General features: G+C 67.5%; 101 protein-coding genes (1 of these 101 running past the window's edge). 71 read left to right on the top strand and 30 right to left on the bottom strand.

The genetic code is table 11. From position 1 onward, the window contains the following. Window positions 1-443, top strand: partial view of an amino acid ABC transporter ATP-binding protein gene (locus GONAM_RS07465; RefSeq protein ID WP_006866147.1) — the 3' portion only. 304 nt of this gene lie to the left of the window's left edge; 443 of the gene's 747 nt are visible here — the last part of the coding sequence; its start codon lies off the left edge, out of view; the stop codon is at window positions 441-443. A 4-nt stretch (window positions 444-447) separates the two neighbouring features. Here the strand turns inward: GONAM_RS07465 and GONAM_RS07460 are convergent, their stop codons facing one another. From GONAM_RS07460 to GONAM_RS07445, 4 genes are all read right to left on the bottom strand, one after another. Next, complete coding sequence (locus GONAM_RS07460) at window positions 448-1,251, bottom strand: FadR/GntR family transcriptional regulator (protein WP_006866146.1); 804 nt, start codon at window positions 1,249-1,251, stop codon at window positions 448-450. A gap of 176 nt (window positions 1,252-1,427) precedes the next feature. After that, window positions 1,428-2,348, bottom strand: a complete 921-nt coding sequence (locus GONAM_RS07455) for an amidohydrolase family protein (RefSeq protein WP_040535697.1) — start codon at window positions 2,346-2,348, stop codon at window positions 1,428-1,430. A gap of 46 nt (window positions 2,349-2,394) precedes the next feature. Next, a complete protein-coding gene (locus tag GONAM_RS07450) occupies window positions 2,395-3,396 on the bottom strand; it encodes an alcohol dehydrogenase catalytic domain-containing protein (protein WP_006866144.1) in 1,002 nt (333 codons plus the stop codon). A gap of 4 nt (window positions 3,397-3,400) precedes the next feature. Next, on the bottom strand, window positions 3,401-4,042 hold the full coding sequence (locus GONAM_RS07445; protein ID WP_040535695.1) for a PaaI family thioesterase: 642 nt from the start codon (window positions 4,040-4,042) through the stop codon (window positions 3,401-3,403). A gap of 193 nt (window positions 4,043-4,235) precedes the next feature. Between GONAM_RS07445 and GONAM_RS07440 the strand changes: the two genes are divergently transcribed. The 4 genes from GONAM_RS07440 to GONAM_RS07425 are packed head-to-tail and all read left to right on the top strand — an operon-like array spanning window position 4,236 to window position 9,323. Further along, complete coding sequence (locus GONAM_RS07440) at window positions 4,236-5,033, top strand: 1-acyl-sn-glycerol-3-phosphate acyltransferase (protein ID WP_006866142.1); 798 nt, start codon at window positions 4,236-4,238, stop codon at window positions 5,031-5,033. A 19-nt stretch (window positions 5,034-5,052) separates the two neighbouring features. Next, a complete protein-coding gene (locus tag GONAM_RS07435; RefSeq protein ID WP_006866141.1) occupies window positions 5,053-6,702 on the top strand; it encodes an AMP-binding protein in 1,650 nt (549 codons plus the stop codon). Window positions 6,703-6,705: 3 nt separating this feature from the next. Further along, window positions 6,706-8,154 (top strand): wax ester/triacylglycerol synthase domain-containing protein, encoded by a 1,449-nt coding sequence (locus GONAM_RS07430; RefSeq protein ID WP_006866140.1) that lies wholly within the window; start codon window positions 6,706-6,708, stop codon window positions 8,152-8,154. Further along, window positions 8,151-9,323, top strand: a complete 1,173-nt coding sequence (locus tag GONAM_RS07425) for an alpha/beta fold hydrolase (RefSeq protein WP_006866139.1) — start codon at window positions 8,151-8,153, stop codon at window positions 9,321-9,323. The genes GONAM_RS07430 and GONAM_RS07425 overlap by 4 nt, the downstream gene beginning before the upstream one ends. 141 nt (window positions 9,324-9,464) lie before the next feature. Here the strand turns inward: GONAM_RS07425 and GONAM_RS07420 are convergent, their stop codons facing one another. The 5 genes from GONAM_RS07420 to GONAM_RS07400 are packed head-to-tail and all read right to left on the bottom strand — an operon-like array spanning window position 9,465 to window position 14,313. Next, window positions 9,465-10,823, bottom strand: coding sequence for an alpha/beta hydrolase domain-containing protein (locus GONAM_RS07420; protein WP_006866138.1), 1,359 nt, complete (start codon window positions 10,821-10,823; stop codon window positions 9,465-9,467). After that, window positions 10,820-11,209, bottom strand: a complete 390-nt coding sequence (locus GONAM_RS07415) for a carboxymuconolactone decarboxylase family protein (RefSeq protein WP_006866137.1) — start codon at window positions 11,207-11,209, stop codon at window positions 10,820-10,822. The genes GONAM_RS07420 and GONAM_RS07415 overlap by 4 nt, the downstream gene beginning before the upstream one ends. Continuing rightward, window positions 11,206-12,087 (bottom strand): NAD(P)-dependent oxidoreductase, encoded by an 882-nt coding sequence (locus tag GONAM_RS07410; protein WP_006866136.1) that lies wholly within the window; start codon window positions 12,085-12,087, stop codon window positions 11,206-11,208. The genes GONAM_RS07415 and GONAM_RS07410 overlap by 4 nt, the downstream gene beginning before the upstream one ends. After that, complete coding sequence (locus GONAM_RS07405; RefSeq protein ID WP_006866135.1) at window positions 12,084-12,824, bottom strand: SDR family oxidoreductase; 741 nt, start codon at window positions 12,822-12,824, stop codon at window positions 12,084-12,086. Before GONAM_RS07405 ends, GONAM_RS07410 begins: the two co-directional genes overlap by 4 nt. A gap of 22 nt (window positions 12,825-12,846) precedes the next feature. Then, window positions 12,847-14,313: an aldehyde dehydrogenase gene (locus GONAM_RS07400; RefSeq protein ID WP_006866134.1), complete on the bottom strand. Its 1,467-nt coding sequence runs from the start codon at window positions 14,311-14,313 to the stop codon at window positions 12,847-12,849. 64 nt (window positions 14,314-14,377) lie between these two features. Between GONAM_RS07400 and GONAM_RS07395 the strand changes: the two genes are divergently transcribed. From GONAM_RS07395 to GONAM_RS07360, 8 genes are read left to right on the top strand one after another with little or no spacing between them, the layout of a single operon-like run. Beyond that, entirely contained in the window at window positions 14,378-14,959 is a 582-nt protein-coding gene (locus tag GONAM_RS07395; protein ID WP_006866133.1) for a TetR/AcrR family transcriptional regulator, read from the top strand. Further along, the gene (locus GONAM_RS07390) at window positions 14,959-16,203 is read left to right on the top strand and encodes a cytochrome P450 (protein ID WP_006866132.1); all 1,245 of its coding nucleotides are present in this window, start codon (window positions 14,959-14,961) and stop codon (window positions 16,201-16,203) included. The genes GONAM_RS07395 and GONAM_RS07390 overlap by 1 nt, the downstream gene beginning before the upstream one ends. Further along, window positions 16,203-17,039, top strand: coding sequence for an SDR family oxidoreductase (locus GONAM_RS07385; RefSeq protein ID WP_006866131.1), 837 nt, complete (start codon window positions 16,203-16,205; stop codon window positions 17,037-17,039). Before GONAM_RS07390 ends, GONAM_RS07385 begins: the two co-directional genes overlap by 1 nt. Beyond that, window positions 17,036-18,403: a cytochrome P450 gene (locus GONAM_RS07380; protein WP_006866130.1), complete on the top strand. Its 1,368-nt coding sequence runs from the start codon at window positions 17,036-17,038 to the stop codon at window positions 18,401-18,403. Before GONAM_RS07385 ends, GONAM_RS07380 begins: the two co-directional genes overlap by 4 nt. Continuing rightward, a complete protein-coding gene (locus GONAM_RS07375) occupies window positions 18,403-18,600 on the top strand; it encodes a ferredoxin (RefSeq protein ID WP_006866129.1) in 198 nt (65 codons plus the stop codon). The genes GONAM_RS07380 and GONAM_RS07375 overlap by 1 nt, the downstream gene beginning before the upstream one ends. A gap of 11 nt (window positions 18,601-18,611) precedes the next feature. After that, complete coding sequence (locus GONAM_RS07370; protein WP_040535748.1) at window positions 18,612-19,157, top strand: Cif family virulence factor; 546 nt, start codon at window positions 18,612-18,614, stop codon at window positions 19,155-19,157. Window positions 19,158-19,163: 6 nt separating this feature from the next. Next, complete coding sequence (locus GONAM_RS07365) at window positions 19,164-20,432, top strand: hypothetical protein (RefSeq protein ID WP_006866127.1); 1,269 nt, start codon at window positions 19,164-19,166, stop codon at window positions 20,430-20,432. Beyond that, a complete protein-coding gene (locus GONAM_RS07360; RefSeq protein ID WP_006866126.1) occupies window positions 20,429-21,322 on the top strand; it encodes an SDR family NAD(P)-dependent oxidoreductase in 894 nt (297 codons plus the stop codon). Before GONAM_RS07365 ends, GONAM_RS07360 begins: the two co-directional genes overlap by 4 nt. 119 nt (window positions 21,323-21,441) lie before the next feature. On the opposite strand, the gene GONAM_RS07355 is transcribed toward GONAM_RS07360, so the two are convergent. The 5 genes from GONAM_RS07355 to GONAM_RS07335 form a co-directional block, all read right to left on the bottom strand. Then, complete coding sequence (locus GONAM_RS07355) at window positions 21,442-22,440, bottom strand: NAD-dependent epimerase/dehydratase family protein (RefSeq protein WP_006866125.1); 999 nt, start codon at window positions 22,438-22,440, stop codon at window positions 21,442-21,444. Continuing rightward, the gene (locus tag GONAM_RS07350; protein ID WP_006866124.1) at window positions 22,437-23,492 is read right to left on the bottom strand and encodes a phosphotransferase family protein; all 1,056 of its coding nucleotides are present in this window, start codon (window positions 23,490-23,492) and stop codon (window positions 22,437-22,439) included. Before GONAM_RS07350 ends, GONAM_RS07355 begins: the two co-directional genes overlap by 4 nt. Beyond that, on the bottom strand, window positions 23,489-24,571 hold the full coding sequence (locus tag GONAM_RS07345; RefSeq protein ID WP_006866123.1) for a TIGR03857 family LLM class F420-dependent oxidoreductase: 1,083 nt from the start codon (window positions 24,569-24,571) through the stop codon (window positions 23,489-23,491). Before GONAM_RS07345 ends, GONAM_RS07350 begins: the two co-directional genes overlap by 4 nt. A 4-nt stretch (window positions 24,572-24,575) precedes the next feature. After that, window positions 24,576-26,165, bottom strand: coding sequence for a fatty-acid--CoA ligase FadD1 (gene fadD1, locus GONAM_RS07340; RefSeq protein ID WP_006866122.1), 1,590 nt, complete (start codon window positions 26,163-26,165; stop codon window positions 24,576-24,578). A gap of 185 nt (window positions 26,166-26,350) precedes the next feature. Beyond that, window positions 26,351-26,812 carry a hypothetical protein gene (locus GONAM_RS07335; RefSeq protein WP_006360301.1) on the bottom strand — a complete coding sequence of 154 codons (462 nt, stop codon included), beginning with the start codon at window positions 26,810-26,812 and terminating at the stop codon, window positions 26,351-26,353. Window positions 26,813-26,915: 103 nt separating this feature from the next. Here GONAM_RS07335 and GONAM_RS07330 point away from each other — a divergent pair, with 103 nt between their 5' ends. The 5 genes from GONAM_RS07330 to GONAM_RS07310 all read left to right on the top strand — a co-directional run bounded on the left by GONAM_RS07330 (window position 26,916) and on the right by GONAM_RS07310 (window position 31,959). Then, a complete protein-coding gene (locus tag GONAM_RS07330) occupies window positions 26,916-27,857 on the top strand; it encodes a PaaI family thioesterase (RefSeq protein WP_006866121.1) in 942 nt (313 codons plus the stop codon). A 191-nt stretch (window positions 27,858-28,048) separates the two neighbouring features. Further along, window positions 28,049-28,852, top strand: coding sequence for a TIGR03084 family metal-binding protein (locus tag GONAM_RS07325; RefSeq protein WP_006866120.1), 804 nt, complete (start codon window positions 28,049-28,051; stop codon window positions 28,850-28,852). Between the two features lie 68 nt (window positions 28,853-28,920). Beyond that, entirely contained in the window at window positions 28,921-30,084 is a 1,164-nt protein-coding gene (locus tag GONAM_RS07320; protein ID WP_006866119.1) for an acyl-CoA dehydrogenase family protein, read from the top strand. A 47-nt stretch (window positions 30,085-30,131) separates the two neighbouring features. Further along, window positions 30,132-31,304: an acyl-CoA dehydrogenase family protein gene (locus GONAM_RS07315; RefSeq protein ID WP_006866118.1), complete on the top strand. Its 1,173-nt coding sequence runs from the start codon at window positions 30,132-30,134 to the stop codon at window positions 31,302-31,304. Window positions 31,305-31,314: 10 nt separating this feature from the next. After that, complete coding sequence (locus GONAM_RS07310) at window positions 31,315-31,959, top strand: TetR/AcrR family transcriptional regulator (protein WP_006866117.1); 645 nt, start codon at window positions 31,315-31,317, stop codon at window positions 31,957-31,959. 119 nt (window positions 31,960-32,078) lie between these two features. Here the strand turns inward: GONAM_RS07310 and GONAM_RS07305 are convergent, their stop codons facing one another. After that, window positions 32,079-32,693: a Pr6Pr family membrane protein gene (locus tag GONAM_RS07305; protein ID WP_006866116.1), complete on the bottom strand. Its 615-nt coding sequence runs from the start codon at window positions 32,691-32,693 to the stop codon at window positions 32,079-32,081. Window positions 32,694-32,805: 112 nt separating this feature from the next. Here GONAM_RS07305 and GONAM_RS07300 point away from each other — a divergent pair, with 112 nt between their 5' ends. Continuing rightward, window positions 32,806-34,890 carry an FUSC family protein gene (locus GONAM_RS07300; protein WP_006866115.1) on the top strand — a complete coding sequence of 695 codons (2,085 nt, stop codon included), beginning with the start codon at window positions 32,806-32,808 and terminating at the stop codon, window positions 34,888-34,890. Window positions 34,891-34,927: 37 nt separating this feature from the next. Here the strand turns inward: GONAM_RS07300 and GONAM_RS07295 are convergent, their stop codons facing one another. Further along, the gene (locus GONAM_RS07295) at window positions 34,928-36,046 is read right to left on the bottom strand and encodes an NDMA-dependent alcohol dehydrogenase (protein ID WP_006866114.1); all 1,119 of its coding nucleotides are present in this window, start codon (window positions 36,044-36,046) and stop codon (window positions 34,928-34,930) included. A 51-nt stretch (window positions 36,047-36,097) separates the two neighbouring features. After that, window positions 36,098-37,594, bottom strand: coding sequence for an aldehyde dehydrogenase family protein (locus GONAM_RS07290; protein ID WP_006866113.1), 1,497 nt, complete (start codon window positions 37,592-37,594; stop codon window positions 36,098-36,100). 264 nt (window positions 37,595-37,858) lie between these two features. Between GONAM_RS07290 and GONAM_RS07285 the strand changes: the two genes are divergently transcribed. After that, on the top strand, window positions 37,859-39,010 hold the full coding sequence (locus GONAM_RS07285) for an HPP family protein (protein ID WP_006866112.1): 1,152 nt from the start codon (window positions 37,859-37,861) through the stop codon (window positions 39,008-39,010). 14 nt (window positions 39,011-39,024) lie between these two features. Here GONAM_RS07285 and GONAM_RS07280 read toward each other — a convergent pair whose 3' ends face one another. After that, on the bottom strand, window positions 39,025-40,710 hold the full coding sequence (locus GONAM_RS07280) for a sigma-54-dependent Fis family transcriptional regulator (protein WP_006866111.1): 1,686 nt from the start codon (window positions 40,708-40,710) through the stop codon (window positions 39,025-39,027). A 23-nt stretch (window positions 40,711-40,733) separates the two neighbouring features. Between GONAM_RS07280 and GONAM_RS07275 the strand changes: the two genes are divergently transcribed. From GONAM_RS07275 to GONAM_RS07245, 8 genes are all read left to right on the top strand, one after another. Continuing rightward, on the top strand, window positions 40,734-41,654 hold the full coding sequence (locus tag GONAM_RS07275; RefSeq protein WP_006866110.1) for an exodeoxyribonuclease III: 921 nt from the start codon (window positions 40,734-40,736) through the stop codon (window positions 41,652-41,654). A 13-nt stretch (window positions 41,655-41,667) separates the two neighbouring features. Continuing rightward, window positions 41,668-42,477 (top strand): methyltransferase domain-containing protein, encoded by an 810-nt coding sequence (locus tag GONAM_RS22360; RefSeq protein WP_006866109.1) that lies wholly within the window; start codon window positions 41,668-41,670, stop codon window positions 42,475-42,477. A gap of 223 nt (window positions 42,478-42,700) precedes the next feature. Next, a complete protein-coding gene (gene rpsL, locus GONAM_RS07270) occupies window positions 42,701-43,072 on the top strand; it encodes a 30S ribosomal protein S12 (RefSeq protein WP_004020596.1) in 372 nt (123 codons plus the stop codon). Between the two features lie 6 nt (window positions 43,073-43,078). After that, on the top strand, window positions 43,079-43,549 hold the full coding sequence (rpsG, locus tag GONAM_RS07265; protein ID WP_006434721.1) for a 30S ribosomal protein S7: 471 nt from the start codon (window positions 43,079-43,081) through the stop codon (window positions 43,547-43,549). A gap of 89 nt (window positions 43,550-43,638) precedes the next feature. Next, window positions 43,639-45,744 (top strand): elongation factor G, encoded by a 2,106-nt coding sequence (fusA, locus tag GONAM_RS07260; RefSeq protein WP_005199939.1) that lies wholly within the window; start codon window positions 43,639-43,641, stop codon window positions 45,742-45,744. Window positions 45,745-45,857: 113 nt separating this feature from the next. Beyond that, window positions 45,858-47,048: an elongation factor Tu gene (gene tuf, locus GONAM_RS07255; protein ID WP_005199938.1), complete on the top strand. Its 1,191-nt coding sequence runs from the start codon at window positions 45,858-45,860 to the stop codon at window positions 47,046-47,048. Between the two features lie 164 nt (window positions 47,049-47,212). Further along, window positions 47,213-47,863, top strand: coding sequence for an SHOCT domain-containing protein (locus GONAM_RS07250; RefSeq protein ID WP_174310862.1), 651 nt, complete (start codon window positions 47,213-47,215; stop codon window positions 47,861-47,863). 59 nt (window positions 47,864-47,922) lie between these two features. Continuing rightward, a complete protein-coding gene (locus tag GONAM_RS07245) occupies window positions 47,923-48,669 on the top strand; it encodes an alpha/beta fold hydrolase (RefSeq protein WP_006866107.1) in 747 nt (248 codons plus the stop codon). Here the strand turns inward: GONAM_RS07245 and GONAM_RS07240 are convergent. Next, a complete protein-coding gene (locus tag GONAM_RS07240) occupies window positions 48,666-49,604 on the bottom strand; it encodes an oxygenase MpaB family protein (RefSeq protein WP_006866106.1) in 939 nt (312 codons plus the stop codon). The genes GONAM_RS07245 and GONAM_RS07240 overlap by 4 nt on opposite strands. 100 nt (window positions 49,605-49,704) lie before the next feature. Between GONAM_RS07240 and GONAM_RS07235 the strand changes: the two genes are divergently transcribed. From GONAM_RS07235 to GONAM_RS07190, 10 genes are all read left to right on the top strand, one after another. After that, the gene (locus GONAM_RS07235) at window positions 49,705-50,679 is read left to right on the top strand and encodes an o-succinylbenzoate synthase (RefSeq protein ID WP_006866105.1); all 975 of its coding nucleotides are present in this window, start codon (window positions 49,705-49,707) and stop codon (window positions 50,677-50,679) included. A 90-nt stretch (window positions 50,680-50,769) separates the two neighbouring features. Next, on the top strand, window positions 50,770-52,107 hold the full coding sequence (locus GONAM_RS07230; RefSeq protein ID WP_006866104.1) for a cytochrome P450: 1,338 nt from the start codon (window positions 50,770-50,772) through the stop codon (window positions 52,105-52,107). A 5-nt stretch (window positions 52,108-52,112) separates the two neighbouring features. Then, on the top strand, window positions 52,113-52,760 hold the full coding sequence (locus GONAM_RS07225) for a TetR/AcrR family transcriptional regulator (RefSeq protein ID WP_006866103.1): 648 nt from the start codon (window positions 52,113-52,115) through the stop codon (window positions 52,758-52,760). A 75-nt stretch (window positions 52,761-52,835) separates the two neighbouring features. Beyond that, complete coding sequence (locus tag GONAM_RS07220) at window positions 52,836-53,735, top strand: SDR family oxidoreductase (protein ID WP_006866102.1); 900 nt, start codon at window positions 52,836-52,838, stop codon at window positions 53,733-53,735. A gap of 8 nt (window positions 53,736-53,743) precedes the next feature. Continuing rightward, window positions 53,744-54,346 carry an Rv1363c family protein gene (locus GONAM_RS07215; protein ID WP_006866101.1) on the top strand — a complete coding sequence of 201 codons (603 nt, stop codon included), beginning with the start codon at window positions 53,744-53,746 and terminating at the stop codon, window positions 54,344-54,346. After that, window positions 54,343-54,852, top strand: coding sequence for a hypothetical protein (locus tag GONAM_RS07210; protein ID WP_006866100.1), 510 nt, complete (start codon window positions 54,343-54,345; stop codon window positions 54,850-54,852). Before GONAM_RS07215 ends, GONAM_RS07210 begins: the two co-directional genes overlap by 4 nt. Further along, window positions 54,852-55,538, top strand: a complete 687-nt coding sequence (locus tag GONAM_RS07205; RefSeq protein WP_006866099.1) for a hypothetical protein — start codon at window positions 54,852-54,854, stop codon at window positions 55,536-55,538. Before GONAM_RS07210 ends, GONAM_RS07205 begins: the two co-directional genes overlap by 1 nt. Next, the gene (locus GONAM_RS07200) at window positions 55,535-56,098 is read left to right on the top strand and encodes a hypothetical protein (RefSeq protein ID WP_006866098.1); all 564 of its coding nucleotides are present in this window, start codon (window positions 55,535-55,537) and stop codon (window positions 56,096-56,098) included. Before GONAM_RS07205 ends, GONAM_RS07200 begins: the two co-directional genes overlap by 4 nt. Window positions 56,099-56,168: 70 nt before the next feature. After that, entirely contained in the window at window positions 56,169-57,374 is a 1,206-nt protein-coding gene (locus GONAM_RS07195) for an NAD(P)/FAD-dependent oxidoreductase (RefSeq protein ID WP_006866097.1), read from the top strand. A gap of 5 nt (window positions 57,375-57,379) precedes the next feature. Continuing rightward, window positions 57,380-58,126: a DNA alkylation repair protein gene (locus tag GONAM_RS07190; RefSeq protein WP_006866096.1), complete on the top strand. Its 747-nt coding sequence runs from the start codon at window positions 57,380-57,382 to the stop codon at window positions 58,124-58,126. A 1-nt stretch (window position 58,127) separates the two neighbouring features. On the opposite strand, the gene GONAM_RS07185 is transcribed toward GONAM_RS07190, so the two are convergent. From GONAM_RS07185 to mftR, 3 genes are all read right to left on the bottom strand, one after another. Further along, on the bottom strand, window positions 58,128-58,505 hold the full coding sequence (locus GONAM_RS07185) for a DoxX family protein (RefSeq protein ID WP_040535741.1): 378 nt from the start codon (window positions 58,503-58,505) through the stop codon (window positions 58,128-58,130). Window positions 58,506-58,566: 61 nt separating this feature from the next. Further along, window positions 58,567-59,625: a ferredoxin--NADP reductase gene (locus GONAM_RS07180; protein ID WP_006866094.1), complete on the bottom strand. Its 1,059-nt coding sequence runs from the start codon at window positions 59,623-59,625 to the stop codon at window positions 58,567-58,569. Window positions 59,626-59,752: 127 nt separating this feature from the next. Next, window positions 59,753-60,382: a mycofactocin system transcriptional regulator MftR gene (gene mftR / locus GONAM_RS07175; protein ID WP_006866093.1), complete on the bottom strand. Its 630-nt coding sequence runs from the start codon at window positions 60,380-60,382 to the stop codon at window positions 59,753-59,755. Between the two features lie 160 nt (window positions 60,383-60,542). Between mftR and mftA the strand changes: the two genes are divergently transcribed. The 5 genes from mftA (at window position 60,543) to GONAM_RS07150 (ending at window position 64,607) form a co-directional block, all read left to right on the top strand. Beyond that, window positions 60,543-60,650 carry a mycofactocin precursor MftA gene (gene mftA / locus GONAM_RS07170; protein ID WP_035753529.1) on the top strand — a complete coding sequence of 36 codons (108 nt, stop codon included), beginning with the start codon at window positions 60,543-60,545 and terminating at the stop codon, window positions 60,648-60,650. Further along, complete coding sequence (mftB, locus tag GONAM_RS07165) at window positions 60,650-61,009, top strand: mycofactocin biosynthesis chaperone MftB (protein WP_006866092.1); 360 nt, start codon at window positions 60,650-60,652, stop codon at window positions 61,007-61,009. The genes mftA and mftB overlap by 1 nt, the downstream gene beginning before the upstream one ends. 70 nt (window positions 61,010-61,079) lie before the next feature. Then, window positions 61,080-62,369, top strand: coding sequence for a mycofactocin radical SAM maturase (mftC, locus tag GONAM_RS07160; protein ID WP_006866091.1), 1,290 nt, complete (start codon window positions 61,080-61,082; stop codon window positions 62,367-62,369). A gap of 92 nt (window positions 62,370-62,461) precedes the next feature. Further along, a complete protein-coding gene (gene mftD, locus GONAM_RS07155; protein ID WP_006866090.1) occupies window positions 62,462-63,661 on the top strand; it encodes a pre-mycofactocin synthase MftD in 1,200 nt (399 codons plus the stop codon). A gap of 133 nt (window positions 63,662-63,794) precedes the next feature. Beyond that, window positions 63,795-64,607, top strand: a complete 813-nt coding sequence (locus GONAM_RS07150) for a mycofactocin-coupled SDR family oxidoreductase (protein ID WP_006866089.1) — start codon at window positions 63,795-63,797, stop codon at window positions 64,605-64,607. Window positions 64,608-64,765: 158 nt separating this feature from the next. Here GONAM_RS07150 and GONAM_RS07145 read toward each other — a convergent pair whose 3' ends face one another. Next, window positions 64,766-65,875, bottom strand: a complete 1,110-nt coding sequence (locus GONAM_RS07145) for a CaiB/BaiF CoA transferase family protein (RefSeq protein ID WP_006866088.1) — start codon at window positions 65,873-65,875, stop codon at window positions 64,766-64,768. A 178-nt stretch (window positions 65,876-66,053) separates the two neighbouring features. Here GONAM_RS07145 and mftE point away from each other — a divergent pair, with 178 nt between their 5' ends. The 6 genes from mftE (at window position 66,054) to GONAM_RS07115 (ending at window position 72,076) form a co-directional block, all read left to right on the top strand. Continuing rightward, window positions 66,054-66,764: a mycofactocin biosynthesis peptidyl-dipeptidase MftE gene (gene mftE / locus GONAM_RS07140; protein ID WP_040535686.1), complete on the top strand. Its 711-nt coding sequence runs from the start codon at window positions 66,054-66,056 to the stop codon at window positions 66,762-66,764. Further along, window positions 66,761-68,380, top strand: coding sequence for a mycofactocin biosynthesis glycosyltransferase MftF (mftF, locus tag GONAM_RS07135; protein ID WP_006866086.1), 1,620 nt, complete (start codon window positions 66,761-66,763; stop codon window positions 68,378-68,380). Before mftE ends, mftF begins: the two co-directional genes overlap by 4 nt. A 48-nt stretch (window positions 68,381-68,428) precedes the next feature. Continuing rightward, window positions 68,429-69,760 carry a mycofactocin system GMC family oxidoreductase MftG gene (gene mftG, locus GONAM_RS07130; RefSeq protein ID WP_006866085.1) on the top strand — a complete coding sequence of 444 codons (1,332 nt, stop codon included), beginning with the start codon at window positions 68,429-68,431 and terminating at the stop codon, window positions 69,758-69,760. A gap of 178 nt (window positions 69,761-69,938) precedes the next feature. Then, window positions 69,939-70,370 carry a PPOX class F420-dependent oxidoreductase gene (locus GONAM_RS07125; RefSeq protein ID WP_006866084.1) on the top strand — a complete coding sequence of 144 codons (432 nt, stop codon included), beginning with the start codon at window positions 69,939-69,941 and terminating at the stop codon, window positions 70,368-70,370. Between the two features lie 88 nt (window positions 70,371-70,458). Next, on the top strand, window positions 70,459-71,043 hold the full coding sequence (locus GONAM_RS07120; RefSeq protein WP_006866083.1) for a hypothetical protein: 585 nt from the start codon (window positions 70,459-70,461) through the stop codon (window positions 71,041-71,043). A gap of 169 nt (window positions 71,044-71,212) precedes the next feature. After that, window positions 71,213-72,076 (top strand): LLM class flavin-dependent oxidoreductase, encoded by an 864-nt coding sequence (locus GONAM_RS07115; RefSeq protein WP_006866082.1) that lies wholly within the window; start codon window positions 71,213-71,215, stop codon window positions 72,074-72,076. 93 nt (window positions 72,077-72,169) lie between these two features. Here GONAM_RS07115 and GONAM_RS07110 read toward each other — a convergent pair whose 3' ends face one another. The 4 genes from GONAM_RS07110 to GONAM_RS07095 all read right to left on the bottom strand — a co-directional run bounded on the left by GONAM_RS07110 (window position 72,170) and on the right by GONAM_RS07095 (window position 78,364). Continuing rightward, window positions 72,170-73,792, bottom strand: a complete 1,623-nt coding sequence (locus GONAM_RS07110; RefSeq protein WP_006866081.1) for an NCS1 family nucleobase:cation symporter-1 — start codon at window positions 73,790-73,792, stop codon at window positions 72,170-72,172. Between the two features lie 161 nt (window positions 73,793-73,953). Continuing rightward, window positions 73,954-74,646, bottom strand: a complete 693-nt coding sequence (locus GONAM_RS07105; protein ID WP_006866080.1) for a GntR family transcriptional regulator — start codon at window positions 74,644-74,646, stop codon at window positions 73,954-73,956. Window positions 74,647-74,654: 8 nt separating this feature from the next. Further along, window positions 74,655-76,568 (bottom strand): alpha/beta hydrolase family protein, encoded by a 1,914-nt coding sequence (locus GONAM_RS07100; protein ID WP_006866079.1) that lies wholly within the window; start codon window positions 76,566-76,568, stop codon window positions 74,655-74,657. Next, window positions 76,565-78,364 (bottom strand): N-acetylglutaminylglutamine amidotransferase, encoded by a 1,800-nt coding sequence (locus tag GONAM_RS07095; RefSeq protein WP_006866078.1) that lies wholly within the window; start codon window positions 78,362-78,364, stop codon window positions 76,565-76,567. The genes GONAM_RS07100 and GONAM_RS07095 overlap by 4 nt, the downstream gene beginning before the upstream one ends. 315 nt (window positions 78,365-78,679) lie before the next feature. Between GONAM_RS07095 and GONAM_RS07090 the strand changes: the two genes are divergently transcribed. Next, complete coding sequence (locus tag GONAM_RS07090) at window positions 78,680-79,879, top strand: hypothetical protein (protein WP_051992510.1); 1,200 nt, start codon at window positions 78,680-78,682, stop codon at window positions 79,877-79,879. On the opposite strand, the gene GONAM_RS07085 is transcribed toward GONAM_RS07090, so the two are convergent. After that, entirely contained in the window at window positions 79,880-80,356 is a 477-nt protein-coding gene (locus GONAM_RS07085; protein ID WP_006866076.1) for a hotdog fold domain-containing protein, read from the bottom strand. Between the two features lie 405 nt (window positions 80,357-80,761). Here GONAM_RS07085 and rpsJ point away from each other — a divergent pair, with 405 nt between their 5' ends. The 15 genes from rpsJ (at window position 80,762) to GONAM_RS07010 (ending at window position 90,979) form a co-directional block, all read left to right on the top strand. After that, on the top strand, window positions 80,762-81,067 hold the full coding sequence (rpsJ, locus tag GONAM_RS07080) for a 30S ribosomal protein S10 (RefSeq protein WP_003938093.1): 306 nt from the start codon (window positions 80,762-80,764) through the stop codon (window positions 81,065-81,067). A gap of 19 nt (window positions 81,068-81,086) precedes the next feature. After that, window positions 81,087-81,743 (top strand): 50S ribosomal protein L3, encoded by a 657-nt coding sequence (rplC, locus tag GONAM_RS07075; RefSeq protein WP_005194633.1) that lies wholly within the window; start codon window positions 81,087-81,089, stop codon window positions 81,741-81,743. Further along, a complete protein-coding gene (gene rplD / locus GONAM_RS07070; protein WP_006866075.1) occupies window positions 81,743-82,432 on the top strand; it encodes a 50S ribosomal protein L4 in 690 nt (229 codons plus the stop codon). The genes rplC and rplD overlap by 1 nt, the downstream gene beginning before the upstream one ends. A gap of 1 nt (window position 82,433) precedes the next feature. Then, the gene (rplW, locus tag GONAM_RS07065) at window positions 82,434-82,739 is read left to right on the top strand and encodes a 50S ribosomal protein L23 (RefSeq protein WP_005194638.1); all 306 of its coding nucleotides are present in this window, start codon (window positions 82,434-82,436) and stop codon (window positions 82,737-82,739) included. A gap of 31 nt (window positions 82,740-82,770) precedes the next feature. Next, window positions 82,771-83,607, top strand: a complete 837-nt coding sequence (rplB, locus tag GONAM_RS07060) for a 50S ribosomal protein L2 (protein WP_005194639.1) — start codon at window positions 82,771-82,773, stop codon at window positions 83,605-83,607. 17 nt (window positions 83,608-83,624) lie between these two features. After that, on the top strand, window positions 83,625-83,906 hold the full coding sequence (gene rpsS / locus GONAM_RS07055) for a 30S ribosomal protein S19 (protein WP_006866074.1): 282 nt from the start codon (window positions 83,625-83,627) through the stop codon (window positions 83,904-83,906). Further along, the gene (rplV, locus tag GONAM_RS07050) at window positions 83,906-84,316 is read left to right on the top strand and encodes a 50S ribosomal protein L22 (protein ID WP_005194644.1); all 411 of its coding nucleotides are present in this window, start codon (window positions 83,906-83,908) and stop codon (window positions 84,314-84,316) included. Before rpsS ends, rplV begins: the two co-directional genes overlap by 1 nt. 2 nt (window positions 84,317-84,318) lie before the next feature. Beyond that, complete coding sequence (gene rpsC / locus GONAM_RS07045) at window positions 84,319-85,125, top strand: 30S ribosomal protein S3 (RefSeq protein WP_004020549.1); 807 nt, start codon at window positions 84,319-84,321, stop codon at window positions 85,123-85,125. Between the two features lie 3 nt (window positions 85,126-85,128). After that, window positions 85,129-85,545, top strand: coding sequence for a 50S ribosomal protein L16 (gene rplP, locus GONAM_RS07040; protein ID WP_004020548.1), 417 nt, complete (start codon window positions 85,129-85,131; stop codon window positions 85,543-85,545). Further along, complete coding sequence (rpmC, locus tag GONAM_RS07035) at window positions 85,545-85,778, top strand: 50S ribosomal protein L29 (protein WP_005194647.1); 234 nt, start codon at window positions 85,545-85,547, stop codon at window positions 85,776-85,778. Before rplP ends, rpmC begins: the two co-directional genes overlap by 1 nt. Further along, window positions 85,775-86,065 carry a 30S ribosomal protein S17 gene (gene rpsQ, locus GONAM_RS07030; protein ID WP_005194649.1) on the top strand — a complete coding sequence of 97 codons (291 nt, stop codon included), beginning with the start codon at window positions 85,775-85,777 and terminating at the stop codon, window positions 86,063-86,065. Before rpmC ends, rpsQ begins: the two co-directional genes overlap by 4 nt. A gap of 147 nt (window positions 86,066-86,212) precedes the next feature. Then, window positions 86,213-87,484 (top strand): sensor histidine kinase, encoded by a 1,272-nt coding sequence (locus tag GONAM_RS07025; protein ID WP_006866073.1) that lies wholly within the window; start codon window positions 86,213-86,215, stop codon window positions 87,482-87,484. Beyond that, the gene (locus GONAM_RS07020; RefSeq protein WP_006866072.1) at window positions 87,481-88,578 is read left to right on the top strand and encodes a DUF8320 family protein; all 1,098 of its coding nucleotides are present in this window, start codon (window positions 87,481-87,483) and stop codon (window positions 88,576-88,578) included. The genes GONAM_RS07025 and GONAM_RS07020 overlap by 4 nt, the downstream gene beginning before the upstream one ends. Next, complete coding sequence (locus GONAM_RS07015) at window positions 88,575-89,825, top strand: sensor histidine kinase (protein ID WP_006866071.1); 1,251 nt, start codon at window positions 88,575-88,577, stop codon at window positions 89,823-89,825. The genes GONAM_RS07020 and GONAM_RS07015 overlap by 4 nt, the downstream gene beginning before the upstream one ends. Further along, window positions 89,822-90,979 carry a DUF8320 family protein gene (locus tag GONAM_RS07010; protein ID WP_006866070.1) on the top strand — a complete coding sequence of 386 codons (1,158 nt, stop codon included), beginning with the start codon at window positions 89,822-89,824 and terminating at the stop codon, window positions 90,977-90,979. The genes GONAM_RS07015 and GONAM_RS07010 overlap by 4 nt, the downstream gene beginning before the upstream one ends. A 9-nt stretch (window positions 90,980-90,988) precedes the next feature. Here the strand turns inward: GONAM_RS07010 and GONAM_RS07005 are convergent, their stop codons facing one another. Both GONAM_RS07005 and GONAM_RS07000 read right to left on the bottom strand, forming a co-directional pair. Continuing rightward, window positions 90,989-91,378, bottom strand: coding sequence for a GNAT family N-acetyltransferase (locus tag GONAM_RS07005; protein WP_006866069.1), 390 nt, complete (start codon window positions 91,376-91,378; stop codon window positions 90,989-90,991). A gap of 4 nt (window positions 91,379-91,382) precedes the next feature. Next, window positions 91,383-91,874 (bottom strand): phosphoribosyltransferase, encoded by a 492-nt coding sequence (locus GONAM_RS07000; RefSeq protein ID WP_040535737.1) that lies wholly within the window; start codon window positions 91,872-91,874, stop codon window positions 91,383-91,385. A 180-nt stretch (window positions 91,875-92,054) separates the two neighbouring features. On the opposite strand from GONAM_RS07000, the gene GONAM_RS06995 reads away from it, so the two are divergent. The 6 genes from GONAM_RS06995 to GONAM_RS06970 all read left to right on the top strand — a co-directional run. Beyond that, window positions 92,055-93,440 carry an ATP-binding cassette domain-containing protein gene (locus GONAM_RS06995; RefSeq protein ID WP_006866067.1) on the top strand — a complete coding sequence of 462 codons (1,386 nt, stop codon included), beginning with the start codon at window positions 92,055-92,057 and terminating at the stop codon, window positions 93,438-93,440. Window positions 93,441-93,445: 5 nt separating this feature from the next. After that, a complete protein-coding gene (locus GONAM_RS06990) occupies window positions 93,446-94,261 on the top strand; it encodes an ABC transporter permease (protein ID WP_006866066.1) in 816 nt (271 codons plus the stop codon). A 53-nt stretch (window positions 94,262-94,314) separates the two neighbouring features. Next, window positions 94,315-95,145, top strand: a complete 831-nt coding sequence (locus GONAM_RS06985; RefSeq protein WP_245548588.1) for an ABC transporter permease — start codon at window positions 94,315-94,317, stop codon at window positions 95,143-95,145. Window positions 95,146-95,591: 446 nt separating this feature from the next. Continuing rightward, complete coding sequence (locus GONAM_RS06980) at window positions 95,592-103,634, top strand: non-ribosomal peptide synthetase (RefSeq protein WP_040535679.1); 8,043 nt, start codon at window positions 95,592-95,594, stop codon at window positions 103,632-103,634. Next, the gene (locus GONAM_RS06975) at window positions 103,631-113,554 is read left to right on the top strand and encodes a non-ribosomal peptide synthetase (RefSeq protein ID WP_006866063.1); all 9,924 of its coding nucleotides are present in this window, start codon (window positions 103,631-103,633) and stop codon (window positions 113,552-113,554) included. Before GONAM_RS06980 ends, GONAM_RS06975 begins: the two co-directional genes overlap by 4 nt. 17 nt (window positions 113,555-113,571) lie before the next feature. Continuing rightward, the coding region (locus GONAM_RS06970) for a non-ribosomal peptide synthetase (protein WP_157159142.1) at window positions 113,572-115,343 on the top strand (1,772 nt) is incomplete at its 3' end.

Below are 115,343 nucleotides of genomic sequence, written 5' to 3'. Positions count from 1 at the left end.
TTGTCGAGAACGTCGCCCTGGGACCCCGGAAACTCAAGGGGCTCAGCAAGGAGGAGGCCCGCGAGGTCGCGCTCAAGCAGCTCGAGATCGTCGGCCTGACCCAGAAGGCCGACGTGCGGCCGGCGCGTCTGTCGGGCGGTCAGCAGCAGCGCGTCGCCATCGCCCGGGCGCTCGCGATGACGCCGGAGGTCATGTTCTTCGACGAGGCGACCTCGGCCCTCGATCCCGAGCTCGTCAAGGGCGTGCTGGCGCTGATGGCCGACCTCGCGTCCGAGGGGATGACCATGGTCGTGGTCACCCACGAAATGGGCTTCGCCCGCAACGTGAGTGACAACGTGTTGTTCATGGACCACGGCGCCGTGGTGGAGACCGGTGATCCCGGGCAGCTCTTCGACGACGCGAAGTCGGACCGCCTGCGCACCTTCCTGTCTCAGGTGCTCTGAGACCTCACATCCACTGGACGAGTTCGTCGGACCGTTCCGGGTGTCGTTCCCGGAACCGTTCGACGACCTCGCTGATGTGATCGTGCATCAGTGTCTCGGCCTTCCGTGGGCGGCCCGCGATGATCGCCCTGGCGATGTCGGCGTGGTCGTGTCGCACCGCGTCGTCCCCGGCTGCGGTGTCGCGGCCGGCTGCGAGGACATGTTCGACGACGATGTGGTTGATGGCCTGGGTCAGCAGGGTCAGAACACGGTTGCCGCTGAGTTCGGCGATGACCGCGTGGAAGTTGGTGAGGTCGCCGAGGATCTCGCTGTCGCGGAGCGCTTCGACGTCGTGATCGAGGAACCGCGCGAAGGCGGCCTCCTTCATCTTGCGGTCCTCGTTCCGGGCGACTTTCGCCGCCAGCTGCGGTTCGAGGAGTCTCCAGGTGTCGAAGACCTCGTCGTACGTCGCACCGGCGAGGTGGAAGTAGAGCGTCGCGGTCCGTGCGAGGTACGACGCGTTGAGCGCGCTCACGAACGGGCCGCCGCCGGGGCCGCGCTTCAGTGTGATCAGGCCCTGGACCTCGAGGATGCGCAGGGCCTCGCGCAGGCTCTCCCGGCTGACCGAGTAGTTGGCGAGCATGTCGCTCTCGGCGGGGAGGCGGTCGCCGCGTCGTAGGCCGAGGCTGACGATGTCGGAGACGATGGCCGCAGCGGTGGTCTCCGAGGCCTTCGGGGCACGGGTGGTCTCGCCGGGTTTCGCCGACGAATGGATGTCGCCCGGCCGGTAGATGATCGGCAGGCCCGCGCGGACGATTTCGCGTGTCATCATCGACCTCTTCAGATTCGGTGAAACTGGCACGGAGCCGCTGGCTGGAATCCGATCGGTTGCACTCTACGTGGTCGCCGGGACGAGACCCGGAAAAATCGTATGAGTGGATGAAACCCCCGCTACGGTTCTAGCACGGGCCCGTCATCCGTGCAGAGGACGTGGGAACCGGCGGGTCATTGCTCCTCGAGGCCGAACAACCGAGCGGCGTTGCGGTAGAACACATTGCGTAGCCAGTCATCGCCCATGCCGAGGCCGGTGATCACCTCGAGCGCATGGGTGTAGCCGTACGGGATGTTGGGGAAGTCGCTGCCGAACAGGATCTTGTCCCCGGCGTCGGCCAGACGTGACCGCAGGTCGTCGGGGAAAGGGGCGTCCTCCTCGGCGAAGTCGGTGAACGCCATCGTCGTGTCGAGGTGGACGTTGGGGTACTCGAGCGCGAAGTCGAGGAACGGTTCGTACTCGGGCATGCCCATGTGGGCGATGATCAGCGGCAGCGACGGGAACCGGTGCAGCAGAGCGCGAATGGGTTCCGGGCCGGTGTGGTGCCCGGGTGCAGGGCCCGAACCGCAGTGGATGATCACCGGTACCTGCGAGTCGGCGATCTGCGACCACACGCCGTCGAGCAGCGAGTCCATCGGGGAGTAGTCGCCGACCTGGATGTGGGACTTGAACACACGCGCGCCGGCCTGGATCGCACGGGAGACGTACGCGGCGGCCGATTCCTCCGGATAGAAGGTCGCGGTGTGCAGACAGTCCTCGTGATGGGCGGCGAAATCATTCGCCCAGCCGTTGAGCCACTCCGCCATGTCGGGCTTGTGGGGGTAGACCAGCGACGAGTAGGCGCGGACCCCGAAATCGCGCAGTGTCGACACCCGGACGTCCTCGTCGGCGCGGTAGGTGATCGGCCACTCGCGTCCGACCAGCGGACCCGCGGAATCGAAGTAGGCCCACACCTTGTCCATCACCGGACGCGGCATGAAATGCGTGTGGACGTCGACGATGCCTGGCAGGTCGAGGTCCTGCCAGACGGCGCGAACGCGATCCGCCTCGTGGGAACTGAACGGCACTGGGGACTCTGGAACGGCACTGTTCACCCGTACGACGGTACGCCCGGCGCCGGACCCGGGACACGGAGGCCGGTCAGCCGACGGCGGGAGCGATCAGCACCTTCCGATGGTCGTTGGGCGCCGACAGTTCGGCGAAGACGCGGTTCACGGCGTCGAGCCCGACGATCTGGCTGACCAGCGTCGACGAGCCGACCGCGCCGCGGTTCAGTTCGGCGGCAGCGCTGCTGAACTCGGCCGTCGTGTAGTACGAGACGAAGTCCATCGACGCCTCTTTGACGATGCCGGCGACGGGCATGAAGTGGTCGTCGCGCAGACACACGCCGGCGACGACGATGCGCCCGTGGGTGCGCACCGCATCGAGCGCCGCGGCGATCATCCCCGGTTTGCCGACACACTCGATCACGACGTCGAAGCCGTCCCGGATCTGCTCGGTCACCGATTCCGGTGTGTGCACCTCGGATGCGCCGACGTCGAGTGCCGCGGCGCGACGACCGGGGGAGGGGTCGGAACAGATCACCTCGCCCGCGACACCGCGCGACACCCAGTGCAGCACAGCCGTTCCCACCGGCCCGGCGCCGAGCACGAGGACGCGGTCGCCGGGTTCGATCCCGGCGCGCGTCACGGCGTGCAGGCCGACCGCGAGGGGCTCGACCAGTGCACCTTCGGCCGGGTCGATGCCGCCGACCCGCACGCTCTCGGCGGCACCGACGACGACATACTCGGCCAGCGCGCCCGGCAACACGCCCAGTCCCAGTGTGCGCGCGGACGGGCACCGGGCGATGTCGCCGGTCAGGCAGGCTCGGCACCGGTGGCAGCCACGGACGGGCATCGACGCGACCTGGTCACCGATGCGGAACCCCGGCGCGACGTCGGGAACATCCGGACCGATCGCGACGACCTCACCGGCGAACTCGTGACCCATCACGGTGCCGGCGGGCAAGAAGGGTGCGGTCGACAGGTCGGAACCGCAGATGCCGTTCGCGGCGACCCGGAGCACGAGCTCTCCCGGGCCGGGCGTCGGATCGGGGAGTTCGACGACCTCGAATCCGTCCGGCGAGGTGACTGCCGCCCTCATGGACTCAGCCCGCCGACCAGCGCACCCGCGGGGTGTCGACCGCCGATCGCGGCACGATGAAGACGCCCTCGGCTTCGCAGGTCACGCCCTCGGCGTCGGAGATGGTGCCGCGTGCGATGCGCTTTCGGCCGGTCTCCTCGGTGACCCAGGCCCGCGCGGTCAGTGCGCCCAGCCGCGTCGGACGGAGGTAGCGGATGGTGATGGTCCCGGTGTAGCAGGCGCTCTCGTAGCTGGCGGCGTTGCCGAGGAGATGGTCGAGGAGCATCGCGCACACCCCGCCGTGCACACATCCCGGTGGACCCTCGTAGGCCGCGCCCAGGGTGAACTCGCAGCGCACACCGTCGTCCACATGTTCGACGTTCAGCGGCGGCGCGATGGCGTTGCGTACCCCGATGACCGCATTGCCCCAGGCCATCCCGGTGTTCTCGCGCGTGTGCCGGACCCCGTACGGCCCGTCCATCTGCTCGGTCCGCAGATCGGCGACGATCTCGGCGATCCGCCGCTGGGCGTCGGCGAGGGCGTCCTCGCCGACTTCTGTCCTGATCACGGCGTCGACCAGGTCGCGGACGGTGTCGGTCAGGGGTGCGTAGACCCCGCGACGGCGCTCGACCTCGGCTTCGGTGATGTCCTCGAGGATGAACTGCATATGGCTACCCATCAGTAGGTGTGGCATAGGTAACGCCGAGTGGCGACTCCCACTAGAACGTGTTCTAATTCAACACTAGAACGTGTTCTAGTTTTCCGCTTTCGTGGACATCGACCACCAGGTCATCCAGCCCGTGGGTGACAGCCAGGGCGGTGATCCGCAACCCGGAAACGCAATCACAGGAGTTACGACGATGAGTGCCGGCACCTTCGACCTCACCGCCCGCGACGAGACATGGGTCAAGCGGGTCCTGCCCGTCCTGAAGCTCGTGGCCAAGAAGTACTTCCGCTCGGAAGTCCGGGGCATGGACAAGGTCCCCGACGGGGGCGTCCTGCTGGTCTCGAACCACTCGGGCGGCCTGATGGCCTTCGACGTCCCGGTGATCAGCGTGGCCTTCGCCGACCAGTTCGGTGCCGACCGCCCGCTCTACACGCTGGCCCACGACCTGATCTTCACCGGCGCGGGCAAGGACGTCTTCGGGAAGTTCGGCTTCCTGCCGGCCCATCCGAAGAACGCCGTCGCCGCGCTCAAGGCGGGCGCCGCGACCATCGTGTTCCCCGGCGGCGAGTGGGAGGTGCTGCGTCCCACCAGCGAGTCGGCGACGATCGACTTCCACGGCCGCACCGGCTACATCCGCACGGCCCTCGAGGCGGGAGTCCCGATCGTTCCCATCGTCACCATCGGCGGCCAGGAGACCCAACTCTTCCTCAACCGTGGTGACGCCCTCGCCAAGCTGCTCAGGCTGGACAAGCTGCTGCGCATCGACAGCGCGCCGTTCGCCTTCGGCTTCCCGTTCGGGCTCACCGCCCATTTCCCGCCCAACATCCCGTTGCCCTCGAAGCTCGTCACCGAGGTACTCGACCCCGTCGACATCACCGCCGAGTTCGGGACGAATCCGGACCACGACGAGGTGGACCAGATGATCCGCAAGCGCATGCAGCACGCCCTCGACGGGCTCGCCCGCGAGCGCCGGTTCCCGGTTCTCGGCTGACCACGAAAGGAGATCGACGATGATCACGCTCCTTCGCGATCGCATCACCACCTACACGTGGCTCGTACGCACCCTCATCCGCAGTGGCTTCCTCGGCACACTGCGACTCGACCGGTACATCCGCATGGGACTCAACCTGCGACGCCACGGCGGCGCCTCGCCGGTCAGCGGCATCGGCCTGGCCGCAGCCCGCGCCCCGAAGGGACTCGCCCTCGTCGACGAGGCCGGCGAACTCACCTGGGGCGAACTCGACGCGCGGTGTGACGCATTGGCCGTCGGACTGCGCGAGCTCCCCGGCACATCGGTGAACACCGTCGCCATCCTCTGCCGCAACCACCGCGGCCTCATCGAGGCCCTTGCCGCGACATCACGTCTCGGCGCCGACGCGGTGCTGCTCAACACCGGGTTCGCCGGACCGCAGCTCGCCGACGTCCTCGAACGCGAGGGCGCCGACGTCCTCATCGCCGACGACGAGTTCGACGCGGTCATCGCCCCTGCGGCAGAACGTCTTCCGAATGTCCGACGCATCCACGCCTGGACCGAGACCGGCCCGGTGGCCGGTGACACGACCGACTCGCTCATCGAGGCGAACCTCGGTCGACGCCCCGCGCGCCCCGAGCGTGCCGGCCGTATCGTGCTGCTCACCTCGGGCACCACCGGCACCCCGAAGGGCGCGCGACGGGGTGGCAGCACCGACATCGCCTCGCTGGCCGCGATGCTCGACCGCATCCCTTGGCGCGCCGGGGAATCCACGGTCATCGCCGCACCGATCTTCCACGCCTGGGGATTCGGGCAGGTGGCCATCTCGGCGACCATGACGTGCACGATGATCATGCGTCGGCGCTTCGACCCCGAGGCCACACTGGATCTCGTCGGCGAACACGAGGCGACCGGACTCGCCGTCGTGCCGGTCATGCTCGAACGCATCATGGACCTGCCCGACGAGGTCCTCGAGACCCATCCGATGCCGAGTCTGCGCTTCGCGACGGCCAGCGGTTCGCGGATGCGCACCGACGCCCTGATCGCCTTCCTCGACCGCTTCGGCGACGTCGTCTACAACAGCTATAACGCCACCGAGGCCGGGCTGATCAGCACCGCCACCCCGGAGGACCTGCGCGTCGCTCCGGACACCGCGGGTCGCCCGCTGACCGGCACCAGCGTCCGCATCCTCGACGACGACGATCGTGAGCTGCCGACCGGCGAGATCGGTCGCATCGTGGTCGCCAACAACTCCGGTTTCGACGGCTACACCACCGCCGACACCAAGGCGTTCAGCGACGGGCACATGGTGTCCGGCGACGTCGGACGGATCGACGAGAACGGCCGTCTGTTCGTCGTCGGCCGCGACGACGAGATGATCGTGTCCGGTGGCGAGAACGTCTACCCGCTCGAGGTCGAGCAGGTCATCGGCGCGCTCGACGAGGTCCACGAGGTCGCGGTGATCGGCGTCGACGACGAGAAGTTCGGTCAGCGCCTGGCCGCCTACGTGGTGCGCGCCCCCCAGACCCTCATCGGTGCCGACCAGATCCGGCAGCACGTCAAGGAACAGCTGGCCGGGTTCAAGGTCCCCCGCGACGTCCACTTCCTCGACGAGCTGCCCCGCAACGCCACCGGCAAGATCCTCAAGCGCGATCTGCTCTCCGCCGCCCCGGAACGAAAGGTGAGCTGAACGATGAACGCACGCAACACACCCCGCGTCACCGAGCTGTTCGCCGGCGCCGATCCCGTTCCGCACGACGCCGAGCGGATGACCGGTCCGGACTCGCTGATGCTCAACATGGAGTCCCCGTCGAATCCGATGCACACGCTGAAGGTCGCGGTGCTGGACACGAGCCGGCGCGACCGTCCGCTCACCCTCGACGAGATCGCCGACGTGATCCCGCGCTACCTCGGCATGTTCCCGCGCGCCACCCAGCGGGTGCGCTGGGTACCCGGATGCTCGGCACGCCCGTTCTGGGTGCAGGACAACGCCTTCGACGTCACCCGTCACATCGACGAGCTGACGGCCGCAGCCCCGGGCGGGCGCGCCGAGCTCGACGCGGTCCTGTCCGAACTCGCCGTGCGGCAGCTCGACCGCGACCTGCCGCTCTGGGGGCTCACCCTCGTCCACGGTCTCGAGGGAGGCCGTCAAGCCATCGTGGTCCGCGTACACCACGCGGTGGCCGACGGGCTGGCTGCGCTCAACACCTTCATGGCGGCCACCGCCGAACCCGGCGAGCGGGTTCACCCGGCACCGATCCCCGAGGCCCTCGACCCGGACACGAAGAGCCTCACGAAGGCGGCCCGCGCCGAGTCGCGACGACTGTTCCGCGGTGTGCCGTCGGCGATCTCGGCTGGGCGGCGCGCGGTGCGGGCACGCCGTGGAGCGGCACGCGGCGACCTGATCCCCAAGCCGCTGACGGTGCGTCGTACCAGCTTCAACGCCCGCAGCGGGGCAGACCGCGTGTGCGCCTCGGCCGACATCCCGCTCGCCGACATCCAACGAATCGCCCTGGCCGCGGGCACCACGGTGAACGGTGCACTGCACGGCGTGATCGCGGGTGCGATCCGCAACGAGCTTCTCGCCCGCGGCGAGGAGCCGGGCAACTCGGTGACCATTTTCGGGGTCTGCAAGGACCTCGCGTCGAACCGCGTGCACGGCAACGAGATCGCCACCGCCATGGCGTATCTGCGCTCCGACCTCGCCGATCCCGTAGAGCGGATCGTCGCGACGGGCGAGAGCTGCGGGGCCGCCGTCGCCTGCCGTCGCGAGGTCGGTTTCGAACTGACCGAGAAGCTCTCGACTTACACCGGCCGGCTCGGCCCGTTGTTCCGCGGGCTGGCCGCCAATGTGATGCCGCTGGTGATGAACAACATCACCACCGCCAACATGCCCGGCCCGCGGACGACGCGCTGGATCGGTGACATCGAAGTGGTCGACTGGATCTCCTTCGCCCTGGCCATTGCGCCCGCGGATGTGAACCTGACGACCTACAGTTACGCCGGACGGCTGAGCATGGGACTCATCGCGACACCGGAATCGATGCCGGACCCGGCCGGGTTCCTCCGGCGGGTCGTCGAGGCCGTCGACGAGGCGACCGATGCGCTCGGTATCGGTGCCATGGCACAGGAGGCCAGTTGATCGACTGGGAGACCGAGCGCGCCCGGCTGGGATTGTTCGCGGGCGTACTGCCCCGCGCGATCGGCAGCTCGCTGGCCGCGAGACGAGGGAATCCGGAAACGGGTATCCCGGCTGCCGGCTGCGGACCGCGACAGGTCGGTGAGACCGCGATCGACGAGATGTTCATCGCGATCAACTCCGTGATCCGGGACATCCCGCCGATGGAGTCGGTCGAGGAGATGGTGGCGCGGTGCGCCGACGTCGCCGACGAGTTCGTACGCCTCGGACCTGCCGGGGTACACCGGGATCCGGGTCCGCCCCGCATCCTGTCGCGCGATCGCAAGATCTTCGGAACCACGTCTTTCGAGCACATCGACTACTCCGTCGACGCGAAGCTGCCGGCGTCGGTGGCGTCACTGGACCCGTATGCCGATGGCATCTCGTCGGTCCGGGTGATGACCAAGAACCGGTCTGGGGCCCGGTGGCTGATCTGGGTGCACGGAGCGGCGCAGGGCCGGCCTGACGATCTCTACGCCTTCCGGGCGGCCCACCTGCACAAGAAGCTCGGCTACGACGTCGCCTTCCCGGTGCTGCCCGCACACGGCGGTCGGCGCGTGCCGACGGTGTCGTACCCGGGTTTCGACCCGCTGGTGAACACGCTCATCACCATCCGCGCCGTCGCCGAGATCCGGTCGTTGATCTCCTGGATCGAGCAGCACGAACCTGCCGAGATCGCCATCGCCGGAACATCTCTCGGCGGGCCGATCGCCGCGCTGGTCGCTTCGATGGATCCGCGGGTCGCCACCGTCCTCGCGGTGGTGCCGATGCTGGACATGCACGCGACGCTGGCCCACCACATGTCCCGCGGCGGACCCAAGGGTGAGCACCTGGCGTCGTTGATGCGCGACGAGTCGGTACGCGAGGTCGCCAGTGTGATCAGCCCGCTGCGGGTCACGCCGATCGCGCCGCCGGATCGTCGGATGGTCGTCGCGGCTCTCAACGACCGCGTGACCTGGGTGTCGGCGGCACAACAACTCCACGAACACTGGGGTGGCCGTATCCACTGGTACCCCGGAAGCCATGTCGGCCACGCCATCTCGACCGGCATTCGGCACGCGACGGACGGTTTCCTCAGCGAACCCGCCCGCCCCGCAGGACCGGCCGAGGAAGGCAAGCGCGCGGCGTTCTGAGCCTGGTCTGAAATGCGCTCCTGAAAAGCGCGTCTGAAATCCGCCCCCGATAACCACCCTCCAGGCGAGTGCCGGCGACGATATGTCGCCGGCGCCGCTGCACAGGGTGCTTTTCGGGGGCGGATTTCGGCGGGGTTTCGTCTACTCGGGCACCGACTCCGGATGTGCGTCGGCGATCAGTTCGTCGCGGTCTTCAACGAGTACGAACCCTGCGGCGATGGCCGCGTCGGCGGCGTCGCGGTAGTGCTTCTCGTATTCGTCGCGGGTTCCGTAGCGTTCGGCGAGGAGGTGTTCCGGCACCGGGTGGGTCGACCCGAAGAGCAGGCAGATCCGCGAGATCGGCTCGGGAACAACACCGCTCAGCACCTGGGTCGGTGCGTCGACGCACGGGGTGCGGACGCCGCCGAGGACGTTGCCGATGTCGTCGACCTCGAACTCGGGCTCGGGAGTCGTCACGCCGCGTAGACGTAACGGGTCGGCGGACGGTGGCGGATCCCCGCCGTCGGCCCAGGCGCGGAGGTGGCGGAGTCCGGCGCGCAGCACGAAGCGCTGCTGCCCGCGGTTCACCGGGTCGGGACAGCCGAGGAATTCCTCGAAGTCGCCGATCTGATGCAGATCGGCATGTGACGTGCCGGCGATCTCCCAGACGCGTAGACGGTCGGTGTCCGGCTGGCGCACCAGGTGGTAGCGGAAGTTGGTCAGCACATCGGTCTCGGTCTGCACGACGAGGACCGGTGCGTCGAGATCGGTGCGGATCGTGGTGGGTTCGCCGCTGAACACGGTGCTCACGTCGATGCCGGTGCCGACCTCGCCCGCGGGCAACCCTGCAGCGGCACGGCTGTGGATGAGGAACCCGTCGAAATCTCCGTCGCCTGCAACGGTATTCGCGTAGGTGGTCAGGGCCATCGCGGACTGGGATTCGCCGACCGCGAGCACCGAGCCGACGGCCAGCCCGGCGAGCGGGTGGTCCGGGGTCGGGGTCTCGCCGGAGTGGTCACCGCGGACCGCGAGGCCGATCGAACGGAAGATGTCGTAGCAGTACGCATCGCCGGGATGATGCAGCCCGGCATAGCGATCGGGGTCCTTGGCGGCGAGGCTCTGGGGTTCACCGGTGGCGACGCCCACCGATCCGGCGCCGCCCTCGATGCCGACGTACTGCGCCGACACCCCCACCCAGGCGTAGCCGGCACGCACCAGCTCGGCGGCGAGATACGAGTACTCCGGTGCGGCATCGCTGCCGCTGCTCACGTTGAGCCACTCGACGACGACGCAGCCGTTGAACGCTGCGGCGTCGGCGGGGCGTCGGACGACGAGCCGGGTCGTGAACTCGGCCGGCGGGGCGTCGGCGTCGGCGTCGCCGACGAGGCGACGGGCAACTCCCGACGCCGCGTACTCGGTGTCGGTGTATCCGGCGGCCGCGAGGTCGGGGAGCGGCGAGGCGCTCAGGAGTGAGGAGCCCTTGCCGTCGGACAGGGGTCGAAACGTGATCTGTTGGTTCACTTCTGCTTCCGGTGCTTCTTGATGACCTCACCGAACATGAAGTGCATCTTGGTTCCCTGGGGCCAGCCGATGTAGTAGCAGAGGAAGAGGCTGATCTCCTCGAGCTGCTCGGGCGTCAGTTCGCCGTTGCCGAGTGCGGCGCCGGCCTGGATCTCGGCGACGTCGATGTTGTTGCTCGCTGCCAGAGCGCCGAGCAGGATGAGTCGCCGATCCCGGTCGGAGAGGCCCTCGCGCGCCCACACGTTGGCGAACACCTGATCGGCGGTGTGCGCGAAGTAGTCGCCGGGGCCGTCGCTCATCTCCCAGCCGTAGACCTCCGACATCCGCTTGAGACCGCGCTTGCGCACCTCGTCGGGTGCTTCGTCGGAGATGTTGGATCGGGTCATGCGGTTTCTCCTTCGAGATGGGGGACACCGAGTCCGGGGGCCAGCTCGCGGAGTGCGATCTGGCCGAGGGGCAGATCGACGCCGAGGTCGTCGGCGAGTGCGAGTGCCAACGACAGGTCCTTCTCGCCCAGTGTACGAACGCCGGTGAAGATGCCGTACCACGGATCGTCGGCGTCGAGCGTCGCCGTGGTCTCCCGCAGCATGATCGCGCCGGCACCGCCGGTGATGGCGTCGGTGTGCCGAACGACCTTGCCCAGCTTGGTGATGTCGAGCCCGGCGGCCTCGGCGAGACGAGCCGCCTCGGTGGTGGCGGTGAACGAGATGAAGTGCAGGAGGTTGCGGGCGAGCTTCATCTTCGTGCCCGCGCCGACCTCGACTCCCGCGTGCACGAGCATGTCCGAGGTGAGCCGGAAGGGTTCCTTCAGCTTCTCGTAGGCCTCGCGCGGGCCGCCGACCATGATCGCCAGCCGTCCCGACGCCGCGCCCATCGCGCCGCCGGAGATCGGGGCGTCGAGCAGGATGACATCCCGTTCGGCGCACTGTTTCGCGAGATCGATCGCGGTCTCCGGACCGATCGTCGAGTGGACGGTGATGATGGTGCCCGGGCGGGCCGTCGACAGGAGGCCGTCGGGACCGGCGACCACCGACCGGACCTGCTCGTCGTTCAGAACGCAGATCCCGATGATGTCGGCGCCGGAAGCGAGTTCGGCGAGCGAACCGGCCGCCTTCGCGCCCTTGTCGACGACCTTCGCGATCGCCTCGTCGGACAGGTCGAACACGGTGAGACCGCCCGGCCACGCGGCGAGGCTGCCGGCCATCGGGCCGCCGATGTTGCCGAGGCCGACATACCCCAGGCGGATCGGGGTGTCCTCGCTCATGACCGGATGACCTGTCCACCGTCGACGTTGAAGATCTGCCCCGTGATCCAGCCGGCCTCGTCGGACAGCAGGAACAGGCACATGCCGACGAGGTCCTCAGGCGTGCCGAAACGCTTGAGGGGTAGGCGGTTCACGATGTCGGCGACCATCTCCTTGGGAGTGGTCGTGCGCGTGGCCTCGGTGTCGATGGGGCCGGGTGCGATGGCGTTGACGCGGATGTTCTGCCCGCCGAGCTCGGTGGCGAGCTGCTGCGTCAGGCCGTTGACGCCGACCTTTGCCAGACCGTAGAAACCGCTGTACAGCCATGCTGCGGTGGAGGACTGGTTGACGATCGCGCCGCCGCCGTTCGTCATGTGCGGGTAGATCGCGCGGGTCACATTGAGCGCACCGTCGAGGTTCACGCTCATGAACTTCTTGTAGTAGTCCCACGGCACGGTGATGAGGAAGTCGAGCTTCATGCCGCCGTAGATGGCGGCGTTGTTGACCAGGCCGTCGATCGAACCGTAGGCGTCGACCGTCGCCTGGGCGAGAGCCTTCGCCGACTCCTCGTCGGCGACGTCGGTGCTGACGTAAAGGCCACCGATGTCGGCGGCTACCTGCTTGCCCTTCTCGTCGGCGAGGTCGGCGACCACGACGTTGGCGCCCTCCGCGGCCAGTGCCCGCGCATAGGCCTCACCGATACCGCCCGCGGCCCCGGTCACGATGACGGTCTTGTTCTCGAAACGCTTGGAACTCATTGTCCTGCTTTCTGTGTGGGTACTAGGCGGGCCGGGCGACGGCCTTGGTCTCCAGGTATTCCTCGAATCCGGCGACGCCCATCTCGCGACCGATGCCGGACTGTTTGTAGCCGCCGAACGGGACGTCGGCGGAGTACCAGATGCCGCCGTTGACGCCCATGGTCCCGGTGCGAACACCGTTGACCACCTTGTTGATCCGGTCCTCGTCGGTGCCGTAGACCATGCCCGACAGTCCGTAGGGGGAGTCGTTCGCGATGCGGATGGCGTCGTCGTCGCCGTCGTGGGCGATGATCACCAGCACCGGGCCGAAGATCTCCTCCTGAGCGACGCGTGCCGAGTTGTCGAGTCCGGAGATGAGCGTCGGTTCGACGAAGAAGCCCTTGGGCTTGTCGTTCGGGCGGCCCCCGCCGATCTCGATCGTCCCGCCCTCCTGCTTCGCGAGTTCGATGTAGGACTCGACGCGCTGACGCTGACGCTCGGAGATCAGCGGCCCGCAGATGGTCCCCGAACTCGTCGGGTCCCCGGCCGGGAGGCCTGCCAGTGCATCGCGGGTCGCGGTGATCGCCTCGTCGAGCGCGGTGCGGGGGACCACCAGTCGGGTGGTGATCGCACACCCCTGGCCGGCGTGGGTGACGACGTTGAAAGCGGCCATCGCGCAGGCGGAACCGATGTCGGCGTCGTCGAGCACGATGAACGCGGACTTGCCGCCCAGCTCGAGGAACACCTTCTTCAGCGACTCCGACGCGGCCGCCATCACCTTCTTGCCGGTCGCGGTGGAGCCGGTGAAGGAGACGAGGTCGACGCGGGGGTCGGTGCTGAGTTGCTCACCGAGCCGGTGGTCGGTCGAGGTGACGATGTTGAGCACGCCGGGTGGGAAGTCGGTCTCCTCGGCGACGACCTTGCCGACCAGCGCGGCGCACCACGGGGTGTCGGGTGCGGGCTTGAGGACGACGGTGCATCCGGCGGCGAGGGCTGGTCCGATCTTGGCGAAGTTGATCTGGTGCGGGAAGTTCCACGGGGTGATCGCGCCGACGACGCCGATCGCCTCCGACCGCAGCTCACGATGGTTCTTGATGCCCATCGGCTTCGCGGTGCCGAGATCGCGGGTCCACTCATAACTCTCGGCGAGGTCGGCGAAGTAGCCGAGGTCGGTGACGGGGCCCTCGAACTGCGGGCCGTGGGTGAGGAACGACGGGCAACCGACCTCGGCGATCGTCAGCTCCCGGAACTCGTCGGCATGGGCGAGCAGGGCGTCGCGGAGCTGGCGGAGGCAGCGGGCGCGGAAGGCGTGGTCGCGCGACCAGTCGGTGGTGTCGAAAGCGGTGCGAGCGGCGGCGATCGCGGCGTCCATGTCGGCCGCGGTGGCCTCGGCGGCCTGCCCGATGACCTCCTCGGTCGCCGGATTGACGACGTCGAAGACACCACCGCTGCCGGGGGTGAGTTTGCCGTCGATCAACAGGTCCGACGCGGATTCGGGGCGAAGGGGCATGAGCTGGAACTCCATCTGGACAGGTGTCTGGACTCGCGTTCAAACCTAGTGTAGCGTGGCTCACATGTCCAGCCCCGTGTCCCAGGAATCCACACGTCGCCGACTGACACAGCAGCAGGCCGAGACGGTCGCGCGACTCACGGATGCGGCGGTGGACGTGTTGAACGCCGAGGGGTTCGACGGGCTCACCGTGCGCTCGGTGGCCAAGCTCGCGGGGGTCGCGCCCGCCACGGCGTACACCTACTTCTCCTCGAAGAGTCATCTTGTCGCCGAGGTGTTCTGGCGTCGGCTGTCCGCGGGTGTCTCCGAACCCGACCCCTCTGCGACGCCCGCCGAGCGGGTCGCCCAGGTGCTCCGCGAGGTCGCACTGGTCGTCGCCGGCGAGGGGCAGCTCGGCGGGGCGGTCACCGTTGCGCTGTTGGGTACCGATCCCGACGTCGAGCACCTCCGCGTGCGCATCGGTGTGTTCATCCGCCGACGCCTCGCAGCCGCGCTCGAGGTGGACCCGGAGAACCCCGGACCGCTGCTCGACGCCCTGGAGATGATCTACTCCGGCGGCCTCGTCTACGCCGGCATGGGCCACATGACCTACGAGCAGACCTCCGAAAGACTTGTTGCCGCAGCACATCTACTGATGGAGAAGTGATGACCGAAACGACATCGGTGCCGGGGATGGAGCGAGCGCTCCCCTTCGACCCGTATGCCTACGACTTTCACGAGGATCCGTATCCGACCTATGCGCGACTCCGCCGGGAGTCGCCGGTCTACTACAACGCCGAGATGAATTTCTGGGCGCTGGCGAACCACGCCGACGTCCGAGCAGGATTCCGTGACGTGCAACGATTCTCGAACAGCTGGGGCGTGTCGATGGACCCGTCGGCGTACGGACCCGACGCGCACAAGTCGATGTCCTTCCTCGCCATGGACGACCCGAAGCACATGCGGATCCGCAAGCTGGTGTCGAAGGGTTTCACACCGCGCCGGGTCAACGACCTCACCGGCCGGATCACGGCGCTCACCCACCAGCACTGGAGCAAGTGCCTCGACATGGGCGAGTTCGACTACGTCCACGACTTCGCCGCGCTCCTGCCGATGGACGTGGTCTCCGAGCTGCTGGGCGTCCCCGAGGCCGACCGCACGCACCTGCGTCACCAGTCCGATCTGCTGCTCCACCGCGAGGACGGCGTCCTCGACATCCCCGAGGCCGCGATCTACGCGTACATCGAACTGCACAAGTACTATTCGGAACTCATAGCCGACCGTCGGAAGAACCCCGGCGAGGATCTGGTCTCGGCGCTGATCGAGGCCGAGATCGACGACGACGAGACCGGTGAGAGGATCAAGCTCACCGAGGACGAGATCGTCGGCTTCATGGTGCTGATGGTGGTCGCGGGCAACGAGACGACCACCAAACTCCTTGCCAATGCCCTGTATTGGGGCTGGCGCAATCCCGACGAGCTGGCCAAGGTGTTCGCCGACCCGGAGGTCGCGGTCCCGCAGTGGACCGAGGAGACGCTCCGCTACGACAATTCGACGCAGATCGTCGTGCGTCGCGTGCTCGAGGACGCTCCCTACGGTGATCACGTCATCCCGGCCGGCGACCGCGTGCTCCTCCTCGTCGGCTCGGCGAACCGCGACGAAGAGGTCTTCGGTCCGGACGCCGACAAGTACGACATCGGGCGCGACAACGGGCAGGCACTGATGAGCTTCGGCCTCGGTGCGCACTTCTGCCTCGGCGCCCACCTCGCCCGTCTGGAGGCCAACATCGGTCTCGGCGAGGTGATCCGGTCGATCCGCGCGGTCGACATCGACATCGACAAGGCGGTCCGGGTGCACTCGGTCAACGTGCGCGGTTTCGCCGAACTCCCCGTGAAAGTGACGGTGCGCTGATGGCTTTTCGTCCCCACCCCGAGCGTCGACCGGTCCTCGTCGCAGGAGCGTCCTCGGGTATCGGCGCGGCAACCGCCGAACACCTCGCCGCCGCCGGCCATCCGGTTGCCCTCGCGGCCCGGCGCGTCGAGAAGCTGCAGGAACTCGCCGACAAGATCATCGCGGCGGGTGGCGAAGCGGTCGCGGTGCCGCTCGACGTGACCGACGAACAGTCGGTCGTCGACTGCGTGGCGAAGGCGGAGGCCGCCCTCGGTGAACTCGAGATCGTGGTCGCCGGCGCCGGAGACCTCGCGGTCGGGCTCTCCTATGAGACGAGCCCGGAGCATTTCGCCGACCAGGTCAACATCCACCTCACCGGCGCCTACCGCATCTACCGCGCGGTCATCGGCGGCATGATCGACCGTGCGCGCGGCGATTTCGTCTTCATCGGCTCCGATGTCGTGCTCCACCCGCGACCCTGGTCGTCGGCCTATGTGGCGGCGAAGTCGGGAATCGACGGACTGGTGGCGACCATCCAGCTCGAACTCGAGGGCACCGGCGTGCGCGCGGGCGTGGTCCGGCCGGGCCAGACCCTGACCGGCATGGGCATGAACCTCGATCCGAAGACCACCGAGGACATGCTCAACGACTGGATCAAGCACGGTCTGGCGCGCCACGGCAATTTCCTCGAACCACACCACATCGCGCTCGCCGTCGCGGCCATGGTCAGCATGCCGCGCGGCGCCCACATGCGCGCCGTCGAGGTGGAGGCCGAAGGGGCCGTCTCCCGCGACCGGAGTTCCGGCAAGACACCAGCAGACCCACAGTCGACGAAGGACAAGGGGACCGATCGATGACCGCCATCACCGAATCAGGCCTGAAGAAGCCGCCTCGCGTTTCCGGCGGCGAGGGCGAACACGGACATCTCGACGAACTCGCCTCCGACCCGATCTCGCTGTTCTGGCGCGTCCGCGAGGAATGCGGCGACGTCGGCCTGTTCCAGCTCGCCGACCGCGAGGTGGTCCTGGTGTCCGGGGCCGCGGCCAACGAGGAGTTCTTCCGGGCACCGGAGGAAGACCTCGACCAGGCGGCCGCCTACCCGTTCATGACCCCGGTGTTCGGTGAGGGCGTCGTGTTCGACGCGAGTCCCGAGGAACGCTCCAAAGCGATCCACAACTCCGCCCTCAAGGGCGCCCACATGAAGCAGCATGCGGTGACGATCCCCAACGAGGCGGAACGCATCATCGCCGAGTGGGGCGACGAGGGGGAGATCGATCTCCTCGACTTCTTCTCCGAACTCACGCTGTACACCTCGTCGGCGTGCCTCATCGGGCGCAAGTTCCGCGAGCGGCTCAACGGGCACATCGCCCATCTCTTTCACGACCTGGAGAAGGGCACCGACCCGATCGCCTACGTCGACTACAACGCCGACATCGAGAGTTTCCGCAAGCGCGACGAGGCGCGCGCTGAGCTGGTCGAGTTCATCCAGGGTGTGATGGACGAGCGGATCGCGAACCCGACCGAAGACAAGGAAGATCGCGACCTGATGGACGTCCTCGTCCAGGTCGGCTTCGACGCGAACACGATCACCGGCATGTTCATCTCGATGATGTTCGCCGGCCACCACACGACGTCGGGCACCGCGGCGTGGACGCTCATCGAGTTGCTGCGAAACCCGGAGTACATGAAGCGGGTCTACGACGAACTCGACGAGATCTACGGCGACACCCCGGACGGGGAGCGTCCTGAGTACACGTTCGCGCACACCCGACAGATGCCGCAGCTCGAGAACGCGCTCAAAGAGGCACTTCGACTCCACCCGCCGCTGATCATCCTGATGCGCGTGGTGCAGAAGAACTTCCACGTCGAGGACTACGAGATCGCCGCCGGTCAGTCGATCGCGGTGTCGCCGGCGATCTCGAACCGTCTGCCTGAGGACTTCCCGGACGCAGGTGCCTTCGACCCCGATCGGTACGACAAGCCGCGGCAGGAGGACCTGGTCAATCGCTGGACCTGGATTCCGTTCGGTGCGGGTCGTCATCGTTGTGTCGGTGCGCAATTCGCGATCATGCAGCTCAAGGCGATCTTCTCGGTCCTGTTCCAGAACTACGAGTTCGAGATGCTGCAGCCCTCGGAGACCTACCGGAACGACCACTCCAAGATGGTCGTTCAGCTGCAGCAGCCGTGCCGCGTTGCCTACCGTAAGCGTCAGGATCGCTGATGCGCATCGAGGTCGATCTGGATCTGTGCCAGGGGCACGGCATGTGTGAGCTGGAGGCCCCCGAGGTCTTCGCCGCGAAGATGGACCACGTGGAGATCCGCGACGCCAACCCCGACGAATCCCGGCGAGCCGCGGTCGAGGCCGCCGTGCAGTACTGCCCGACGCAAGCGTTGCGTCTCATCGAAGATGACGAGTGAAGGTGGAACACATGTCTTTTGACCGTGCGGAGCTGGAAGAGATGAAGGAGCGGTGGCTCGCCGCCAACATCGAGGCGGAGAAGGCGGGGGACTGGAAGCCGCTCGCCGAGTTCTACACCGAGGACGCCACCTACGGCTGGAACTACGGCCCGAAGAAGGACTTCATGGCCGTGGGTCGCGAGGAGATCCGCGAACTCGCCCTCGGCCAGGAGATGGAGGGACTCGAGGGCTGGGAGTACCCGTATCAGGCCTGGGTCATCGACGAGAAGACCGGCGACATGATCGGGCTCTGGAAGCAGATCTACGAGGGCACCCGTGAGGACGGCAGCCACTACGCGCTGGAGGGCATCCAGGGCAGCTGGTTCAAGTACGGCGGCAACTTCCAATTCTCCTGGCAGCGTGACTTCTTCGACTACGGCAACGTCTCCGCGCTGTTCATCGAGATGATGCAGAACAACGCCATGAGCGACGGAATGCTCAAGCGGGTGGAGAAGGCCGCGCCGGGCAACCTGCCGGGGTGGTACGACTTCGGTAAGGCGCCGGTCGCGTTCTGGTGACCTGACATGACAACCACAGCCCCCACGTATCAAGGTCTGGGTCAGGAACAGCTCGCCGTCTTGGTCCCCGAGCTCCTGCTGTCCGGTCAGATGATCGACCGCAGCGGGATGGCGCACCTCATCAGTGCTTTCGGGCGAGACATCATGGGCCGGATCGCGATCGAGGAATGGATGGCCGCGAGCCCGGTCTACACGAGCCGGGTCCGGACCGTGTTCGGCGTCGACGGCGACGGCGTCGAGGACATGTTCAAGTGTCTCCAGCTCGACATCGGTGCGCCGCCGCAGTTCATGGACTTTCGGTACCGCGTCGACGACAAGTACCACGGTTCGTTCGTCCTCGACCACTGCGGCGCACTGCTCGACGTCGAACCGCTCGGCGACGACTACGTCACGACGATGTGCCACGACATCGAGGACCCGACTTTCGACGCGACCGCCATCGCGACCAATCGCCGGGCGCGTATCCGACCGGTGCACCGGCCGCCTCGACGCCCTGTCGACCGGACCCCACACTGCGAGTGGACGGTCACCATCGAACCGGACCGCGAGGAGCTGCCGCTTCCGCCGGACGCGGAGGTGATGTTCGGGACGCGTGCCGGCCAGATCGAACTGTCCGCGATCGACGCGTCGTCGACCGACGGCTGGGTGGACTACCGAGGCCCACTCGTCGAGGATCTGCAGTTCGCGGAGTGGTCGACGTCAGCGCTCGTGCGGATCGCCGAAGAGGTTGCGCTGCAACATCAGTTGCTGTCCCTCGGCTTCCTGCTCAGCCTGCGGCGGTATGCCGAGAGCGAGGATCAGGTCGTCGAGATCTTCCGTAAGCAGCTGATCGGGATCGCCGGTCTGGCGGCGGACCGGATTCGCGCGGCCCTCGACCTGTCCACCGATGCCGAAGGCCTGGCGCAGGTGCTGGCCCTGCATCCGTGCTTCGGGCCGGCGCAGTACACCGGTCTGGCCGCTGTCGCCGACGAAGATTTCGTCGTCGTACGGTTGCCGCGGAAGTCCGACGCGATGACCGACGGCGGTTGGATGTCGATCCTCACGCCGGATCATCTGGAACCGCTGCAAGCCGCCGCCACCGGAGTGAGCCCGTACCTGACCGTCGAAGGTGCCGTCGAGACCGATGATGCGCTCGAGATCCGCATCGTCAGGTCGGACACCGCGCAGAAGGAGAGCGGGGAGGTGGCCGTCGCGCGGTTCAGCGGCGGTGCGAGTTTCGAGTTCGTCGACCGAGGCCGCTCGATCCCGATCACGCCGGTCGGCAGCTCGGCGTGAATCCGAGCGGCGGCTGGTCCCCCGGGGCTGCCGGACTGGGTGGCCGGGTCGCCGTGATCGCGGGCGCCACCCGCGGCATCGGCCTCACGGTGGCGTATGCGCTGGCAGGTCAGGGGGTTTCGGTCGTCGTCAACGGGCGCGACGCAGATGCGCTCGAGGAGACCGTCGCGGAGATCCGCGGCGGCGGGGGACAGGCCGTCGGCATCCGGGGCTCGGCCGGCGACGACGGCGTCGCCCAACAGATGGTCGACGCCGCGCTCACCGAGTTCGGCGCACTCGACATCGCGATCAACTGCGCGGGCATCGCCGAACCCGCCGGATCGACGGTGCTGACCATCACTCCCGACGAGTTCCGGACGCAGGTGGACGCGCACCTCATGTCTGCGTTCCACCTGCTCCAGGCCGCAGGACGGGTCTTCGTCGAGCAGGGCTCGGGTTCGATCGTGCTCACCGGCTCGGCCGCGTCGCTCGGGATGTTCGGTGGCAGTGGCTATCCCGCAGCGAAGGGCGGCGTCAACGCGCTGGCCCTCGCCGCCGCGTCGGACCTCGCCGAAGATCGCGTCCGCGTCAACGTCGTGATGCCCGGCGCCAGGTCGCGGTTGTCCACCGGTGAGGATTACGTCGCCCACATCGAGGGCCTTCACCGTCGGGGAATTCTCGACGACCTGACCCGAGACGCGGCACTGGACCCGGCGCCGCCGGAATACGTGGCGCCGCTGTATGTGTTTCTCGCCAGCGACGCCGCCGACCACCTCACCGGCAACATCTTCAGTGCGGCCGGCGGTTTCATCGGCCGGTTCGAGGCACAGCAGGCCGGCTTCATCGCCTACCGGGATCACAAGGACACCTCGCCCTACAGCCTCGGCGAGCTGGCGGAGTTGCTCGGCTGAGTATCCTGCTGGTCGAGTAGCCGAGGAGCTTGCGACGAGGCGTATCGAAACCAACTGGCGCGCAGAAGATCTTTGGTAACTGGTTTCGATACGGTCCTCGCCTGGCGGCTCGGACCTACTCAACCAGCAGAAGGTGCAGGTCGCTTACGCTCCAGCCAGAACCTGGCGCCTTCGACGATCGCCTCGGTGACGGGCCGCGGGTGCCAGCCCAGATCGCGTTCGGCCTTGCCGTGGTCCATCTCGGACATGAAGTGCATCAGCCGCACCGACGGCACGGTCAGCTGGACGGGCTTGCGGGTGAGGGCGGCCCGTGCTGAGCCCACCGCACCGGCGGCGTACAGCGCTGCCCGGTTGAGGACGAGCCGGGGTGGTTCGCGCCCGGCGGTGCGGGCGGCGATCTCCACGATCTGACCGGTGTCGATGGATCGCTCGGCGACGATGTACCGCTGGCCCACCTCACCTCGCTCCGCCGCCAGGACGAGTGCGCGCGCCGCGTCATCGATGCCCACCGACTCGGCTCGGCAGCCGCGAATGGTGAACGGCAGCTTGCCGAGTGCCGCACCGGCGACGAAGGAACCATGGGGAGTGGGATGCCAATCGCCGGGACCGTAGGTGTTGGCGACGCACATCGCGACCCCCGGCACCGCCCCGTCGCGGGCGCGGTCCAGCAGTAGGTCCTCGGCGGCGACACGGCTCTTCACGTACTCGGGTGCGTGGTCCGCCCAGTTGAAGGCGTCGTCCTCGGTGGCCCGGCGCCCCTGCACCCGCCCGATGGTGGCGGCAGTGCTGGTGAACACGAACTTGCGCAGCGGCTGACCGGCGGCCACTTCGAGCACCGCCCGCAGGGCGTCGACGTTGGTGCGGTACAGCGGTGCCGGGTCCCGCAGCCACGCACGGGTGTCGACGGCGCAGTGGAAAACCACGTCGCAGCCGTTCATCGCCGTGCGCACCGAGGCGGCGTCGAAGAGGTCGCCGGTGGCGTGGTCGAAGTCGAGGCCGGACAGTGTGCGGAGATCGCTGGTTTCTCGCGTGAGGACGCGGACGTCCTCGCCGTTCTCGACGAGCTGTCGGACCAGTCGGGAACCGAGGAAACCGTTGCCGCCGATGACGAGCTTCATCGGCCGGCCAGACCACCCGGCACGAGGTCCTCGATCGCGGCTGCGCTGCGCGACAGCATTGCGTCGAACATGGCGGTGCCGCGTTCGGTGGGTTGCGCGGCGGCCGAACCGAAGACGATGATCAGCGGTGCCTGGATGAGGTTGGCGACGTAGTCGTCCCAGCACTCGTCGAGCGTGTAGTCGGCGACGCCTTCGGTGACGACCGCACGGTGATACGACGCGACGATGCCGCGCTCGTGTTTCCGACGATCCTCGGTGGTCAGGCTGGTGCTGAGCAGAAAGGCGATGTCGCGCAGCGGGTTACCGGTGGTGATGGTCTGCCAGTCGATGACGGTGACCTCGCCGGACGGGCCGAACAGCACGTTGTCCACACGGAGGTCGCCGTGGATGAGTGCGGTGTTCCGCAGTGGCGCGACGAGCCAGTCGCCGGCCTCGCGGACCAGCCAGTCGATGGCGGCAGAACTCCGTGCGTCGGGGGAGAACCGGTCGCGGTAGACGTCGGCCATCGGCTCGAGGATCGACTCCATCATCTCGCGTTCGGCGGCACCGGGAAGCGGCATCTCCTCCAGCAGCGCGGCGTCGTTCCAGCGCGGTGCATGCAGACCGGCAGCGGCCACAGCGACCGACTCCGCCTGCGCAGGTGTACATCCGATGATCTGATCGCCCTGGACCGCCTCGTCGATGTCCTCCAGTAGGAGTACGAACTCGGTGCCGGGATCGGAGATCGTGGCGGCGTAACACTGCGGCATCGGGACTGTGAAGCCGGACGCGAGGTCACGGTAGAACCGGACCTCGTTGCGGAACACCCCCGACCCGAACTCCCGCTGCTCGGGCGCACCGGTGGCCAGCTTCGCGACCATGGTGCCGGGCAGGTCCGCCGGGCCGGAGTGTTCGAGTGTCAGCCGATACGAGCCGGCCATCTGCCCGGTCCCGACGGCCTCGGCGGTGACCGCGGTGATCGACGCGTCGTGGCCGTTCTCGCCGAGGAAATTCGTCAGCCACGTCGCCGTGAGTTGTTCGACGCTCGTGGGTATCTCGAGGGTTTCCGTCACGAGGGCATCCTTCCGGGGTTGACCGGTAGTCCGACCGCGCGGTCGGGGCGAATGTCGCGGTACGCCGCGACCACCGGCGCCAGTTCGGTCGGCGTCGCGCCATGCAGGATCACCGAGTCGACGCCGAGGACGAACTGTTCGGCGACCGTCTTCGCGCAGTCCGACGGCGACCCGGTCGCGGAGTCGGCTACCCACGCTTCGGGGATGGTCTCGGCCAGTTCGGCGAGTTCGCCGTCGGTGGCGGTGGCATCGATCGGCCCGCGGGCACCGGTGAAAGCGGTTGTCGCGCGAACGCGTTCGAGGTCGGCGGGGTCCCACTGGTTGGCGCCCATGAGCTGGTCGGGGTAACCCTGCAGGTAGGTCGCGAGGCGCCCGTACAAGCGGCGCATCCGGTCGGCCGGGTCCAGATCGTCGGACACCGTCGCCACCACCGACCAGATCCGGATCGACGCCGGATCGCGGCCGGCACGTTCGGCTGCATCGCGCACATGCGCGACGGCCCGCCGGGTGGCGTCGGCGCTGAAGTACGTGTGCAGCACCACGCCGTCGGCGATCTCGCCGGCCAGCTCAAGTGTCCTCGGACTCATCGTCACGAGCAGGATCGGCGGAGGGGCGTCCAGGGTCACCCCGAGGCTGAGAAACGGGTACGAGCCGACGGGCCCGTCGTGGCCGACGACCATCTCGCCGGCCCACAGCCTGCGGAGCAGCCCGGTGATGTCGCGTAGCGCCGCGCCGGTGACGAGCGGGACGCCGAGGATCTGCCACTGCGGGGTTATCCCGCGTCCGAGTCCGAGAGCGAAGCGACCGTCGGACACCTCGGCCAGGGTGGCGCCCATCGTCGCGGTGACGATGGGGTGCCGGGTGTTGTGGTTGGTTGCGGCCGTGGCGATCCCGAGGTTCTCGGTCGCACCGGCGAGAGCACCGCACAGGGCGGCCGCGTCCTTGACGTTGAACCGCTCCGAGACGAAGGCCGTCCCGAGTCCGATCTCGTCGGCGAACCGGGCCTCGCCGGCGAGCTCGCGGGGGGTGACCGGGTGCCGGGAGAGTGCGTAGTAGCCGAGCTCGGTGAGCTGTTCCATGGGCTCAGGCGCTCGCGCTGACGGCCTCGCGGTATTCCTGCGACCGCGCCTCGCGCACCCAGAGGGTGCCGTCGCCGGCGGTCGCACCTTCTTGCTTCAGGGTGCGCTTGAGGATCTTGTTGGTGGCGGTGGTGGGCAGGTCGTCGGCGATCCGGACGTATCGCGGCCAGGCCTTCGGCGACAGGTCCGCCTGTGCGGCAAGCTGTTCGGTGAAGGACTCCGGGCTCAGTTCGACGCCGTCCTGCAGCACGACGGCGGCCATCACGGCGTCACCGACGTGTTCGTCGGGCACCGCGTACACCGCGACGCGGTTGATCTCGGGCACTCGCAGAAGTATTCGCTCGATCGGCCCGGCGGCGAGGTTCTCGCCGTCGACCCGCATCCAGTCGCCGGTCCGGCCGGCCAGGTAGATCCACCCGTCGGCGTCCTTGTAGGCGAGGTCGCCGGACCAGTACATCCCGTGACGCAGACGCTCGTTGGTGGCAGCGGAGTCGTTGTAGTACCCCATGAACATCCCGCCGCCCTCGACGTTCACCAGCTCACCGATCGCCTCGTCTGGGTTGCGAAGTGCTCCGGTGTCGTCGAATTCGGCCGCCGGACATTCGGTGATCGTGGAGGAGCTGTAGACCGCGACGTTGGGGAAGCCGCGGCCGATCGAACCGTGCGGGGTGCCCGGTTCGCGGGTGATGATGATCGCGAGTTCGGTGGAGCCGAACCCGTCCCAGACCGTGCAGCCGAAGCGGCGCGAGAACTCGTCGATGTCCCGGTCGGTGGCCTCGTTGCCGAAGGCGACGCGCAGGGGATTGTCGGCGTCGTCGGGCTTCTCCTCGGTGGCGAGGATGTAGGCGAGGGGCTTGCCGACGTAGTTCATGTACGTCGCGTTGTAGCGGCGGATGTCGTCGAGGAAGGTCGACGCGGAGAACTTGGCCGGCGCGATCGCGGCGCCCCCGCACAGTGCGACGCAGTAACCGCCCATGAGCGCGGCGCTGTGGAACAGCGGCATCGACAGGTAGCAGACGTCGCCGGGGCCGATGTCGTACTTGTCGGCGAGGACGGGGCCGGCGAACGGGATCATCATGTGCGCGAACTGAACCGGCTTGGGGTTGCCGCTGGTGCCCGAGGTGAAGATCAGCATGAACGTGTCCATCGCGCCCGGCACGGAGTGCGGGGTGAGGTCACCCGCCCCGGCGATGAGGTCGGTCCACTGCGGGGTCGAGGTGTCCAGGACCGTCACGCCGGGGAGTTCCAGGCCCTCGAGCAGGGGGCGGTGCTCGGCGTCGGTGATGAGGATCTGGCAGTCGGCGCGCAGGATGTCGGCGGTCAGGCCGTCGCCGCGTCGGGTGTTGTTGATGCCGGCGGTGACGTAGCCGCCGAGGGCTCCGGCCGCGAGGGCGATGAGCATGTCCGGGGTGTTCCCCAGCAGGGTGCCGATGTGCATCGGTCGAGAGGCGTCGGCCACGGACAGTATTGCGGCAGCAGTCTTCTCCGCATCGCGGACGTACTCGCGCCACGTCCAGCGGTGTCCCTCGTAGGTGATCGCCAGGTTGTCGTCGTCGGCTCGTGCCTGGAGGAGCTGGGTCACTGTCTCGGCCATGCGGCCAAATCTAGAACGTGTTCACCAGGTCCGTGTACAGATCTGAAATATTGTCTACTGCGCCGCGTCGGAGACGCCTGGGTGTGACCGTCGGAGACGTTCGCGCACCACGGCCGGGGTCCCCGGAAACAACTCGGTCGGGGACGCCGAAGCGTCCCCGACCGAACGGGTGTTGCTGTCTGCTGCTAGCGCTTGAACGAGCCGCTACCGGGCACGACGGTGAACGTGCGGTCGTTCTTGCCGATGATCGTCGTGGTGAACTCGATCGAGCCGGCGCCGGTCGCGAGGGCCACGCCGTCCGACGGGCGTGCGTCGCTGCAGGCGTCGAAGACGTCGCTGCCGGACTGGCCGGTGGACTTGTTGGTCCAGCTGATGCCGACGCGTGCGTCCTTGAGGTTGGTCGCGCAGGCCTCGGTTGGCGTCGTGTTCAGTGCGACCTGGGTGACACCCGGTTCGGTCGCGGATGCGAGGATCGAGGCGAGGAAGCCTCCGCTGACGCCGTTCGAGCCGACGGTGATGCCCGTGTTCGGGACCTGTTCAACGCTCAGCGCCTGCTCACCCGGGGCGGCCTGCGCGGTCGCAGCGCCCAGCGTCATCGCACCGAATGCCGCAACGGCTCCGAGTCCAGCAATGGTCTTGCGTCCCATGTGTATCTCCCGTCACTTTGGACACTTCGAATCCACAGCGTACGGGAGTGATGTTGGACTCCTCAAGGTGAGGTCGGCGGCATTCTGCTGATACAGAAGACGTATGAGCGATCCGCATCACGCCGAGTCATCGAACCCGGGGCCACACGACCCGCTGTCCGCCTTCCATCTCGGCGACCTCGCCGTCGAGGGCAAGGGCGTGCGCGCCGCTCAGTTGCTCTGCTCGCAGTTCGCCGACCATCGCGGCCTGATCGAGCTGCCCGCGCTCGCCGTTCTGTTCGATCACTGCGGCGGCATCCCGTTCCATCGCACCCACGACGACCCGGCGGCCGCCACGCTGCAGGCGCGGTTGTCGTTGTCGACGCACGGTCGCGCGAACATCGGTGACCTGCTCGCGGCGCGTGCCGAGGTGGTGATGCACGACGACGGCTGGGGCTCGACATACGTCGAGATCCGTTCCGGGGCAGGGCAACTGTGTTGTGTGGGCACCGCCCGCAATGTTCGCGTCGGGCGCGCCCTGACGGGTCAGACTCCGTCCGCCGAGATCGGGATGGCGATGCCCAGCTGCGATGACGACCACGGCGTGACGCTCCCGGCCGCCATCCCCGCGGATCTGACCGGGCGGGCGGTGGTCGAGGAGATCGCCACCAAGCAGCGGGACCCCGGACCGCTGGTCGAGATGCTCAACGGCACGGTCGAGGTGCTCGACGGGGCCACCGAGCGCGACGCCGGTATTCGGTTCCGCAGCGCCACCGACCCCTGGATGGGCAACATGTTCGGCACCATGCACGGCGGCGTCATCGCGACGATCGTCGGCCAGGCGGGGTCCTTCGCCGGGCACCTGCACGCCGGGGCAGGGCAGGAGTACTCGATCGGTGACATGGCGATCGGCTTCTACCGATCGCCGGCGGTCGACGGCAGCGAGGTCACCGTCGAGGTGACGCCGATCAAGACCGGGCGTCGGATCTCCTCCTTCGAGGCGACCATGACCTCATACGACGATGTCCTGCTGAGCCGCGCCACGCTGGACGTTCACTACCACTGACGGCGGTTGCTCCGCTCCGATAACCAACCCTGATGACCGCCCTTGGGATCTGCCCCCGGTAGCGGAGTCGCCGACATATCGTCGGCGGACTCGCTTATGAGGGTTGATCGCAGGGGCGGTTCACTGTGCGTCGCCAAAGAAACAATCAAGCGCGCTTGATTCTTCTACGGTCCTGTGTGACGCTATGGCGCATGACCGATCGAGCAGCGGCCGTTTACGGCGTCGTGGCAGACCTCGAAGCCGAGTCCGACCAGCTCGATGCGCTGGTCGCCGACCTCGACGACGCGGGATGGGCCACGCCGACACCAGCCCCGGGGTGGACCATCGCCCACCAGATCGCCCACCTCGCGTGGACCGACGAGGTCGCCGCCATCGCGGCGACCGATCCCGATCGCTTCACCGAGCTGGTGACCGAGGCCCTGCAGAACAGCCCCGAGACCTACGTCGACGATGCCGCCGAGGCCGGAGCGGGTGCGCCGGTCGAGGAGATCCTCGCCGGCTGGCGGCTCGCTCGAACGAAGCTGGCGGACGCGCTCCGGGAAGTGCCCCAGGGTGTGAAGATCCCGTGGTTCGGCCCGCCGATGTCGGCGGCGTCCATGGCGACCGCGCGGCTGATGGAGACGTGGGCGCACGGTCTCGACGTCGCCGACGCCCTCGGGGTGACGGTGCTGCCCAGCGACCGCATCCGCCACGTCGCGCACATCGGCGTGCGCACACGCGATTTCGCCTACATCGTCAACAACAAGGTCCCGCCGGCCGAACCGTTCCACTACGCCCTGACCTCGCCGTCGGGTGAGCTGTGGACCTGGGGTCCCGAGGACGCGTCGAACATCGTGCGCGGCTCGGCACTGGACTTCTGCCAGCTCGTCACGCAGCGACGTGCCGTCGCCGACCTCGACCTGGAGTTCGTTGGCCACGACGCGCTCGAATGGTCCGGCATCGCACAGTGTTTCGCCGGTCCTCCGGGAGCCGGCCGCGAACCGCGTGGCGCCTGAACCCTCGCGTCGAACCCTCTGCTCGTTCAACACCACCTCTCACCGTCACATCACCTAAGGAGCCTCGGGTGCCCATTGCCAGCCCCAACGTCTGGGACACGCCGGAACGTCTCGAACTGCGTTCGATGGTCCGCAAGTTCGTCGAGAAGCACATCCTGCCCTTCCAGGACGACTGGGAGCGCGACGGCGAGATCCCGCGTTCGCTTCACCTCGAAGCCGCCAAGCTCGGCCTGTTCGGCCTCGGGATCCCCGAGGAGGTCGGCGGTTCGGGCGGCGACATCATCGATACGACGATCCTCGCCGAGGAACTGCACTACGCCGGTGCGGCCGGCGGCATCTTCTCCGGCCTGTTCACCCACGGCATCGCCCTGCCGCACCTGATCGCCGCCGGCGATCCGGAGCAGATCGATCGCTGGGTCCGCCCGACCCTCGCCGGTGAGAAGATCGGCTCCCTCGCGATCACCGAGCCCGGCGGCGGCAGCGACGTCGGCCATCTGACCACCAAGGCCGAGCGCGACGGCGACTTCTTCGTCGTCAACGGTTCGAAGACCTACATCACCTCGGCCGTTCGGGCCGACTTCGTCGTCGCGGCCGTCCGTACCGGCGGCCCGGGCGCCGGTGGCGTCTCCCTCCTCGTCATCGACAAGGACACCCCTGGATTCACCGTCACCCGCAAGCTCGACAAGATGGGCTGGCGTTGCTCGGACACCGCGGAGCTGTCCTTCGTCGACGCACGCGTCCCGGTGAAGAACCTCGTCGGACCGGAGAACTCCGGATTCGCCCAGATCGCCATGGCTTTCGTGACCGAACGCTCGGGTCTGGCCGTCCAGGCCTACGCCAGCGCCCAGCGATGCCTCGACCTCACCGTGCAGTGGGCCCGTGATCGCGAGACCTTCGGCAAGCCGATCATCGCGCGTCAGTCGGTCCAGGACACCCTGACCGAGATGGCGCGTCGTATCGACATCGCCCGCGTCTACACCCGCGCCGTGGTGGAGCGGAAGGTGACCTCGCACGACGACCTCATCGCCGAGGTGTGCTTCGCCAAGAACACCGCGGTCGAGGCCGGAGAATGGGTGGCCAACAAGGCCGTTCAGCTGCACGGTGGACTCGGTTACATGACCGGCACCGAGGTCGAACGCCAGTATCGCGACATGCGCATCATCGGCATCGGCGGCGGCACCACCGAGATTCTCAACGGTCTGGCAGCCAAGCGACTCGGCTTCCACGCCTGAGTCGACGCCCCCATCCGAACCCGAACCCACACAGAGGAAAAGACGCGATGACAGCCTTGGAGAACCCCTTCGTCGAGACCCCGGAGCGCGCCGCGCTGCGTTCCGCGGTCGCCGGTCTGGCCGCGAAGTACGGCCAGGAATACTTCCGGGATTGCGCCCGCGAGGGACGCAAGACCGATGAGCTCTGGCAGGAGGCGGGCAAGCTCGGCTTCATCGGCGTCAACCTCCCGGAGGAGTACGGCGGCGGCGGTGCGGGCATGTACGAGCTCGCGATCGTCATGGAGGAGATCGCCGCCTCCGGCACCGGCCTGCTGATGCTGGTGGTCTCGCCGGCCATCTGCGGCAATGTGATCGCACGTTTCGGCACCGACGAGCAGAAGCAGCGCTGGCTGCCGGGCCTCGCGGACGGCTCGATCACGATGGCGTTCGGCATCACCGAACCCGACGCCGGATCGAACTCGCACAACATCACCACCACCGCCCGTCGTGACGGTTCGGACTGGCTGCTGTCCGGTCAGAAGGTCTACATCTCCGGCGTCGACCAGGCCCAGGCCGTCCTGATCGTGGCACGCACCGAAGACGCCAAGACCGGCAAGCTCAAGCCGGCGCTCTTCATCGTGCCGACCGACGCGGAGAACTTCTCCTACACCATGATCGACATGGAACTGCAGAACCCGGAGAAGCAGTTCCAGTTGTTCCTCGACGACGTCCGGCTGCCCGCCGACGCGCTCGTCGGCGACGAGGACGCGGCCCTCAGCCAGCTGTTCGCCGGCCTGAACCCGGAGCGGATCATGGCCGCGGCGTCGGCCGTCGGCATGGGTCGCTTCGCGCTCGACAAGGCGGTGTCGTACGTCAAGGAGCGCACGGTGTGGAAGGCGCCGATCGGCGCGCACCAGGCCATCGCACATCCGTTGGCGCAGGGCAAGATCGAGCTCGAGATGGCCAAGCTCATGATGCAGAAGGCTGCGACGATGTACGACGCGGGTGACGACTGGGGTGCCGCCGAGCCGGCGAACATGGCGAAGTACGCCGCCGCCGAGGCCGCGGTGAAGCTCGTCGATCAGGCCGTGCACTCGATGGGTGGCAACGGGTTGACCTCCGAGTACGGCATCGCGCCGATGCTGAGTCTCGTCCGGATCGCCCGCGTCGCACCGGTCAGCCGCGAGATGATCCTCAACTTCGTTGCGCAGGCCAGCCTCGGCCTCCCGAAGTCGTACTGAGGTAGCACCGATGGTGTCCGCGCGAGTGTCGTCGAATCGTCGTGAACCGCAGCAGGAACGCTCACGCCTGACACGTGAACGCCTGTTGCGGGCGACGATCGACGCACTCGCGGCGGACGGCTGGGCGGCGGCCACCGTCGCCGCGGTCGCCGAGCGCGCCGGCGTCTCGCGAGGCGCGGCGCAGCACCACTTCCCGACGCGGGAGTCGCTCATCACCGCGGCACTCGAGCAGGTCTTCGACGACCTCACGACGGCCGCGGACAGCAAGTTCGGGGCGGCGGCCGCATCCGACGGGGAGATCACCCCGGCGCGCGTGCTGGCCGCCGTGCAACGCGTGGTCGAGGTCTACACCGGAACGGAATTCAAGGCGGCGCTGCAGGTGTGGGCGGCCGCCGCCTCCGACCCCGCTCTGCGCACCCTGATCCTGCCGCTGGAGGCCAAGTTCGCCCGTGCGGCCCATCAGCGAACAATGTCGGCGATGGGGGTCTCGCCGGCCGACGAGAAGGGGCATCGTCTCGTGCAGGCGACCCTCGACTTCGCGCGCGGGCTCGGCCTGGCCGACACCCTGACCGACGATTCGGCGCGTCGTGCGCAGGTCGTCGACACGTGGTGCGAACAGATAGCCGTCGCATTGGGCGCGGACGGGACGGCCTGACTCGAAGAGTCGGGGCGTCGCCTCACCAGGCCTTCGAGGCTCCTCGCTGCGCTACTCGCACCTCAGGCAGCAGAGCTGGGTGCGTCGCATTCTTTCGGATCAGGCGGCGAGGGGGGCGATCAGGCCGGGGTCACGTCCCTCGACCGTCCTCGTGTCCCGACCCAGTAGACGCCGAAAGACATGAGCGTCATACCTACGAACACGACCACCAACGAGATGGCCATCGACACATAACCCTGCTCGCGTGGGTCGAGGAACGGGTACGGGTACCAGTCGACGATGGGGCCGCGGATCAGCGAGTAGATGCCGTAGACCAGCGGGATGGCCAGCCAGGTCAGCCAACTGCGTTCGGGGAGCCGCTTGGCGCGCACGAGAGCCCAGTCCACCAGCATCACGAGCGGGATGATGCGGTGGAGCACGTCGTTCACCCAGCTGTAGGTGACGTCCACGTCGACCCCGCTGAGCAACAGTGCGTAGACGATGCCGGTGATCACCATGCAGGTGGTCACCGCCCCGCGCACCCACTCCCACACCGGCCCGGTGGGGGCGAGCAGTCCGCCGACGAGCAGCACCACCGCGGCGGCGATGTTGCTGAGCACCGTGAAGTAGCCGAAGAAGTTCCCGAGCGAGAAGTCGGCATCGCCCCATCGCACCGCCACCTGATAGATCAGGGCGGCGGCACCGAGAGCCGCGAAGACGATGCGGAGAACACGAATCCACCAGGTCGCTGTCACACGCTGATTGAAGCACCGGGATCACGCGCGGCGCGTGCACCCCGCCGTCGGTGGCACGAACATGCGTCGCCGCCATCCTGCGATCCGCCTCGGCGATGAGAGGATTCCTCCCATGGCGCCGCCCTTCGCACTGACCGCACTGCTGACGACGCACGATCCGGGTGCGGCGAGGTTGCTGAAGGCCGCGCGCGGTGCGTCGGCGATGGCCATCGGTGCACTGGTGGTCCTCGCGATCCGATCGGTGGTGAGCATCCCGGTCGCGGCGGAACTGTCGGCCGGCTTCCTGTCGCTGTGGGCGACGGTCGGGGCGGTCAAGGACACGACCGCGCGGGCCCGGATCATCACGACCGTCGCGCTGCTCGTCCCCGGCTTCGCGGCGGCGCTCCTCGCGTGCCTGTTGCATCCGTGGCCGGCCGCGCGGGCGGTCGCTTTCGTCGCGATCGCCGGTCTCGCCGCCTGGACGACGCGTTACGGGCCGCGGGGGAGTGCACTGGGCTTCTTCGGGTTCTTCGCCTTCTTCTTCGCCGTGGTGATGGGGGCCGACCTGCACACGTTGCCGGTGCTGTGCGGCCTCGTCGTCATCGCCGTGGCGAGCGCACTCTTCGTACGCCTGGTTCTGGTCCCCGACCGGCCGGGTGAGGAACTGAGGCGCCTCCTGCGGAGTGTGGAGGTCTGCGCCGACGATCTGCTCCGGGTCGCGAGCGAACCGGGGACCGGGCCGCAGCGGGTGGCGGCGGCGGTGACCCGACTGTCGGCCGCGACGAGCGCGGTCGCCGGATGGCAGAAGAACTACGACGCCGAGCAGTACACGGATCTGGATGACACGACCCTGTCGCGCCGGGTCTCGATGCTGCATCTGTCGAGCGAACAGGCCGCCTTCCGGGTGGCCGAGCGCCGCGCGGATCCCGCCGTCGCTCAGGCGGTGTCGCAGGTTCGCACTGCGCTGAGGTCGCCGGGTGACGCTGCGTCCTGCGCGCTCGTCGGACCGGACCCGACCATCGAGACGTTGCGTATCGCGGTGTCGGCCGCGGCCGATCTGCGCTCGATCGCCGTCGGACGCCGAACCTCGACCACGCCTGCGACGTCGACCGGGGCGGCACCCACCCGGAAGACCTCGACGCCGGCGAAGACCCCGAGGCCCGACACCACCCGATTCGCACTCCAGGTCATGGTCGCCTGCTCGGTGGCCCTCGCCGTCGGTGAGCTCATCTCGGCGAGTCGCTGGTACTGGGCGGTGCTCAGCGCATTCATGGTCTTCAACGGAATGGCCACGCGCGGAGCCATTCTCACCAAGGCCGTCAAACGCGTGCAGGGCACCGCGGTCGGGCTGGTGATCGGCGTCGCCGCGGTGCTGATCATCGGCGAACACCCCGTCGTGCAGTACGTGATCGTGGTCTGTGCGGTCTTCTTCGCCTTCTATCTCGGTGCGATCTCCTACACCTGGACGATCCTGTTCATCACGATCGTCCTCACCAACAGCTACGACCTGCTCGGTGTCCTGAACCGTCATGTCCTCGAGTGGCGCATCGAGGAGACCCTGTGCGGTGCCCTGGTCGGCGCGGCCGCGGCCTTCCTCATCTTGAGCACGCCGACCTCACCCGTCCTCGACACCAAGCTCCGGGCGTACTTCGACGCCCTCGTCGACATGGCCTCCGTCGCCCTGCGCAGAGGCGAGAACCGGCCGGGGGAGGTCGATTCGGACGCGGCGCTGGCCGCCGTCCGGGTGCTCGACGGGGCCGAGGCCGCGATGCTCGACACCGCGACGTCTGCGGTGTTCTCGCTCAGTCGGTTCCACCGATCGATGCTGCGTCGTCTGCGGCCGCACCTCCATGAGACGACACGCGAGGCAAGGGGGCTCGCGTGGTCGGCGATCGGTCTGGCACGGCCCGCGGACCACACCGGGAACACCGACACCGACCGAGTCGACCCGGAGAGCGAACAGGATCTCGTCGACGAGCTCCGGGGTGCCGCCGACGCGACCGTGTCGTCGATCGAACACGGCGGTGCCGCGGCGTCGACGATCGGGAAGCTGACGAAAGACGTCAAGGTCGAGAACACCGTCCATGCGACGGAGCCCGCCGACTCCTCACCGGGCCGGCAGGCCCGACGACTCATCGCATCGGTGCAGCGCATGCGCGAGGCGATCGCCGGGCCCGCCCACTCTCCTCGTACAGACGAACAGCTCGCCGGCGAGTGACCTGCCGACGAGCTGTTCGCGTGTTCCGGTCTTCGGCTCATTCGCCGTGGATGATGACCCCGCGCAGGTTCTTTCCGTCACGGAGGTCCTGATAGCCCTCGTTGACCTGGTCGAGGGTGTAGGTGGTGGTGACCAGTTCGTCGAGCTTGAGCTGACCCTGGTCGTAGAGACGCAGCAGCTTGACGATGTCGTACTGCGGGTTGGCCGAGCCGAACAGGCTGCCCTTGATCGTCTTCTGGTTCAGCGTCAGGTCGGTGCCCGACACGTGCACGGTGAGCTTGGCCGGATCGGCGAGCCCGGTGATGACCACCGTGCCACCCTTGCCGACGACGGCCGTCGCGTTCGAGACGACCTCCTCGTCGACCGTGCCCACCAGGATGAGCGCCTGGTCGGCGCCCTGCCCCCAGGTGAGCTCGTTGACCTTTGTGGCCGCCTCCTGTGCGTCGGCGAAAGCATGCGTCGCACCGAATTTCAGTGCGGCGTCGCGCTTCATGGCGACCGGGTCGACGACCACGACGTACTTGGCACCCGCCGACACCGCGCCCTGGACGGCGTTGATGCCGAGACCACCGATGCCGTAGATGACCACGGTGTCACCGGCACGCACACCGCCGGCGTACACCGAGGTGCCCCAACCGGACGGCACACCGCAGCCGACGAGGACGGCCTTGTCCAACGGCAGCCAGTCGTCGACCTTCACCACCGAGTGCTGGGAGATGGTGGCCCGCTCGGAGAAGGTGCCCAGCATGCACATCGCACCGAAATCGTCCTTGCCCGAATGGAATCGGAAGGTGCCGTCGGGCATCGATCCCTCCAGGATGGTCGCGCCCATGTCGCACAGGTTCTGCCGCCCCGTCGAGCAGTACCGGCAGGTGCCGCAGTTCGGGATGAAGCTGCACACGACGTGGTCGCCCGGCTGCACCTTGGTCACGCCGGGGCCGACGGCCTCGATGATCCCGGAGCCCTCGTGACCACCCACGATCGGGTAGCGCGGCGGCAGGTCGCCGTCGGTGAGGTGGAGGTCGGAGTGGCACAGACCGGCAGCGGTGTACTTGATCAGGACCTCACCCTCGCGGGGCTCGTCGAGGTCGAGTTCGACGATCTCGAAAGGCTTTCCGGGGGCGGTGAGAACGGCGGCCTTGGTGGTCAGTGTCATGGTGTGCTCCTTTGCACTCGGGGGAAATCTGGATGGAAGCGAAACGGCCGGTCACAGTGCGATGTTCACGGCCTTCGTCTGCGTGTAGAGGTCGATGGCCGAGGAACCGAGTTCGCGGCCCCAGCCGGACTGCTTGTAGCCGCCGAAGGGCATCGCGGTGTCGAAGCCGTTGTACTGGTTGACCCAGACCGAACCGGCCTTGATCTGCCGGGCCGTCCGGTGGGCCTTCGACAGGTCGGTGGTCCAGATGCCCGCGGCGAGACCGTAGATGGAGTCGTTGGCGGCGGCCGCGACACCGGTGTCGGCGTCGAAGGGCAGCGCGGCGACGACCGGTCCGAAGATCTCCTCCCGCACGATGGAGAAGTCCGGTTCGACGTCGACGAACACCGTCGGTTCGATGAAGAATCCCTCGTCGCCCCAACGCTTTCCGCCGGTCAGCGCACGAGCGCCGTCGGCGATACCGGCCGCGAGGTAGCCGGACACGCGGTCGAACTGTTCCTGACTGACCAGCGGACCGAGCTCGGTGGCGGGATCGAGGCCCGGCCCGATCTTCGCCTGGGATGCCGCCTCGGCGACCGCTGCGGTGAACTCGTCGAAGATGGGACGTTCGACGAAGAGCCGGGTGCCGGCGACGCAGCATTGGCCGTGGTTGAACATCCAGGCGGCCACCGAGCCGGCGACCGCCTTTTCGAAATCGGCGTCGGCGTAGACGATGTTGGGGCTCTTGCCGCCCAGTTCGAGCGACACCTTCTTGAGGTTGCCCTTGGCCGCCTCGACGATCTTCTTGCCGACCTCGGTGGAACCGGTGAAGGCGATCTTGTCGACGTCTTCGTGGGCGGCGAGGGCGGCGCCGGCCTCGCCGTAACCGGTGACGATGTTGACCACACCCGGCGGGAACCCGGCCTCGTCGAAGATCTCGCCGAGCAACAGAGCGGTGAGCGGTGTCTGCTCGGCGGGCTTGAGGATGACGGTGTTGCCCGCGGCCAGCGCCGGCGCCAGCTTGAAGGCGGCCATCAGCAGCGGGAAGTTCCACGGGACGATCAGCCCGCACACCCCGACCGGCTCGCGGAGGGTGTAGGCGTGGAACTCACCGCCGGGCACGAACGGCATCGACACGTCGACCGTGGAACCGGTGATCTTGGTGGCCAGGCCCGCGTTGTAGCGGAAGATGTCGGCGGACCAGGCGGTGTCGACGGCGGCGGCGATGGTCGCGGCCTTGCCGTTGTCGAGTGCTTCGAGCTGACCGAACTCGGCTGCCCGTTCGGTGAGCAGATCGCCGACGCGCCACAACAGTCGTTCGCGTTCGTTCGGCTTCATCCGAGTCCAGGGGCCGGAGTCGAAGGCCTCGCGGGCGGCGCGGACCGCGCGGTCGATGTCGGTGGCGTCGCCGTGAGCGACCGAGGTGAGGGGACGGGCGGTGGCGGGGTCGAGGGTCTCGAAGGTGCGGCCCGACGCCGACCACACCCACTCACCGCCGATCAGCATCGGACGGTCGGCGCCGATGAAGTCGCGGACCTTGGGTAGCAGCTCGGTGGCAACGGCGGTCATGAATACCTCCTGGTGAAGCGCTCGACGTCGGGGGCGGATCGAGCGGATCGAGACGGGACGGTCAGGCGTGATCTGGGTCATAGCTGTGACCTGACTCATTTCTGCCACCTATCGCGGTGCTTGCCGTGTCCAGAAACTGAACACCTCCGCTTTGTCCTGAACGGTTGACGTGAACAGGAGGTCGGAAAAAGTGCACGGCGCGTCGTCGCTAGCGTGTCCGGGGGCGGCGAAGGCCGCCCGCCCGTTCACGCAGAGAGGGACCCGATGGCAGCGCGCATGGCCGATCGTCTCCGCGATGTGCTGCAGGCGTGGGGTCCGTCGGGCGCGTCGATGTCGCCGCGCGAGGCGGCGCGTGCCGGGGTCGGTTCGGCCCTGGGGCTAGGACTGGTCGGCCTCGTGCTCGCCACGTCCGGAGTCGACCTGACGACGGGCCTGTTCCTGATCGCGCCGTTCGGGGCGTCGGCGGTGCTGCTGTTCGCCGCGCCCAACAGTCCGCTGGCCCAGCCGTGGCCGGCCGTGGTCGGCAACACCGTGTCGGCATTCGCCGGCGTCGCGGTGACCCTGCTGGTCTCGCCGAGTCAGCTGCGGGTGCCGCTTGCGGTCGGTGCGGCGGTGCTGGCCATGGTGCTCTGTCGGGCGGTGCATCCACCCGGAGGCGCGGTCGCGATGACCGCCGGACTCAGCCCGGACCTGGTCCACGCTCTCGGGTTCCGGTTCGCCCTGGCTCCCGTTGCCGTCGGGACGATCGCGCTGGTCGCGCTCGCGGCGGTCTACGCACGCCTGACCGGACGCCGGTACCCGGCTCGCCGGTTCGACGACGAGTCCTCGGCCACCGCGCGGATCGGGCTGGACGAGGCCGAGTTGACCGACATCCTCGACCGCTACAGCCAGTCCCTCAACCTCGGGGTCGCCGACCTCGCGCGACTCATCGGGGCCGCCGAACTCCAGGTCGCCGGACACCGCGCCGACCCGCTCGTCGCCGGTGACGTCATGTCCCGGGACCTGGTGACGGTCGGACCGGACGCGACCCTCACCGAGCTGGCGCAGATGTTCGACACCCACCGGTTCACCTCGCTGCCCGTGGTGACGCGCGGCGGCCGCTTTCTCGGTGTCGTCTTCCAGATCCATCTCGTGTCCCGGCTCCGCGGGGGAGCAGCACGACGCGACCCGGACCGCAGGTTCGGCCGGTTGCTGCGCCGGGACGGCAGCGTTCTCACCGCGGCCGACGTCATGGACACGACCCTGCCGATCGCGTCCCCGGATGCTCCGGTGACCGCGGTGCTCCCGATGCTCGCGGGTAGCGACTGCGACGCCGTGCCCGTGCTCGACGGGGACCTGTTGGTCGGCATCGTCACGCAGACCGATCTCATCGCCGCGCTCGCCCGGCAGACCCTGGCCGACCCGCTCGTCGACTGACGTTCGGTCGTCGCCTAGATGCCGAGTGCTCGCATCCGCGCGTACAGCGTGGTGCGACTGATTCCGAGGTCGCGTGCGGCGTGGACCTTGTTGCCTGCGGCCCGGTCGAGAGCATCGACGATGGCGGCGCGCTCGGCCTGCTCCCGCCCCGAGAGATGGGCCGCCCGACTGGTCGTGCGGTAACCGGACGGCAGATCGGCCGCCTCGATCACGCGTGCCATTCGAGTCCGGCACGCAGCCGCGGCGTCGCGCAGGACCGCGATCAGCTCGGTGAAGTTGCCCGGCCAGTCCTGGCTGAGCAGGGCGTCGGTCGCCGGTCCGGACAGGGTGAGCTCCGGATCGATGTCGCCGAGGACGCCGCTCGCGATGGCTGCGAGTTCCGAGCTGCGGTGGCGAAGAGGCGCGGGATCGACGCGCCTCACGCAGCGGCCGAGCAGGGCGGCGACCGCGGGTGATGCCTGCGCGCGAGGACCGCTGACGAGGATCAGGGGAGACGCCGCCGGCGTCGACGCGGTGGCGCGGCTGAGCAGCGCGATCGACCGGTCGTCGAGCAGGTCCACGCCGTCGACAACCAGTGGGACGCCCGACGATCGGGCTCGCGCGAGGTCGGCGATGACGTCCACCTGCCGGCCGTTGATCAACTGGTCGGCGACGTCGACGACGACCGCCGCGCATTCGGTGTCGACCGCCTCGGTGTCGACCCCTTCGGGGTTCGACGCCTCTGCCGCCAGCTCGAGGGCCAGCGTCGTGCGTCCGGCACCGGGCTCACCGGACACGGCGATGGTCGTCGACGACGCCCGGACCCGGGCCGAGCGGGTCGGCGTCGGCGTGAGGAGGGGGCGGAAGCGGAACAGCGCGGCCCCACGGGTGCCGGCCACCGGTTCGACCGCGATCTCGACCTCCGCACCCGAGACGAGCGTCAACGGCAGCGTCGTCGCACGCAGCGCCGGGTCGGTGGCGATCGCTCGGAGCGCGCCGATGTCGGTGGGGGAGAGCAGTTCGGCGGCCAGGGCATTGGTGAGCTGCAGGTCGTCGCCGATCGCGGCCACCGCGACGTCCCGGCGCGGGGCGGCGCGTTGGAAGGCGTCGAGCACGCGGCGCTGATGCGCCCGCGACCGGTCGAGCAGACGGTCGGCGATGTCGGCCACGATGCCGTTGACGACCGGCACCGCGAGCGGGTTGATGCGATCGGCGATCTCGGACATGCAGATGATCCCGGCCAGACGTCGCGTCGCGGGGTGGATGATCGGCTGTCCGAAGCAGCTGATCGACCGGAACTGCTCGAGGTAGTGCTCGGAGCTGTTGACGATCACCCCACCGCGCGTTTCCGCGGGTGTCCCGAGCGCGGTGGTCCCGACCATGTCCTCGCCGAACGGCACTCCGGGCGCCGCGCCGATCGCGTCGAGGCTGCGTTCGACGGTCGTCCCGAACGCCACCCGCGTCACCATGCGGCACTCGTGGTCGACGAGGAGCAGGGACACATCGGTGTCGGCGAGACGGGCCGCCGCGTCGTCGAGGACGGGACGCGCCGCGTCGAGCAGCGGGTCGGCGGAACCGATGTCGTGCAGACGCGCGGGGGTGTTGTCCTCCGGTCGTACTCCGGACAGCGCGGATCGACGCCACGAGTGCTCGATGACAGGGCGATGCGGCGTGCGATCGGGGCGGGACGGGAGAGTGTCGATGAGACCAACGTGACACACATCACCGACGAAGGAAAGCCCGGATGCCGCGTCGGATCGGCGTCGGTGCGTCGTACTACCGTGGGCCCATGCGCGTCGCGACCTGGAACGTGAACTCGGTGAAACAGCGGATTCCGCGCCTCCTCCCATGGCTCGACGAACGACGCCCAGACGTCGTCTGCCTGCAGGAGACCAAGCTCTCCGACGACGCCTTCCACGAGGTCCTCGGCGCCGATCTGGCCGAACGCGGTTACGAGATCGCGCACGCGGGGCAGGGCCAGTGGAACGGTGTCGCGCTGCTCTCGCGGGTCGGGCTCGACGATGTGCGCGTCGGTTTCGACGGCATGCCCGGCTACCCGACGCCCGAGACGCTCGAGGCCCGCGCGGTGTCCGCGGTGTGCGGCGGTCTGCGCATCCACTCGCTCTACGTCCCGAACGGTCGCAGCCCCGACTCCGATCACTACACGTACAAGCTCGAATGGCTCGCCGCTCTCGCGAAGGCGGTCGCCGACCCGTCGACGACGCTGCTCTGTGGCGACATGAACATCGCTCCGGCCGACGCGGACCTGTTCGATCCCGAAGCCTTCGCCGGTCACACGCACGTCACCCCACCGGAACGCGCCGCGCTCGCCGAGTTCGCGGCGCTGGGTATGCGCGACGTCGTCCGCGACCGTTGGCCGGACGACCGGGTCTTCAGTTACTGGGACTACCGTGCCGGAATGTTCCACAAGGACCTGGGCATGCGGATCGACCTGATCCTGGCGGGGGAGTCAGCCGCCGGCCGGGTCGAAGCGGCCTGGATCGACCGGAAGGCGCGCAAGGGCAGCAAGCCCAGTGATCACGCCCCGGTCATCGTCGACCTCGACGAGGCGCCCGACGGGAACATTGGGCCGGTGGTCCCGCCGCCGTCGAACCCGGCGAAACCCGGTGGCGCGAAGGTCAAGCTTCCCCAGACCCCGGACTGATCCGGTTCCACACATGTGCGCCGCTTCGATCGATCGCCCCGCAGACCTCGACACGGTCCGCGAGTCCTACGACCGGATCGCCGACAACTACGTCCGCATGGTGGTGGAGACGGGGATCGGTGACCTCCGGAGTCGGCCGTGGCTGAAGGCATCGGTCGATGCGTTCGTCGACACCGTGCGGGGCCTCGGTCCGGTGCTCGATGTCGGGTGCGGGCCCGGAACCGTGACCGCATATCTCGCCGAGGCCGGGCTCGACGTGACCGGCGTGGATCTCTCGCCCGCATGGTCGAGAACGCGGGGCGGCTCTCGTGCGCTGAGTCCGGGTGGCCACCTCATCACCGGGACGCACGTCGGTGACGAGGACGTGCGACGCACCGAGGCCTGGGTGAAGACGTCTACGGCATCCGGGGGCCGGGTGATGCTCACCACGCGTGGGCCGACCACAACCTCGAACGGCAGGCGACGATCGTCGACCGGTGGTTCGGCGCCAGAGTTCGCCGACCGGACGGCCGATGGATCCGGACAGTCCGTTCGCGGCATCGATCGTGCAGGTCCGGGCCCATGCCGAAGTGCCGGCAGGTACCGGCCGGGCTGCGGTTCGCCGAAGTCTCGACGTGCCGGGTTCCGGGGTGTAAGAGTGGACAAGGTAATGCCATGTCTCAGCGTCGCCGGACCCCAGCGCACACGACCTGTTCCTCCGCAGGTCGCGCGGAGGATCCGTTTTTTGACCTGTGCAAACCCGATCGGTAGAGTGGATCGTCGGTGCCCGGCCCATGCTGGGCCAGTCCGCATGCCCGGCCAACGGCTCTCGAGTCGGCCCTGAGATCGAGTGAACTCGGGGCACGGGCGGCCGGTGGGCTGACAAGCGAATCCGCTGTCGAGTGTATGACACGCCCGACCCCGGGGTAGCGAAAATGTACTGACCAGTGTGAATGCGCTGGTGGGGCGAGTTGTGGAAGCACGCCAGAAGTCGGTTGAGAGACCGAGTTCAGCGAGTTTGCCCGGAGCACCAACCACAACAGACAACAAAGAGGAATGAACACCTAGTGCCAACCATCAATCAGCTGGTCCGCAAGGGCCGTCACGACAAGGCTGCGAAGACCAAGACCGCGGCCCTCAAGGGCAGCCCGCAGCGTCGTGGCGTGTGCACCCGCGTGTACACCACCACCCCCAAGAAGCCGAACTCCGCGCTGCGTAAGGTCGCCCGCGTGCGTCTGACCAGCTCGGTCGAGGTCACCGCCTACATCCCCGGCGAAGGCCACAACCTGCAGGAGCACTCGATGGTGCTCGTCCGCGGCGGTCGTGTGAAGGACCTCCCGGGTGTGCGCTACAAGATCATCCGCGGCTCGCTCGACACCCAGGGTGTCAAGGACCGCAAGCAGGCCCGTAGCCGCTACGGCGCGAAGAAGGGGAACTGATAAGTCATGCCACGTAAAGGACCCGCACCCAAGCGCCCCCTGATCAACGACCCGGTCTACGGTTCGCCGCTGGTCACCCAGCTGGTCAACAAGATCCTGCTGGACGGCAAGAAGTCGACCGCCGAGCGCATCGTCTACGGCGCGCTCGAGCAGGCCCGCGAGAAGACCGGCACCGATCCGGTCGTCACCCTCAAGCGTGCGCTCGACAACGTCAAGCCCACCCTCGAGGTGAAGAGCCGCCGCGTCGGTGGCGCCACCTACCAGGTGCCGATCGAGGTCAAGCCGGGCCGCGCCAACACCCTGGCGCTCCGCTGGCTCGTCACCTTCAGCCGTCAGCGTCGCGAGAAGACGATGGTCGAGCGTCTGGCCAACGAGCTGCTCGACGCCTCCAACGGCCTGGGTGCTTCGGTGAAGCGCCGCGAGGACACCCACAAGATGGCCGAGGCCAACCGGGCGTTCGCGCACTACCGCTGGTGATCACTGCCGGCCGCGGCGGCCTTCTGGGTCGCCGCGGCCGGACCCACCTCAGACCCAACAGCTCTCTAGCGAAATTGCGAGGCGATTAAGTGGCACAGGAAGTGCTCAGCGACCTGAACAAGGTTCGCAACATCGGCATCATGGCCCACATCGATGCCGGCAAGACCACCACGACCGAGCGAATCCTCTTCTACACCGGTGTGAACTACAAGATCGGTGAAACCCACGACGGTGCCTCGACCACCGACTGGATGGAGCAGGAGAAGGAGCGTGGTATCACCATCACCTCCGCGGCCGTGACCTGTTTCTGGAACAAGAACCAGATCAACATCATCGACACCCCCGGACACGTCGACTTCACCGTCGAGGTGGAGCGCAGCCTCCGCGTCCTCGACGGCGCAGTTGCGGTCTTCGACGGCAAGGAAGGCGTCGAGCCGCAGTCCGAGCAGGTGTGGCGTCAGGCCGAGAAGTACGAAGTTCCCCGTATCTGCTTCGTCAACAAGATGGACAAGCTGGGCGCGGACTTCTACTTCACCGTTCAGACCATCAAGGACCGCCTCGGCGCCAAGCCGCTGGTCCTGCAGCTCCCGATCGGTGCCGAGGACAACTTCGACGGCGTCGTCGACCTCATCGAGCAGAAGGCCATCACCTGGCGCGGCGTCGTGCCGACCGGTGCCGAGCCGACCATCGAGGAGATCCCGGCCGACCTCGTGGAGAAGGCCGCGGAATACCGCGAGCAGCTCCTCGAGACCGTCGCCGAGTCCGACGAAGCCCTCATGGAGAAGTACTTCGGCGGCGAAGAGCTCACCGTCGAGGAGATCAAGGCTGCGATCCGCAAGCTGACCGTCTCCCGCGAGCTCTACCCGGTGCTGTGCGGCTCCGCGTTCAAGAACAAGGGTGTCCAGCCGATGCTGGACGCGGTCATCGACTACCTGCCGTCCCCCCTGGACGTGCCGTCGGTCGAGGGCCACGCCGTGGGCGACGAGGAGGAGATCCTCTCGCGCAAGCCGTCCGCCGACGAGCCGTTCTCGGCTCTCGCGTTCAAGATCGCTGCTCACCCCTTCTTCGGCAAGCTCACCTTCGTGCGCGTGTACTCCGGCAAGATCAACGCCGGCACCCAGGTGCTCAACGCCACCAAGGGCAAGAAGGAGCGCATCGGCAAGCTCTTCCAGATGCATGCCAACAAGGAAAACCCGGTCGAGGACGCCACCGCAGGCCACATCTACGCGATGATCGGCCTCAAGGACACCACCACCGGCGACACCCTGTGTGACGCGAGCGCTCCCATCGTGCTCGAGTCGATGAGCTTCCCGGACCCGGTCATCAACGTCTCGATCGAGCCGAAGACCAAGTCCGACCAGGAGAAGCTCGGCACCGCGATCCAGAAGCTCGCCGAAGAGGACCCGACCTTCTCGGTTCAGCTCGACGAGGAGACCGGTCAGACCGTCATCGGCGGCATGGGCGAGCTCCACCTCGACATCCTTGTCGACCGCATGAAGCGCGAGTTCAAGGTCGAGGCCAACGTCGGCAAGCCGCAGGTGGCGTACCGCGAGACCATCCGCAAGACGGTCGAGAAGCACGAGTACACCCACAAGAAGCAGACCGGTGGTTCGGGCCAGTTCGCGAAGGTCATCATCAAGCTCGAGCCCCTCGTGGACGCCGAGGACGGTGCGACCTACGAGTTCGACAACGCCGTCACCGGTGGTCGAGTCCCGCGCGAGTACATCCCGTCGGTGGATGCCGGTGCCCAGGACGCCATGCAGTACGGTGTCCTCGCCGGTTACCCGCTGGTCAACCTGAAGGTCACCCTTCTCGACGGTCAGTACCACGACGTCGACTCGTCGGAAATGGCCTTCAAGATCGCCGGCTCGCAGGCCCTCAAGGAAGCTGCGAAGATGGCCAGCCCGGTCATCCTGGAGCCGATCATGGCCGTCGAGGTCACGACTCCCGAGGATTACATGGGCGACGTCATCGGCGACCTGAACTCCCGCCGTGGCCAGATCCAGGCCATGGAGGAGCGCAGTGGTGCCCGTGTCGTGAAGGCACAGGTTCCGCTGTCGGAGATGTTCGGCTACATCGGAGACCTTCGGTCGAAGACCCAGGGCCGTGCAAACTACTCCATGGTGTTCGACTCCTACGCGGAAGTTCCCGCGAACGTGTCGAAGGAAATCATCGCGAAGGCCACCGGAGAGTAATTCCCCGGTCGCCCTGGCGACACGCGCTGGCCGACAAGCGGGCGCAACAACGTAAATGAAAACCCCTGCTGGGATCCGCCCAGTAGAGAACGACAGTCCAGGAGGACAATCAAGTGGCGAAGGCGAAGTTCGAGCGGACCAAGCCGCACGTGAACATCGGCACCATCGGTCACGTCGACCACGGCAAGACCACCCTGACCGCGGCGATCACCAAGGTGCTGCACGACAAGTACCCGGAGCTGAACAAGAGCTTCGCGTTCGACCAGATCGACAAGGCTCCTGAGGAGAAGGCGCGCGGTATCACGATCAACATCTCGCATGTTGAGTACGAGACCGAGAAGCGTCACTACGCTCACGTCGACGCCCCGGGTCACGCCGACTACATCAAGAACATGATCACCGGTGCGGCTCAGATGGACGGCGCGATCCTCGTGGTTGCCGCCACCGACGGTCCGATGCCGCAGACCCGCGAGCACGTGCTGCTGGCCCGCCAGGTCGGTGTGCCCTACATCCTCGTCGCCCTGAACAAGGCCGACATGGTCGACGACGACGAGATCATCGAGCTCGTCGAGATGGAGGTCCGCGAACTGCTGGCCGCCCAGGACTTCGACGAGGAAGCTCCGGTCGTCAAGGTTTCGGCTCTCAAGGCTCTCGAGGGTGACCCCGAGTGGGCCAAGTCGGTCGAGGAGCTCATGGCTGCCGTCGACGAGTCGATCCCGGATCCGGTTCGCGAGACCGAGAAGCCGTTCCTCATGCCCGTCGAGGACGTCTTCACCATCACCGGCCGCGGCACCGTGGTCACCGGTCGTGTGGAGCGCGGCGAGGTCAACGTGAACGAGGAAGTCGAGATCGTCGGCATCCGCGAGAAGAGCACCAAGACCACCGTCACCGGTATCGAGATGTTCCACAAGCTCCTCGATTCCGCACAGGCAGGCGACAACGCCGGTCTGCTGCTCCGCGGCCTCAAGCGTGAGGACGTCGAGCGCGGTCAGGTCATCGTGAAGCCGGGCACCACGACCCCGCACACCGAGTTCGAGGGCCAGGCATACATCCTGTCCAAGGACGAGGGCGGCCGTCACACCCCGTTCTTCAACAACTACCGTCCGCAGTTCTACTTCCGTACCACGGACGTGACCGGCGTCGTCACCCTCCCCGAGGGCACCGAGATGGTCATGCCGGGCGACAACACCGAGATGAGCGTCAAGCTCATCCAGCCGGTCGCCATGGACGAGGGCCTGCGCTTCGCCATCCGCGAGGGTGGCCGCACCGTTGGTGCGGGTCGAGTCACCAAGATCACCAAGTGATTCTTGCTTTGACGCACTGACTCACTGAGTCGAAAGGCGCCCCAGCCGCGAAAGCGGTTGGGGCGCCTTTGTCATTCCGGGAGGTCTGCCGGTCGCGTCGTCGAGAGCAACGCCCTGCAGCCTATTGCCCTGCTCAGCGGGCTGCTGGCGACTACAGTGCCCGCATGACGATGTTCGGCGAATCGGGGGCGGGGCCCCAGGCCTCGGCGCCTCTCCTGCGTGCGGTGGGCAGCTTCCTGTTCGTCATGCTGTGCGGGATAGTCGGGCCGCTCTTTCTCGTCTGCTACTTCCTCTTCGACCTCCCGGGCACCGAATGGATGCTGTGGACCGGCATCGGGATCACTCTGCTCGATGTCCTGTTCGGTATCGGCGTCGCCACGGTGACGTACACCGGCGGAGTCCGTTCCGAGCAGCTCCGTGCCACCGGCGTCCGGGGTGTCGCCGAGGTGACATCGGTCGAGCAGACCGGCGTCGAGATCAACAACCAGCCGCTCATGTCATTGGGACTGCGGATCTCCGCACCGGGTCTGGTGCCCTTCGAGGTGAACACCCGAAAGGTGGTCCCGATCTTCCGGCAGCCGGCGTTGTATCAGCGCAGGCTGGTCGTGCTGGTCGACCCCGTCAACCAGAGTTTCGAGATCGACTGGGACGCAACGCAATCGATGGTCGGTCCGGTTCCGTCGCCCGGGATGGCAACGAGTGGGTCCCGTACGGTCGCCGACCGACTGTCGTCTCTGGACGACCTGCATCAAAGCGGTGCGCTCACCGATGACGAGTACCGACGTGCCCGTGAACGGATAGTCGGGCAACTCTGAACCGGGCATATCCCGAGTGTGACGCGGTCCGCCCGGGAGCCTTTCGTAGGCTCGTCTCCATGCGTGTGCTCAGTCGACGTGCCGAACCCGACCTGGCGGTCCGGGTGGCCGGTGAACCCGACCGTGGCGTACCGGTGGTGCTCGTCCACGGGATGGCGTCGGATCACTCGACCTGGCGGCCGCTCGCCGCGTCGTTGCGTCGGCAGGGTCGCGGTGTGATCAGCGTCGACCTGCGCGGTCACGGCCGCAGCGGTCGGCCGGAGGGCCCGTATCGGCTCGACGACTTCCGCGACGACCTCGTCTACGTGCTCGACAACCTCGGTATCCACGTGGCCGACGTTGTCGGCCATTCACTCGGTGCCCACACCGCGCTGCGTCTGGCGATGTACGAACCGTCCCGCGTGCGTCGGATGGTCCTCGAGGAGGTCCCGCCGATGCCGCGGGACGAGGCAGATCTGTCCGAGGGCATCGCCATGAAGGCGACGCTCGGTGAGCAGATCCGCGGTTTCGTCGCGCTCGCACGCAACCCGTGGCCGGTCATCCGATTCGACGGCCGGATGGGCGACGAGATCGTCGCCGAGTTCGACGTCTGCGCCCCGGAGTGGTGGTCGGAGCTTCCTCGGGTCACTGCCTCGACCATGGTCATCTCGGGCGGCGAGCGCAGCTTCCTGCCGCCCCACCATCTACGGACCGTCAGCGAGGCCCTGCCCGACTCACGCTTCGTCACCCTCGACGCCGGGCACAGCGTGCACCGCGACCGCGGTGCGGAGTTCATCCAGCACGTCGAGGCGTTCCTGGGGCGTTAGGCCGCGGGCTTGTTGTGCAACGGTCGCGGATCGATGCCGACCTTCTGCCACGCCTCGTAGGCCCAGGGGACGTAGAGGTACTTGAGCGGGAGCCGGTTGACCAGCGGGTTGATCGCGCGCATGAATGCGGCGAAGCGCTGGAAGTTCCTCTCCTTCTTGTCGTTCCACTCCAGGTCGCAGACATCGCGCATCTGCTGGGGGAGCGTCCCCACGATGACCGTGCGGATGAACGCGTTGAGCGGAGCCGACAGGACCTTCCAGACCGGGGCCGGGATCTTCTTCGGCCGTGGCAGTCCCTGACGGATGTAGCCGGTCGCGTAGACGATCGTCTTGTGGGGGACGAAGCGGTTGAGCATGTCATCCCAGTAGGCGACGAACTCCTCGTACGTCTGGGGCTGACCGCGGTCACTCACGCCGTAGAGCTGGTACCAGACCTTGCTTTCCTCGAAGATCTGTACCTTCTCGGCGTAGCTGAGGCGGCGGATGAACGTGTCGGTGATGTAGAGGACCTGGTCGACGAAGGTCGCGTGGGCCCAGTAGAAGAGCTCCGGGTTCAACGCGTGATAGCGCGAGCCGTCGCTGATGGTGCCCTTGATGTCGCGATGGAAGTCGCGCACCGTGCGGCCCCACTTCTCGGGTTCGGTGCTGTACACGGTCTTCATCACCGGCGGCCCGGTGCGCTTGGCGCGGCCGAGGAAGTCGCTGAAGATCACCGAGTGGTCGAGGACGGCCTGCCCGAGCTGCTCGATGCAGTTCTCGGTGCCGGCCAGGCGCTGGAAGCCGAGGATGCCCCGCGAGTCGCCGTAGAACTTCCACACGAGTGAGTCGGCTCCGAGCCGCGGCCGCACGATCTCGCCGGCGGTGTCCGGGGTGTCGTCGACGATCATCGGTTCCGCCTCGCGGATACCGGCATCGAATCCCTGGTTGACTGACATGAGAGCGAGGGTAGCGGACTTGGAACAAACTGAAAAGGTTGTTCCATCGAATTCACACAACCCTCGTTCAAAGTCGACGCGAGTGACGCAGGAGGAAGCGATGACAGGCGAGTGGGAGATCCCGGACGTGGAGGACCTGCTCGCGGCGGCCGTGGTGGTCCGCCTTCCGATGAGGACCAGGTTTCGCGGGCTGACCTCCCGCGAGACGATGGTCTTCGCCGGCCCGGCCGGTTGGGGCGAGTTCGGTCCGTTCGTCGAATACGACGACGCGGAGGCGTCCGCCTGGCTACGCGCAGGCATCGAGGCCGCCTACCTCGGTCCGCCGCCCGCGGTCCGGGACACCGTGCCGGTCAACGCGACGGTGCCCGCGATCCCGGCCTACGAGGTGGCGGACCTGTTGAAGCGGTATCCCGGCGCGGGGACCGCGAAGGTGAAGGTCGCCGAACCGGGGCAGACCCTCGACGACGACGTCGCGCGGGTCGCGGCGACGCGTGAGGTGATCGGGCGGGTGCGGGTCGACGCCAACGGCGGCTGGTCGGTGGGCGAGGCGATCTCCGCCCTGCGCGCGATCGGCGACGTCGAGTACGCCGAACAGCCCTGCCGCACGGTCGAAGAACTGGCGCAGGTGCGGCGTGCGGTCGACGTTCCGATCGCTGCCGATGAATCCATCCGCAAGGCCGACGACCCTTTGCGCGTGGTGGCGGCGGATGCGGCCGATGTCGCGGTCGTCAAGGTTGCGCCCCTCGGGGGGATGCGAGCCACGCTCGAACTGGCCGACACCCTCGGCCTCAAGGTCGTGGTCTCGAGCGCCCTCGATTCTGCGGTCGGTATCGCGGCGGGGGTCGCCGCGGCCGCGGCACTGCCTCGACTCGACCTCGCGTGCGGACTCGGCACCGGTTCGCTCTTCACTGCCGACGTCGCACCGTCGTTCCTGATGCGCGACGGCGTCGTCGAACCGCGGTGGATCGGGCCCGGTACCGAAGTCGACGCCGCTGCCCATGCCGCCCCGGAGGACCGGAAGCAGTGGTGGGTGGATCGGCTGCGTCGGTGTCATCGCCTGCTCGCCGAGGGATGAGTTAGGAACGCTTTTCCCAAATCGTCTCAATATGGTCTAGTATGCGATGTGGATCACATTGCGTAGGACTCCGTTCGGAAGGAGACGGTCATGGCATCGGTACTGGCAACCCCGCCGGCGGGTAGCGACCTCCAGGCCATTCCGTGCTCCGACCGCAACAGCTTCCTCGAGATCATGTCGATGCGGCGTGACCCGTTCGCCTTCGCCGACCGTCGCCGGGCGCAGTACGGCAGCGTCTCCGGACTGAACGCCTTCGGCGTGCAGATGGTCATGACCGGGAACCCGCGCGCCGCCCAGGAACTCCTGATGAACAAGGACCGGGCCTTCGCCAACGGCCCGGCGTGGAGCTACTTCATCGGCCCCTTCTTCAACCGCGGCGTCATGCTCCTCGACTTCGACGAGCACCGTCATCATCGGCAGATCCTGCAGCAGGCGTTCAGCACCACTGCGCTCAAGGGTTACATGCAGGAGATGCAGCCGATGATCGCCGAGCGCGTCGCGGAGTTCCCGGTCGGTTCGGTGAAGCTGTTCGAGCAGTTCAAGGCGCTCACCCTCGACCTCGCGCTCGAGGTCTTCCTCGGGTTGAACCTGCCCCGGGACGAGGCCGACCGGATCAACAAGGCATTCATCGACACCGTCCGCGCAGGCGTTGCCTACGTGCGCAAACCCCTGCCCGGTGGACGCTGGTGGAAGGGCCTGCGTTCACGCAAGGTCCTCGAGGAGTTCTTCTACGCCAACATCGCGGCCAAGCGCGCGCGGGAGACGCCGGATCTCTTCTCGGTCCTGTGCCGCGCGGAAAGCGATGAGGGGCACAGCTTCTCCGACGAGGACGTGGTCAACCACATGATCTTCGTGCTCATGGCCGCGCACGACACCTCGACCATCACGATGACCCAGATGGCCTACAACATGGCCAAGCATCCCGAGTGGCAGGACCGCGCCCGCGCCGAGTCCCTCGAACTCGGACCGGAACTCGGCTACGACGCTCTCGCCGGCATGACGGCCCTGGATCTGGTGATGAAGGAGTCGCTCCGACTGTGCCCGCCGGTCCCGGCGCAGCCCCGTATGGCGGTCAAGGACACCTCGATCGAGGGCTTCTACGTCCCCGAGGGCACCATCGTCACCACGTCATCCCTGTCCAGTCATCGGGATCCCGAGTTCTTCACCAACCCTGACATGTTCGACCCGGAGAGGTTCGGTCCCGAACGCGCCGAGGACAAGACCCACCGCTTCGCCTGGATGCCATTTGGTGGTGGCGTTCACAAATGTATCGGCCTGTATTTTGGCCAGATGGAGATCAAGACGATCATGCACCACCTGCTCCGCGGGTACGAGTGGTCGGTTCCGGCCGACTACGTCCTGCCCATGGACTACAGCGCGCTGCCCGTGCCCAAGGACAAGCTCCCCGTGACCCTCCGGCGTCGGTGAGTCGCGTGTCGGACAATCTCGTGAAGGACACCGTGAACAGCGCTGCAAAGGGGAAGGGCGTTCGCTCGTCCAACCGCAAGGTGCGCAACACCGCCAGCCCGGCCGACCAGGAGGCCGCGATCCTCGCCGCCGCGGGCTCGGAGTTCGCCGAGGTCGGGGTGCGGCGCGCCAACATCGACGAGGTCGCGGCCCGTGCGGGCGTCAGCCGCAGCACGCTCTACCGCCGCTTCCCGAACAAGGAGGCCCTCCTCTACGCCGTCGCCAACGACGCCTACGAGCGGGGCATGAAGAAACTCGAGGAATCGGTCAAGGGGATGGGCCCCAAGGACGCCCTGGTCGAGGCCTTCGCGGTGGGCGCCGAGCTGGTCAAGTCCGATCCGTTACTGAGCCGGATCGTCCTCACCGACTCCGAGATCAAGAGCGTCACCGCGAAGATGACGTCGCTGTTCATCGACATGGTCACCGATCGGGTCGCCGCCACCCTGCGCGACGAGGGTGCGCAGATGCCGGTGGAGGACCTGCTCGAGGCCGTCGAGATCCATGTGCGACTGGTGATCTCGCTCCTGGAGACCCCGCCGTCGGACCCGGCCCGTACCGATCCGCAACAGGCCCGTGCGTTCGCCACGAAATTCCTCGCCCCGATGATCTGGTGATCAGCACGTGACTTTCGACGGCCCGTGGCGCCGTCACTCGCTTTCGATTCAACGACAACCACCCGAGGGGAACCAATGAGCCTGCGCGACAAGCTGTCCCGGAAGCCCGATCACGACGCCATCCGAACGGCGCTGAAGGACAAGGTCGTCGTGGTGACCGGTGGTGCACGCGGAATCGGATTCGAGACCGCGACGCAGCTGTTCCAGGCGGGTGCGAAGGTCGCCATCGGTGATGTCGACGGCGAGGCGGTGGGCAAGGCCGCCGCCGACCTCGGCATCGAGGGCGTCGAGGTCGACGTCACCAAGCGGGAGTCCTTCGACGCCTTCCTCTCCGAGGTCGAATCCCGGCTCGGACCGATCGACGTCCTCGTCAACAACGCCGGCATCATGCCGGTCGGTCCGTTCCTGTCCTACGACGACACGATCATCCGACGCACCTACGACATCGACGTCCTCGGTGTCATCATCGGCTGCCAGGAAGCCGCCCGCCGGATGGCCCCGCGTCGCACCGGCCACATCGTCAACATCGCGTCGACGGCCGGCCGTATCCCGACCCCGGGTCTGACCATCTACAACGGTGCCAAGGCCGCGGTGATCGAGTTCTCCGAGGCCCTCGGCGCGGAGCTGGAGCCGGAGGGCGTCACCGTCAGCGCCGTTCTCCCGACCTTCACCCGTACCGCCCTGATCTCCGGCCTGCAGACCAACAGGTTCATCCAGACCGTCGCGCCCGAGGAGGTCGCGGCGATCGTGGTCGAGACCATCGCCCGCCCGGTGACCCGGGTGTACGCCCCGCGGTCCATGCGCTGGGCCGACTCCAGTCCGCTGTTCCCGCAGGCGATGAAGCGGTTCACCCGCAAGCTCACCAAGCTGGATTCGATCTTCCTGCGTCCCGACCAGGAGGCGCGCGCAGCCTATGCGAGTCGCATCCGCGGGGAGAAGATCGAGGACAAGCCGAACACGCGCCTGTCGTCGTAGAGGAGAGCGTGTCGTTGAGGGGGCAGGCGCGGCCGGGTGCCGCGGAGATCGCCGCGGAGCGCAGCGCCCGGCGTGATCTGCGCGAGGCACTCGAGGAGTTGCACGCGCGCGAGGTCGACGCCGGCCTACGACGGCGGGTGCCGCGGCGCCGGTGGATTCTGGCGACGCTGGTGGCGGTCGTAGCCGTGGTCCTGGCCGGTATCGCGGTCATGGCGTGGTCCGACACGCGGAATGCCCCCACCGACGACGACTTTGAGCGCGCGGCCGCCGACCGCGTGGCCGTGCTGATCGCACCGGACCACCGCGATCCGAGTCGCGCGCGCAAGATCCTTGCCGGTGCCACCGGTACCTTCTACGACGAATTCGCCCAATCCGCCGACAGTTACAGCGCTTTCGTACAGGCCAACGGGTCCGTGTCGAGGTCCTCGGTGGACGGTACCGGGGTCTCCGCCCGTGACGGTGACAGCGCCACGGTTCTCGTCGCGGCGACCGTCGTGTTCGACGCCGCCGGAGACACCGGGGAAGAGCAGGTCCGCCGGTTCCGGCTTCGTGTGCTCGTGACCCCGGACGACGGTGCACTGAAACTCGGGGCGGTGCAATACCTTCCATGACCACATCCGGATACATTTCGGTACGCGTCGGGGCCCTCCGGCTGCTGGTGGCGTCGCTGGTGCTGGCCGCAGCGCTCGTCGCCGTGGGATTCGCGTGGCGTGTACACGCGGCGGGCGATGCGCTCGAGCAGAGCCGCGAACAACTGCGTGAACGCGCCGGAACGATCGTCGCCGACGTCTTCTCAGTGGATTCCTCGCGGTGGCAACAGGATCGGACACGGGCCCGGGCGCTCGTCGCCCGAGACTTCCTCGACAGCTATGGTGCACAGCTCACCCGGCCGCCGGAGCAGGGGACGGCGTCCGTGGTGTGGCGGCCCGAGGTCGTCAGCGTGGTCGACGCCGATAGCACCGAGGGGCAGGCACTCCTCCGGGTGACGGTGACCGTCCGGTCCGACGCCCCCGCCCGGACCGGCGCCGCTACGACGACGGCCCGCCGGTCGGTGCTGGCCCGCTTCATCCGTGCCGACGACGAGTGGCTCCTCGCCGCGGCCGATGTGGTCGGTTGATGGCGATGACCGATGCTGCGAGAACCGATTCCGCCACAGCCGACTCTGTGACCACCACGCGAGTGCAGCTCGCCCGGGATCGGGTCGATGAGGCTCGAAGGGACGCTCGCGCGACCCGGATCGCCGCCGCACCCGCTCTCCGGGCGCGTGCCGTGCGACGCACTCGACTTCTACGCACAGTCCTCATTGGCACGGCGGTCGCCGTCGCGATCCTCGTGGCCGTGGGTGCGGTCCTGGGATGGCAGATCCGGGGACAGCGGGCCGAGGTGGATCGCCAGACCGAGGTGCTCGATTCCGCGCGGGCGGGGGTCGCGGCCATGCTGACCGCCGACCCGGCCGACCCGGTCGGTTTCGTGGACGGCGTACTCGCGGTGAGCACCAGCGCGCAGCGCGACCGCATCGAGAGCGCGCGTGACGCACTGATCACCGAGGTGCGTACGCAGGCGGGACGCAGTGTCGGGCAGGTGGTCTCGGCCGGGCTGGTGACCGATCCGGCGTCGAACGATGCGGGCACCACCGTGGATGTACTCGTCGTCGCGGACGCCACCAATCCGCTGCTGCTCGGTTCCGAAGGAACGGCCGAGGAGGCCGCGGCCGTCGACACGACCGCCGAACGGATCACCGCGCTGATCACCATGGAAAGCACCGGTGACGGTTGGAAGATCGCGGGGGCGCGTCAGCCGTGAGTGACCTCCTGGAACCGCGCCCCACTCGCCGGCAACGTCGCCGTCTCGCCGTCCTGACCGCCGTCACGGTCACGGCGCTCGTCGTCGCGGTGGTCGCGTGGATCGGGGTCCTGCGATCGGACCCGGAGCCCGGAGAGGACGAGCGCGCCGCGGTCTTGTCCGCGGCGGGCGGGGCGGTCGCCGCCCTCATGACGTTCGGGCCGGACGACCCACCCGACCAGCGTCGACGAACGGACGCATTGCTCGCCGATCCGTTGCGACTCGAGTACCGCAATCGCGGCGTCGACGTGGTGGTCCCGGGGGCGCGGGCCGCCTCGGTGTCGATGGTCGGACGAGTCGTCGGTGCCGGTCTGAACGACAGTTCCGCCGAACGTGCGAGGGTCCTCGTGTTCGTGGACCAGACGGTGTCTGTCGGGGACGGTGAAAAATCCACGGGCTCTGGGGAAGCGGCCGACGCGGAGGGTGAGGCGACCCCTACCGCGAGGTGGGCACTTATGCGTAAGGTCGACGGGAATTGGCTGTTGTCCGACCTGCAACCGGTCGGAGACGTGACCCGCTGAGGCGCCGACGCCGGGATGTCATCAGGCATCCCGAGGCGAACGGTGAGCGCGGGGTGAGAGGGGACGGAAGATGAGTGGATCAGGCGCGGGCGTCGTGATCGTCGGGGCGGGCCTGGGCGGGATCAGGGTTGCGGAGAACCTGCGCAACAACGGGTTCGCCGATCCGATCACCCTGGTGGGCGCCGAGGACCATCCGCCCTATGATCGTCCGCCACTGTCGAAGTCGGTGCTCCTGGGCAAGGACGATCGCGTCGACCTCAAACCGGCGGAGTTCTACGCCGAATCCGACATCACCCTGCGTCTGGGCTCCGCGGTGACCTCCGTGTCGCCGGCGGACAGGACCGTCACCCTGGCGTCCGGCGACACGCTCGCCTACGACACCCTGGTGCTGGCCACCGGTCTCGATCCGCGGCCGTTCCCGGGCCTCGCCGACGCCGTCGCGGGGGTGCACATGATCCGCACCTACGACGACGCGATCGCGCTGCGCGAGGAGATCGATTCCGCCTCGACCGCCGTGGTCATCGGCGCCGGTTTCATCGGCTGCGAGGTGGCCGCGAGCCTCACCTCGCGCGGGTTGAGCGTCAGCCTCGTCGAGCCCGCACCCACCCCGCTGGCGGTTGCGCTCGGCGAGGAGATCGGGAAGCTGGTCTCGCGGCTCCACACCGACAACGGCGTGGATCTGCGCACCGGGGTCGGTGTGGCCGAGATCGCCGTCACCGACGGTGCGAGCGGGCCGAAGGTCAACGCGGTGAAGCTCGCCGACGGCACCGAACTCCCCGCCGACCTCGTGGTCGTCGGCATCGGTTCCACGCCCGTCACCGGCTACCTGGATGGCTCCGGGATCGAATTGGCGCCGCGCGAGGCGGGCGGCGGGATCGCCTGCGATGCAACCGGACACACCAGCGCCGAGAACGTCTACGCCCTCGGCGACGTCGCCAACTGGCGCGACGACGACGGCACCCCGCAGCGCGTCGAACACTGGAATCACACGGTCGATCAGGCCTCCGTCGTCGCGCACCAGATCACCGGCGGCGACGCCGTGACCGCGGCGGTCTCGTACTTCTGGAGCGACCAGTTCGACGTCAAGATCCAGGTGCTCGGTGCACCTCGCGCCGACGACACCGTGCACATCGTCTCCGACGACGGCAAGAAGTTCGTGGCCTACTACAGCCGGGACGGCATCCTCACCGGCGTCGTCGGCGCGGGCAAGGTCGGTGCGGTGATGAAGACACGGCCGAAACTGCAGACGCCGACCCCCATCGCCGACCTGCTCTAGCACCGGTGGGTGCCGAGCTGACGGCTGCGGCGGTGCGCGCGGCCGCTGCCGAGATCGCCGACCCGCAGCGTGCCGACGACCTCGCCAGGTTCTTCCAGGTCCGCCCAGGCGGTTACGGCGAGGGCGACGAGTTCATCGGCCTACGTGTGCCGCAGCAACGGGCGATCGCCAAACGCTTCCGCGGTATCGACACCGATGAAGTTGGCGCGCTGTTGGATTCGCCGGTCCACGAACATCGGCTCATCGCCCTGTTTCTGCTCCGGGGTGAGTTCGAGCGCACCCTGAAGCCGAGGTCGGAGCCGGATTGGGACGAGGCCGGGCGGTGGGTCGAGCTGTACCTCGACGCGGTGCGCCGAGGGCGGGTGAACAACTGGGATCTCGTGGACTCGTCGGCCGACTCGGTCCTGGGCGAGTTCTGCAGACTCCGCGGTGGGATGGAGGTGATCCTCTCCCACGCGGCCGACGAGGATCTCTGGCGCCGTCGGGTAGGAGTCATCGCGACCTTCGCCCACATCAAGAACGGCGATGCATCAGCACTTCTCGCCGTGGCTCCACTCGTCCGCGACGATCGTCGAGACCTCATCCAGAAGGCTTTCGGGTGGATGCTCAGGGAGACGGGCAAGCGCGTCGACGAGCAGGTACTCCTGACGTACCTCGAGGAGAACGCCGCCCGGATGGGCCGCACCGCACTGAGTTACGCGCTCGAGCACCGGACTTCGGAGGAGCGCGCGTACTACCGCGCGCTGAGGTGAGTCAACCCTCGCGGGCCACGCGAATGGCCGCCCAGATCATCGGGAACTGCAACGGCAGACGTGCCAGGGCGACTATCCGGTAGGGCAGCGGCTTGCCCCACCAGAGCCGCACCATGTTGACGTTGGCGGGATAGACGGCGAGGAACAACAGAGCCGACAACGCTCCGGAGAGCCTGCGGGTCCGCGGGACGAGAAGTCCGGCGCCCAGGCCGATCTCGGCGGCCCCGGACAGGTAGGTCAGCGTCCGCGGATCGCCGGGGATCTCCTCCGGAATGATCTCGTCGAACGGTTTGGGTGCGACGAAATGGAGCACGCCGATGCCGAGGAGCATCACCGCCAGACCGCGTGCGAGCTGGAGCGGGTTCAGCCGAGACTTCATGGTGATCACGTCGTCGTGCTCCTTCGGGTTGTTCGCCGACGGTCTGTCAGAAACCGATCTGTCAGAACTCGATCTTGAGCGAGTCCGAGGTCGGGTGGGCCTGGCAACCCAGGATGTACCCGTCCTCGATGTCCTCGGGGTCGAGCGCGCCGGCGTTGTCCATGTCGACGGTGCCCTCGGTGAGTGTGCAGGCGCACGAACCGCATTCACCCTCCTGACACGAGTACGGGGCGTCGAGCCCGGCGGCCAGCATCACGTCGATGAGTGTCCGCTTACGCGGCCAGGTCAGCGTGTGGGTCTCTCCGTCGAGTTCGACCTCGACCGTGGCGGCGGATGCTTGGTCCTCTTCGCTGACCTCCTCGAGTTCGACGTCGGCGAACGGGTCGCCGGACAGCGAGTTGTACACCTCGGTGTGGACGTTGTGGTGCGGAAAATTCGCTTGGGACAACGCTTTGTGGACGGCGTCCATGAAGGGGCCGGGGCCGCACATGTAGGCGGTGTGGGTGGTCGAGTACGGCGCGAACACCGACGCCAGAGCTGCTGCGCTGGGCAGTCCCTGGAGGCTCTCCAGCCAGTGGATGACGGTGAGCCGGTCGGCGTGCGCGTGGAGCAGGTCGCGTAGCTCGGCGGCGAAGATCACGTCGCTCTCGGTGCGGTTCGCGTAGAAGAAGACGATCGGTGCGCTGCTCTTCTTCAGCGCCGCCTTGAGGATCGACATCACCGGGGTCACGCCACTGCCGGCGGCGATCAGGAGCAGCGGGTCGTCATAGGACTTGGGGGTGAAGACACCCGACGGCGGCAGCACCTCGACCTGGGAGCCGGGGGCCAGGTTGTCGCAGACCCAGTTGGACCCGTATCCGTCGACGGTGCGCTTGACGGTCACCTTGGGGCGAGCGTCGGTGTACGGCGACGATGCCAGCGAGTAGCAGCGCGCGACCGAGCCGGTCTGCTCGCTCGGGATGCGCAGGGTGAGGAACTGGCCCGGCTTGTAGTCGGTGAAAGCGGACGACGACGTCTCGGGGACCTCGAATGCGATGGACTTGGCATCGGACGTCTCATCGATCACCTCGGCCACCGTGAGGATCACGCTTCGTGAGCCGTGGGGGGTCAGGTCAGACATGTGGCAGCTCTCCGACGTCGAGGACCGGGGCGAACCGGGCCGAATTAGAACACGTTCTACTTCAGGATAGCCCAATCGGTGGGCGCGCCACGAGGCCCTGTCGGGGCCGACGTGGTCGCGGTGCCGATCATGGCACGCGCGTCAGCGCTGCGACACCGTTCGCGACGGTCCGCGCGCCGTCGGTGATCAGTTGCTCGAGGTCGGCGTCGGGGTCGGCCAGCCATTGCTCGTAGGCGGCCAGCGCGGCGCCCAGGCACAACCACCCGATGGTCTGGGGAAGGTGATCGCTCTCGTCCAGGCCGAGCCGGGCCGCGCAGAACTCGGCGATGACGTGCCGCCAGTCGGCGTACATGATCATCGAATGTGCCTGGAGCGCCGGGACTCCCAGCAACAGGGACATCCGCCGGCGGTGGTTCTCGAGCTCCTCCGGAGGCACCCGGTTGAACACGACCAGAGCATCCACCAGGGCATCGGCCATGGGGATGTCGGTGGGGATCTGGGCGAGGAGTCCGCGTAGCTCGCCGAGATGGTCGTCGAACTCACCCCACGGGATCTCGTTCTTCGACGAGTAGTACCGGAACAGCGTGCGGCGCGCGATTCCGGCGGCCTCGGCGATGTCGTCGACGCTGGTCTCCTCGAAACCCCGGGTGGTGAACAGGCCGATCGCGAGTGCGCTGATCCGGGCGCGCGACGAGATCGGGCGTCGTCCGGGTGCGGCCCGTCCAGGGCTCGCGTCCTGCGGTGTTGTCGGAGTCATCGAGACCTCACCATATGGGATGCGCTCTCGCGCAGCGGAAGGAATGTGCCCGAATCACCTGTCCGAACGGGCAGTTTTGCTCTAGCGGTGGAAATCTGCACTGAGTGCCACTATAGTCCTTCGTGATCCGAGTCACTAAGAAGATCAGGAGGTATGGATCATGGCCGACCAGTCCGCCGTAACCGCTGCAAATTCGAACGAGACCGAACTCATCGCCGAGTCGCTCGTCGAAGAGGTGTCGATCGATGGGATGTGCGGGGTCTACTGATGTCAGCCCCGACATCGAATCCGACCTCCGGCGACCGTTCTGCGGTCGCCGGGGTCCGGTTCGACACCCCAGCCCCCGATGCCCCCGTCGGCTTCGACACGTTCGCCGCATGGGAGCTCAACCCGAAGGTGGCGCTGCGCCCCGAACCGTTCGGCGCTCTGCTGTACCACTTCGGTACCCGCAAGCTCTCGTTCCTCAAGAACCTCACCGTGGTCGGGATCGTCTCGTCGCTCGCCGATCACGACTCCGCCGAGGCGGCCCTCCTCGCTGCGGGCGTCACGCCCGCACAACGGCCCCTGTACGTGCAGGCGCTCACGGCGCTGGCCGACAGCGCGATGATCACGCCCCGCGCGGCCTGACCGACCACCACCGCCGATCGACAGCCCCGATCGGTACCCCCGCTTCCGCTCCGACCCTAGGACCGACACGATGACGACCATCGAGATGCCGCCCACCGCAGCCGAACTCGTGACCTCCCAGCGGGCGAGCGCGCCCGCCGACCAGGTGCCCAAGGTCGGCCGCCTCGTCGATCAGTTCGAGCGCGGCCTCGACGCGCCGATCTGCCTGACGTGGGAACTCACCTACGCCTGCAACCTGGCATGCGTGCACTGCCTGTCCTCGTCGGGCAAGCGTGACCCGCGCGAGCTGTCGACCGAACAGTGCAAGGCGATCATCGACGAGCTGCAGCGCATGCAGGTCTTCTACGTGAACATCGGCGGCGGTGAGCCGACCGTGCGCCCCGACTTCTGGGAGCTCGTCGACTACGCCACCAGCCATCAGGTGGGAGTCAAGTTCTCCACCAACGGTTTGCGCATCGACAAGAAGGTCGCCGCACGCCTGGCCGCGTCGGACTACGTCGACGTCCAGATCTCCCTCGACGGCGCGACGGCGGAGGTCAACGACGCCGTGCGCGGCCCGGGTTCCTTCGACATGGCGGTCCGGGCACTCGAGAACCTGGCCGAGGCCGGCTTCAAGGACGCCAAGATCAGCGTCGTGATGACGCGGCAGAACGTCGCGCAGCTCGACGAGTTCAAGGCGTTGGCCGATCGGTACGACGCCACCCTGCGCATCACCCGCCTGCGTCCGTCGGGCCGTGGCGCCGATGTGTGGGACGACCTGCACCCGCTGCCCGAGCAGCAGCGTGAACTCTACGATTGGCTTGTCGCACATGGTGATCGCGTGCTGACCGGAGACTCGTTCTTCCACCTGTCGGCGTTCGGTGGGGACTCCGGTGGCGGTCTGCCCGGCCTCAACCTCTGCGGTGCGGGGCGCGTCGTGTGCCTCATCGACCCGGTCGGCGACGTGTACGCCTGCCCGTTCGCGATCCACGAGAATTTCCTCGCCGGGAACATCCTCTCGGACGGTGGGTTCCAGGAGATCTGGCAGCGTTCGGATCTGTTCACCGAACTGCGTGAACCGCAGAACGCCGGTGCCTGCACCAAGTGTGCGCATTTCGACGCCTGCCGCGGTGGCTGCATGGCCGCCAAGTTCTTCACCGGTCTGCCGCTGGCCGGACCGGATCCCGAGTGCGTGCAGGGTTACGGCGAAGAGCTGCTCGCCGGCGAACGCACCAAACCGACGGCGAACAAGGATCATTCGCGCGGAACCCCGCTGACGCTGATGACCCGTCGACCCGACGGGGACCTCACCCCGATCGGTCGGCCCACCAAGTCCTGTGATGAGAACCCGCTCGCCGGGTTCACCCCTGCTGCGCGGTAATCCGCCCGCGGCCCAACAGTGTCGAGTCCTCCCCGGGGTACACGGGTACCCCGGGCGATGGCACGCATCCGAGAAGTGAGTGAGTAGGAGAAATGGCTCTCAACCCCTGGGCGAAAAACCCCTGGTTCGAAACGGTGACCGAGGCCCAGCGTCGGGCGAAGAAGCGACTGCCGAAGTCGGTCTACTCGTCGCTGGTCGCCGGCACGCAGGCCGGTGTGACCGTCGACGACAACGTGCAGGCCTTCAACGAACTCGGCTGGGCGCCACACGTTGTCGGCGCACAACCGGAGCGTGAGATGACCACCTCGGTGATGGGGCAGGAGCTGTCCTTCCCGGTGATGATCTCGCCGACCGGTGTCCAGGCCGTCGACCCCGAGGGCGAGGTCGCCGTCGCGCGTGCCGCGGCAGCGCGTGGTACCGCAATGGGCCTGTCGAGCTTCGCCTCGCACGCCGTCGAAGAGGTCACCGCCGTCAATGACAAGGTGTTCTTCCAGATCTACTGGCTCGGCAGCCGCGAGGACATCCTCCGCCGCGCCGAGCGCGCACGGGCCGCCGGCGCAAAGGGTCTCATCGTCACGACCGACTGGGTGTTCAACGTCGGCCGCGACTGGGGCAGCCCGGAGATCCCCGAGAAGGTGAACCTGAAGGCGCTCGTGCGTCTCGGCCCGGAGATCGCGGTCAAGCCGCGGTACGCGCTGGACTGGGTCAAGGGCGGCAAGGTCATCATCCCGGACCTCACCGCGCCGAACCTCACCCCGCAGGGTGTTCCCGGCCCGACCTTCTTCGGCGCCTACGGCGAGTGGATGGGCACCCCGCCGCCCACCTGGGAGGACCTGCAGTGGCTGCGTGAGCAGTGGGGCGGACCGTTCATGGTCAAGGGCATCACCCGTCTCGACGACGCCAAGCGCGCCGTCGACATCGGCGCGACGGCGATCTCGGTGTCCAACCACGGCGGCAACAACCTCGACGGCACCCCGGCGACGATCCGCCTCCTGCCCGACATCGCCGATGCGGTCGGCAACGACATCGAGGTCCTGCTCGACGGCGGTATCCGCCGCGGCAGCGACGTCGCCAAGGCCCTGGCCCTCGGCGCCCGCGCCGTGATGATCGGCCGCGCCTACCTGTGGGGTCTCGCCGCCAACGGCCAGGCGGGCGTCGAGAACGTCCTCGATCTCATGCGTATGGGACTCGACGGCGCGCTGATGGGCCTGGGGCACAAGAGCGTCAACGACCTCTCGGCCGACGATCTGATCATCCCGGACGACTTCAAGCGGTCCTTCGGCCACGTCTGATCCGAACAAGCACGCACCCCCGCCCGCCGCCGGAGATCCGGTCGGCGGGCGGAGGTGTCCCGGTCCCCGTTCTCGAGCAGAACCCGCGCGAAACGGTGCCCGCGACAGAACTAGAACGTGTTACAGTTCTGCCATGGGACAGTTCGACGGCAAGGTCGTCTACATCACCGGCATCGCCCGTGGTCAGGGCCGTAATCACGCGGTCCGGTTCGCCCGTGAGGGCGCCGCGATCGTGGGTCTCGACATCGCGGGTCCGATCATCGACCACGCAACCTACCCGCCCGCCACGGCCGAGGATCTCGAAGAGACGATCCGGCTCGTCGAGGGCGTGGGCGGCAAGATCCTTGCGCGGCAGGGTGATACGCGGGACCTCGCGTTCCAGCAGCAGCTGGTCGCAGACGCGGTCGAGCAGTTCGGCCGGCTCGATCACGTCATCGCCAACGCCGGCGTGCTCACCTGGGGGTCGGTCTGGGAACTGACCGAGGAGCAGTTCACCGACGTCGTCGACATCAACCTCGTCGGCGCCTGGAAAACGCTCAAGGCCACGGTTCCCGCGATGCTCGAGGCCGGCAACGGCGGCTCGATCACCATCATCAGCTCGGTCGCCGGACTGAAGGCGATGCCGATGCAGGCGTCGTATTCGGCGTCCAAGCATGGCCTCGTCGGCCTGGCGCAGACCGCGGCCAAAGAACTCGGTCATCACCGGATCCGCGTCAACAGCGTGCACCCCTACGCGGTCGACACCCCGATGGGAGTCGCCGACACCGAAGCCCATCGACTGTTCGAAAAGCCGTGGGTCACTCCGCATTTCGTGTCGATGCTGGATTACCACCCGGTCGCGGCGTGCGACGAGATCTCCGACGCCGTCCTGTACCTGTCCTCCGACAGCGCCAAGGGCATCACCGGTGCCGAGTTCCAGATCGACATGGGGCACTCGAAAGTGTGACCCCTGCTCCCTGAGGTGCGAGCGCAGTGGTTGTTCTCGCTCCCTGAGGTGCAAGCGCAGCGAGCCACGAAGGGCTGGTGAGGAATTCTCGCCAGGCCTTCGTGGCTCGTCGCTTTCGCTCCTCGCGGCTCAGGCAGCAGAGGGGAGTGCTTGTCGGATCAGGCCCAGAGGGTCTTCGGATCGACGGCCTCGGTCGAGGGTCCGGCCGGGGTCTCCGGCTGGGTGCGCGAGAAGCGCGGAGCGACCTGCGCCTGGGTGACACCGTCGATGTCGACCAGGTTGGCCCGCGCGGCCATGTGGGGATCGGCGGGTGCCTCGGCGAAGGTCAGCACCGGCGAGGTGCAGGCGTCGGTGCCGTCGAAGACCTTGGCCCACTCGTCGCGGGTGCGCGACTTGAAGGTCTCGGTGAAGATCTCCTTCAGCTTGCCCCAGTTCGCGATGTCGTTCTGTGCCGGCAGGTCGGCGTCGGCCAGGCCCAGGCCCTTGAGCAGCTCGGCGTAGAACTGCGGCTCGATGGCGCCGACGGCCATGTACTTGCCGTCCGAGGTCTCGTAGACCTCGTAGTAGGGGGCGCCGGTGTCGAGCATGTTGGTGCCGCGGGTGTCGCTCCACAGGCCGGTGCCGCGGAACGCCCACATCATCTGTCCCAGAACGGAAGCGCCGTCAACCATGGCGGCGTCGACGACCTGTCCCTTGCCGGAGATGCCGCGCTCGAGCAGAGCGGCGAGCACGCCCACGACGAGGAACATCGATCCGCCGCCGAAGTCGCCGGCGAGGTTGAGCGGCGGCACCGGACGATCGTCCTTGCGGCCGATTGCGTGGAGCAGGCCGGTCAGCGAGATGTAGTTGATGTCGTGGCCGGCGAGGTTGGCGCGGGGGCCGTCCTGTCCCCAGCCGGTCATACGGCCGTACACGAGGCCGGGATTGACCTCGGTGAGGTCATCGGGGCCGAAACCGAGACGTTCCATGACGCCGGGACGGAAACCCTCGATGATGACGTCAGCCTTGGCGACGAGATCGAGGATCGTCGCGCGATCGGTCTCGTCCTTCAGGTTGGCCTCGACAACGCGACGGCCGCGCAGCAGCGCGTCGGCGTTCACGCCGGGCTTGGGGAGCGTGCCGGGACGCTGGACACGGACCACATCGGCGCCGAGGTCGGCGAGCAACATGGCCGCGTGGGGTCCCGGGCCGATACCTGCGAACTCGATGACCCGGATGGAGCTGAGTGGGCCGGGTTTACCGCTGTTGTGGGGTGTCGTACTGCTCATGTGTCGTCCTCCGGTCGTTGTACCGCCACTGTGTCAGGCGTCACGTGTCACGCAATAGCATTCCATAACCGATCGAACGCTCGTCAATGTGGTCGGCACGACGTTTTCGGCCCGTTTTTCTCGTTGTTTTTGGGCCGAGGGGCAGAAGCTTGGGAGCACGATGGCTAGCATTGGTCAGATGACAGGACCGTCGACGCTGGGGCAGTGCAGCTGGCCGGACCTCGATGGAAAGGTGATCACTCTCGTGGTACCTCTCGGTTCTGTCGAGCAGCACGGTCCGCACCTGCCTCTGGACACCGATACGCGAATCGCCACGGCGGTCGCCGACGTCGTCTGCGAGCGCCTCGGGGATTCCGACATCCTCCGTGCGCCCGACCTCAATTACGGCGCGAGTGGCGAACACGAGGGTTTTGCCGGGACGATCTCCATCGGTCACGACGCACTGCGCGGGATGCTCATCGAGTACGGCCGCAGTGCCTGCCGGTGGGCGCGGCGCATCGTGTTCGTGAACGGGCACGGCGGCAACACGCGGACCCTGATCGACGCGGTGACCCGCCTTCGGTACGAGGGGCGGGATGCCGCCTGGTTCCCGTGCGCCTTCCCGGGCGCGGACGCACATGCCGGTTTCACGGAAACCTCGGTGCTGCTTCATGTCTCGCCGTCATCGGTCGACACGTCACGGGCGGTCGCGGGTAATCGTGAGCCGGTCGGCGCACTCCTCGGTGCCATGCGTGAGGGTGGGGTCGGGGCGGTCAGCCCCAACGGCGTCCTGGGTGATCCCACCGAGGCCTCCGCAGACGAGGGCCGGCGCCTGGTTGCCGAGGTGACCGATCGCCTCGGTGCGGCGCTCGTCTCCTGGGAGGTCGACGACCTGGGGCGACTCGGATGACCGCGCTCGACGATTCGGCCCCGCGTGGCAGTGGTTCGGCCCAGGGCATCAGTGGCGACGACGCGACCGAGGGCAGGGACGTGACCGACAGGAACCCGGCCGACGAGGACACGCTCGGCAACGAGGCCATCACCGACGGCGAAACCGTTGGTGCTCGGACTGTTTCGGATGACGACCCGGGTGACGATGCCGACACCGCGGACGCAGCGTCCCCGGAGAACCGCACCGACCTCCCGGATGGCTTCCAGGTCCAGATCGACCTGCGGTCCGCGCGCGGCGGTGACCTGCGATACCTCGTCGGTGGCTCGCCGACGCGGCTGATGCGCATGTCCGACACCGCGCTGGGGATGACCTCGGACGACGGTCGAATCGAGGTGTGCGACAACGTGACCCGTCGTCTCGCGCGCGCTCTCCTGGACGCCGGGGTCGCCAACCCGCGTCCGATGTTCGGTCCGAAGCCCGCCGACGTCACCGTGGTGATCCCGGTCATGGACAATCAGGCCGGCGTCGACCGCCTCCTCGATGCACTCGACGGTCTGACCGTCGTGGTCGTCGACGACGGATCCGGCGTCCCGATCGTCGCAGACCGACCGGGCGTGAGTGTCATCCGATTCGACGAGAACCGTGGCCCCGCTGCGGCCCGGAACGCGGGAGCAGCCGCTGCCACCACGGATTTCGTGGCCTTCCTCGATTCCGACGTCGTGCCCGACCCGGACTGGCTGACGGTTCTGCTCACCCACTTCTCCGACCCCACGGTGGGGATCGTGGCCCCGCGGATCGTCGGACTCCGGTCCGCCGACCGGTCGTCCTCATTGGCCGAGCGCTACGAGAACGGCTGGTCGTCGCTGGACATGGGTCCCGAGGAGTCCGCGGTCCTGCCGTCCACCCGGGTCCCCTACGTTCCCAGTGCGGCAATTGTCGTGCGGCGCAGTGCATTCTGCGGATTCGACGAGTCGCTCCGGGTCGCCGAGGACGTGGACGCATGCTGGCGCATGCACGCTGCAGGGTGGCGTATACGGTACGACCCGGTCGCGCGGGTGGCACACGACCATCGCACCGACATGCGGTCGGTGCTGTCCCGGCGATGCTTCTACGGGACCGGAGCAGCCCACCTCGCCGCACGCCACGGAAACCGTGCCGCCCCGCTGGTGATGTCGGTGCCGATGGCCGCGGCCGTCGCCGCCCTACTGACCCGCACCCGCTTCGGCGCCGCGCTGGCGATGCTCATCCTGACCCATCTCGCGACCCGGCTTCGTAAGCGGCTGGGCGACCTGCCGTCGGCGCCGCTCGTCTCGGCACAACTCACCGGCCGGGCCGCGGGATTCGGGCTGCTGCAGGCGGCTGATGCGATCTGCCGGCACTACTGGCCGGTGGCCCTGCTGCTGGCCCTCGTGTCGAGACGGTTCCGAACCCTCGCGATCCAGGTGGCGATCGTCGAGGGGGTGGTGTCCTGGTTCCGGGACCTCCTCGCCGACCCGACGACCCCGCCGACCCTGGGGCCGTTCCGCTACCTGATGATGCGCCGCCTCGACGACCTCGCCTATGGCGCAGGTCTGTGGCAGGGCGTCATCACCCACCGAGACGCGGAGGCATTGCGCCCGGTCATCTCCCGATGACGTTGCCCGCAATGCGCACCCGATCCCTCATGTCATGAGCGTGGTGTCATGAGCGCAGATGTGATGAGTGCCGACGTCGTCATAGTCGGTGCGGGGAGCGCCGGTTGTGTCCTCGCGGAGAAGCTGTCGCGGGCACCCGGGCGGCACGTCGTGCTGCTCGAGCGCGGACCCGGGCGCTGGCCGGGCCCGGAGGAGCGAGACCTCCGACGTCTCCCCATCGGCGATCACGCGCCCTACGCGGTCCGGCACACCACCGATCTCGACGGCCTCACCGCCGCGCGGGGGTGTGCGATCGGGGGCTCCTCCGCGGTCAACGGCGGATACTTCCTGCGCTGGCATCCGGAGGACTTCGCGGACTGGCCGGACAGCTGGGGCCTCGACGCGATCGACGCCGCCTACTCCGAGCTCGACGGGGGTGGGGGTGGGGGCACGATGAGTGTCTCACCGGTGTCCGACGACGAACTCGGCGACGCCGGAAGGGCTTTCGAACGGTACTGGTCGGCGCGGACGGCGGTTCGGTCGCTTCGTGACCGCTGGCCGGTGGTCGGCGTGAACCGGGTGCTCGGCAACCGGTCCGGGATGTTGCGCCGGACCGCCGCCGAGGCCTACCTCGATCAGGCCCTCGACCGGCCCAATCTCCGCGTCGTCCCAGACTGTGAGGTCCGACGGCTCGAGGTCGCCGGCCGGCGCCGTGTCACCGGGGTACATACCGAACGATTCACCGTCAGAGCCGGCGAGGTGGTCCTCGCCGGCGGCACACTGGGCACCGCGCAGCTCCTGCTCGCCTCGGACCTCGAGTCGCTCGGCGGGGCCGCATTCCTCGCCGCCGGTGAACACCGCGGACTGGCCGTTTCCTACCGCCGAAAGGAACCGGCCGAGCCCGGCATGGTGCTGCCGACGGTGTTGCACACCGATGACGGTCTCGAGATCCGTTGCTATCGCGATGATTTCGCAACCTACATCGACGGTCTCCCGCGCAGCGGGTCGATGGTCGAGGTGACCGCGATGCACCGGTCGCCGGTGCGGTTGGTCGCCGGCGACGAACGTGTCCGTCTCGAGTTCGGAGAGCCGTCGGCGGAGGCCGCCGCCGCGATGCGGGCGGGCGCCGACGAGGTGGTGGAGATGCTGCACTCGTCCGAGTTCGCCGGCATCGTCGTGCCGGACAGCGTCTCGGTGGCCGCGGTGCCGGGGTTCTCGCAGCACGCTTGGGGCACCATGCCGATGGGTGTGCGCACCGACGCACTCGGTGCGGTCCATGGAACCGAGGGCTTGCGGATCGTCGACGGGTCGATCCTGCCGACAGGAGGCCGCAGCGGGCCGCACGCCACGATCATGATGGTGGCCGTCCACATCGGCAACCGATTGTCGGACACGGGGTGAGCGAGGAACTGTTCGTCTACCCGCGGGACCGTTTCCTTCCCGCGGTGTCTGTTTCCTTCCCGCGGGTGCTGTCCGATAAGCGGGAAGGAATCGGCCACGCGGAAACATCTACTACCCGAAGTCGTCGCCGGCTACTGGAACCGAGAACGTCCGGGTCGGGAACACCTAGGCTGAACACATGTCTGGAACGTCGCTGTCGGATCCCGCGGTCCGGGAATTCCTGGCCTCCGGTACCAAGACCGGCCACCTCGGATACACCGCCGCCGATGGCAGGCCCCTGGTGGTCCCGGTCTGGTTCGTCGTTGACGGCGACCGACTGGCGTTCAACACCGGTGAGGCAACCGCGAAAGGACGTGCGCTACAGCGTGATCAGCGTGTGACGATGTCGATCGACCTGCCGGAACCGCCGTACGGGTTCGTCCAGGTGCAGGGCCGCGCGGTGGTGACCGAGGACCTCGACGAGGTGCGCCGGATCGCCACGATGTGCGGCGCGCGATACATGGGTGCCGACCGGGCTGAGGAGTTCGGCGCGCGCAACGGGGTACCGGGTGAACTGGGCGTCTGGATCGAACCGAGCAAGGTCGTCGTGAGTCTCGATGTCACCGCCTGAGCGGTCGGCACCCCGAACACCGTTGCGGCGGCGTGCCTGGCCCACCGCACCGCTCGCGCCCACGCTGCCGAAGCAGTGCTGGGGATTCATGGTCGGGTCGGCCCTGTTCGCTCTCGGCTCGGCACCCGGATTCGGTGATCTCGCCGGCGCCGATGTCGTCAATCTGTGTTACTTCGTCGGCGCGTGGTTCTTCACGGGGGCCGGCCTGATCCAGTTGGTGCGCAGCGCATCGCCCGTCGAGCTGGCGGGATCGATGCCGGGATCGGCAATCCGTGCCGAATGGCTCAGCGCCGCAACCCAAACCGTCGGGACCCTGCTGTTCAACATCTCGACGACGAGCGCCCTGTTTGCCCACACGGTTGCCGGTGAGCGCCACCTCGTGTGGTCTCCCGACGCCGGTGGCTCGGTTGCGTTCCTGATCAGCGGCGCGGTCGCCTTCGCCGCGTACTCCCGGTCGACGGGTCACGGTCTCGACTTCGCGGACCGGGGCTGGTGGTCGGTCCTGATGAATTGGGTGGGGTGTGTCGCGTTCGGGGTGTCGGCCGTCGGTGCCTTCGTCAACAAGGACGGTGTGACAGCCGATGCCATCGCCGCCAACGCCGGGACATTCGTGGGCGCGCTCTGCTTTTTCCTGGCGTCGGCGATCGTGTTGCCGGGAACCCGGCACCGCTGACCCGCGTCGCACGGGAGAACCTGACGACGCCGGCCGGGATCTTCGTCGGCGCAAACGGTGCCGGGTTCTCGGCCACCAGTGTCTACGTGACCACGCACGCAGGATCGGTCCTCGAGATCCCCGGCGCGGTCTCGCCGGTCGCCCGCTGAACCGAAGTACAGTGTGAGCCGTGCGCCACGGCATCTGCATCCTCCCCGACCTGACCTGGGAGCAGTCCCGACCCCGGTGGATCCTGGCCGAGGAGATGGGGTTCGACCACGCCTGGACCTACGACCACCTCGTCTGGGGCGGCCTGCCGGACTCGCTCTGGTCGGCTTGCGTGCCGCTGCTGTCGGCGGCCGCTGTCGTCACGAAGACCATCGGGCTCGGTGCCTTCGTGGTCTCGCCCAATTTCCGTCACCCGGCGGCGTTTTCGCGTGAGGTCGAGACCCTCGCGGACATCTCCGACGGCCGCTTCCTGCTGGGTTTGGGTGTCGGCGGCACACCGGACGACGCCGTGCTCGGGCAGCCGGAACTGACCGTCGGTCAGCGCGTCGACCGATTCCAGGAATTCGTCGGTCTGCTCGGCCGGACGCTGAGCGAGGATCACATCGACGCGGACGGTCCGTACTTCCGCGCGCGGGACATGCGTCTGGGGCGTGGGCCGGTACGAGATCGGGTGCCGTTCCTGCTCGCCGGCAACGGTCCACGCTCGGTGCGGTTCGCCGCGCGTCACGGCGACGCCTGGGTGACCACCGGCCAGGGGACGGAAAGCCTCGACGAGTGGTTCGCATCCGTTGCGCGGGCCGTCGCGGTCCTCGACGAGGAATTGGGTCGGCAACCGGGTCGTCGGATCGACCGATACCTCAGTCTCGAGGCTGCACCGCGTAACCCACTCGAGAGCGTCGACCTCTTCGACGACATGGTCGGGCGCGCAGACGAACTCGGCTTCACCGACGTCATCGTCCCCTGGCCGCGCGACACCGAACCCTACAGGGCATCGATGGACGTTCTCGTGGCGATCGCGGCACGCGGGCTCGGTCGGACCCCGTAGACACGAATCGGGCCGCGCGAAGAGATCGCGCGGCCCGATCGAAACACTGCTGTCAGCTCCGAGAGGGCGTCGGATCGACGACGCTCGGACGCATCAGCTGCTCGGTGCCTCCTCGGCGGCGGCCCCGGCGATCACCGGTTCAGGCGTCGGATCGGGTTCCCCCGCCGCGTCGACCGCGATGTCGGTGGTCGTGTGCGCGGTGGGTGCGGAACCGTAGATCAGTTGTGTGGGAACGAACTTCATGCCCAGCCAGTAGACCGCCATGCCGAGACCGGCGCCGATGAACCAGGTGAAGCTGGCCTGGTAGGCGGTGCCGAAGATGACGACACAGATCGGCAGGATGGAGGCGAAGACAGTCGAGCCCACCGCGACCGGATTCCAGCCGTTGCGGTACCAGTAGGTGCCCTCGGGCTTCATGGTGAACAGGTCGTCGACGACGATCTTCTGCTTCTTGACCAGGTAGAAATCGGCGATCAGGATGCCGAACAGCGGACCGATCACGGCGCCGAGCGTGTCCATCGTGTAGTGGATCGCGGTCGGATTGTTGAAGAGATTCCACGGGGTGATCAGCACCGAACCGATCGCTGCGATCATGCCGCCGGTGCGCCAACTGATCTTGGTGGGGGCCACATTCGAGAAGTCGAAGGCGGGGGACACGAAGTTGGCGACGATGTTGATGCCGATGGTGGCAATGGCGAAGGTCAGCACGCCGAGCACCGCGGCGGTGGTGTTGTCGATCTTGTCGACGATGTGGACCGGGTCGGTGATGATGTTGCCGTCCGCGTCCGTGCCGATCACCGTGACCGCCGCCGAGACGGTGCACACGACGAGCAGCGAGAAGAACAGGAAGTTGACCGGCAGACCCCAGAAGTTGCCCTTCTTCACCTCGCGGAATGTCTTTCCGTAGCGGGAGAAGTCGCCGAAGTTGAGCATCGGGCCGGAGAAGTAGGAGACCACCAGTGCGAACGCGCTGATCATCATCGTGACCGATGACCATCCGGTGAGACCGTCGCCGACCGACAGGTCGAGGCTCACGTTGCCCCAGCCGGCCTTGGCGATCAGGTAACCCGCGAGCGCGATCATGACGACATAGACAGCGGGACCGCAGAAGTCGATGAACTTGCGGATGGTGTCCATGCCGTTCCAGAACACGAACGCCTGCAGGACCCACATCAGGAGGAAGCCGGCCCAGCCGAGCGCCGACAGTCCCATGAACCCGTGCTGGTCGACATCACCCCACGGTTCCAGTCCGGGCCAGAACTTCAGGGCCAGGAGGCCGAACGCGACCGAGGCCAGGTAGGTCTGGATGCCGTACCAGACGACTGCGATGGCGCCGCGGATGATCGCCGGGATGTTGGCACCCTTCACCCCGAAGGACACTCGTGTCGTCACCGGGTACGGGACGCCGGCGATCTGCGAGGGTTTGGCAACGAGGTTGCTGAGAATGTTCACGGCGACGATGCCGACCACGAGGGCGACGAGAACCTGCCATGCGGCGATACCCAGCGCGAACAGGCTACCGGCGAAGACATAACCGCCGACGCTGTGCACGTCGGACATCCAGAACGCGAAGATGTTGTACCAGGTCCACTTCTGTTCTTTCAGTGGAGCGAGATCGGTGTTGGTGAGCCGGTTGTCGTAGCCGGCCTTGATGACGCTCTCGCCCGCGGCGCCGTGATGCGACTGCGCCGCCTCGGCAGGGGTCGGTGTGGACATGTGTTCTCCTGGTTTGTCTCTCAGCGCGAAAACCGCTCTCAGGTGCGGGAATGCTGATGGGACAAAACTAGGAACGGTTTGTTACCTGGTGATGAACGCGCAAATATATTCCGCCGGGTGCACCGGCCGGCGCCCGAGGGTGCCGGTCGTGGGGGGACCCGTCAGTCGTGGCGGACGTCGAGAAGGTCGGCGGTCTCGACGATCGCGATCTCGAGTCGCTGGTGGTGTCGGCGGGCGACCTCGAGGACCGACGGGGTGTCGCGGTCGGCGAAGGCCTCGAGCAGGTCCTCGTGATCGGCGTTGAGTGCTGCCTGCGTCTCGGCGGTCACCGAACGCATCATCTGGAAGGGCTCGGTGAGGTTCCAGGTCGCCTCGAACATGTTGAGAAGTCGCGGCATCGCGCACGGGGTGGTGAGGGCGCGGTGAAACTCGCGGGACACATCGTGAAATGCCTTGCCGTCGTTGTACTTCACCGCGACGAGGAGTTCGGCGTGGCGGTCCCGGGCGATCTGCAGGGCGGACTCGTCGATGAGCTCGACCGACCGCGCCAGCGCGGCCTGTTCCAGGGTGCCACGCACGAAGTAGATCTCACGGAGCTCGTCGGCGGAGGGTTGGTTGACGCGGTACCCGGCGTTGGGCCGGTGCACCACAAGGCCCTCGCCGACCAGGGTCTTGAGCGCTTCGCGCACCGGTATCGGACTGACCCCGAAGGCGTCGGCGATCTCGGCGGGCGGGATCTGGGTACCCGGGGGCGCGCCACCGGACAGGATCAGTCGGCGGAGTTCCTCGAGCACATTGGCACGCTCGTTGCCGGTGCGGGTGTCCGCCAGCTGCGCGAGCAACCGGTCGGTCATCCGCCGGTTCACCGCATCACCCCGGGACGCGTCGGGTACCTCGTGATCCACTCGGCAACGGCCTCGGTCAGCCGATGTTGGTTGCTGCGCTTGACGATCTCGTGGCCCTCGTCGTCGAACATCAGCATCTCGGCGACCGCGCCGCGGGCCTGCAGTTCGGCGACGATCTGTTGCGATTCGCTGACCGGCACGTTGGTGTCGTGCGCGCCGTGCACCACGAGGAGCGGGGCGCGCACGTCGTCGATGCGGTGGATGGGGGAGAGGTCGGCGAGCAGCTCGCGATCGGACTCGGGGTGACCGTATTTGGTATATGCGGCGACGGCGATCCATGGTTCGGTGTTACGGAAGAACGACTCGAGGTCGCTCATGCCGCAGATCGCGATGCCGGCCGCGAACAGGTCGGGGTGGAAGGTCAGGCAGGCCAGCGTCAGGTACCCGCCGTAGGAGCGGCCCGAACAGTACACCGAGTCCGGATCGGCGATCCCCAGGCGGCACAGCAGTTCCGCGCAGTCCGCGGCGTCGTCGATGCCCGCATACCGGCCGTATCGATCGTCGGCGTGGGAGAAAAGGCGGCCGTAACCCGACGAGCCACGGACGTTGGGGGCGAAGACGGTGATCCCGGCGTCGACGAGCGGGCCGAAGAGGAACTGGTAGTCCGGGCGGGTCTGTCCCTCGGGGCCGCCGTGGAAGTAGAGCAGCGTCGGCCCGGGCCGCTCGTCGCGGTTCTTCTTCGCGGCCCGATACAGGAAACCCGACAGCGGCATGCCGTCCCGCGCGAAGAACTCCACGAGCTCGGGGCGGAGGAGACTCGACGGACCCTCACCGGTGACGACGTCGTCGCGCACCGGCGTCACCTTCCGGTTCGGGACATCGATCAGGTGGACGAGCGGGGAGTGCTGGGGGCTCGACACGGTCACCGACACCACCGATCCCGCCGCACTGATCGACAGATCATGAGCGACCTCACCGGGGAGCTCGATCGGCGGATGCAATGTCTGGTCGGGGAGCGTCAGGATCTGCAGCTCGCTGCGGCCCTTGACGTTCCACAACAGGGCGACGGTCGACTGGTCGTGGCTGACGGCGAACTCGTCGAGTCCGATGTCGACGCGTTGTGCCATCACCCGGAACCGGACGCCGAACTTGCTCACCTCGACACCGAGGAGTCGGGGGAATTTCGCGTCGAAGTCGCTGCGCACCAACGCCTGGACGCTGTCGAGGTCGCGGATGGGTTCGTTCGGCGCGGGGACGAAGACCAGCGACGGGTGATCGAAACCCTGGTCGAGCACATAGCCCTGGTCGGTGACGGCGCCGGGGTCCTGGGGGAGCAGCGGCGTCATCGTGACCTCGTCGTCGGGCGAGTCGGGACGGCGCCGGATCAGCAGCATGTCGTGATAGCCGCGCGGGCCGACGCGGACGAGGGTCGCGCCCTTCCAGGAATCGATCAGTTCGCTGCCGACGCGCAGGTCGAGGGTCCGGGCGGTCTGGGTGCCGGGGTGGACGCGCAATGCGTGCGTGGTGCCGTCGTGGTCGATCGCGGTGAGCAGTACCCAGTCGGTGTCCCAGCCGACGAGACGGACGGTCCCGTAGGACCGGCCGTCCGGGCGGGTGGCCGCGATCCGGTGCGCGGTGTCGTCGTCGGGATCGGTGGTCACGACCCAGACTTGGTGGTGTTCACCGCCACTGGGTGCGATCTCGACGGCCAGCCACCGGCTGTCGGTGGAATGCACGATCTTTCGGACCGGACCGGTGGACCGCAGTTTGACCCAGCGCAGGTCGCCGACCCCATCACGTGACAGGGATCGTTGTGCCGCACGGGGATATCCGTTGCCGTCGTCGACGATGTAGGCGAAGGCGCTCCCGTCGGGTGAGAGGGAGGCGCCGTAGGTCTTCCAACCGCGGTCGTCGAAACGTAGAGCAGTCACCGTCGGGCGTTCGCTTCCGTCGTCTGGAGCCACATCTCGAGGAGGGCGACCTGCCAGAGTTCGTTGCCGTCTAGCCGGGTTCGGATGCCGTTGGGGTCGCCGAACAACTTGTCGAGCGCCTCGGGTCGGTAGAGCCCGCGGTCGACGGCGGCCTGCGACCGGAGGGTGTCGTTGACGAGGTCGAGGACCCCGCCGGTGAGGTGGCGGATGCCGGGCACCGGGAAGTAGCCCTTGGTCCGGTCGATCACCGCCGACGGCAGGAGCGACCGGCTCGCCTCCTTGAGAACGCCCTTGCCCCCGTGCGCGAGTTTGAGTTCGGCTGGGCAGGTCGCGGCGAGTTCGACGAACTCATGGTCGAGGAAGGGCACCCGGGCCTCGAGTCCCCACGCCATCGTCATCGTGTCGACGCGTTTGACCGGGTCGTCGACGAGCATGACGGTGGTGTCGAGCCGCAGTGCCGCGTCGACCGAGGTGTCGGCCCCCGGCGCCGACTGATGTGCCTGGGCGAATGCGAAACTGGGGTCGTAACCGGCCTCGAGGAGGTACTCGTCGGCGAGGATGCTGCGGATGTCGGCGTCGTCGCGGTCGAAGAAGACGTTCGCGTAGGCGCGGGTCGTGTCCTGCCGCGGCACCCCGCGTAGCGGCGGGTACCAGCTGTAGCCGCCGAGGATCTCATCGGCGCCCTGCCCGGACTGGACCACCTTGATGGACTTGCTGACCTCCTGGGACAGGAGATAGAAGGCCACGCAGTCGTGGCTGACCATCGGCTCGCCCATCGCCGCGACGGTGTCGGGGATCGCGGGCAGCAACCGGTCGGTGCCGATGTGGATCTTGTGGTGATCCGTCGCGAAGGTGTCGGCGATCAGATCGGAGTAGGCGTACTCGTCGCCCGATTCCCCTGCGGCCGAATCGAATCCGATGCTGAAGGTGGCCAGGTCGGTCTGTCCCTGCTCGGCGAGCAGAGCCACCACGAGTGACGAGTCGACGCCGCCGGACAGGAGCACGCCGACCGGCACGTCGGCGACCATGCGACGCTTCACCGAGGTGCGCAACGAGTCCAGGAGCTCGGCATGCCAACGCTCCTCGCCCCAGTCCGCACGGTCGGGATGTGCTTCGAAGGCCGGTTCCCAGTACTTCCGCTCGGTGCGTCGGCCGTCGGGGTGGATGACCATGACCGTGGCGGGCGGCAGCTTGCGGATCCCGTTGTAGATGGTGTGCGGCGCCGGGACCACCGCGTGGAAGCTGAAATAGTGATGCAGCGCAACACGATCGATCGACGTGTCGACGTCACCTGCACGGAGCAGCGCCTGCACCGACGACGCGAAGCGCAGCCGGCCCGGGGTGTCGGCCAGGTAGAGGGGCTTGATGCCGAGACGGTCACGGCCGAGGGTCACCACGCCGGTGTCGGTGTCGACGATCGCGAACGCGAACATGCCGATGAAATGGTCCACGCAGTCGGGGCCCCAGGCGTGGAAGGCCTTGAGGATCACCTCGCTGTCGGCGTGGGAGAAGAAGGAGTAACCCTTCCCCTCTAGCTCGGCCCGCAGTTCGTGGTGGTTGTAGATGCAGCCGTTGAAGACGAGTGCCAGGCCCAGGGCCGGGTCGATCATCGGCTGGCTGCCCTTCTCGGACAGGTCGATGATCTTCAGGCGCCGATGTCCGAGAGCGACAGACCCTTTCGCGAAGACGCCGCTCCCGTCGGGCCCCCGGCGCGTCATCTCGCAGGTCATCGCGTCGACGGTCGACACCTCGGGCACGCTGCCGTCGAAACGGATCTCGCCGCAGATTCCGCACATGATCTCTGTCCTCCTGCTCGGTGGCGCCTGTCGGGCGGTTCCCCGTCGATACCGTCCCTCTTCGATACTGCCGCACTCGGAGGGGCGGACCCGGGGTCTTGCGCCGCTCCGGCCGGGAGGGCGTCGACGGCGGGGCCATCTCTCACCCTATGAGCATCGCCGCCGGGAGGCAGGCCGAGGTGATGTCGCGGGATTGGCCCGGCACGCCGGGTGAGCTGTGGCTACGATCTGGCGACGGAGGGAGCAACTTTGTTCACACAGGTCAGGTGCCGTATCGGAGGGGTCGTCGGTGTGGTCGTCGGGGCGGTGCTCGCGATGACGGCCGTGGGGTCGGCCCCCGCGTCGGCGGCCCCGCAGGGCTATGCGCCGGGGCCCGGATGCGTATGGCAGCTGATGTCGAACAGCACCGATCTCAACGTCGCTTTCCCCGACGCCAACGCGACCTACTGGGTGCTGCCGTACGCCCTCGGCCCGGGGGACTCGATCCGCCTGTCGGGGACCTTCCCGGCTGCCCGGTACTTCTCGCTCAACACCTACGGCACCGACCTCGACACGGTCGACACCCTGCGCGACAACCAGATCCGGCCCGATGCAGGCAGCATCAACCCCTTCGCCGCGCCGGTCGCGATGCCGCCTGCGTCGAAGCGCACGTGGCACGCGACGGTCGTGCCCGGCGCCGCCGACCACTCGCGCAACGAGATCCGCGGTATCCCGGCCGGTGGTCAGAACGCGCCTGTCGGCTTCCTCATCGTGCGGATCTACGTCCCCGACGACCCGAACTCCCCGAACGGTGGCGTCCCCCTGCCGAACGTGACCTTCTCGATAGGGGGCCAGAAGATCCCCGTCGCGCCGTGCGCGCAGCCGTTCAATCCGCGCGACCACGACGGGCCGATCGCGCAGGCGCTCACGGGGGTCTTCGACGACGCGATCGGCAACGCCGCGTCGGCCTCCCTCCCCGGGAACGCGAAGGAGGCGACCTTCGTGAACCCGGCGAGCACGTCGGGCCTGTTCCCGAACGGCGACAACAAGTACATCGGCTCGCTGCTCAACTACCGGCCCGGACGCGTCGCGGTGATCCGCGGCAAGGCGCCGAGCTTCCCCGACAGTCGGGCCGGGCAGCCGCCGGCCGCTCCCGGCGAGCAACTCCGGTACTGGTCGATGTGTCAGAACGACAAGGTGACGCCCTACCCGGTGGTCGCCTGTGCGGCGGACCACGCGACCCGGATCGACGCCGACGGCTACTACACCTATGTGGTCGCGGCGCCCGGTGACCTGACCGCAGCGCAGGTCGCCGGCTCGGACCTGACCGTCATCCCGTGGGGCAGCACGACCGTGCCGAAGGTCGTGTTCCTGCGCAACATGCTGCCGTCGTCGGAGTTCTACCCGACCAGCGTGCAGGCGTCGCAGGCGAACAAGACCGACCCGGCGTCGTCGATGGGGCCCTACTATCCGCGCGCGACCTACTGCTCCGCCGAGACGGTGCGCACTGCCGGCTGGCAGGCCTGCTACCGGTAGCTACTTCGGGGTCACCCACGTGGTGATGTCACAGTGAACGACCTCGGTGCCCTTGGTGTCGGTGATGCTCACCGAGACGATGACGTCCGTGCCGGTGGTGATGGACGCGAGGTCGACCGGCTCGGCCAGGTGGGCCTCTGCGATGAGCCGGGTGGTGGCCTTCGCCAGATACCGCGTCTCCATCGCCTTGGGGATCCAGCGGTGCGAGGTGGGGGTGGTGGCCTCCATGAGCACACCCATCGCGGCCTCGGCCAGGTTGCAGGCGGCGATCGCGTGAAACGTGCCGATGTGGTTGTGGACCCCGAACCAGTTGGGAGCGGTGACCTTGGCGAAACCGGGCTCCATCTTCTGGACGAGCGGGAACACGGTCCCGAAGTACGGGGCCTTGACGACCAGGCCCAGCGAGAACAGGACGTTCCCGAGAGCGTTGTCGGGAAGCTTCTTGCGCAGGGCGTAGGTGGAACCGATAGCAGCCATGCGGGTATCTTACTCATGAGTCAGTTTGGTGGACCGGGGGTGTGACGAGGTCGGATTTGAATCGGCACCCGTCTCTGTTGCATACTTGTCGGGTTGCCTTGACCGGCAGACGCACGTCGCACACTGTGCAGACACCGCCGAAGTGGTCAGGTGAATGACTCCCAGGCCCGGTTAACGGGGAATGGGCGTGTAACGCGTGCTCCGAATCAGGTTCACGGACTCGACACGCCCGACCGCGGGTGCCGGAGCAAACCGGCTCGTTCCAGAGACGAGCCAACGTACAACGACAGATGAACAGCGTCGATTGCCGAATCTCACACGGCGGTCATGTGCTCAGCCGGCGAGAGCCTGCCCTGGTCACGCGGTGTTTGTCTGTCGAGAACAACTGACGGAAGAGGACACAGCGTGGCGGGACAGAAGATCCGCATCAGGCTCAAGGCCTACGACCACGAGGCGATCGACGCTTCGGCGCGCAAGATCGTGGAGACCGTGACCCGTACGGGTGCACGTGTCGTTGGCCCGGTGCCGTTGCCCACCGAGAAGAACGTGTACTGCGTCATCCGTTCGCCGCACAAGTACAAGGACAGCCGCGAACATTTCGAGATGCGTACCCACAAGCGACTCATCGACATCCTCGACCCGACCCCGAAGACGGTCGACGCGCTCATGCGCATCGACCTGCCGGCCAGTGTCGACGTCAACATCCAGTAGGACGGGGACGAGATAAATCATGAGCAACCAGAGTTCATCCAAGGGCATCCTGGGCACCAAGCTCGGCATGACCCAGGTTTTCGACGAGAACAACCGCGTCGTTCCGGTCACGGTCATCCAGGCCGGCCCGAACGTCATCACCCAGCTCCGTACGCAGGACCGTGACGGCTACACCGCTGTCCAGCTCGCCTACGGTGCCATCGATCCCCGCAAGGTGACCAAGCCGGTCGCCGGCCAGTACGAGAAGGCCGGGGTCACCCCGCGCCGTCACCTGGCCGAGATCCGCGTCAACGACGTCAGCGAGTTCGAGATCGGTCAGGAACTGACCGCCGAGATCTTCGCCGACGGCGCGCTGGTCGACGTCACGGGCACCTCGAAGGGCAAGGGTTTCGCCGGCGTCATGAAGCGCCACGGCTTCGCCGGTCTGGGCGCCAGCCACGGCGCTCACCGCGTGCACCGCGCACCCGGCTCGATCGGTGGCTGCGCCACCCCGGGTCGCGTGTTCAAGGGCATGCGGATGGCCGGTCGTATGGGTAACGACAAGGTGACCACGCAGAACCTCACCGTCCACAAGGTGGACGCCGAGGCCGGCCTGCTGCTGATCAAGGGAGCGATCCCGGGTCGCAAGGGCGGCATCGTGGTGGTCCGCGACGCAGTGAAGGGTGGTGCGAAGTAGTGAGCACCGAGACCACGACCAAGTTGACGCTGGACGTCAAGACCGCCGACGGCAAGACCAACGGAACCGTTGACCTGCCGGCCGCGCTGTTCGACGCTCCCGCCAACATCGCGCTGATGCACCAGGTCGTCGTGGCCCAGCAGGCCGCGGCTCGCCAGGGCACGCACTCGACCAAGACCCGCGGCGAGGTCCGCGGCGGTGGCGCCAAGCCTTACCGCCAGAAGGGCACCGGCCGTGCGCGTCAGGGTTCGACCCGTGCACCGCAGTTCACCGGCGGTGGCACCGTCCACGGCCCGCAGCCGCGTGACTACAGCCAGCGCACCCCCAAGAAGATGAAGGCCGCCGCCCTGCGCGGTGCGCTGAGCGATCGCGCTCGCAACGAGCGCATCCACGTGATCACCGAACTGGTTGCGGGGCAGGCCCCCTCGACCAAGGCGGCTCGCGAGTTCCTGGAGAGCCTCTCCGATCGTCGCAAGTTCCTGGTCGTTCTCGGCCGCGAGGACCTGACGGCGTGGAAGAGCGTGGCGAACCTGAACAACGTGCTCCCGATCGCTCCCGATCAGCTCAACACCTACGACGTCCTGGATTCGGACGAGGTTGTGTTCAGCGTCGAGACGCTCAATGCCTTCATCGAGCAGAACACGGCGGATGCCAAGGCTGCCGTCGAGAAGACAGCAGAGGAGGCCTGACATGACGACCGTTGCCGATCCGCGCGACATCATCCTGGCGCCCGTGATCTCCGAGAAGTCCTATGGACTCATGGAGGACAACGTGTACACCTTCCTGGTGCACCCGGAGTCCAACAAGACCGAGATCAAGATCGCGATCGAGAAGATCTTCGGTGTGAAGGTTGCCAGCGTCAACACCGCGAACCGACAGGGCAAGCGCAAGCGGACCCGCTCCGGCTACGGCCAGCGCAAGTCCACCAAGCGCGCCATCGTGTCGCTGACCGCAGACAGCAAGCCCATCGAGATCTTCGGAGGCTCGGTCAGCTGACCGGGACTTCGGCGAGAAGGACTAGATACTCATGGCTATTCGTAAGTACAAGCCGACGACCCCGGGTCGTCGTGGAGCCAGCGGCTCCGACTTCGCCGAGGTCACCCGTGACCATCCGGAGAAGTCGCTGGTGCGTCCGCTCCACGGGCGCGGTGGCCGTAACGCTCACGGCCGCATCACCACTCGTCACAAGGGTGGCGGCCACAAGCGTGCCTACCGTCTGATCGACTTCCGTCGTAACGACAAAGACGGCATCAACGCCAAGGTCGCTCACATCGAGTACGACCCCAACCGCACCGCGCGCATCGCGCTGCTGCACTACGTCGACGGCGAGAAGCGCTACATCATCGCGCCGAAGAACCTGAAGCAGGGCGACATCGTCGAGAGCGGTCCGGCCGCCGACATCAAGCCCGGCAACAACCTGCCGCTGCGCAACATCCCGACCGGTACCCAGGTCCACGCCGTGGAGCTGCGCCCGGGCGGTGGCGCCAAGATGGCACGTAGCGCCGGCGCGTCGATCCAGCTGCTCGGCAAGGAAGGCGCCTACGCCACGCTGCGTATGCCTTCCGGCGAGATCCGTCGTGTCGACGTGCGCTGCCGCGCAACCGTCGGCGAGGTGGGCAACGCCGAGCAGAGCAACATCAACTGGGGCAAGGCCGGCCGTATGCGCTGGAAGGGCAAGCGCCCGACCGTCCGCGGTGTCGTCATGAACCCGGTTGACCACCCGCATGGTGGTGGTGAGGGCAAGACCTCCGGTGGTCGCCACCCGGTCTCGCCGTGGGGTAAGCCCGAGGGCCGCACCCGCAAGAACAAGGCCAGCGACAAGCTGATCGTCCGTCGCCGTCGCACCGGCAAGAACAAGCGATAACAGGAGGAGGTAAGAGAATGCCACGCAGCCTCAAGAAGGGCCCGTTCGTCGACGACCACCTCCTGAAGAAGGTGGACGATCAGAACGAAAAGGGAACCAAGCAGGTCATCAAGACCTGGTCCCGCCGTTCGACCATCATTCCCGACTTCATCGGTCACACCTTTGCCGTCCATGACGGACGCAAGCACGTGCCGGTGTTCATCTCGGACTCGATGGTCGGTCACAAGCTGGGCGAGTTCGCCCCCACCCGCACCTTCAAGGGTCACATCAAGGATGACCGGAAAGCGAAGCGCCGCTGATGACTACGCAGACCGATAATCCGACCGCCAAGGCCACCGCGAAGTTCGTGCGCGTCACGCCGATGAAGGCCCGCCGCGTGCTGGACCTCATCCGCGGCAAGAACGTGGACGAGGCACTGGACATTCTGCGGTTCGCCCCGCAGTCGGCGTCCGAGCCCGTGTACAAGGTGCTGGCCAGCGCTGTCGCCAACGCAGAGAACAACCTGGATCTGGATCGCCGGACCCTGGTCGTCGCCACCGCGTTCGCCGACGAGGGCCCGACCCTCAAGCGCTTCCAGCCGCGTGCCCAGGGCCGCGCATTCCGTATCCGCAAGCGCACCAGCCACATCACCGTGGTCGTGGAGAGCCTGCCGGAGAAGGCAGCCGGCGGCCGTGGCCGCTCGCGTCAGCCGAAGAAGAAGGGAGCCTAGTAGTGGGCCAGAAAATCAACCCGCACGGCTTCCGTCTGGGCATCACCACCGACTGGAAGTCGCGGTGGTACGCCGACAAGCAGTACGCGGACTACGTCAAGGAAGATGTCGCGATCCGCAAGCTCCTCTCCACGGGGCTCGAGCGCGCAGGCATCGCGAAGGTGGAGATCGAGCGCACCCGTGACCGGGTTCGCGTCGACATCCACACCGCGCGTCCGGGCATCGTCATCGGTCGCCGTGGCGCCGAGGCCGATCGCATCCGCGGCGACCTGGAGAAGCTGACCGGTAAGCAGGTCCAGCTGAACATCCTCGAGGTCAAGAACGCAGAGTCCGAGGCCCAGCTGGTGGCCCAGGGCGTCGCCGAGCAGCTGAGCAACCGTGTGGCGTTCCGCCGCGCGATGCGCAAGGCGATCCAGTCGGCGATGCGTCAGCCGAACGTGAAGGGCATCCGGGTCCAGTGCTCGGGTCGTCTGGGCGGCGCTGAGATGAGCCGCAGTGAGTTCTACCGCGAGGGACGCGTGCCGCTGCACACGCTGCGCGCCGACATCGACTACGGACTCTACGAAGCCAAGACCACCTTCGGCCGTATCGGTGTGAAGGTGTGGATCTACAAGGGCGACATCGTCGGTGGACGTCGCGAGCTGGCTGCGGCCGCTCCGGCAGCCGAGGATCGCCGTCCGCGCCGGCCCAGCCGGCCCCGGCGTAGCGGTGCCTCGGGCACCACTGCGACGAGCACCGACGCCGCTCGCGCGGCCGAGGCCGCTCCCGCCGAGGCCACTGCTGGTGCGGCTGAGAAGCAGGAGGGCTAGGCCATGTTGATCCCACGTCGGGTCAAGCACCGCAAGCAGCATCACCCCAGCCTCAAGGGGCAGGCCAAGGGCGGCACCAAGGTGACGTTCGGCGATTACGGCATCCAGGCTCTGGAAGGCGCGTACATCACGAACCGTCAGATCGAGTCCGCTCGTATCGCGATCAACCGGCACATCAAGCGTGGCGGCAAGGTCTGGATCAACATCTTCCCGGACCGCCCGCTCACCAAGAAGCCGGCCGAAACCCGCATGGGTTCGGGTAAGGGTTCGCCCGAGTGGTGGGTCGCCCCGGTCAAGCCGGGTCGCGTGCTGTTCGAGATGACCTACCCGAATGAGGAGATCGCTCGCGAGGCCCTGCGCCGCGCCCAGCACAAGCTCCCCATCAAGACCCGGATCGTGACACGAGAGGAGCAGTTCTGATGTCTCTCGGAGTTGCTGCGAACGAGCTGCGCGAGCTCAACGACGCCGATCTGGTCGACCGCCTGAAGGAGTCGAAGGAAGAGCTCTTCAACCTTCGCTTCCAGATGGCCACCGGCCAGCTCGACAACAACCGCCGTCTGCGCACCGTGCGTCGCGAGATCGCACGTATCTACACCGTCATGCGTGAGCGTGAGCTGGGCCTGGCGTCGGGACCGGAAGGTGAAGACGCATGAGTGAGGACCAGAAAGTGACCGAAAACCAGGCTGCCGAGCGTAACCGCCGCAAGGAGCGGATCGGCTACGTGGTCAGCGACAAGATGCAGAAGACCATCGTGGTCGAGCTGGAAGATCGTAAGAGCCACCCGCTCTACAAGAAGATCATCCGGACCACGAGCAAGGTCAAGGCACACGACGAGAACGGCGATGCCGGCGTCGGTGACCGCGTGCGGATCATGGAGACCCGCCCGCTGTCGGCGACCAAGCACTGGCGTCTGGTCGAGGTGCTGGAGAAGGCCAAGTAAGCCGACTCCCAGCGAGATCGACACCCGAACGGCCCGTTCCCCTCTCGAGGGGGACGGGCCGTTTGTCGTGCCGGGGGTGCGTACGCCGTTCCCGTTGGTTCCCCCGATGGATTGACCGCGTCACCGGTGGATGTGAGGGTTGACCTGATGGCCGCGACCGATGCATCTCTCTCCGACAAACCGACGGAACATCCGGCTTGGGTGCGTCGGATCTTCGAATCCGACTCGGCCGAGCCGGATCTCGACCATGTCCGCCGGATAGGCGCGCGCTTCCTCGGCCTCGGCTTCATCGGCTACCCGATCGTCTCGTTCGCGGCGATCGCCTCCGCCGCCACGGTGACCGCCTCCTGGTGGGTTCCGCTGAGCATCCTGCTGTCCGTCGGGCCCGGAATCCTCCTGATTCTCTTCAGCTTCCGCCGGGGCGTGTCCTGGCTCGGCCCCCTGGCCCTGGCCACCTGGGGTGGCTATCTGTTGGCCATCGCGCTGTGGTTCCCGGCGTGGACCGGGACCACGCTTGCCGACCCGGAGGACGTGGCGCAGTGGATGATCGCGTTCTGCGGAATGCCGAGCATGGTGTTGATGCTCGTCAATGCCAGGCTCGGTGCGATCAGTCTCGTCGTGTCGTCCGTTGTCTCGCATGTCTCGCAGCAACTCGGGCGGTTCGGGGCGATCACCTCGGATCTGGTGTTCGAGATCGTGTGGTCGGTCGTGTTCACCGCGGTCTTCCTCGCGGTTGTCCTCGTGGCCGCCCGCACCGGACGGCATCTGGACGAGACCCGTGAGGAGACCTACCGGAACGCGGCGAATGTCGCGGCGGAGGCGGCCCGCGAGGTCGAGAAGGCACGGTTCGACGCCATCGTCCACGGCCGGGTGATCGCGTCCCTGCTCGCGGTGCAACCGGGCACACCGGATCACCGCCTCGCCGCACAGGCCCGCTCCGCTCTCGAGGAACTGGTCCGCGTGCCGACCGAAGGCGACGCCGAATTGGTGTCACGAGCGGAGACGCTCCGCCGGATCAGGTCGGCCGCCGCCGACGTCTCCGAGCGATTCGAGGTCCAGGTCCTCGGCGCTGCGGCCGACTCCGACGGTACGAGGGTCGCTCGGTGGGACCACGTCGACTATCCCGTGGAAGTCGTGCAGGCGGTTGTCGAGGCGATGTCCGAGGCGCTGCGCAACGTCGTCCGGCACGCCGGGCCCGATGCCGAGTGCGCGGTGATCGTGCAGCTCGCGCCGGAGGTGCTGAGCATGGCGGTCGTCGACAACGGCACCGGCTTCGATCCGGACTCGGTGGGCCCCGGTCGGGTCGGGATCGCGGTCAGCATCCGCGGCCGGATGTCCCGACTGCCCGGTGGCCACGCGCAGGTGCACAGTCGGCCGGGCCGTGGGACCACCGTCCAGATCGGGTGGGAGCGGTCGTGATCGGGGACCGGGCACGCCACCGGGACGCGGAGCGGGGAGCGGTCGTCAACGCCTTCGGCATCGGCTCGCGTCCGTTGTGGGTGACGATGGGAGCCTTCGGTTGCGGTTATCTCGCCGTCACCGTGTACGCCAACGCGGATGTGACCGGGGTGTGGCAGTGGGTCGGGATCATCGCCGGTTTCCTGTTCTTCGCAGCCGGCGCATTCCTGATCCTCGACGCGCCCGGCGACCCGTTGCCGGTGCCGACCACGGTGCTGATCGCAGTGCTGGCAGTCGCCGGGGTGACAGCCTCCCTGTTCTCGCTGCCGTTCCCGTTGACGCATGTCATGCAGACCGGCCCGTCCATTGGTGCGTCGGTCATCGTCCTCGCCTTCGTCGCGGTGCGCGGCCGACCACTGGCAGCGTGGAGCGCGAGCATCGTGATCTCGCTGGTGGCGACCGAGTGGGGGCATGTCGCGATCGGGGATGCGATGTGGGGTCTGGCGGTGACCCTGCCCGGCTACGCGATCATGATCATGGGCTCGTTGTTCTCGCTCATGCTGCGGCCGATGGCCCGGCAACTGTACGGGCTGCGTGAGGCCAACGAACGGCAGGCGGCGCGTGATGCTGCGGCGGCCGCGGCGGCCGAGGTTCGGAGCCGGCGCCTGGCAGCGCTCGACGAACGTGCCCGGCCGATTCTCACCCGCATCGCCGAGCGACAGGAGTTCAGTGCCGAGGAGGTCGCCGTCGCCCGCCTCATCGAAGCCCAGCTCCGCGACGGCATCCGAGCATCGGATCTCGACATGCCGGAGGTCCGGGACGCGGCGTGGCGTGCTCGGCAGCGGGGCGTGAAGGTGGTGCTGCTCGACGACGGCGGTCTGTCCGTCCTCGCCGAAGAGGAGGCCGCGCGGACTCGTGACCGGCTTGGTGCCGCGGTTGCCGAACTCCTTGCCGACGCCGAGAGCGGTCGCGTGACCGTTCGCATCCACCCGCCGGGTCGGAACACTCTGGCGTCGGTGGGGGTCGACACCGACGATCAGGTGGAACTGGTCGAGTTCACGACCGCGGGGGCAGCTCTTCAAGAGGCTTCGGCGGACCGGCGGTTGTCCAGATGAGCACGACGACACGGTCCCACAGCACCGTGGGTGCGGTGCGTGCGGCGCGTGTCGTCGATCGCGTTCGCCGAGGCCTGGGGCGCGGTATCCGCGAGGACTCTTCCGACCTCGACCGGCAGAAGCGGATCGGGTGCAGGTTCGTCGGGAGCGGACTCCTCGCCTTTGCCACCGTCATGATTCCGGTCGCCGTGATGCGAGCCGACCTCGCGGCATCCTGGTGGACGCCGGTGAGCTTTCTGCTGGTGGTCGTGCCCGCCGTTCTCTTGGTGGCCTCGACCTTCCTGACCGTTCCGCGAGCTCTGCTGGGACTGGTCTGTGCCTGCGCATTGGGTTATCTCGCTGCGACGCTCCTGTGGTTCCCGGCCTGGCTCGGTGAACCGGATGAGGAGGCCCGCTGGGCGGTGTGGCTGTTGCAGTTCCCGTCGGTGCCGAGCTTCGGACTGGTCGTCATGCTGCGCACCGGCCTGGCCGTGACTAACCTGGTCGTCGCCACCTTCGCCGTGCACGCCGCCAACCAGATCGCCCGCTACGGGGAGTTCCGTCCCGTCGAGTTGCTGAGTGTCCCGCTGTCCGCGGCGCTTGCAGGGGTGTTCCTGGCCGTGGCCTTGGCTGCGGTGCGCAACGTGCGTGCCCTCGACGCGCGGCACCCCGCAGTCCTTTCGATGACCGCGAGGGCCGCTGCCGGCGCGGCACAGGAGGCGGAGCGTTCCCGGTTCGCCGCCTTGATCCACGACCACGTGATCGCCACCCTCCTGGCCGTTCGGGAGGGGCCACCCGACCCGCGGCTCGCGGAGCAGGCGGCATCGGCGATCGACGAACTCGACCGCAGCACCGTACCGCCGTCAGAAGTCACGGCTCGGACCTTCGACTCGCGGATGGAGGAGACCGTCGCTTCGATGGGCGGGTTCGCCTCGTACACGCACGTCGTCACGTCACCCGGGGTGGGTTATCCGGCGCAGGTCGTGGAGGATGTGGTCGACTGCGTGGCCGAGGCCACCCGGAACTGTGTGCGGCATGCGGGCCCGGACGCGCGCTGCGAGGTCACCGCCGAGTTCGGGCGCGGCTTCGTGAAGGTGACCGTGGTCGATGACGGAGTGGGCTTCGATCCCGCCGTCGTCGATCCGAGGCGCTTCGGTATCGCGGTCGGCATCCGTGCGCGAATGGCCGGTCTGCCGGGCGGCAGCGCCGAGATCAAGAGCGCGCCGGGCCAGGGCACGGCCGTCACCGTCGAATGGAGGCGGCCATGAACTCGCATCCGATGCCCGAGGAAGCGATCGACCTCGACGCGACGACCGAGAATCTTTTCGGACTCGGCTCGCCGCTGCTCGTCAGAGCTCTCCTCGTCTTCGCGTTGATCTACGTGGCCGTGACCATCGGCGCCGGTTGGCAGATCCGATCGGTCGGCACCTGGGTCGCGCTGACGGCGGGTTTCGTCCTGTTCGTGGTGGCCACGTCTTTGCTCATGCGCTACGGCCGGACGACGCTGCCGTGGGGCACCGCAGCGGTGGTGACCGTCCTGACCGTCGCCGGACTCGCGATGTCGTTCTGGACTCTCTCGCTCGACACGTACCTGACCCTTCAGACCACGCCCGCGAGCTCGGCGTTGACGATCATCCTGGCCATGGTGGTGCTGTACCGGCGCCCTCTGTTCGCGTGGGTGGGGGCGTTCTGCGCCACTGGGCTGGCTGCGGTCACCGGGCAGATGATCGGCATCGGCTACGCGGTCGGGGCCGGCAACACCCTCTTCTGCTATCCCGTCCTGGTGCTGGCAACACTGTTCGGGCTCATGGCGATCCCGATGCCCGACCGCCTCCGCAGCCTTCGGGAGCAGGCGTTCGCGCAGGCGGCGGAGGAGGCCGCGACGGCGGCGTCGGCCGACGAACGGAGAAGGCAGCTCGAGCGTCTCGACGCGGGCGCACGTCCGATCCTGGAGCAGATCGTCGGCGGACACGAGTTCGGCCCCGAGGAGGCGCGCGACGTACGCCTGACGGAGGCGCAGCTCCGCGACACCATCCGCGCGCCCGGCTGGGACGCGCCGGAGGTGGCTGAGTCGGTGTGGGCCGTGCGTCGACGCGGCGTCTCCGTCCGGTTGCTCGACGACGGCGCCCTCGACGACTACGCGTCAGACGACCTCGGCGACGAATCCTCGCCCGGGAGCCTCGCACGGCGGATGCTCGTCGAAGAGTTGACCGCGGTCGAGTCGACCTCCGCCGCTCACGGCAGTGTCACCGCCCGCATCCTGCCGGCGGGACGGGACGTGCTCGCCTCGATCGTGGTCGACGTCGGCCTCCGCATGCGCCGGGTGGAGATCCACCGGGACTCCGGCGTCAGCGTGGACGCCACCCCGGTGGGAGATGTGGACACCTCGGGGACCGCCCCAGGTCCGGTCGCCCCGGCTTGAGGCGATCCGTCAGGGCTGCTGATCCCGGAGCCAGGCCAGGACGTCGCGCGTGACCGGTCGCGCGGCATCGGCGTACTCCGGATGCTTCTTCAGGAACGCCGCAACGAGGGGGCAGACCCCGACGATGACCAGCCCGCGCGACCGGGCGTCGTCGAGTGCTTCTCGAACCAGGATCGTCGCGAGTCCCCGGCCACCGAACTCCTCGGCGACCTCGGTGTGGAAGAAGACCCGCTCGGTGACCGCGCCGGTGTCATCGGAGCGGTCGCGGTACTCGGCGAAACCCGCGACGACACCGTCGGACGTCCCTTCGACGGTGATCTCGTAGCGCCGGGCCGAGCCGTTGTCGCGTACCGACGTGGTTGCACCGGTCTTGTCGGTGGTCTGCTCGTGTTGGGTCACGGTGTCACCTTGCCATGATCGGCCCCTCTGCGGACCACGGGAAGTTGATCCACTTGTCCGTCGTACGCCAGGTGTAGTCGGGAACCGTGATGGTGTACGGCTTCTTGTACAGAACGGCGCTGCGTACCTCCGCGACGCGGCCCTGCTCCTCACAGAAGTCGTTGACCAGCTTGAGAGTCTTCCCGGTGTCAGCCACATCGTCGACGACCAGCACCCGCTGGTCGGTCAATCCGCTCGACTCGAGCAGGGACGGCAGCATGACCGGCTCCGAGAGGGTCTCGCCGACGCCGGTGTAGAACTCCACGTTCAGCGAGATCATCAACTTGCAGTCCAGCGCGTATGCGATCGCGCCGGCGGGGATGAGGCCGCCGCGCGCGATGCCCAGGATGATGTCGGGCGCGAAACCGTCGTCGACGACCTGTTGGGCGAGCTCGCGGCAGGCGACGCCGTTGAGCTCCCAGGACAGGATCTCTCGCTCGGTGTCAGAAGGGGGCATGAGGAGACTGTCCCAGAGCACGGCCGGCGGCGCTGCGTTCGGGCCCGAAATCGGACATGTGTCCGCCAGTCGAGAGACACGACAGTCACCGGGTGATTGCCAACCCTGGGATGGATAGGCTGGTATGGGTCCGGGTCCGAAGCTCGGAGTCGCAGCGTAGGTAATCGACTGAAAGAAGAGATGCCCGTGGCCTCTGGTCAGCAATCCTCCGATGAGATGCGCCAACCTCGGCATCGGCGACCCGAAGACGATCTCCCGACGGACGATCGGCCGACGCCGGCAGCCGCCGAGAACGACCCGGACGCCGTTGCGGCGAAATTGCGGGAATGGCGCCTGGAGAACGAGCGGAGGAACGCAGCCACCGGCACGCGAGAGAGTACGACACCGGTTGTGGACGCAGCGACCACCTCGGAAGAGGACGAACCAGCGCATCTCGTGCATTCGGTGACGTCCGCTGGTCCGGGTGTCGAAACCGCACCCCAGACGAGTGCCCTCGACGGCAGCGATCGACCTGCCGAAGACGATCTGAAACTGCGGGATCATGCGCCTCAGCAGCCGGCGACGACTGTCGCGGGCGCGAGTCCTGCTGATGTTCGCGAGTCGGGACGCCTTGCACCGACCGGTGCGGCTGCGATCGATGTGAGGAACCTGCAGAAGCGCTTCAAGGACACTCTCGCCGTTCAGGACGTCAGCTTCACAGTGCCGGCCGGCAGTATCGTCGCGCTACTCGGACCCAACGGTGCCGGCAAGACGACCACTGTCAACATGCTGTGCACGCTCCTGAAGCCGGACGGTGGCTCGGCAACCGTGGACGGGCACGACGTCGTCGCCGAATCCGCCGCAGTCCGTCGGTCCATCATGCTGACGGGGCAGTTCGCTGCCCTCGACGAGGCGCTGACCGGGCGCGAGAACCTGATCCTGTTCGGTCGCCTGCTCGGGCTCTCCAAGTCTGCTGCCCGGGCCCGTGCAGACGAGTTGCTCGAGACGTTCTCGCTGGTCGAGGCCGGCGGCAAACGTGTCGGGCAGTACTCGGGCGGCATGCGGCGGCGTATCGACATCGCCTGCGGACTCGTCACCTCGCCGAAAGTGGTCTTCCTCGACGAACCGACCACCGGTCTCGATCCCCGCAGTCGTCTCGAGGTGTGGTCGTTGGTCGGACGACTCCGCGACGAGGGCGTCACCATCCTGCTCACCACGCAGTACCTCGAAGAGGCCGATGTCCTGTCCGACAACATCATTGTCATCGACAAGGGACGCGTGATCGCCCAGGGAACCTCTGACGAGCTCAAGGAGGCCACCGGCGCGGCGTACTGCGAGGTCACCCCCGCCCGTGCCGGTGATCTGCCGCGGCTGTTGGAGGTCCTGGCCGATCTCGTCCCGGAGGGCGCGGCGCACACCGACGACCACGCGGTCTCCGTTCCGGCGCCGCGCGGTACGGAGACGCTGGTGGAAGTCATCCGTCGCACCACCGAAGCCGAGATCGAACTCTCCGACGTCGCGATGCGACGCCCTTCGCTCGACGAGGTGTTCCTGGCGTTGACCGATCCCGATCGCAGCGGGAAGTAGGCGTCATGTCGGTGTCCGAAGTCGGCTCTTTGTCTGCGTCCACAGGCGTACCCGCAGAAGCCCGAACCCGCCCGCTGCAACAGTGGTGGGCGCTCACATTGCGTGGTGTCTCCAAGGTTTTCCGCAACGGTGAGTTCGTGTTCGCGTTCGTTTCCCCGGTCTTCCTCGCAGTGTGTTTCTATCTGCCCCTGAGTAGCCTGATGGATTCGTTCGGCGTGAGCTACGGACAGTTCTTGATGCCCATCATCGTGCTGCAATCCGTGGGCTTCGCCGCGTCGTCGGCCGCGATGCGCTCGTCTTTCGACGACACCCAGGGAATCAACACGCGTTTTCGCGTGCTGCCGATGCCGGTGGCGGTTCCGATGTGTGCGCGGCTGGCCACGAATGTGGCCCTGCTCGTCGTGTCCTTGATCTGCGCGACAGTTGCCTGCGCCGCCATCGGGTGGCGCCCGATGGGTGGACTCGTCGGCACAGTCGGTCTCTACACCGTGGCGTTCACCGTCGGTGTTCTCGTCGCCCTGCTGGCGGACGGGATCGGCCTGGTGGCAGGTAGTCCAGAGGCGACCAGTCAGGCCATGATGCTCCCGACCCTCATCCTGGGGATGATGTCGACCGGCTTCGTGCCCGTCTCGCAGTTCCCCGAGTGGATCCAGCCGTTCGTCCGCAACCAACCCATCTCGCAGTTCGTGAACGTGATGCGAGCCACCGATTACGGGGCCCTGAGCTGGGAGATCCTCCAACCGACGATCTGGTGGTGCATCGGTCTTCTGGGAATCGCCGTGCTCCTCCTCGTGATGGGTAGCCGGAAGGGGCGTTCATGAGTGCGCCTCATGCCGACGGCGGCGCAACGTCGTTGCAGAGCGAGCCGTCGACGATGCAGGGAGATGTCGGTTCCGTAGGTGCCGGCGCGGTCAGCGTCCACCCCGAAGCCTCGATCCGCGCTTGGTGGAGCCAGAGCCTCGCACTGACCGGGCGCCAGTTGCTCGTCTTCGTACGTGACGTCCCGACGCTTCTCCAGTCGCTGATCGTTCCCGCTTTGAGCATGCTGATGTTCAAGGTCGTGCTCGGCGACGCCATCGGACGAGCAACCGGCCAGGACAGCGCCTACGGCACGGTTCCGCTGGTGATCCTCGTCGGCGCGATGTTCGGGTCGATCGCTTCGGCGACACGACTCAACCGGGAACGGTCGACCGGGCTGCTGGCCCGCTTGTACGTCCTGCCGATCAACAGGGGCGCCGACCTCACCTCCCGCGTGGCCGCGGACTTGACCCGAGTGCTGGTCACGACGCTGCTGCTGCTGGCCGCCGGGCACCTGATCGGCTTCCGTTTCACGCAGGGCGTCGGACCGGCCATCGGCTTGGTTCTGGTCGCGTTGGCCTACGGTGCGGCGTTCGGCATTATGACGCTGGCGCTGGCCGTCAACGCGGCACCGGGGGCGCCGATCGTGCCGTACCTGGGTCTCTTCTCGAGCCTGTTGATGTTCTTCAACTCGGGGTTCTCGCCACTGAGCGCGTACCCGGATTGGTTGCAGCCGATCGTGGCGAACCAACCGATGACGCCGGCCATCGATCTGATGCGAGCGCTGGCGGTCGGAGGCCCGATCGCGGAGAACCTCCTCAAGGTGAGCATCTGGACGGTTGCGCTGCTGGCGCTGTCGATCTACCCCGCGCTGCGCGGATACCGGAAGGCCGCGACCGCCAGGTGAGGCCATCATCGACCGGTCGTTCGCATCCGATAACGTGTTGTGCGTCCGATCGGTGGGTACACCGGCGAGTAGAGCAGGGTTCGAGGCACGCGCCGCAGGCTGGCCAACGTCTTCGAACGCACGGTCTCGACTGTTCTCGGTGTCGGTTTCGGATCCGCTGATCTGGTGAAACCGGATATGAACACGGCGAGCCGCCCTGCTCGCACGTAAACGCGTGGAAAGCTGGATGCCATTGTCGAATGTAACGCTGAGGAGGGTTCGGGCCGATTAACAGAAGTGGTGCCCGCTCGTTTGCTGGAGGGATTTTCCGGGCATTTCCGTGTGTGCCACAAACGCAACCTGGAGAAACAGCCTAGTTTTGGTGTTTGTGGGACGAAATCTATCGGGCGTATCAGGTCTAATCGATAGAACCGAGGCAGTCGAAGCAGTGAGGAGTGTCAGCGTCCGTGGCGACCGCCGATAACAGCGACAGCGCGAACGTTGTCGGAGAAAACACCACTGAAGTCCTGCCTCTCACCGCGGCACAGCGAGGAATGTGGTTCGCAGACACCTTGTCGCCGGACTACTCGGTGAACATCGCGCAGTACGTCGACATCCGCCACGAACCCGGTGGTCTCGACATCGACCTGCTCGAACGATGCTGCGTCGAAGTCGGCAAGGCCATTGAATCGCCGTACGTTCGGCTCACCGAGGTGGACGGGGTCCCGGCACAGTACGTCGACCTCGATTTCGACCAGCATGTGAAAATCCTCGATTTTCGTGATGCAGACGATCCCGTGGGCGCCGCGATGTCGTGGATGCAAGCTGAGTACCGCCGTCCGGTCGACCTCCAAGCCGACCAGTTGATCGTGATCAACTTCCTCTTGGTCGCGGATGACCGGACGTTCTGGTACAACCGCGCCCACCACATCATCATCGACGGGTACGCAGCGCTGTCGATCATGCGACGCACCGTCGACCGCTACAACGCCATCCGGCGCGGTGAAGAGCCGAAGGACAGGACACCGGCCACGATGGCCGAGATCGTGGCCTACGAGGACACGTATCAGGCCAGCAGCCGCCGCGAGACCGATCGCGAGCACTGGTTGTCGCGTGTATCGGATCTTCCCGAACGGGTGACCCTCGCCCACGGTGCGGGCACCGCTCCGCTCTCGTTCGACAATGTTGTGGCGGGTGGCGACCTGCCGGTCGCCCAGCAGCAGCGCCTCGAGTCGCTCGCCACCGAGTTCAACAGCTCGCTGGCCGTTCTCATGTCGGCGGCCTTCGGTGCCTTCCTCTCGCGGATGACCGGCTCCGACGACATCGTGATGACGCTGCCGGTGACGGGGCGGACCACCGCGAAGATCAAGGCCTCCGGCGGCATGGTCTCGAATATGCTTCCGATCCGATTGCGGAACGTCTCCGCGAGCACGGGCCGGGAACTGGTCGCTGCGGCCCAGCTCGAGCTGACCGGCGCGCTTCGTCATCAGCGGTACCGATCCGACGACATCCGCCGCGACGCCGGATTCGAGGCGAACTCGGTCTCGTTCGGCCCGACCATCAACATGGTCTTCTTCGACGACCCGGTCGCCATCGACGGCACGTCGATGGACTACCGAATCCTGACCTCGGGCATCCTCGAGGACCTGCTGATCAACCTGTACCAGTCGAGCCCCGAAGCGCCTCTCGTCGTCGATCTGCACGGCAATCCGTATCTGTACTCCGAATCCGAGATCGCGTCGCATCATCGCCGGTTCCTGGCTTTCGTCGAGCACCTCTTCGACAACGTAGACGCCCCTATCGACTCGATGCCGGTCCTGCTCCCGGGTGAGGACGCCGAACTCGATCACTTCGAACGCGGGGCGCGCACCGACTGGACCGCGGCGCAGGCCGGCAACCATACGCTTCTCGATCTGTTCGCCGCGCGGGTGGCCGAAAGCCCTGATGCGGCAGCGATCGTCACCGACGACGCCGAGTTCACCTACCGCGAGTTCGATGCGCGAAGTCGCGAACTCGCAGCCGCCCTGGTCGAGGCGGGCGTTCGACCCGGTGACAAGGTGGCCGTGCTGATCGAACGCGGCGTGGAGCAGGTCATCGCCGTGTACGCGACGCTGATGGCAGGCGCCGCATACGTACCGGTCGACGTGGAGCAACCCGAAGACCGTCGGAGCCTGATCCTCGACACCGCGAAACCCACCGTGGTGATCGACCGCGAGTTCCTCGCGAACGCCGGTTCCTCGGCGACAGACGTATCGCCTCGCCGGCTCCCGGTGGACGAGGGGAACATCCGTCCGGAGTCGGCCGCGTACGTGATCTTCACGTCCGGCTCGACCGGAGTCCCGAAGGGCGTGCAGGTCTCGCACGGTTCCGTCGTCAACCGGCTGGCGTGGATGCAGGACCACTACCGCATCGACGATTCCGACGCCGTTCTTTACAAGACGCCGATCACGTTCGACGTCTCGGTCTGGGAGTTGTTCTGGCCCTTGCAGATCGGCGCGCGAATGGTGGTTGCCCGCGCCGGAGGGCACCGGGATCCGGCTTACCTCCGCGACACCATCGTCGAGCGCGGGGTGACCACGCTCCACTTCGTGCCGTCGATGCTGGATGTGTTCGTCGAGGCGGCGGCGACCGGCGACCCGGCAGTCCCGTCCACGGTCCGACGGGTCTTCACCTCCGGTGAGGCGCTGCCGACGAATCTCGCGACACAGGTCGTCGAACACTCGGATTCCGAGTTGGTGAACCTCTACGGTCCCACCGAAGCCGCGGTCGACGTCACCGAGTATCGCGTCGGCGGTGGGGAAGTCCACATGCCCATCGGGCGACCGGTGGCCAACACCGACACCTATGTGCTCGACTCCCGGCTCCGTCGGGTGCCCGTCGGAGTGGTCGGCGAGTTGTACCTCGCCGGTGCACAGCTCGCGGACGGATATCTCGGCCGTGGCGGGCTGACGGCCGAGCGGTTCGTGGCCAATCCGTTCGACGCCGGCACCCGGATGTACCGGACCGGAGATCTGGTGCGGTGGAACGCGACCGGGATGCTCGAGTACCTGGGGCGCACCGATTTCCAGGTCAAGATCCGTGGACAGCGCGTCGAGCTCGGCGAGATCGAGTCCGTGCTGCTGGCCGAGGGATCGGTCTCCGCTGCCGTGGCGATCGTCCGCACCGACACGGGAGGCGCCGCAGTCGTCGCCTATGTCAAACCCCGTGACACCACGATCCCGGCCGAGGTCATCGTCGACCGGCAGATGCGTGCCGCGCGCAACGGCCTTCCGGGACACATGGTTCCGTCCGCGGTGGTCGTTCTCGAGAGCTTCCCGGTGAATGCCTCTGGCAAGCTGGACCGACGCGCGCTCCCCGCGCCCGCTTCCACCACCACTGCCGAGCGCGTCTACGTCGCTCCCCGGTCGGAGATCGAGGAGAAGGTGGCCGAGATCGTCGGTGACGTCCTCGGTGTCGAGCGGATCGGCATGCGGGACAACATCTTCGCTCTCGGAGCCGACTCCCTGGCAGCGGCCCGGCTGGCGTCGAGGCTGCGTAAGCAGTACTCGCGGGCGGTCGCGCTGGGCGACATCTTCAACAGCAACGACGTCGGCGAGCTGGCCGCCGCCATCGCCGATGCCGCGGTGGTCGAGGCGCGGCCGCCGCTGCGTCGGGGAACGCGGCCGGAGACCATCCCGGTCTCGTACTCGCAATCCCGCCTCTGGTTCATCAACCGGATGGACCCGTCGTCGGGGACCTACAACATGCCCGGGGCGGTGCGTATGCGCGGCGACGTCGATGTCGACGCCCTGCGCGCGGCGGTCCGAGACGTGGTCATCCGGCATGAGCCGCTGCGTACCCGCTTCCCGTCGATCGACGGCGAGCCGATCCAGGAGATCGTCGACGTCGCCGACGTCGAGGACCAGGTACGGCTCAGTGTCCACACCACGACCGAGGCCGATCTCCTCGACGCGGTCGCCACACAGGCCGCGGCCGGTTTCGACCTCGTCTCGCAGGTGCCCTTCCGTGCCTCCCTGTTCGAGACTCCCGCTGACGGGCACGTGCTCCTGGTGGTCCTCCATCACATCGTCGGCGACGGCGCGTCGCTGCGCCCCCTCATCGTCGACCTCCTCGCCGCCTACGGGGCCCGGGTCAACGGACTTGCGCCGGCCTGGGAACCGCTGCCCGTCCAGTACGCCGACTTCGCGGTGTGGCAACGCGACACTCTCGGTTCGGCCGACGACGAGAATGCCCGGATGGCACGTGAGCTCGCCTATTGGAGCGACCAGCTCGCCGGCCAGCCCGAACTGCTGGCCCTTCCCACCGACCGGCCCCGTCCTCAGATCCCCACGGGGAGAGGCGGTTACGTCGACGCCGAGATCTCGCCCGAGCAGTTCGCGAAGATCCGCTCACTGGCCGGACGTTTCGGCGTCACCACGTTCACCGTTCTGCATGTGGCCTTGGCGGCCGTCCTCGGCCGGCTCGGTGACACCGATGACGTGTCCATCGGTACCGCGGTCGCCGGGCGCGACGAACCCGAACTCGCCGACCTCGTGGGCATGTTCGTCAACACCGTCGTCCTGCGGTTGAACATCCGCCCGGGTGATTCGGTCGCCGAACTGTTGGAGCGTGCACACCGTGTACGTACCGGTGCGCTGGAGTACTCCCAGGTGCCGTTCGAGATGGTGGTCGACGAGGTGTCGCCCAGCAGGTCGCGTGCCCACAGCCCGTTGTTCCAGGTCGGTTTCACCTTCCAGCGCGACTCGTCGGCCGTTCTGGCTCAGACGGGGGAGTTCGACGTACTCGACATCCGGATCCCGTCCGCGAAGTACGATCTGTCGGTGACCGCCACCGAGTTCGCCGGCGCCGGTTCCGAACGCGTAGCCCTCGAATTCTCTTACGCCACGGATCTTTTCAATCGCTCGACGGTGGAGTCCATGGCCGAGGCGCTGATCATGCTGCTCGATCAGATGACGTCCACCCCCACCGAGGCGATCGGCCGGTTCGACATCGTGCCCGCTGCCGAGGTGCGGGAGCTGACCACGGAGCCCGCCGGTCGGACACCGGTCGTGTTCGCCGATCTGCTGGCGACGTGCCCGCCCGGTTCGGCGACGCCGGTACTCGTCGCCGGCGAGAAGATCACCCCGGATGTCTTCGATGCTCGGACCAATCAACTTGCACGAGAATTGATCTCACGCGGGATCGGACCCGGCGACGTCGTCGCCATCAGCGCTCGCCGTTCGGCGCGCTCGGTACTGTGCACCATCGCTGTGATCCGTTCCGGCGCAGCCTTCGTCACGATCGATCCCATGCACCCGGCCGAGCGTCGATCGGCGATGGTGAGCGACAGCGGCGCGCGCGTCGGACTGGCCACCGCCGAAGCCGGGGTCGACGCGATCGACAGCGGTGCGGAGTGGATCATCGTCGACGACAGCGAGACCGAGTTGCGTCTCGCCGGGCACCCCATCGCTCCGATCGGAGTCGATGAACTCGTCCGGCCCACACGCGTCGACGAGATGGCGTACCTCATCTACACCTCGGGTTCGACGGGCACGCCCAAGGCGGCCGCCGTGAGCCATCGCGGTCTGGCGAACATGATGGCGAATCAGCGCGAGATCCTGAGGCTCGACGAGACCTCGCGGGTGCTGCATGTCGCGTCCCCGAGCTTCGATGCCTCGGTCTTCGAGCTGACGATGGCGCTCGGGTCGTCCGCTCAGCTGGTCGTCGCCGACCCCGACACCTACGCCGGCGACCAGCTCGAGCAGCTGATCGCGGAATCCGGTGTGACACATGCGGTCATGACGCCGTCGGCACTGGCGACCCTGGAACCGGCAGCGGTGCCGTCGCTGACCACGGTGCTGAGTGCGGGCGAGGCATGCCCGCCAGAACTGATGCGCCGCTGGGTGTCCGCGGGTCGCCGGTTCTTCAACCTCTACGGCCCCACCGAGACGACCATCTGGGCCACCGCGGACGGACCGTTCTCGCCCGCCGACGACATGACGATCGGAACGGCGGTACCCGGAGTCGGGGCCCTCGTCCTGGATCGCGGACTGCGGCCGACCCCGGCCGGGGTCGTCGGCGAGCTCTACCTCGTGGGCGATCAGCTGGCCATCGGTTACCTGGGCCGCCCCGGTCTGACCGCCGAGCGGTTCATCGCGAACCCGTACTCGAACGGGACGCGGATGTACCGGACGGGTGACCGGGTCGTCCGTCGTGCCGACGGGCGGTTGATCTATCACGGCCGCGACGATTTCCAGCTGAAGGTGCGCGGACTCCGCATCGAGCTCGGTGAGGTCGACAACGCATTGATGTCCCACCCGGACGTCGCCAATGCGGTCAGCCTCGGTGTGCCCGGACCGGCCGGCGAAGACGTCCTGGTCGCATATGTGACCGCGACCGACGACCGCTCGCCGATGCCCGAGGCGTTGACCGAGCACGTGACGCAGCTCCTGCCGCGCTACATGGTCCCGCACACGATCGTCGTGGTCGACTCCTTCGAACTGACCAACGTCGGCAAGATCGACCGCACCAAGCTGCCGCCGGTCGACTTCAGCGCGAGCAAGGACTTTGTCCCGCCGCGGACGCAGCTCGAGGCCATCGTCGCCGAGGTCTTCGCCCAGGTACTCGGGGTCGAGCGGGTCAGCGTGCACGACGGCTTCTTCGAGATGGGTGGCAACTCGCTGTCGGCCACCAAGGTGTCCGCACGTCTGTCGGCGGCGCTGGACCGGCAGGTCCCGGTGAAGGCGATCTTCGAGTCCGCAGATGTGGCCCGGCTCGCCGAATACATCACCAACAGCCTCTCCGGTCACTCGGCGGTCCCGCTGATCGCGCGTCAGCGCGCCGAGATGGTCCCGGTGTCCGCCGTTCAGCGCGGCATGTGGCTGCTCAGCCGTGCCGATCCGGAGTCCCCGGCCTACAACGTCGCCCTCGCTCTCGAGCTGCGCGGCCGACTGGACGTCGACGCACTGCGCGCCGCGGTGGACGACCTGCTCCGCAGGCACGAATCGCTGCGGACCAGCTACCCGATGATCAACGGCGAACCGATGCAGATCATCAGCCCACCCGACGAGGTCGCCGGCCTCGACGTGACCCCGGTACAGGTCTCGGGGAGCGTGGCCGACGCCATCGCGGCCGTGACCGGCCGCGGGTTCGACATCACGACCGCCCCGCCGGTCCGCCTCGCCCTGCTGCGTGTCGACGAGGACGAGCACGTGGTCGTCTTCGTCGTGCATCACATCAGCGCCGACGGCGCCTCGATGGCGCCGCTGGCCCGCGATCTGATGATGGCCTACGCAGCCCGCCACGAAGGGCTCCCGCCGACGTGGGCGCCGCTACCGGTCCAGTACGCAGACTTCACCCTGTGGCAGGCCGAACGGCTGGCGACGACCGACGACGAGGGCGTCACCGAGGCGCAACGCCAGCTCGACTATTGGATCGACCGCCTGTCCGGGGCCCCCGAGACCATCGATCTGCCGACGGATCGGCCCCGGCCGAGGACGCCGTCGTACGTCGGCGATCAGGTCGAGTTCGAGATCCCCGAGGATCTGGCGCGATCCCTGGAGTCCGTCGCACGCGCGAACAACACCACGATGTTCATGGTCACCCATGCCGCCTACGCGGTGCTGTTGTCGCGTCTGAGCGGACGCAACGACCTCGTGATCGGCACGCCGTACGCCGGACGTGGCGAACAGGCGCTCGACGAGGTGGTGGGCATGTTCGTCAACAGCCTCGCGTTGCGGACCCGGATCGACCACGGGGAGAAGTTCAGCGATCTGCTGTCCCGGGTGCGTCGTGATGACCTCGCCGACATGGCCAACACAGACGTCGCTTTCGAGACGATTGTCGCGAAGATACTGAGTGCGCCGACGACGTCCCACAACCCGTTGTTCCAGGTGATGTTCGCCTTCCAGAACATCGACTTCCCGTCGCTCGAACTCGGCGACGTGGTCGTGTCACCGGTGGCCGAGGGGATCATCCCGGCCAAGGTCGATCTGCAGTTGAACCTGTACCCGAACGACCCGGCAGCGGCGGGACACAATCCGGGAGCCGGCGCGATGAAGGCGCAGCTCGTCTACGCCACCGATCTCTTCGACCGGTCCACGATCGAGACCGTGGCGCAGCGATATCTCGGAATCCTCGAGGCCGTCGCCGCCGACGCCGAGTGTATCGTCGGGGACATCGTGATCCTCACCGCTGATGAGCAGGCCGAAGCTGTCGATCCGGTTGCGGCAGACATTCGGCTCACCGATCTCGTCACCATCGCCGGCGACACCGATCCCGGGGCGATCGCCGTGGAACACGACGGCGTGAGCGTCGACTTCGGTCAACTGGCGGACATGGTGAGAGCAATGGCGGCCGCCCTTCCGGGATCAGACTCCGACGCCACGCTCACGATGGCACTGATGAGTGTGGTGCCCAGTCTGGCCGCAGGTGGTCCGGCCGCGCTCGACGAGGTTCTGAGCGGCCTGCGCTCCAACGCCTCCGCGATCATCGATCTGTCCACCGCTTCAGAAGGAAACAACAGGACGTGACCGTCGACTCTGACGCCGCTGACATCTCGCGTGGTTGGGGCGCTCGGCCGTCCACCCTGCAACTGATCGCACATGCCGCGTCGGTCGCTCCTGCGCAGACCGCGTTCGAGGGCAAGTCCGGCCCGGTCCCGTTCGCCGCACTGAACGCGACGGTCTCGATGACCGCGGGAGTTCTCGCGGCGCAGGGGATCGACACGGAGGCGGCGGTGGGAGCCGCCGTCACCGGTCAGTTGTCGTTGGCAGGACTCGCGCCGAACGAGATCGCCACGACGACGAGTCGCGTCGTCGAGCAGATCCGGACCGCGGCGTGGGCACTGGCCGGAACCTCCGATTGGGAGTCGCTGCCGGGTCTGTTCCGCTCTGCCGCGCATCGGTTCGCGGATCGCGTCGCGGTGTCGGCGTCGGGCCGGTCGCTGTCCTATGGCGAGCTCGATGCTCGCTCGGACGCGGTGGCCGCCGGGCTCGCCGCCCGCGGGGTCGCCGCCGGTGACCTGGTCGGCATCGCCACCGCCCGGACGGTCGACCTCATGTCCGCGATCCTCGGTGTGATGAAGGCCAGGGCCGGGTACCTGCCGCTGGATCTGGGTAACCCGGTCGAACGCCTGTCGTTCATCGTCGCCGACGCCGAGGTGGCGGTGGTCATCAGCGATGCGTCGTCGGCCGATCACGCCCTGTGGGATCGCCTCCCGGACGGGGCCCTGGTGGTGGACGTCGAGGCACTCGCAACCGAGTCGGTCACGGCCGCGAACCCGGTTCGGGTGCCGGCGGACGCGCGGGCATACGTCATCTACACCTCGGGGTCGACCGGGCGGCCGAAGGGCGTCGAGATCACCCATCGTGACGTCGTCACCCTGATCAACGCCGCGGCAGACGATTTCAAGTTCTCCGCGTCGGACGTGTGGACGATGTTCCATTCGTATGCGTTCGACTTCTCGGTGTGGGAGATGTGGGGCCCACTGCTGTCCGGGGCTCGGCTGGTGGTCATCGATCGCGACCTGGCGCGGGATCCACGAGCATTCCTGGACGTCCTGGTGACCGAACAGGTGACGGTGCTGAGTCAGACCCCGTCGGCGTTCTACCAGTTGATCGACGCCCGTCGGGGCGATCGGCGCGAACTGGCGTTGCGGTATGTGGTGTTCGGCGGCGAGGCGCTGAGTTTCGACCAGGTCCGCCGCTGGTACGACGAGAACCCGTCCGATACCGCGCAGCTGGTGAACATGTACGGCATCACCGAGACCACCGTGCATGTGAGTTTCCGTGCGCTCGACCGGGATTCGGTTGCCAGCACCGACGCGTCCCTGATCGGCCGACCGCTGACCTCGCTGGGTATCCACATTCTCGACGAGCGATTGAACCCGGTACCGCAGGGCGTGCCGGGCGAGATCTATGTGACCGGAGGCCAGTTGGCCTCCGGCTACCTGAAACGACCGAGTCTGACGTCCTCGCGATTCGTCGCGAACCCGTTCGCCGATGACGGCTCCCGGATGTACCGGACCGGCGACCGCGCCCGGCGGGTCGGTGACGACATCGAGTATCTGGGCCGTAACGATGCGCAGGTCCAACTGCGCGGTTTCCGGATCGAATTCGGTGAGATCGAGGCGGCGTTGCTGGCCGCGATGCCGGAGGCGGCCGCAGCAGCCGCTCGGGTTATCGAGGACCCGGATCGTGGTGACCAGCTGGTCGGTTACCTCGTGGTGGCTCCCGGCGAGGACGTGGACGCCGCCGCGGTCCGGTCGGCGATGGCCGCACAGGTGCCCGGGTACATGGTTCCCGACGCAATCGTCGGCGTGGAACGCCTGCCGCTCACCGCGAACGGGAAGCTGGACCGAAAAGCACTGCCCAAGCCTGTTTTCGAGTCCGGCGTCGAGTACGTGCCGCCGGCGGACGACACCGAACGCGCGCTCGTCGACGTGTTCACGGCGGTGCTCGGTCTCGAGGACATCAGCGTCACCGAGTCCGTGTTCGACGTCGGCGGCAACTCGCTGATCGCAGCCCAGATCGTGGGTCGGGCGTGTGAGGTCCTCAACGTCGACCTCAACATGCGCGATCTGTTCGATGCACCCACCGTCCGCGGCCTGGCAGCCCGGGTGAAGGATGCGGCGCCCGGTCTCGAGCCGATCACTCCCGCCGATCCCCGCCCGGATGTCATCCCGCTCTCGTTCTCCCAACAGCGGATGTGGTTCATCAACCAGTTCGACCCGACGCTGCCGACATACAACATCCCGGTCCTGCTCCGGATCACCGGACATCTCGACGTCGAAGCGTTGCGTACCGCCGTCGTCGACGTGATCGCCCGCCAGGACGTTCTGCGAACGGTGTTCCCGGCCGCCGACGGTCGGCCGAACCAGGTCATTCTGCCGCTCGCACAGGCCGCATCGGTTCTCGACTGGACGGTCACCGACTCGCCGGAGGTCTTCGAGTCCGCGGTCTCGGCCGGTTTCGACGTCACCGAGCAGATGCCGATCCGAGTCGCTGTGCTGCGCACCGACACCGACGAGACCATCCTCGGCGTGGTGGTGCACCACATCGCGGCCGACGGCGAGTCGATGCGGCCGCTGGTCGCCGACCTCCTCACCGCCTACACCTCGCGGGTCGAGCACCGCGCGCCCGACTACGCACCGCTCGAGGTGCAGTTCGCCGATTATGCGCTCTGGCAACATCGCGTTCTCGGCGACGCGACCGACCCGACTTCGTTGGTCGCGGGTCAGCTGCGCTTCTGGACGGAGCGGTTGGCCGATCTCCCCGACGTCATCGACCTACCCACCGACCGGGAGCGGCCTCGCGTCGCGACCAACCGCGGTGACCAGGTGGCCTTCGACGTACCCGCCGAAGTGGTCGCACGCGTCGAGGACATCGCCCGGATCAGCGGCGCCACACCGTTCATGGTCGCCCACGCCGCACTGGCCGTGCTGCTGTCACGGGTGGCCGCCACCGACGACGTGGCCATCGCCACGCCGATCGCCGGTCGCACGCATGCCGTGGTGGAGCCGCTGGTCGGCATGTTCGTCAACACTCTCGTCCTTCGCACGGGTGTCGATGCCGGCAAGTCATTCCTCGACTTCCTCGAGGAGGTGCGGGCCGCCGATCTGGACGCCTTCGCCAACGGCGACGTCCCGTTCGAGACACTCGTCGAAACCCTTGCGCCAGTGCGCAGTGAGGCATTCGCACCGCTCGCGCAGGTGATGCTGTCGTTCGATCCCGCGCGGTCGGCCCACAAGCTGGACGCGACGATCGGCGGACTGCAGTTCACCGAGATCGATCCGCCGGTCATCCCGGCGCAGTACGACCTGACGGTCGGTCTGCATTCCCTCGACTCCGCTGGGTGGTCCGGCACGGTCACCTTCGCCACAGATCTGTTCGATCCGTCGACGGCCGCGCTCATCGGGCGCCGATTCGTACGGCTGCTCGATGCCCTGACCTCGACGCCACGGATGTCGGTCGGAGACGCGCCACTCATCTCCGAGGACGAGACTTCGACCGTCGCGTCCCTGGAGTCTGGTTCGCCGACGATCGATTCGGCCACGTTCGGCGGACTTGGCTCGTTGGCTGATGGGTTGTCGCGTGCGGTGGCGGCGTACCCGGGTCGTGATGCGTTGGTGTTCGGGGATCGGACTGTGTCGTTCGGTGAGTTCGGTGCTCGGGTGTGGGGGCTGGCGCGTGAGTTGATCGCGGTTGGTGTGGGGCCGGATGTTGCTGTGGCTGTGGTGATTCCGCGGTCGGTGGAGTTGCTGGTCGCGGTTCATGCGGTTGTTGCTGCTGGTGGGCAGTATGTGCCGGTGGATCCGGATGCGCCTGCTGATCGTGTGGAGTACATGTTGGCGACGTCGGGTGCTTCGCTGGTGCTGGTGGCCGGCGGGTTGCCGGTGCCGGCTGCGGTGGCGCAGGTCGATGGTCTGTCGGTGCGTGAGGTGGATGCGTCGGGTTCGTTCGATGCCGGTGTGGGGCCGGTGTCGGATGCGGATCGTCGTGCGCCGTTGAGTGTCGATGATGCGTTGTACACGTTGTTCACGTCGGGATCGACGGGGCGGCCGAAGGGTGTGACGGTGTCGCATCGGTCGGTGCTGAATCGGCTGGCGTGGATGGATGCGTGGTATCCGGTGTCGGGGTCGGATCGGGTGTTGCAGAAGACGCCGGTGACGTTCGACGTGTCGGTGTGGGAGTTGTTCTGGCCGTTGGTTGCCGGGGTTCCGTTGGTGATCGCGGAGCCGGGTCGTCATGGTGATCCGGAGTATCTGCGCGAGGTGATCGTCGATCGTTCGGTGTCGGTGGTGCATTTCGTGCCGTCGATGTTGTCGGCGTTTGTCGACGTGTTGGGTGATCGGCTCGGCGGGTTGACGTCGCTTCGGTACGTGTTTGCTTCGGGTGAGGCGTTGGCGCCGGCGGTGGCGGGCGGGCTGTTGTCGCGGTTGCCGGGTGTGGGTTTGCACAATCTGTACGGGCCGACCGAGGCTGCAGTTGATGTGACGGCGTATTCGGTGCAGGTCGGTGATGCGGTGGTGCCGATTGGTTCTCCGGTGCCCAATACGGTGACGCGGGTGTTGGATTCGCGGTTGGCGCGGGTTCCGGTGGGTGTGCCGGGCGAGTTGTATCTCGGTGGTGTGCAGGTGGCGCGGGGGTATGCGGCGCGGCCGGATCTGACCGCTGAGCGTTTTGTTGCTGATCCGTTCGGTGGGCCGGGGGAGCGGTTGTATCGGACCGGGGATCTGGTGCGGTGGAATGCCTCGGGTGAGTTGGAGTATCTGGGGCGTACCGATTCCCAGGTGAAGTTGCGTGGGCAGCGGCTGGAGTTGGGTGAGGTCGAGGCTGCGGTGGCGGCGGCGCCGGGTGTGGTGCATGCGGCGGCGGTGGTGGCCGAGTCTGGTGGTGGGCAGCAGTTGGTGGCGTATGTGGCGCCGGCTGATGTGGATGTGGATGTGGTTGCCGAGTCGGTGGCGTCGGTGTTGCCGGGGTATATGCGTCCGTCGGTGTGGGTGCGGTTGGATGTGATGCCGCTGACGTCGTCGGGCAAGGTGGATCGTAAGGCGTTGCCTGCGCCGGTGTTCGAGGCTGTCGAGTATGTGGCTCCGGCTTCGGATGCCGAGGAGCGGGTTGCGGCGGTGTTTGCGACTCTGCTTGATGCCGAGCGGGTTTCGGTGACCGAGTCGTTCTTCGATTTGGGTGGTAACTCGTTGTCGGCGATGCGTTTGGTGGCGCGGGTGTCGGATGCGTTGGGTGTGCAGGTCGGTATCCGTGATGTGTTCGATGCGCCGTCAGTGCGGGATCTGGTTGCCGCGGTGGCCGATCGTCGTCCTGCTCTGCCGCCGGTGAGCCGTGTCGAGTCTCGGCCCGAACGGATTCCGTTGTCGTTCGCCCAGCAGCGCATGTGGTTCATCAACCAGATGGAACCGGAGCTGGCGACATACAACATCCCGGCCGTGTTCACGCTGTCCGGCGAGGTCGACGTCGACCTCTTGCGGACGGCGACCGCTGACGTCGTCGCCCGACACGAAATCCTCCGGACGACCTTCCCGGCCGTCGACGGGGAGCCGTACCAGCAGATCGCCGCGCCCGCAGATGCTGCCGAACGCCTGGACTGGCGGGTCGTGGCGAGCGCCGACGAACTCGCGACCGACATGCGTCGCGGGTTCGATGTCGCGCACGAGTGGCCCCTGCGTGCCCGCGTTCTGCTCACCGGTGACGGGCAGGCGACCTTCGCCCTCGTCGCCCATCACATCGCATTCGACGGTCAGTCGTTCGGTCCGCTCGCGACCGATCTCTTCGCCGCTTATGAAGCGCGAAGCCGCGGCGCGGCACCGGATTTCGCGCCCCTCGACATCCAGTTCGCCGACTACGCCCTGTGGCAGCGCGAGGTACTCGGCGCGCCCGAGGATCCGAATTCGGTCCTCGGCGGACAACTCGCCTACTGGCGAGACCGACTCGCAGGACTCCCGGATGTCCTCGAACTGCCCGCCGACAGGCCCCGGCCGCTCGTCGCCAGCCACCTGGGCGACGTGTTCACCTTCGACATCCCCGCCGACATCGGCCGCCGCGTCGATGCCATCGCCACCCGGCACGGCGCGACGCGATTCATGGTGTTGCACGCGGCGTTCGCGGTCCTGCTCGCCCGTCTGACGGGTACCCACGACATCGCGGTCGGTACGCCGATCGGTGGCCGCGGGCAGAGCGAGCTGGACGCCATGGTCGGCATGTTCGTCAACACCCTCGTGCTGCGCACCGAGATCGATTCCGCCAGCGGGTTCGACGCTGTTCTCGACCGCGTCAGAGCGGACGATCTCGATGCCTTCGCGCACGCCGAGGTGCCGTTCGAGTCGGTGGTCGATGCGGTCAGTCCCGTTCGCTCCGAGGCCTTCTCGCCTCTGGTTCAGGTCATCCTGTCGGTCGATCCGATCGGCGCCGACGTCAGCGGTGCCGCCACGGTCAACGGTTTGACGGTCGCCCCGGTGGACATCACCGAGGCCCCCGCCCAGGTCGACCTCAATCTGACCGTCTCCACCGGCTCTGCCGACGAGGACTGGTCGGGAATCCTGACCTATGCCACCGATCTCTTCGACCGAGGAACCGTCGAGGAGATGTCCCGGTGGTTCCTCCGCCTGCTCGACGGTGTGCTCGCATCCGAGCAGACCGCCGTCGGCGACATCCGGCTCCTCGCAGCCGAACAGGATCAGGCACTGCTCGCCGGGGCCATCGGGCCGGCGGCGTCCGCCGCGGATGAGACGATCGCCGAGCTCGTCGGTGCGCGCGTGGCCGACTCCGCGCAGTCCCTCGCGCTCGTCACGGGCGAGCGCACGCTGACCTACGGTGAGTTCGGGCTCCGCGTCGCCACGGTCGCACGGACGTTGATCGCCGAGGGCGTCGGTCCGAACACAGCCGTCGGCGTCGTCATGCGCCGGTCTGCCTGCACCGTCATCGCGGTGCACGCCATCATGGCAGCGGGTGGCCAGTACGTCCCCATCGATCCCGACACCCCGGCCGACCGCGCGCGATACATGGTCGAGACCGCCGGTATCGGACCGGTCCTCGTGGAGAAGGGACACCGACCCGTCGAGGTTCTCGATGTGCTCGACGGGCGGTCGCCGATCATCGAACTCGACGCCGATGCACCGCTTTCCGCCGACGCGGCCCCGCTGTCGGCTTCCGAACGACTCACCACACTGCGTCTCGACGACGCCGCCTACACGCTGTTCACCTCCGGTTCGACCGGCAGGCCGAAGGGCGTCACCGTCTCGCATCGGGCGGTCGCCAACTTCGTCGCCTGGTTCGATTCGCTCATTCCTGCCGGGCCCCAGCGTCTGGTGTTCAAGACCCCGCACACATTCGACGCGTCGGTCCTGGAACTGTTCTGGCCGTTGACAGCTGGGCAGACGATGGTGGTCGCGGATGCCGAGGGCCACCGCGACCCGAACTACCTCGCCGACCTCATGGCCGAAACGGGCGTGACCGTCGCCCAGTTCGTGCCGTCGCTGCTCTCGGTATTCCTCGACGTCGTCGACCGACCGGATCTGCTGACCGGACTACAGGTGTTGTTCAGCGGCGGCGAGGCGCTTCCTCCGGCGGTGCTCCGACGATTCACCGAGCGCGTGCCCCACGCCCGGGTGGTCAACCTGTTCGGTCCCACCGAGGCCGCCGTCTACACGATGTCATCGGCATTGGACGAGCCCGTCGACGTCGTCCCGATCGGGCGGCCCATGCCGAACACCACCGCCTTTGTGCTCGATGATCGCCTGCACCCGGTCCCAGACGGGGTGGCCGGCGAACTCTACCTGGGTGGTGTCCAGTCCGCGCGCGGTTACGCGGCCCGGCCGGATCTGACCGCGGAGCGCTTCGTCGCGGATCCGTTCGGGGCCCCGGGAGCGCGGCTGTACCGGACCGGTGACCTCGTCCGCCGACGCCGCACCGGCGATCTGGATTACCTGGGCCGCACCGACTTCCAGGTGAAGCTGCGCGGACAGCGACTCGAACTCGGTGAGGTCGAGTCCGCGATCGCCGACGCGCCCGGTGTCGTCCACGCCGCGGCCCGCGTCGTCGCCGGGCCGGGCGGGGACCAGCTCGTCGGCTACGTCGCCCCCGCGACCGTCGATCTCGATGCCGTGCGTACATCGCTCTCGGACGCGCTCGCCGAATACATGCGCCCCACCGCGTGGGTGCTCCTCGACGAGATGCCGCTGAACTCCGCCGGCAAGGTCGACCGCCGTTCGCTGCCCGAGCCCGAGCTGGAAGCGGCCGAATACGTCGCTCCCGCTTCGGAAGCCGAAGAGGCGATCGCCGGCGTGTTCGCCGGGCTGCTGAGCGTGGAGCAGGTGAGTGTCACCCAGTCGTTCTTCGACCTGGGCGGCAACTCGCTGTCGGCGATGCGTCTGACGTCCCGGGTGTCGGATGCCCTGGGTGTCGAGGTGACGGTCCGCGATGTGTTCGATGCCCCGACGGTGCGCGAGCTCGCCGAAGCAGTCCGGGGGCGACGTGCCCCGCTGCCCCCGGTGGCCCGGCCGGAGTCGCGTCCGGGGAACGTCCCGCTGTCCTTCGCGCAGCAGCGGATGTGGTTCATCAACAAGTTCAACCCGTCGAGCGGGATGTACAACGTCCCGCTGGTCCTACGGGTCGACGGTGAACTCGACGTGGCGGCATTGCGGACGGCGATCGGCGATGTGGTGGCGAGGCACGAGTCACTCCGCACGACCTTCCCGGACGTCGACGGTGAACCATTCCAGCTGGTGCACGACGTCTCGGAGATCGCCGAGCGGTTGGACTGGCGAGAGGTGCACGCTGCCTCCGACATCGAGGCCGCCGTCGCAGCCGGTTTCCGACTCGGCCTCGAATGGCCGGTGCGGGCGCGTGTCTGGAAGACCGCCACGGACGAGCACGTGGTCGCGGTGATCATGCATCACATCGCCTCCGACCGGGAGTCGTTCGCACCACTCGTCTCCGACCTGGTCACCGCATATTCGGCCCGCTCGAACGGCCGAACCCCGGCCTTCGCGCCACTGGATGTGCAGTACGCCGACTTCGCGCTGTGGCAGCGCGACGTCTTGGGATCGCCGGAAGATCCGGACTCGGTGGTCGGTCGCCAGTTGGCCTACTGGGCGCGGCAGCTGGCCGGAGTGCCGGATGTCCTGGAGCTGCCCGCCGATCGTCCCCGCCCGACGGTGGCCTCCCACCGGGGCGCGGTGGTCTCGGTGCCGCTGCCCGCAGAGGTCAGTCTGGGCATCGAGGAACTCGCGCGCCGACGCGGCGTGACGCCCTTCATGGTTGTGCATGCGGCCCTGGCGGTGGTGTTGGCACGGTTGTCGGCGACCGACGACATCGCGGTCGCGACCCCGATAGCAGGGCGGGGGCAGCAGGCTCTCGAACCGGTGATCGGCATGTTCGTCAACACACTCGTGCTGCGGACGAAGGTCACGTCGCGGGGGCGTTTCGCCGATCTGCTCGACCAGGTTCGTTCGGTCGACCTGGAGGCGTTCGAACACGCGGATGTACCTTTCGAATCCGTCGTCGAGCGACTTCAGCCCGTGCGCTCGCAGGCGTTCGCGCCCCTGGCGCAGGTCGTGCTCTCGGTGATCGACCGGTCGGTCGACCTAGGAGCCGGCGTCGTCGACGCGGTCGCGGACGATCTGGCGTTCACGCCGCTCGAGCCGCCGGTCGTCCCGGCGCAGAACGACCTGTCCATATCGGTGGGCACCAATCGGGCAGGCGACGGCGAGGTCCGCGTGACCTACGCGACTGATCTCTTCGACGAACAGTCGGTGAGCCGGTTCGGCGAGAGGTTCGTCAGGGTTCTCGCAGAGGTGACGACGAATCCCGAGATGACGATCGGGGGTACTCGACTGCTCACCGACAGTGAACGGAACCAGATACTGGAGTGGTCCCGAGGCCGCCGGAGCGTGATCGGCTCCCCGACACTCGTCCATCTGGCGAGACCTGTGTGAGCTCGGTGGCCAACCCGATGAGTGAGCGTACTGACAGTGAGGAATCGCGAAAGGTGTCGAAGGTGATTGATCCGGGCAACAGGTCAAGCCGTCCGGTAATCATCCACGGCAGTCGCGAGGTCAGTCGCCGCGAGTTCGATTCGCGAGTGGCGATGCTGGCACGCGAGCTCATCGCTCGCGGGGTCCGTTCCGAGGTCGCGGTCGGAATCCAGATGGACCGCTCGATCGAGCAGGTCATCGCGATCCACGCAGTGATCACCGCAGGCGGCCACTTCGTTCCGCTGGATGCTCAACTCCCGGTGGACCGTTCCCGGTACATGGTGTCCACGGCAGGGGTGCGGCTGGTCGTCGTGACGGGCAGCGGCCGAGCCGAGGCGGCAGATCGCTTCGGCGATCTCGCCGACATCCACGTCTTCGATGGGAGCGATCCCGCCGGAGACGAGCCACCGGTCACCGACGCCGATCGGGCCGCGCCCGTGAGGCCGGACAACGCCGCTTTCACCTTGTTCACCTCCGGTTCGACGGGCCGCCCCAAAGCGGTGGTCATCACGCACGAGGGCGTTGCCAATCGACTCGAGGCGGATGCCGAACAGTACGACCTGTCCGACGAGGACGTCTTCCTCTACAAGGCTCCGATCAATTTCGACGTAGCGGTGCGCGAGGTGTTCCTGCCGGTGACGGTCGGGGCGACCATGGTGATCGCAGAACACGGCATGCACGGCGATCCGGCCCATCTGGCAGATCTGATCCGTCGTCACGGCGTCACGGTCGTGCACTTCGTGCCGGCCATGCTCGCCGCGTTCAACGAGGTCCTCGGTGCTCGACTCGGGGAGCTGAACTCCTTGCGGTTGGTCATGACCGGAGGCGAAGCCCTGACAGCACCGGTGGCCCGAGACCTGATGGCGTACCTGCCGGAGACACGGGTCCAGAATCAGTACGGTCCGGCCGAGGCATCCATCGTCGCGACCGTCCACCGTGTGGACGCGGACAGCCGGACGGTGCCGATCGGTACCCCCACGAGGTGGGTCGAAGCCTACGTTCTCGACGACTTACTGGACATCGCCCCGACGGGTGTGCCGGGAGAGTTGTATCTGGGTGGGAAACAGTTGGCGCGCGGATACGCCGGTCGAGCCGACCTGACGGCGGACCGCTTCGTCGCCGATCCGTTCGGCGAGCCGGGAGCTCGCCTCTACCGGACCGGCGACCGCGCGCGCTGGAACACCGAGGGGCAACTGGAATACCTCGGACGCAACGACTTCCAGGTCAAGCTACGCGGCCAGCGCCTCGAACTCGGCGAGGTCGAGGCGGCGCTCGCCGCGGCTCCCGGCGTCCTGCACGCGGCTGCGACAGTGGTCGACACTCCTGGCGGCCAGCAACTGGTCGGCTATCTGGCCCCGCACGACGTCGACGTCGACGCCGTGGCAGCAGGTCTGGCCGCACGCCTGCCGGAGTACATGCGCCCGACCACCTGGGTGCGCTTGGAATCCATGCCTCTGAACACATCTGGCAAGGTGGACCGCCGTTCGTTGCCGGCGCCCGAGTTCGGTGCCTCAGAGTTCGTGGCCCCGGAAACACCTGACGAAGAGGCCGTCGCCCGACTCTTCGCCGACCTGCTCGGCCTCGAGCAGGTGAGTGTCAACGACTCGTTCTTCGACCTCGGCGGCAGCTCGCTGTCGGCTGCCCGCATCGCGGCACGCGTCTCGGATGAGTTGGGCGTCGAGGTGACCGTCCGTGATGTGTTCGACGCCCCGAGCGTGCGGGAATTGTTGAGCGCCACCAGCGGCCGCGG

The sequence above is a fragment of the Gordonia namibiensis NBRC 108229 genome, from assembly GCF_000298235.1.
Lineage (GTDB): Bacteria > Actinomycetota > Actinomycetes > Mycobacteriales > Mycobacteriaceae > Gordonia > Gordonia namibiensis.
Note: the sequence above shows the minus strand (reverse complement) of the source record. Positions and strands in the feature narration are given on the sequence as shown.

Coding starts and splice junctions, on each gene's coding strand:
- GONAM_RS07460 (WP_006866146.1), bottom strand. CDS start 1,251: ATGACACGCGAAATCGTCCGCGCGGGCCTGCCGATCATCTACCGGCCG.
- GONAM_RS07450 (WP_006866144.1), bottom strand. CDS start 3,396: ATGAGGGCGGCAGTCACCTCGCCGGACGGATTCGAGGTCGTCGAACTC.
- GONAM_RS07445 (WP_040535695.1), bottom strand. CDS start 4,042: ATGCAGTTCATCCTCGAGGACATCACCGAAGCCGAGGTCGAGCGCCGT.
- GONAM_RS07440 (WP_006866142.1), top strand. CDS start 4,236: ATGAGTGCCGGCACCTTCGACCTCACCGCCCGCGACGAGACATGGGTC.
- GONAM_RS07435 (WP_006866141.1), top strand. CDS start 5,053: ATGATCACGCTCCTTCGCGATCGCATCACCACCTACACGTGGCTCGTA.
- GONAM_RS07430 (WP_006866140.1), top strand. CDS start 6,706: ATGAACGCACGCAACACACCCCGCGTCACCGAGCTGTTCGCCGGCGCC.
- GONAM_RS07415 (WP_006866137.1), bottom strand. CDS start 11,209: ATGACCCGATCCAACATCTCCGACGAAGCACCCGACGAGGTGCGCAAG.
- GONAM_RS07410 (WP_006866136.1), bottom strand. CDS start 12,087: ATGAGCGAGGACACCCCGATCCGCCTGGGGTATGTCGGCCTCGGCAAC.
- GONAM_RS07405 (WP_006866135.1), bottom strand. CDS start 12,824: ATGAGTTCCAAGCGTTTCGAGAACAAGACCGTCATCGTGACCGGGGCC.
- GONAM_RS07400 (WP_006866134.1), bottom strand. CDS start 14,313: ATGCCCCTTCGCCCCGAATCCGCGTCGGACCTGTTGATCGACGGCAAA.
- GONAM_RS07395 (WP_006866133.1), top strand. CDS start 14,378: ATGTCCAGCCCCGTGTCCCAGGAATCCACACGTCGCCGACTGACACAG.
- GONAM_RS07390 (WP_006866132.1), top strand. CDS start 14,959: ATGACCGAAACGACATCGGTGCCGGGGATGGAGCGAGCGCTCCCCTTC.
- GONAM_RS07385 (WP_006866131.1), top strand. CDS start 16,203: ATGGCTTTTCGTCCCCACCCCGAGCGTCGACCGGTCCTCGTCGCAGGA.
- GONAM_RS07380 (WP_006866130.1), top strand. CDS start 17,036: ATGACCGCCATCACCGAATCAGGCCTGAAGAAGCCGCCTCGCGTTTCC.
- GONAM_RS07375 (WP_006866129.1), top strand. CDS start 18,403: ATGCGCATCGAGGTCGATCTGGATCTGTGCCAGGGGCACGGCATGTGT.
- GONAM_RS07370 (WP_040535748.1), top strand. CDS start 18,612: ATGTCTTTTGACCGTGCGGAGCTGGAAGAGATGAAGGAGCGGTGGCTC.
- GONAM_RS07365 (WP_006866127.1), top strand. CDS start 19,164: ATGACAACCACAGCCCCCACGTATCAAGGTCTGGGTCAGGAACAGCTC.
- GONAM_RS07355 (WP_006866125.1), bottom strand. CDS start 22,440: ATGAAGCTCGTCATCGGCGGCAACGGTTTCCTCGGTTCCCGACTGGTC.
- GONAM_RS07345 (WP_006866123.1), bottom strand. CDS start 24,571: ATGGAACAGCTCACCGAGCTCGGCTACTACGCACTCTCCCGGCACCCG.
- fadD1 (WP_006866122.1), bottom strand. CDS start 26,165: ATGGCCGAGACAGTGACCCAGCTCCTCCAGGCACGAGCCGACGACGAC.
- GONAM_RS07335 (WP_006360301.1), bottom strand. CDS start 26,812: ATGGGACGCAAGACCATTGCTGGACTCGGAGCCGTTGCGGCATTCGGT.
- GONAM_RS07330 (WP_006866121.1), top strand. CDS start 26,916: ATGAGCGATCCGCATCACGCCGAGTCATCGAACCCGGGGCCACACGAC.
- GONAM_RS07325 (WP_006866120.1), top strand. CDS start 28,049: ATGACCGATCGAGCAGCGGCCGTTTACGGCGTCGTGGCAGACCTCGAA.
- GONAM_RS07315 (WP_006866118.1), top strand. CDS start 30,132: ATGACAGCCTTGGAGAACCCCTTCGTCGAGACCCCGGAGCGCGCCGCG.
- GONAM_RS07310 (WP_006866117.1), top strand. CDS start 31,315: ATGGTGTCCGCGCGAGTGTCGTCGAATCGTCGTGAACCGCAGCAGGAA.
- GONAM_RS07300 (WP_006866115.1), top strand. CDS start 32,806: ATGGCGCCGCCCTTCGCACTGACCGCACTGCTGACGACGCACGATCCG.
- GONAM_RS07295 (WP_006866114.1), bottom strand. CDS start 36,046: ATGACACTGACCACCAAGGCCGCCGTTCTCACCGCCCCCGGAAAGCCT.
- GONAM_RS07290 (WP_006866113.1), bottom strand. CDS start 37,594: ATGACCGCCGTTGCCACCGAGCTGCTACCCAAGGTCCGCGACTTCATC.
- GONAM_RS07285 (WP_006866112.1), top strand. CDS start 37,859: ATGGCAGCGCGCATGGCCGATCGTCTCCGCGATGTGCTGCAGGCGTGG.
- GONAM_RS07275 (WP_006866110.1), top strand. CDS start 40,734: ATGCCGCGTCGGATCGGCGTCGGTGCGTCGTACTACCGTGGGCCCATG.
- GONAM_RS22360 (WP_006866109.1), top strand. CDS start 41,668: ATGTGCGCCGCTTCGATCGATCGCCCCGCAGACCTCGACACGGTCCGC.
- rpsG (WP_006434721.1), top strand. CDS start 43,079: ATGCCACGTAAAGGACCCGCACCCAAGCGCCCCCTGATCAACGACCCG.
- GONAM_RS07250 (WP_174310862.1), top strand. CDS start 47,213: ATGACGATGTTCGGCGAATCGGGGGCGGGGCCCCAGGCCTCGGCGCCT.
- GONAM_RS07245 (WP_006866107.1), top strand. CDS start 47,923: ATGCGTGTGCTCAGTCGACGTGCCGAACCCGACCTGGCGGTCCGGGTG.
- GONAM_RS07240 (WP_006866106.1), bottom strand. CDS start 49,604: ATGTCAGTCAACCAGGGATTCGATGCCGGTATCCGCGAGGCGGAACCG.
- GONAM_RS07235 (WP_006866105.1), top strand. CDS start 49,705: ATGACAGGCGAGTGGGAGATCCCGGACGTGGAGGACCTGCTCGCGGCG.
- GONAM_RS07230 (WP_006866104.1), top strand. CDS start 50,770: ATGGCATCGGTACTGGCAACCCCGCCGGCGGGTAGCGACCTCCAGGCC.
- GONAM_RS07220 (WP_006866102.1), top strand. CDS start 52,836: ATGAGCCTGCGCGACAAGCTGTCCCGGAAGCCCGATCACGACGCCATC.
- GONAM_RS07210 (WP_006866100.1), top strand. CDS start 54,343: ATGACCACATCCGGATACATTTCGGTACGCGTCGGGGCCCTCCGGCTG.
- GONAM_RS07205 (WP_006866099.1), top strand. CDS start 54,852: ATGGCGATGACCGATGCTGCGAGAACCGATTCCGCCACAGCCGACTCT.
- GONAM_RS07195 (WP_006866097.1), top strand. CDS start 56,169: ATGAGTGGATCAGGCGCGGGCGTCGTGATCGTCGGGGCGGGCCTGGGC.
- GONAM_RS07185 (WP_040535741.1), bottom strand. CDS start 58,505: ATGAAGTCTCGGCTGAACCCGCTCCAGCTCGCACGCGGTCTGGCGGTG.
- GONAM_RS07180 (WP_006866094.1), bottom strand. CDS start 59,625: ATGTCTGACCTGACCCCCCACGGCTCACGAAGCGTGATCCTCACGGTG.
- mftR (WP_006866093.1), bottom strand. CDS start 60,382: ATGACTCCGACAACACCGCAGGACGCGAGCCCTGGACGGGCCGCACCC.
- mftA (WP_035753529.1), top strand. CDS start 60,543: ATGGCCGACCAGTCCGCCGTAACCGCTGCAAATTCGAACGAGACCGAA.
- mftB (WP_006866092.1), top strand. CDS start 60,650: ATGTCAGCCCCGACATCGAATCCGACCTCCGGCGACCGTTCTGCGGTC.
- mftC (WP_006866091.1), top strand. CDS start 61,080: ATGACGACCATCGAGATGCCGCCCACCGCAGCCGAACTCGTGACCTCC.
- mftD (WP_006866090.1), top strand. CDS start 62,462: ATGGCTCTCAACCCCTGGGCGAAAAACCCCTGGTTCGAAACGGTGACC.
- GONAM_RS07150 (WP_006866089.1), top strand. CDS start 63,795: ATGGGACAGTTCGACGGCAAGGTCGTCTACATCACCGGCATCGCCCGT.
- GONAM_RS07145 (WP_006866088.1), bottom strand. CDS start 65,875: ATGAGCAGTACGACACCCCACAACAGCGGTAAACCCGGCCCACTCAGC.
- mftE (WP_040535686.1), top strand. CDS start 66,054: ATGACAGGACCGTCGACGCTGGGGCAGTGCAGCTGGCCGGACCTCGAT.
- mftF (WP_006866086.1), top strand. CDS start 66,761: ATGACCGCGCTCGACGATTCGGCCCCGCGTGGCAGTGGTTCGGCCCAG.
- mftG (WP_006866085.1), top strand. CDS start 68,429: ATGAGCGCAGATGTGATGAGTGCCGACGTCGTCATAGTCGGTGCGGGG.
- GONAM_RS07125 (WP_006866084.1), top strand. CDS start 69,939: ATGTCTGGAACGTCGCTGTCGGATCCCGCGGTCCGGGAATTCCTGGCC.
- GONAM_RS07120 (WP_006866083.1), top strand. CDS start 70,459: ATGGTCGGGTCGGCCCTGTTCGCTCTCGGCTCGGCACCCGGATTCGGT.
- GONAM_RS07110 (WP_006866081.1), bottom strand. CDS start 73,792: ATGTCCACACCGACCCCTGCCGAGGCGGCGCAGTCGCATCACGGCGCC.
- GONAM_RS07105 (WP_006866080.1), bottom strand. CDS start 74,646: ATGACCGACCGGTTGCTCGCGCAGCTGGCGGACACCCGCACCGGCAAC.
- GONAM_RS07095 (WP_006866078.1), bottom strand. CDS start 78,364: ATGTGCGGAATCTGCGGCGAGATCCGTTTCGACGGCAGCGTGCCCGAG.
- GONAM_RS07090 (WP_051992510.1), top strand. CDS start 78,680: ATGACGGCCGTGGGGTCGGCCCCCGCGTCGGCGGCCCCGCAGGGCTAT.
- GONAM_RS07085 (WP_006866076.1), bottom strand. CDS start 80,356: ATGGCTGCTATCGGTTCCACCTACGCCCTGCGCAAGAAGCTTCCCGAC.
- rplC (WP_005194633.1), top strand. CDS start 81,087: ATGAGCAACCAGAGTTCATCCAAGGGCATCCTGGGCACCAAGCTCGGC.
- rplW (WP_005194638.1), top strand. CDS start 82,434: ATGACGACCGTTGCCGATCCGCGCGACATCATCCTGGCGCCCGTGATC.
- rplB (WP_005194639.1), top strand. CDS start 82,771: ATGGCTATTCGTAAGTACAAGCCGACGACCCCGGGTCGTCGTGGAGCC.
- rpsS (WP_006866074.1), top strand. CDS start 83,625: ATGCCACGCAGCCTCAAGAAGGGCCCGTTCGTCGACGACCACCTCCTG.
- rplV (WP_005194644.1), top strand. CDS start 83,906: ATGACTACGCAGACCGATAATCCGACCGCCAAGGCCACCGCGAAGTTC.
- rplP (WP_004020548.1), top strand. CDS start 85,129: ATGTTGATCCCACGTCGGGTCAAGCACCGCAAGCAGCATCACCCCAGC.
- rpmC (WP_005194647.1), top strand. CDS start 85,545: ATGTCTCTCGGAGTTGCTGCGAACGAGCTGCGCGAGCTCAACGACGCC.
- rpsQ (WP_005194649.1), top strand. CDS start 85,775: ATGAGTGAGGACCAGAAAGTGACCGAAAACCAGGCTGCCGAGCGTAAC.
- GONAM_RS07025 (WP_006866073.1), top strand. CDS start 86,213: ATGGCCGCGACCGATGCATCTCTCTCCGACAAACCGACGGAACATCCG.
- GONAM_RS07015 (WP_006866071.1), top strand. CDS start 88,575: ATGAGCACGACGACACGGTCCCACAGCACCGTGGGTGCGGTGCGTGCG.
- GONAM_RS07010 (WP_006866070.1), top strand. CDS start 89,822: ATGAACTCGCATCCGATGCCCGAGGAAGCGATCGACCTCGACGCGACG.
- GONAM_RS07000 (WP_040535737.1), bottom strand. CDS start 91,874: ATGCCCCCTTCTGACACCGAGCGAGAGATCCTGTCCTGGGAGCTCAAC.
- GONAM_RS06995 (WP_006866067.1), top strand. CDS start 92,055: ATGCCCGTGGCCTCTGGTCAGCAATCCTCCGATGAGATGCGCCAACCT.
- GONAM_RS06990 (WP_006866066.1), top strand. CDS start 93,446: ATGTCGGTGTCCGAAGTCGGCTCTTTGTCTGCGTCCACAGGCGTACCC.
- GONAM_RS06985 (WP_245548588.1), top strand. CDS start 94,315: ATGCAGGGAGATGTCGGTTCCGTAGGTGCCGGCGCGGTCAGCGTCCAC.